Raw genomic sequence first — 115343 nt, 5'->3', positions numbered from 1 at the left:
TATTCCTCAATTTATGTCATATCGTTAACAGTGTTTAGCACAGATATACGTGTGATTTACAATGAAAATGAGTAATAAAGCTACTTGAATTGTAAAGGGAATGTAAATTCAAATTGTTTGAGCAGGAGTCTCTCCTTATTCTTAAGAATATCTTCATTTTTATCCTTCCTCTTTATTAAGAATTGTTTTCTATAATGGGCAATGAGTGAGAAAGGAGTGTTTATTATCAAATGATTCAAGTTGAAAACTTACAACATACATTTTTAATCGGAAAAAAAGGGAAGGAAAAGAAGGTTCCTGTTTTAAAAGGTGTGAACTTTGAGGTTAATAAAGGAGAAATCGTTGCCATTGTCGGAAAAAGTGGCTCTGGAAAGTCAACTTTATTACAAGTTTTAGCTGGATTTATGAAGGTTGAGCATGGATCTATTAGGGTGAATGGTAAAGAAACGGCACAACTAAATGAAACAGAAAGTGCAGCATTTCGTTTGAGACAATTCGGTTTTATCTTTCAAAACTTTCAACTAATGCCTGGCTTGACAGCATTCGAAAATATTGAATTACCTTTAAAGCTACAGGGGTTGCGCAAAGCAATGAGAAAAGAAAAAGTAAAAAAAATAATGGACAAGGTTGGTCTGACAGAAGTGGCCGATCACTATCCAAATGAATTATCAGGTGGGCAGCAACAGCGTGTCAGTATTGCACGAGCGCTCATCACGAATCCTCCTATTTTGCTGGCAGATGAGCCTACAGGAAGTTTGGATTCAGAAACAGAGCAAGATATTTTGATGCTTATTCAAAGTTTAAACCGTGAGTTTGGGTTAACCTTTGTCATTATTACTCATGATGAAGAAGTGGCGACAATCGCACATAGGCGCTTCCGTATGTATGATGGCGAACTGGTAAAGGAGGAAGCTTAATATGTTATTTAAGGATCAATTAGACTTTGTCACACAGCACATAAAGAAAAATAAATTGCGTGTTTTTATGACGGTTCTAGCTGCTACAATGGGTTGTGCTTTCCTCATCGTACTAGCATCCGTAGGTTTTGGATTACAGGAATCATTACGTAATGAAATCCTTTCCAATGAAACAGTTACGAAAATTCAAGTATATGGGGATAAACAATTTACAGAGGATCAGATTCAAGAAATTAAAAAGATAGATCATGTGGAAACAGTACTTGAAACGGTAAGCGTGAATGCCTCTGCACATTCTTTTTTAGGTGATCGAGATACAACTTCTAGTTTAGTTTTAAATGATATGAAGGATTTTGAACAGGTGAATGGCAAGCTTGCAGAAGGTGCTTATCCAGCAAAGCCAAATGAAATAGTGGTAGGCTATCATTTTGCACAAACACTATTGAATGAGGCCGACCGCAATGTAATTAAAGAAAAAAGTAAAAAGGCTGAGGCAGAAGGCACCTATTATAATGGAAGCGATGAAGGCTATAAAAAATCATTAATAGGACAAACCATTGACATGTCACTATTGCCTAACACTGGTAACAATGAAGAATCGGCAAAAATGATCTATACAATTGTTGGCGTAATGGAGAAACCATCGTATGATTGGATGATTGATAATACGATTCATATGGACACAGCACAAAAACCAGCATTAGTTGAGAATCTGTCCGCTCTCGAAGATACAACCGCAGAGGAAATGTTTTACTCAGAATTTAATATTTTTGCTGATACATTGGAAAACGTAAAGCCCATTTTAGAGAAACTAAAAGATAGTGGCTACAGTGTCTATTCGGTGACGGAGCAATTAGATCAAATGAATGTATTTTTCTTAGTCTTAAAGATTGGCTTGATTTTTGTTGGTACAATTGCTGTGCTCATTGCTTCCATCGGTATTTTCAATACGATGACAATGGCTGTGACAGAACGAACTCGTGAAATAGGTGTCTTAAAAGCGATTGGTGCAAGTCCAAAATTAATCCAACGCTTATTTTTAATGGAAAGTACGTTTATTGGGCTTTTAGGTACCTTCATTGCGGTAATCATTTCATACGCCATTAGTTTTGCTGCCAATGCAGTGCTGCCTCTGATTCTAAAAGCAGCCACGGGAGAAGATGCATTTGCAACAAATGATATTACATTTTCTCTTATTCCATGGCAGTTAGTCGTTATTGCAGCAGCTATTAGTATTGGAGTAGCGATGATCTCCGGTTATCGTCCTGCTCGTAAGGCGACGAAAATTGATGTCATCCATGCTTTACGACAAGAGCTATAATGAAAGAGATTCAATAAGGATTGAATCGTCTTTGACTGTAGACAAAACCATCGAGACGTTTTCGCGCTCGATGGTTTATTGTATTGTAAAGAGATGGTTCGGATTGCCTTTTTAGTCTGTTATAAATACTCGTTTAACTCTGTTTGTAAAAATGGTGTTGCATGTAATAAATTTAAGAAAGCATCATAGTTGGCACGTTGCTCTGTACTTGCTTTTTTGCCTGTTCGGTATGCTCGAATTAAAATATTTTTGGGCGTATTTTCCATATCAATAAATTCAAGAAGCTGTGCCTCATAGCCAACAAGGGACAAGATTTCAGCCCGAATGGAATCTGTAGCAAGGGCGGCGAAACGCTCTCGTACAAGACCGTGTTGTAACATTATATCCAATGATGGCGTATTTAGTTGACGATTTAATTCATGTTGACAACAAGGAACACTTAATATGACGCTTGCGCCCCATTTCACGGCACGCGCTAAAGCCATATCTGTGGCAACATCGCAAGCATGCAGTGTTACGACCATATCTACAGAGGTTTCCTCATTATAATCATTAATATCTCCTACAAGAAATTCAAGCTGGTCATAGCCTAAATCTTGTGCTATTCTTGAACACTCTTCAATAATCTCCTTTTTCAAATCTAAGCCTGTTACACGTATATCTAAACCTTTTTCAATTTTTAAATAGTGGTATAAAGCAAAAGTTAAATAGGATTTGCCTGATCCAAAATCTAATATGCGAACTTGCCGGTTTTTTGGTAAGTAGGATAAAGCATCGTCAATAAATTCAATAAAGCGGTTAATTTGCTTAAATTTATCGTATTTTTGTTTTTTAACTTTTCCATCCTCTGTTTGCACCCCAAGTCGGATTAAAAATGGGTAAGGTTGATCGTCCGAGAGTAAATAATTTTTTTTACGATTATGTGCTAGATTTACCTGCTTGGGTGTAGACGATTGATCGGATTTCCAAAGTACTTTATTCTTTTTTGATAATTGCACTTGTACTTTTTCATCAATAAAATCAACATGGGCTTGACGATAATCTTCGAAAATATCCTCCAGCTTAGCGGGAAATTCGGTCAATTGAATATTTTCATGTTTTAAAATTCGTTCATATTGGTATTCAATTTGTATATGATAACTATTCTTTAACATTAATGGCTTTAACTTAATGCGTTTAACTTCATTAGATTTCATGCGGGGTTGACTGATTGTAGCAGTAACTAGCTGTTGCTGTAAAATTCTTTCAATGAGATGAGCTTTCATTTCTTCAAATATCATACATTTTCGCCTACTTTGTTGTGTAATAGATGGCACTAGTTTAACACATTTTATAACGAACAATGTTTTTGAAAAAATTTTCACAAAAATTCTGAGTTATTATAGGTGGAGTTGTATATTCATGGTATCTTTATGTATAGTAATTCTTTATGAATTGGTGATACTAAAGACTGAATAGGAGGAAAAAGTATGTCAGATAATATGTATCAATTATTAGCAATTATTATTTATATGGTCGCCATGCTGGTGATCGGCTGGTATGCATTCGTTAAAACTTCCAATTTAACGGACTATATGCTTGGTGGTCGTTCCTTAGGTCCGGCTGTAACGGCACTAAGTGCGGGTGCGGCGGATATGTCTGGCTGGCTTTTAATGGGCTTACCTGGTGCTATTTTTTTATCAGGTCTTGTGGAAGCCTGGATTGCCATTGGGTTAACGGTAGGCGCATATTTAAACTGGTTATTGGTAGCTCCACGGTTACGTGTTTATACACAGGTTACCAATGATTCCATTACCATACCGAGTTATTTGGATAATCGATTACGTGATCATACGAAGTTAATCAGAATTGCTTCAGGTATTATTATTTTAATATTTTTTACATTTTATGTATCTTCTGGGATGGTAGCAGGAGGAAAATTTTTCGATAGTTCGTTTGGTTATGAGTATCATACAGGTTTGTTAATCGTTTCGGCAGTAGTGGTAGCCTATACATTGTTCGGCGGATTTTTAGCAGTAAGTTATACTGATTTTTTACAAGGACTTATCATGTTTCTAGCACTTATTGCTGTACCACTATTTGGTCTTTTTGTAACAGGTGGAATAGGGGAAACAATTACTTCTATTAAAGCGGTTAGCCCAGATCTTTTAAACATGTTACCTGCCACTGCAACAGCAGCCGGTATTATCTCCTCACTTGCCTGGGGATTAGGCTATTTTGGGCAGCCACATATTATTGTGCGCTTTATGGCCATCAGCTCTGTAAAAGAAACAAAGCAGGCCCGTCGTATTGGTATTGGGTGGATGATGTTAAGTTTATTTGGTGCAATTGGGACGGCGTTGGTAGGGGTAGCCTATTATGAACAAAATGCAGGTGAGCTAAAAGACGCTGAAACAGTATTTATTGTTCTGGGACAAATTTTATTCCATCCATTTATAGCTGGAGTTATGCTAGCAGCAATTTTAGCTGCTGTAATGAGTACTATTTCATCGCAATTAATCGTTACCTCTTCGGCGCTTGTAGAGGATATTTATAAAGCGTTGTTTAACAAAACAGCAACTGATAAACATTATGTTTTTGTAGGACGTATCGCTGTTCTAGTTGTTGCGATTATTGCAGCGGTTTTAGCTTGGAATCCAGATAGCTCCATCTTAAGTCTAGTTGGTTTTGCATGGGCAGGATTTGGTGCAGCATTTGGACCAGTCATTTTGCTTTCTTTATATTGGAGGAAGTTAACGAATTACGGTGCTTTAAGCGGAATGGTAACTGGTGCTGCAACAGCATTTATTTGGGGGAAAGTTGAATCGTTATCAAGTGCCTTATATGAAATTGTGCCAGGCTTCTTTGTATGTTTAATTGTTGCGGTTGTCGTTAGTATATTGACGTATAGACCTAATGAAGAAATTGAAGAAGAGTTTAGCCGTTCGGAAGAATTATTAAAAGAAGAAAGAAAATAAGGGAAATGCGCCTTTACAGAGAGGCGCATTTTTTGAAATGTTTTTCGTAAAGTTCTGAACATACGTAAAGCTGTAATTTATGGTAAGATGAAGAAAATTTGTCGTAGGGACACCGAGGCTTTGGTGGGAGGTTTCTAATGGATAGAATTAAGGAAGTTGATGTATTAATTGAAAAGGCCATACTCGTTGGCGTAAATTTACGTAATGATGCGCACTTTAATTACTCGATGGAAGAGCTTCGAAATTTAGCAGAGGCACTAAATGTGGAGGTCGTAGGGGTAGTTACGCAAAATTTAGAGCGTGTGACACCTTCCCATTATGTTGGTACAGGTAAAATAGAAGAAATCAAAAATTTTTATGAAGAAGCACAAGCAAATCTCATCATTTTTAATGATGAGCTGTCTCCTTCGCAAATCCGTAATTTAGAGCGTGATCTAGCAACGAAAGTTATTGATCGAACAATGCTTATTTTGGATATTTTTGGAAGAAGGGCAAAAACACGAGAGGCGCAAATGCAGGTAGAATTAGCACAGCTACAATATATGCTCCCGCGCTTAGTGGGCTTACATGCTTCTTTAAGCCGTCAGGGTGGAGGGACAGGCGGTGGCTTCAAAAACCGAGGTGCTGGGGAAACAAAGCTTGAATTGGATCGTCGGAAAATAGAAGATCAAATAGCGAAAATCAAAAAGGATCTAGAGCAGGTCAAGGATCAACGTGAAACGCAGCGTAAACAGCGTCGAAAAAATGCCCTTCCGGTAGTGTCTATAGTTGGCTACACTAATGCTGGCAAGTCAACGATTATGAATCAATTGTTGGCTGAGATAGGCCAAGAGGAGCATAAACAAGTCTTTGAGAAGGATATGCTTTTTGCTACACTTGAAACATCAGTTCGACAGATTGAGCTACCTGATAACAAGACATTTTTATTAACAGATACAGTTGGGTTTGTCAGCAAATTGCCCCACCATTTAGTAAAGGCGTTCCGCTCCACATTGGAAGAAGCAAGAGATGCAGATCTTTTATTACACGTCGTAGATGTTTCCAATTCAGAGCATGGTTTTATGATGGATGTTACAAATGAAACGTTAAAAGCGGTTGGTGTTGAAGGTATTCCAACCATTTATGTTTACAATAAAGCTGATCTTGCTCAAGTGCCTTACCCTGTTGTAAGTGGCGATAATATATGGGTATCAGCAAAGGAAGCGGTAGGGCTAGAAGAGTTAATTCAATTAATTCGTCAACATATTTTCTCCAATTATGTGACATGTGAAATGCTCATACCTTATGACCAAGGAAATATTGTTTCTTATTTAAATGAACATGCCTCTGTTTCTAATACAGCATACGAAGAGGGTGGTACATTATTATCCCTTGAAGTTAAAGAAGCGGATTATGCAAAATATCAGCAATACGTCGTAAATTAAAAAATGAAAAAATAACCTGAAGCATGCCAAAAGATTTTGGCATGCTTTTTGTGATTAAGGGGAATATAGAATCTAGATCAACAGCCTGTAGCATTTTAATAATTGTTAGAAAAAATAGTTTAAAATTGTATAAAAAGTTATAAATCTGAATTATAAATATTTTAGAATAATTTAATGTTCAGAAAACAAGTGTGGGCTATTGAAGTGTGAGAAAACTTAGATATATCAAAGGATTTAATAATTATCAAAATAAACAATCAGAATTTAAAGAAAAATGATAAATTTTCAACATTTTTTAAAACTCTTGCTAAAGTTAAAAAAACGCTTTAGTATGATGAAACACAGTTTTTTAATCCTTATTTTAGGGTAATATTGTTTTTTAAAGAGAATATTTTTAATTGGGAGAGGGTATTGTATGTCTAGTAAAGATGAAGTTGTAAAATCTGTCCCTCAAAATGGTTTTGTTGGACACCCTAAAGGGCTCTTTACTTTGTTTTTCACAGAATTTTGGGAACGTTTCTCATATTATGGTATGCGAGCAATTCTCATTTTCTTTATGTATTACGAATTGAATCAGGGTGGATTAGGTCTAGACCGCGGAACAGCGAACTCTATTATGGCCATTTATGGTTCACTCGTTTATATGTCAGGTATTATAGGTGGATGGATTGCTGACCGAGTATTAGGAACACGTAGAACTATTTTTTACGGTGGCGTGTTAATAATGATTGGCCATTTATTACTAGCACTGCCTGGCGGTGTAACGATGCTATTTGCTTCAATGGCATTTATCGTAATGGGAACTGGGTTATTAAAACCAAACGTTTCAAGTATTGTTGGGGATATTTATGCTGAAACAGATAGCCGCCGTGATGCAGGCTTCTCTATTTTCTATATGGGTATTAATATGGGGGCATTCATTGCACCATTTATTGTCGGAACAATTGGACAAAAGTATAGCTTCCACTTAGGCTTTGGTTTAGCCGGTTTAGGGATGCTTGTTGGGTTAATTGTTTATAAATTGACGGAGAAAAAATACTTAGGCCTAGCGGGTTTACAAGTTAATAACCCATTAAAGCCTGAAGAACGCAAAAAAGTCTTTGCGCAATTTGGTATTGTTGCTTTACTTATTATCATTCTAGGTGCCATTGGTATTAAAACTGGTACTTTAACGATGAATGTATTCAGTTTAATCATTACAGCTCTTGGTGTATTAATTCCAACAGTCTTCTTTATTTATATGTATCGTAGTAAAAAGACAACAAAAGATGAAAAATCTCGACTTCTTGCATATATTCCATTATTTTTGTCAGCCGTTATGTTCTGGGCAATTCAAGAACAAGGGGCAACAATTCTGGCTACGTATGCAGATGAGCGTACACAATTAAGTATTGGTAGCATTCAGCTTCAATCTTCTTGGTTCCAGTCATTAAACCCGTTATTTGTTATAACAATGGCACCATTATTTGCGATGTTATGGCTTAAATGGGGAGACAAGCAGCCTACTACACCACGTAAATTTTCATACGCCTTATTCTTTGCAGGTTTATCATTCCTTGTCATGATGATTCCAGCACACTTATCTGGCGGAGAAACATTAGTTAGTCCTTGGTGGTTAGTACTGTCATTCTTTTTAGTAGTTGTAGGTGAATTATTATTATCACCTGTTGGTTTATCGGCTACGACGAAATTGGCACCACAAGCATTTGCGGCACAAACCATGTCTTTATGGTTTTTAACAAGTGCGGCAGCACAAGCAATTAATGCACAGTTAGTAAAGGTTTATGAAGTTGTAAGCGAATTCACATACTTCGGCTTCTTGGGGTCGCTTTCAATCGTCATTGGTATATTATTGTTAATTTTATCGCCGATTATTTCAAAGGCAATGAAAGGTATTAACTAATTGGAAGATGTAAGTACAGTCCGGCTAATGGGCTGTATTTACATCTTTTTTTGTTATCTAAATAAATGTCTATTTATGAAGTCTAGCGCGAAATATATTATCTTAAGTAGTAATTTTATGGAGCAAGAGTATAAGTTTAGATGTGGAAGATCATTATTTTCGCTATAATAATCATAATTATAAGAAAATTTTAAGGGGTTGGATGCTATGAAAGAAGAATTGGACCGTTTGAGGTCAAGATTAATGGAGATTTTTACGTATTTACACGCCAATCCAGAAATTAGCTGGCATGAGATAGAAACAACTAATTATATAGTAGATTTATTAACGGAAGAAGGGTTTTCGCCAATTCGCTTTAAAAATTCTACAGGTCTTTATGTTGATGTGGGTCATGGTAGTCCTAAAGTGGGTTTACGAACAGATATAGACGCATTATGGCAGGAGGTTGATGGCCATTTCCGTGCAAACCACTCCTGTGGGCATGATGGACATATGACAATGGCTATTGGTACTCTCTTACTATTAAAAGAACAACAGCCATCATTTAATGGTACAATCCGTGTCATTTTCCAGCCTGCTGAAGAAAAAGGGACGGGAGCATTAGCAGTCTTAGAAGAAGGTGTAATTGATGAGCTTGACTATTTATTTGGTGTGCATGTAAGACCCGTTCATGAGCTAGAGGATGGTACATACTGTGCAGCCTTGTATCACGGAGCCTCTCGTTTACTAGAAGGGGAGATTATTGGAGAGGATGCCCATGCTGCAAGGCCACATCTGGGCGTTAATGCAATCGAAGTAGGGGCTACCATCATTGAAGATTTACGAACCATTCATACCGATCCAATGGTACCTGTATCAGTTAAGATGACAAAGTTCCATGCAGGGGGAGAATCAGGCAATATCATACCTGGTAATGCCTCATTTACGATAGACATTCGTGCTCAGCAAAATAATGTTATGGATGATTTAGCGCAAGGGGTCAAACGTGTTATTGATTCCACTAAGCTATTGCATAAGGTGCAGATTGAATTACGTACTGTTGCCAATATTGTAGCTGCGGAAGTTGATACAAGTGCACAATATATTATGGAACAAGCAATTATACAGGCTGCCGGATTATCAAATTTAAGAAAGCCGGTACACACACCTGGTGGAGAGGATTTTCATCATTATGCGGTAAAAAGGCCACACTTAAAAACAACCATGTTGGGCTTAGGATGTGGATTAACACCAGGATTACACCATCCGAAAATGAAGTTTAAACAAGCACGACTTGTTACTGGCGTGGAGATTCTTACGAGAGCAGTCTTATTAGCATTGGAGTCAACAGATACAAAGGAGGCGTCAGCATAATGTTAGAGCAAGTGCAAATTCACAAAGTCATGACACCTATAGAACTGGCAGAGGTCCAAAAGTTGAATGCTGAAATATGGGGAAGCCAAGCAATTCCCACTCACCAATTACTAGCAGTTGTACAAAATGGCGGATTAGTTTTAGGTGCTTATTTAGAAGAAAGGCTAATTGGCTTTAACTATTGCTTTGTGGGCTATCATGATAGAGAAATATACTTACATTCACACATGATTGGCGTAAAGAAAGCATATCGTGAACAAGGTGTAGGTGAGTTATTAAAGCACGCTCAGCAAGAATATGCGAAAGAAAATGGGTTTCAACTGGTTCGTTGGTTATTTGAACCTCTGGAGGTGAGCTTAGCTAATTTGGCATTTTTAAAGCTAAATGCTATTAGTTATCGATACGAAAATGATTATTACGGCGCTCTTGAAGATGACTTTAATGAAGGATTACCTTCAGACAGGCTGATTGTTGAGTGGTGGATAGAACGTGAACAAATGGCTGATAGCATTGATGAACTAGAAGAAATCGCACAGGAAATCGTACCATGGACATTAACTGTCGATGGCTTGCCTGTCCTAGACGTAGATAATACATTTCAAATGGAACATTCCTTTCATCAGGAGGTCTATCTATTACCGATTCCTCAATATTTGCAGAAAGTGAAAGTTGAAAGTCCTAAACTTGCAGAGGACTGGCGCTATAAAATTAGAAAGATCTTAACAGCATTATTCAATCAAGGCTATGCAATTGTACGTGTCAAGAAGCACCCAGAATATGTCCATAGCTATCTGTTAGTCAGACGCTCCTTATTAGCCTTATAATAATTAGAGGGAGTGAAGTTTGTGAAAGTAGAAAAGATTACTTTAAGACATATTAAAATGCCGATGAAAGCACCGTTTTCAACGAGCTTTGGTACAGTCGACGAAAAAGAACTGTTATTAATAGAAGCAAAAGATGAATCTGGGATTACTGGATGGGGAGAGACGGTTGCTTTTGTAGCGCCTTGGTATACAGAGGAAACTTTAAAGACGACATGGCATATGCTGAAAGATTTTCTAATACCCATCTTGCTAAATAAAGAGATCGGGCATCCTGATGAGGTGACTACATTGTTTGCTTCTATTCGCAGAAATTGCATGGCGAAAGCTTCGATAGAAGGTGCTATATGGGATATTTATTCCCAGCAAACAAAACAATCTCTCGCACGGGCTTTAGGTGGGCAAAAAACATGTATTGAAGTTGGGGTCAGTGTAGGTATTCAAGCTACAATAGCTCAATTAATAGAAGTAATAAAAAGCCATTTGGAAAAGGGTTACAAAAGGGTAAAAGTGAAAATTAAGCCTGGTTATGATGTAGAAGTGGTACGTGCAATCCGTGCAGAGCTACCAAATTTACCTTTAATGGTCGATGCGAACTCAGCTTATACATTAAATGATATCGCCATATTACAGCAGCTTGATGATTACAACTTACTAATGATCGAACAACCTTTGGCTCCTGATGATATTGTGGATCATGCAACCTTGCAGAAAAACATAAAAACGCCAATATGTTTAGATGAAAGTATCACATCGTATGAGGATGCTCGAAAAGCAATTGAGCTAGGAAGCTGTGGTGTAATCAATATTAAAATTGGACGAGTTGGCGGTCTAACCGAAGCTAAACGAATTCATGACCTCTGCAAGGAGAATCAAATTCCTGTTTGGTGTGGAGGAATGTTAGAGGCAGGAATCGGACGAGCGCATAATATTGCCTTAACCTCGCTTAGTCATTTTGTATTGCCTGGAGATACCGCGGGCTCTAGTCATTATTGGTATGAGGATATTATTAATCCAGAAGTCATCGTCAAAGATGGATATATTGATGTACCACAAGAAATCGGTATTGGCTATACACCGAATATGGCAGTTATCGATAAGCTAACAATAAGCAAAGAGGTCTATCAATAAAAATGGAATGAAAATCATTTGCTCTAAAGGAAAAAACGAGGAGAGAACTGATTGAAAAAGAGCTTGCAAATCGGCGGTGCCTATGTAGGAATTATCGTTGGTGCAGGATTTGCATCTGGACAGGAAATTGTCCTCTATTTTACAAGCTATGGCTTTAAAGGGGTTTATGGTGCCCTCTTAGCTATGGTTGGTTTTTCTATTGTTGGTATGTGTGTAGCCCAGGTTAGCTCAAGATTACGCACTGCATCCCACAAGGATTTGATTTATCAGATTTCTGGTCATTCTGTCGGTCTTGTATTGGATTATTTATTATCGCTGTTTTTATTTGGCGTGGCTGTTATTATGTTTGCGGGTGCAGGTGCAACATTACAGCAAATGTTTGGGCTACCTATTTGGCTAGGGAGTATATGTATGATTCTGCTAACCATAGCCACTGTGATGATGGATGTTAAAAGCATTATTAATATTATTGCATTAGCAACTCCTTACTTATTAGCAATTGTTTCTATTATTGCTATCTATGCCATTGCAACAATGGATCTTACCTTTGTTGAACAAGCAGTAATTGCGCAGCAGGCACAAATAAGCTCAAAAAGCTGGTGGTTGACTGCATTGTTATATATGTCATTCAATATTGGGGTAAGTTTCTCATTATTAACGGTGATGTGCGGCTCGGTGCGCAATGATAAAGTAGCTGGAATGGGGGGCATTATTGGCGGAATTCTATTAGGTGCTTTAATTTTGCTTATTAATTTTTCTCTTCTTGCAAAAATGAACGTTGTAATAGGACTAGATATTCCTATGCTAGCATTAGCAAATGAAATTCATCCATTGATCGGGCTATTAATGACATTCTCTTTATTAGGGATGATTTATAATACTGCAGTAGGGATGCTTTATTCTTTTATGGTAAGATTCTTTAAGCCTGATAGACCTAGCTTTAAGGTAGCGGTTGTTTTTATAGGAAGCTTAGGCTTTTTAGCCAGTCTAGCTGGATTTACGACGCTTGTAGCTAAGCTCTATGCAGTAATGGGATATGTAGGTTTAGTCTTAATCATATTTATTATTTCAGCATGGTTAAGAAAAGTAAGACGAATAATATAATGAATAAGAATGGTAATTGAGACGAAGGGATGTTCTCAATTACCATTTTGTTTGGATAAAAAAGTTGTAGAAATAGTGAATTATGTAAGGTAGAAAGTTTGGCGAAAATACTAATATTTCGTTAATTAGACACGTTTTTTAGTTCCTTTTAAATAAAACGAGAATAATTCTCATTTACAGGTTGACTGAGAATAAAAACATGACTATAATGGAAATCGTGAGTAATGATAATCATTTTCACTAAACGTAACATTACACACAAAATTGAAATCTACCGGGGATTACTATGAAAATAAGATATCTTTTAACAGCAACTGTTGTGTTGTCTATAGTATCGCTATTTATCGGAGTAGTAGATATTAAACCAAGTGATCTATTAGACTTCCAATCAGAAGAAACTAGACTATTTTTAATTAGTCGTGTACCCAGACTTGTTGCCATTTTGCTAGCAGGCGCAGGTATGAGTATTGCTGGTTTAATTATGCAAAGCTTAAGTAGGAATAAGTTCGTATCACCAACGACAGCAGGTACTTTAGATGCCACTCGACTGGGTATATTGATTTCCATGATGTTTTTCACAAATGTCACGTATTTCCAAAAAATTTCCTTCGCTTTCATATTTGCTCTAGCCGGCACATTATTATTTATGCAAATATTAAATCGAATTAAGTTTAAAGATGCGATTTTTATACCGCTTATTGGCTTAATGTATGGTAATATCTTGTCTTCCGTGACAACGTTCTTTGCCTATAAGGCAAATATTATCCAAAACATTTCTGCATGGTTACAAGGAGATTTCTCGTTAATCATGAAAGGCCGTTATGAACTGTTATACATAAGTGTACCAGTACTTATCTTAGCTTATATTTATGCCAATCGTTTTACAGTAGCCGGTATGGGTGAGGATTTTGCTAAAAATCTTGGCCTATCCTATAAGTTTGTGGTGAATTTAGGCTTAGTATTGGTGGCTCTTATCTCCACAACAGTGGTGCTAACAGTAGGTGTCATTCCATTCCTTGGTTTGATTATACCGAATATTATTTCACTGTTTAAAGGTGATAATTTGGCAAAAACATTGCCACATACAGCATTACTTGGTATGTCCTTCTTATTATTCTGCGATATTTTAGGACGCGTACTGATATTCCCTTATGAGATACCAATTAGTATGACTGTTGGTGTAATTGGAAGTGCTATCTTCCTAGTTATGTTGTTTAGGGGGAGAGCATATGCGTAATCGTACAAGAATGTTCATTTTACTAGGACTTGCCGTTTTAGCTATCTTATTGTATCTATTTTGGGAATTAAATGGTAATTATCATTATGCTTTTCCGAGACGTGTCATAAAAGTTATAGCGATGGCATTAACGGGTATAGCTATTGCCTATTCAACAGTTGTTTTCCAAACCATTACCCATAATCGGATTTTAACGCCAAGTGTTATGGGGTTAGATGCTTTGTATATGTTGATTCAAACATTCATCTACTTTTTCTTTGGCTCTACATCTATTTTAGTTATCAATATTTACTATAATTTTACTCTTGCTATCGTATCAATGATTGTTTTCGCTTTAGTTTTTTATCGAGTATTGTTTAAAGAAGGAAAGCGACCTATTTATTTTTTACTACTAGTGGGTATGATTGTTGGTACGTTTTTAGGGAGCATTACAACATTCTTCCAAGTATTAATCGATCCTAATGAATTTTTAGGTTTACAAAGTAAAATGTTTGCAAGTTTTAATAATGTTAATTCAGATTTAGTTTGGCTAGCTGGTGTAATCATTTTGATAACATTTATATATGGTTGGCGTCATATGAATCAATTAGACGTCATGTCGTTAGGACGTGATACAGCAATTAATTTAGGTGTACCATACGATAAGCTGGTACAACGTATGTTAATTTTAGCTTCTATCTTGATTTCCATTTCAACAGCATTAGTTGGGCCTATTACATTCTTTGGTTTAATTGTTGCGAATTTATCGTATCAGTATTTTAAAACATACAAGCATTCCATCTTAATTGCTGGTTCTTGTGTAATGAGTATTATTGCTTTAATCGGTGGGCAGTGGATGGTTGAGCGAGTATTCACTTTCAGTACTACACTAAGTGTCATTATTAATTTTGTGGGTGGGGTATACTTCATCTACTTATTATTAAGAGAAAGTAGGGCAGCAGGATGATACAAGTGAAAGAAATTACGAAGTTTTTCGGAAAAAAACCTGTCGTTCAAGATGTAAGTGTCGATATTGTTTCAGGGAAAATTACGTCTTTTATTGGACCAAATGGTGCAGGGAAGTCCACGCTACTTTCAATGGTAAGCCGTTTACTGAATGCAGATACTGGAGAAGTTCTACTCGATAAAGCAGATGTAAGGCGCTGGAAATCGGATGATTTTGCCAAGCGAGTATCCATATTAAAACAGTCTAACTTTATGAATGTCCGCTTAACGATTCGTGAGCTTGTATCCTTTGGACGTTTCCCTTATTCAAAAGGAAATTTAAAACCAGAAGATGAAGAAAAAGTGGATGAAGCTATTCAATATATGAATTTAGAAGATATTCAACATAATTACTTAGATGAATTATCAGGTGGTCAACGTCAGCGTGCTTTTATCGCAATGGTTATTGCTCAGGATACAGAATATATCCTATTGGACGAGCCATTGAATAATCTAGATATGAAACATTCTGTTCAGATTATGAAGATTTTGCGTAAGCTAGTGGATGAGTTAGGGAAAACAGTTGTAATTGTACTACATGACATTAATTTTGCTTCCGTTTACTCAGATAATATTGTTGCATTAAAAGATGGTCGTGTTGTGAAAAATGGTTCTACCAACGATATCATTAACTCAGACGCACTCAAGGAAATCTATGATATGGATATTCCTGTTCAAGAGCAGGATGGCTGCAGAATTTGTGTTTATTTTAATTCTTAGAAATAGTAGCAGATGGTTTAACCATCCATTAACTATAAAATAAATTTAAAGGAGAAATTTCAAAATGAAAAAATGGAAATTACTAACAATATTAATGGCGATGATGCTATTAGTTTTAGCTGCTTGCGGTTCAAAAGACGAAGCAAAAGAAGAAGATAAAGGTACGTCAACTGACAAACCAGCAGAAGAAAAAAACGAGGCATCTGCAGCATACCCAATAACAATTCCAGGTAGCACAATTGAAGGTCGCGATGGTAAGACTACATTTGAAGAAGTAAAGCTTGATAAGATCCCAGAAAAGGTTGTTGTTTTTGATAATGGTTTCCTAGATACTTTAGATGCATTAGGGGTTAATCCTACTGCAGTAGTACAAGATTCATTACCATCTTACTTAAGCAAATATAAAGATAGCACTTATGTAAATGCTGGTACTTTATTTGAGCCTGATTATGAAAAATTATCTGAAATCAACCCAGATATTATTTTCATCTCTGGTCGTGCGTCAGCAGCTTATGCTGAGTTATCTAAAATTGCTCCAACAGTTTACATTGGAGTAGATAATAAAAACTTCCTAGAGTCATTCAAAGCTAATACAGAATTAGCTGGTAAAATTTTCGGTAAAGAAAAAGAAGCGGCAGATGCAATCGCTGCATATGAAGCTAAAGTTGAAGAAGTAAAAGGCAAAGCAACAGCATCAGAAGAGAAAGCTTTGATCGTATTAGGTAGTGAAGGCGCATTATCAGCGTATGGTTCAGGTTCACGTTTTGGTGTTATCCACGATGTATTTGGTGTGAAAGCTGCTGATGAGAATGTTAAAGTTGGAACACATGGTGATAATGTAAGTTTTGAATATGTACGTGATACAAATCCTGATATTCTATTTGTAGTTGACCGTGACGCAGTTGTAAACGAAAACGGCGAGTCTGGTACTAAAGGCGCGATTGAAAACGAAATCGTAAGTGCAACGAATGCTGTGAAGAACGGTAAAGTGTTCTACTTAGACCCAGAAGTTTGGTATCTTTCAGGTGGCGGTTTACAATCTGAAACACTAAAAGTTGAAGATGTATTAAAGGCGTTTAACTAATATGTTTGTACAAATTAAACGTATCGTTGTGACGGAAGGGAATTCGGATAAAGTGGTGGAACGTTTTGGCGCAAAGCCAAACAGTCCATCATTACTTGAACAACAACCTGGTTTCATTGATAAGCAGGTGCTGGTCAAGAAAGTTCGCCGTGGTGATGAGGAAGTGCTAGTGATGGTTCGTTGGGAATCAGAAGAAGCATGGAAAAATTGGGAGAAGAGCCCTGAGCATATTGCCGGTCATAAGGCAAGTGCAGGTAAGCCAAAGCCTGAGCATATCGTTGAAAGCGGACAAGAAGTTTATTATGTAAAAGGTTAATAGCCTAGAGGTGTCTCAAGCGATTGAGGCACCTTTTTGTTGTATATAAAAGCAGATAACGATGGAATCAGAGAAGGGACACCAATGCTATCTGCTTATTTATATCAATGGGTAATCGGTGTTTTTATGGAACTACAAAATGTAGCATCCATATTAAAGGAAATAGTGCTTTCATTAATGGACAATCCCGAGATATTTATATTTTCATCTAATTTATGAGTAATAGATGAGTCTGTCACTGCTGCTAGCCCTCTAGCATTAATAATCGTGTAATTCGCTGTCATGTAAGTGGTAGGTGATTCTATATTTAATCCAAAGGTTAATGGATTGACGGATGGCATACTAAATAAATTGTCATTCGGTACTTTTATAATGCCATATTGCTGAATATAGTAATCTCTTTTTTGCTGAAAAGAATCTTCAAATCCAGGAACATCACTAATTAAGTTTGAGAAGGTTGAAAGCTTTTTATAGACCGTTAAAGTTTCTTGATAAGCTTTTAATTCAGATTGAGTAATAATCCTTTCAATTCGTAGTTGCTCCTCTGTAGGCTTTTTAATTATAATCTCTTCAGCTGAGACAGAGATATTACATGAAAAAGTAGCCGTAAGTATGAAAACAGTTTCGTTAAATCCATTTTTCATTTTTAAAACACTCCCAGTACATAAAAATTCATGTTCATCAATCTATCAGGACAATGAGAAAATCAAATGTTATTACTATAAGCGTAACATCTGTCATAACGCCATTTCAATGGTGAGTTTACGCCAATTTTATGGCGGTACATCGTTCTCTACCGCCATTTTATCCTTATCAATTAGGTAAAAAATGGCGTGGTTTAAGTAATTAACGCCACTTTTTGGCGCTCTTCAACTTTATATAGTGATTTATGGAATTATATGTATATATTATTGGTGCTGCTAGTATTAATTCCCACTAATCTATATAATATCTATTAATATATCGGAGAGGAGAGAGGACTATTGAACGGGTTGGATGAGTGTATTAATAAATCATTGGACATTCTCATTGAAAGTGAAACATTTCTTAGTCATGAGCTAAAACATTTGTTTAAAAGCTTTAAAGAAGAAAAAATAGATGCAGGTTTTTCTTTTGGTAAATTATGCTGTTTGCATTTTGAGGCGTTTTCAAATAGTAGAAATAACGACATATACAAAATTGCTGCAGCAGTTGAACTCTTAATATTGTCATTTGATATTATCGATGATCTTCAAGATAAGGATTCAGATAATAGTTGGAGCAGGACACCAGAGCTTTCTTTAAATGTTGCTCTAGCTATGCTGATTATGGCTTCAAAAACAATTGATGAAACGTCTTTTGAGCATAAAAGAGCTGCTATAAAAATACTTGAAGAATGCGCATTAAAAAGTATAAGTGGTCAACAATTAGACTTATTAAATAATTGCCGCGATGAAGATTCTTATGTACAAATGATTACGCTTAAATCAGGTTCCTTAACAGCGATGAGTTGCTTAATTGGAGAGGTTCTTGCCAAAGGGGAAGTATCCCAAGAAGTAGAGGCTTATGGAAAGTACATAGGCATTATTCAGCAAATTAAAAACGATATCCAAAGTTTGAAAGCATGGGGACCGAAAAATGACCTACTAAACAAAAGATTCTCCCTGCCGATTATTTATCTTTTATCCCAGAAAAATGATGTTTCAAAATCTGTAGCTGACTATTATAATGATGATATAGTTACAATTTTGGATCATAAAGAAGCAGAAAATGAGTTGACAAATGGCGGGGCAATACGCTATGCACTTACTGTGAAAAATGTCTATAAATTGAAGGCAATAAGTTATCTTGAAAATGTAGAATTAAATGATTTAGCTAAAGACTACCTACAAAAATTAATAAAATGATGAGGAGCGATAGGATGATTAATGTAATTCAGTACTTAGAACAAAACCCAAGCCTAGTTGCATTATTAAAAGAACAGAGAGCCTCATTAATTGGAATTTCATCTATAGAACAAGTAGCAATTTTAGAAGCTTTTATTGATGAAATGCAAATGCCTATAGAAAGTGATATTTGGAACTAAATACGTTGCGTTCAAATTTTTTTTGGCCCGCTATAGTCCTTTATTTAGCGTTAGGTTTATATTTAAATTTTGTGAATTATAGCGCGCCATATATTCAAATTGGGGTAGAAGAAAAAGATGGTAAATGGCTAGTATCTCAACTATATTATAAAGATTGGGCTAAGGGGCAGAATATAACCATTGGTGATGCAGTTTTAAACGTAGATAATGGCCCGATTGCCGAGCTAAATCAATTGAAATATAAATCAAAAATATTATCTGCCAATGATCTTACAATTATGAAGCCAGATGGAAAAATAATAAATATACATATTAAACATTTAGATATTCCTCAGCAGTTCTTTTATGTATTAATTGTTCCGGCTTGCTATTATTTATTAACGTTATTTGTTGCTTTTTATTTATATTACAAACAAAGAAATACTAGGTTAACAGATTTACTAATTCTTTTTATATTAACTGTTTCGCTAGCTTATGTAAGTAGTGGAGTCTCCGGTAGGCTGGATGGGATAGGAATTATTGTAAATCGTACTACTATGTTATTATGTTTAGTGATTTTATTACATTTTTTAAGAAATTACTTTTCATTTATGAAAACAACATGGATGTTTACGAATAATATCCGGTTCTTTTATTTAATGCCTTTCATTGGTTTTGTATTGGCTTGTATTGGAACTGCTTTCCCTGCTTCAAATGATGGACTTTCAAATATTGTATTATTGTTATTTCTTATTCTGCTTATAATTATCTTAGGTATTTTATTAGTAAGCTATTTCAAATATAACTCACCTCAGTTGAAGATTTTATTGAGTAGTATAATGATTCCATTTTTACCATTTTTATTTTTGTATGTACTTCCAAAAATCCTTTTTCATACGTATATCCTTTCATCTGAGATTAGCTCCTTATTTTTATTACTGATACCTTTTAGCTTTATCTTTACACAATTAGCAGAACGACTATTTGACATCGAGTATCATATTACTAGATTGCGCTACTATATTATTTTTTCTTTAATATTTACCCTATGGTTCACAGTTGGATTGTACTTCATTGCGGGTCAATATTTAAAAATCAGTGTTATGTCAGGTGTGTCCTTCTTTACATTTTCTTCGTTAGTCATACTCTTTTATGTAAAAGAAAAAGTTGATTATCGTAAGCGGAAAATACTATTTTCAACAAAAGGTGATTATATTCATCAGCTGTACACGGCTGTAGATAAAATTGGGAAAACCGTTAAAATTGATGAGCTTTTAGAGAAATTCGCTTATGAGGTTTCTGTTCATCTGGAGCTAGAGGATGTTTTTGTCTTAACGTATAGCTATGGTACGAATGAATTCCTTACAAATAGTGGGGAAAGAATTTTGTTACAAGCTGACACAATGGATGATATTAGATTAGGAGAAATACGTAAGATTGATAAAATTTATTTAGCATTTCTCCATCAGGATGCACATTATAAAAGAGCTTTAGTGCTGGGACATAACAATACCATTCATTTAAAAGACGAGGAGCTACTATGGCTCGAATTGCTCCTATTGTATGTAAATAATTTTATTGAAAATACAAAGATGGTGGAAGAACTATTAGATGAATTAAAGCATATGAAACAAGCTGACGACGGTCAATTGCCGTGGCTTAATAAGCTATTATGGTTGAGATTTGAAGAAGAAAAATATCAGTTAGCTCAAGAGTTACACGACACTAATTTGCAGGAACAACTTCATATTGCCAGAGAGGTAGATGTCCTTGTTAACGCAAAGGATACATCAGACATGCAGGAGAAGCTTGCTCAAATTCATAAGCAAATGGTTGACTCTCTATATGAATTACGAGCATACTGTGAGAATTTAAAGCCTCCATTACTGGATACATTAGGTTTAAATGCGGCATTAGAAAAGTTAATTAGGAAGGTTCAAGAGAGAGCTAACTTTGTGTTAATCTATTCAATAGACCGTTTATATTTAGAAGATGAGCGTATGAATTTAATGATTTATCGATTATTCCAAGAGCTATTGAATAATGCCTTAAAACATTCCTATGCAACAGCTGTTGAAATCCATCTAAAGGAAATGAATGATGGTTTTGAAATTATTTATTATGACGATGGTGTAGGGTGTAATGTAGAGGATATTATCGTAGCAGAGTCAATGGGTATCCGAGGTATGCAGGAGCGAGTAAAAGCCTTTAATGGTTATTTTTATGTTGACTCACAACTAAACCAAGGGATGTCTATTAGAATAGCAGTTAAAGAAGGGAGTGAAACACATGATTACCATGCTCATAGTGGATGATCACCCTATAGTTTTAGAGGGAACTAAAAACTTATTTCAAGAAAATGAAGATATCATTATTGATACGGAAAGTGATGCCACTTGTGTCATTCAAAGAATAAAAAATAAGCCATATGCTATTTACTTGATTGATATTAACATGCCGTTGGAAAATGGCATTAATTTAGCCCGTAATATTAAAGCCATTCAGTCGGATGCTTCCGTTATCCTTTATACAGGAGACGATATAACAGATTATTATCCCCTAATTTTAGAGAGAAAAATAGAAGGTATTTTAGCAAAAACAGCCTCTAAGGAGCAGATCATACGAACAGTTAGGGCGATTGCAAATGGTGAATTTGTTTTACCGAAAAATTTCTTAGATTTTCTCGATGATAAATTTAAACTTCAAAATGCTAAAGATATTCATTTAAATGAAAAAGAAAAGAAAATTTTAAGACTTATTGCAGAAGGTCATACAAATAAAGCAATTGCGATTGAACTCAATATTCCTCAGCGAACTACTGAGAGATATTTAACACAGCTGTTTTCTTTGCTAAATGTAGATTCAAGAACAGAGGCTGTCAATCTTGCTGAAAGAATGAATTTACTCTAAGGAATTTCCATGTTATACTTTTGATGTATTTTCCTACAAAAGGTACTTTCTTACAAAAATTCTTCTCTTATAATACTGTGTAAAAAAATACCTTATTTATATGCTGAAGTTACTATAATCTTTTTAAAACACCGCCAAAAAAATGGCGGTGTTTTTTGAGAACCGCCAAATCACGCCATAATTTTGCATGAATCACGCCAAAAAATTGGCGTAAACCCGAAGTTGAAATATCGGTATAAGTACTGGTACGCTTAAATTACCGTGGTTAAGTAGATTTGCTATAGTGAGTAGTAATACAAATGATTTTCTTCAACAAAAAGTAACCCTAACTATGTATGTAAACGGTAGATTATAGAATGGTAACTAGCAGTCAATATACTTCACCATAAAACTTTATAAAGGTAGGCGTGTATTGTGAAAGTAGAACTCGAAAATTTGTTTTCTATAGATGAATCTAGTCAAGATCAAGTGATTAACGTTTATAATCGTCATGGTATTGCTATTGGTGCGCCTGAAATTAGAAAGAGAAATTTAAAAACAAAATTTAATCCTATTTTTACATTAAACGAAGATGTAACATACGAGAAAGTAGCTGCTTTATATGAGTCATTAGAACGTGAATTTGGTATTGTCTCAATTGGAGAACGATTCTACTTTGAATTTTCTGATTTGGAGTATGAACGAGCACCGTTGTTTACTTTAAATTCAACAGGAAATTCACCTGAAATGTTTCTAGAGGATAAAGGGACATTATTTACTTTGAGTACTCATTGTAAGAATTGCGGACTTATGGATAAAGAGCAATTATCTCCTATAGTTATTGACACTTCACACATGAATGGACGTCATTTAGTGCATGTAAGTGGATATTGGGTAGCTTCTGAGGAACTGGTAGCACTACTGAAAAGGGAAAAACTAGAAGGGTTTGAATTTTTAGAGGTAATCCATCAGGGACCTGAGCAAGGAAAACAGCCAGCTTATCAAATTATTCCTACACAAATCCTACCCGCATGTAGTCATGATAGAGTAAAATTATACTTTGCAACTGAACAACCTCCATGTAGCTGTGGTTTGAATGGAGTTATCAAAGGGCCAGATATGTATTATCAGGAAGATTTAGCAGCGTTGAAAGGCGACGTCTTTTACTCAGCTGAATGGAGTCATGATGGAAGATATCTTTATAAAAAAACCTTATTTAGTAAAAGGTTTAGAGAAGTTATTATCAAACATGGAATCTCCCGTGAAGTAAGAGGAGAAAAAGATCCAAACTTTGGTCCAACGGATTGGCTATTTGATCCAGTGCTCATCAAATAATAGCTGTAGAACAGGAGTGTGTGGATGATATTTAGAAAAATACTACCTATCGTGGCTATTTTATTCATTGTTGCATTGGTTGTCTCTAATTACTTTAACAAACCTAATGAACAGTCCACGATGATCACTCAAGAATGCAACGATGTATTTAATAAAATTAATGCTTCTCTCCCTCTAGTTCGGACATAATTATGTTATGATGTGAAGATCATAGCAATATGTTTTTGAGGTGAAAGTATGAAAAAATGGGCCTATCCTTTGGCAATCATTACACTAATTATATTTATTTTTTTAAGTTTAACTTTTCAAAGTGATTGGATGAATAAGTTTGATACAAAAATGGCACATGTCTTTTTTGGGAATCAATTTCTTGAAGTCTTTCATTATATAGGAGAACCTATATTTGTTGTTATTGTAGCAGTAATTTTGATTGTGTATTTAGCGTGGAAGACAAAAAATTATCGAGGTATGCTATTTATTGTTTTAACATTTGCGGCAGGGAATGTGTTAAATCAAGTATTAAAAAAATGGATTCAACGAGCACGACCTGAAATTGAAGATCAATTAACATCTTATAGCTTTCCATCGGGACATGCGATGACCGGTATTCTGTATTTATTTGCAACCGCATATATATTAGCTGAAAATAATAGTAAAGGTCGTAAAATCCTATTGTGGCTTGGAGCTACGATCCTGATGGTGCTTATAGGATTATCCCGTATAGCTGGCGCAAGACATTTTGCTACTGATGTACTCGCAGGCTGGAGTATGGGATATACTTGGTTCATTATTTGTGTCATCTGGTATGAACGTCGTAAAAGAATATTCCAATCGGATCATAAATAGATAGTGAGAGCAGTATCAAAATTCATATGAATTGATACTGCTTTTTTGTGCGCAAACGGATGAAGCAAGGTCAATGGACCAAATTTACCTTGTAAAAAAGAATTGCTCTTAGGAAACTTCTGCGTTAAGATGAGTACAATAAAAAAAAGGGAAAAGGAAGAAGGGTATGGACGGAAACGTTTTACTAGCATTTGGACTGACTCTATTTGCAGGGCTTGCAACTGGAGTAGGTAGTTTAATAGCTTTTTTTACATCAAGAACAAATACAAAATTTCTATCGCTAGCATTGGGTTTTTCAGCAGGCGTTATGATTTATGTCTCACTTGTTGAGATTTTCGTTAAGGCTAAAGATGCTTTAACGAATGCATTAGGTAATACGAATGGTTATTGGATGACAATTGCCGGATTTTTCGGTGGTATGTTATTCATTGCCTTAATCGATAAATTCATTCCAAAATCAACAAATCCTCATGAAGTAAAGCTAGTAGAAGATGTGAATGCAATAAAGCCACAGGTGAATGAAGATCATTTGATGAAGATGGGTATTTTTACAGCTCTGGCTATTGGAATCCATAACTTTCCTGAGGGTATCGCTACGTTTATGTCAGCTATTAACGATCCCAATGTAGGAATTGCCATTGCCATAGCAGTAGCGATTCATAATATTCCTGAGGGGATAGCAGTGTCTGTTCCAATTTTCTTTGCAACGGGCAACCGTCGAAAGGCTTTTAAATTATCATTTTTATCAGGGTTAGCAGAGCCAGTTGGTGCATTAGTTGCCTTCTTGCTGCTTATGCCATTTTTAACAGACGTTATGTTTGGCATCATTTTTGCTGGAGTTGCAGGTATAATGGTCTTTATTTCATTGGACGAATTATTACCGGCAGCGCAGAGGTATGATGAAACCCATTTATCAATGTATGGCTTGGTAGGGGGAATGGCTGTCATGGCCATCAGCCTAGTATTATTAGTATAAGTCAATATGAAAAGGGAGCCATTTATAAAATGGTTCCCTTTTTTTAGGCATGCATTAAGTTGTTGGTACAGCATGGTTGGTTTCCATAAGTTCTTGCACAATTTTTAGACAGTCATGGAATGTGATAAATGGTTTATATGAAACATGAAGCTCTTCACAGCGCTGAATGAGATGGTCTCTAGCCAGAACAATATCAGCTTGTTTAGCAGCTTCAAAATCTGAAAGAGAATCACCGATAACAATTTTAAAATGCTCTTCTTTTGCGACTTTCCGCATAACGCTAGGCTTACAGCAGCCGCATCCTTGAGTACTATATTTTGCACATTCCTCATCACAGCTATTTGAATAAATTAGTTTAATTTGTTCACCAGAAAAATCCGCTTTATTGCAGTAGATACCTGAGAAAGGGCCGTATTTTTCTACTAAAGGCTCAATAAAAAAATCGACTCCTCCACTTACAATATAAAACGGAATGTCATGATTTTGAGCATATCGAACAAAATCTTCGAATCCTTCACGTATGACGGCTGTATCCATAAGATATTGAATGACTTCATCTTTTTGTTCAGTAGAAAGTAAATGAAACATAGCAGAGAGTCCATCTTTAAATGAAATTGTTTGCTCCATCATAGCTTTCGCAATCTTCTCAGATTCTTGCGGAACAAATTCTGTCATCAGGGAAAAAATATTATCAGTTTCTGTTATCGTGCCATCGAAATCACAGAATATAATTGGCTTCAAGATAGTTCCTCCTTAGAAAAGCGCGTATCTCAATAATAGGTGTTTCAGGTCATACCCTATACTTCTATAATATTAGTTTTATCCTCCCTTGCTTTCAAGAAAAAACGCCTACTATTAAAGTAGACGTTTCATATATTCACGTACTTGTATACCTTGCTCATCAGCTTTTGTTACAATCACTTGATGTTCAGGAAATTGTTTTTTCATAGTTTGAACAAAATCACCAGCAATAGTAGAAGGAATAATAGAAATCAATGTAGGACCAGCCCCGCTTAAAGCAGTCCCGTAAGCACCATTCTTCTTAGCGGCTGTACGAATTTCACTATACTCGGGAATTAACTTTGCACGAAACGGTTCATGAAATAAATCTTCTTCCATATAACGACCCGCACGCTGGAAATCACGTGCCATTAGTGAAGCAGCTAGCATATTAGCATTTGCTGAAGCATGAACAGCATAAGCTCTGTCAAATTGCTCTGGTAATACAGATCGAGATTCGCTCGTTTTTAATTCAACATTCGGTATATATACCACAAAGGAAGCATCAATTTTATTGATATGGAAAGTATCAACATTTCCTTTTTCATCCATAGATGAAATGGTTAACCCCCCTAAGACTGACGCGGTTGCGTTATCTGGGTGTCCTTCAATTTGAGATGATAAGTTGAGTTTATCTTGTACCGATAAGCCAAGCCCACATACTTGATTGGCTAGTTCAATACCTGCAACTATCACAGCCGCACTGCTTCCAAGCCCACGTGCTAATGGTAGCTCACTAGCCATTTCCACACGACATGCAGGTAATTGTTGCCCATATTGCTCAGCAACTTTTTTTGCAATGACGTATAGTAAATGTTCTTCAAGCTCAAACTCTTTAGGACCGTTATCATCAAGATGGATGATAGCCCATGTATCCTGTAAAGTAACTGTTAATTGTAAGTATAGAGACAAGCCGAGTCCTATGGAATCAAAGCCAGGCCCTAGATTGGCTGTGCTTCCTGGAACTGAGATTTGCCACGTTTTATTCATAGTATTCCCTCGATATATTCTCGAATTTCATTTTCATCATTTTTAAGGGATACTACTTCTACTGTGGATACATCCATGGCTGTATCAGGATCTTTTAGTCCATTACCTGTGAAGATTGTCACTACTTTTGAACCCATTGGAATTTTCCCGCTTTCCACCGATTTAATAACACCTGCTAATGATGCAGCAGACCCTGGTTCAACGAAAATACCTTCTGTATTTGCGATTAACTTATAAGCTGCAATAATTTCTTGATCCGTTACGGAGTCAATTATACCTCCAGATTCATCTCGAGCTGCTTCTGCCAATTTCCAGCTAGCTGGATTACCAATTCGAATAGCAGTGGCAACTGTCTCTGGATTGGCAATAGGCTCTCCTTTGACGATTGCTGCTGCACCTTCAGCTTCAAAGCCATACATCTTGGGTAGACCAGAATCTTTAGCAGCATGATATTCTTTAAAGCCCTTCCAGTAAGCAGTAATATTCCCTGCATTTCCAACTGGGATGCATAGATAATCAGGAGCTGAGCCTAAGGCATCTACAATCTCAAATGATGCAGTTTTTTGACCTTCAATGCGGTATGGATTGACGGAGTTGACAAGAGCGACAGGAGTTGTTTCACTTACTTGGCGAACAATACTTAAAGCATCATCAAAGTTACCGTCAATCTCAATGATTTTTGCACCATACATAGTTGCTTGTGCAAGCTTACCAAGGGCAACTTTTCCTTTAGGAATTACAACGATGGATTGAATACCAGCTCTTGTAGCATAAGCAGCTGCAGCAGCAGATGTATTTCCTGTTGAGGCACAAATAACACATTTACTACCATCTTCAATAGCTTTGGCCACTGCAAATACCATACCACGGTCTTTAAAAGAGCCGGTTGGGTTTGCACCCTCAATTTTACCGTAAAGCTCAATGCCTAATTTCTTGGATAAATTCACTAAATGTATAAGAGGCGTATTGCCTTCGTTTAAAGTTAATGCAGGTGTATTTTCTGTTACAGGTAAAAATTGTTTATATTCTTCAATAAGGCCTTTCCACATAAAGATATGATCTCCTTTTGTTCTCATAGAAAGAACAGTTGTTTTTGTATAAAAGACATTTTAACGCAAATCACACTATTATTTCAATAGCATTTCATAAATTGTCGAAACAATTCGGTAATTTGAATTTTGCTTGTCACTTTCTTGAAACAACTGTATAGTAATCTTGTAATGTAAAGTCAAGTGTAAAGACAGGTGGTTGAAATGACGACAAATACTGTAGGAACAAATAAATCGAAGCAAACAATTTCTAGAAATAGACTGTTGGGTATTGCGGGTATTGGGTGGCTTTTTGATGCAATGGATGTTGGGATATTATCGTTTGTCATTGCAGCATTGGCAGCAGATTGGGGACTGACACCAAGTCAATCTGGTTGGATTGGTAGTATTAATTCAATTGGAATGGCTGTAGGAGCCCTTGTATTTGGTGTTTTTGCCGACAAGGTAGGGCGAAAGCAAATTTTTATGTGGACACTTGTCCTATTTTCCATTGCGAGCGGTTTGTCTGCTTTTACGACTACATTAACAGCATTTTTAATGCTACGATTTTTAGTAGGAATGGGCCTGGGCGGAGAATTACCTGTTGCATCCACATTAGTGTCTGAAAGTGTGGCAGCAAAAGAAAGAGGGCGCGTAGTTGTTTTATTGGAAAGCTTTTGGGCAGCGGGATGGCTAATTGCCGCATTAATATCCTATTTTGTTATTCCAACGTGGGGATGGCGAGTAGCGTTAGTCTTAACAGCACTCCCTGCATTTTATGCTATTTATCTTCGATGGCATCTCCCAGATTCACCGCAGTTTATGGTGAAAAAAGAGGCCAAAGCGCGTAGTATCCTTCAAAATATAAAAGAAGTTTGGTCAAAAAAATATGCACGTTCCACATTGATGCTTTGGGTGCTGTGGTTTACAGTTGTATTTTCGTATTACGGTATGTTCCTATGGCTTCCAAGTGTCATGGTTGGTAAGGGCTTTGATATGATTACAAGTTTTAAGTACGTTCTCATTATGACATTAGCTCAATTACCTGGTTATTTTACTGCCGCATGGTTTATTGAAAAATTTGGGCGGAAATTTGTGCTTGTTTCCTATCTAATTGGTACAGCAGTGAGTGCTTTCATTTTTGGGAATGCTGATACACTTGTCGTACTAGTATTATCTGGCATGTTTTTATCTTTCTTTAACTTAGGTGCATGGGGGGCGTTATATGCTTATACACCTGAGCAATACCCTTCTATTATTCGTGGTACTGGTGCAGGAATGGCAGCTGCTGCAGGGCGAATTGGTGGGATTTTTGGGCCCTTACTAGTAGGTTCTTTATTAACAGCTGGCTATGATATAGGCTTCATTTTTGCCATTTTCTGTGGAGCAATAATTATAGGTGTTGTGGGCGTCATATTTCTTGGGAAGGAAACCAAGCAGCTAGAATTAGAATAATAAATAAAATAATGTCCTGGATAAGAGTAATCGATCCAGGACATTTTTGTCTTTATTCGCTAGTGTAATACATAATAATTAGGAATTATTAATTTTTATTCAAAGCAATTAATAATTTTGATAAAATGAGAAGTCATCATTGAAAAGGAAAAAAGTATAAAAAATCGACATATTAGCAGGTTAATGCGCTGAAGATTTTTCAGAAAAGTCATTGTATTCAAATTGCAATCGTGATACTGTATTTTTAATCGAATTTTGAGTAAGTAGGAAACAATCTCCCATTCGTGATAAGGTCATTGAAAGAAAGGTTGTTAGGAATGAGCATTCGTGAGGATATAAAGAAAAGGTTTGTAAGACTCTCAAAGGGGCAGCGTAAAGTAGCACAATTTGTAATGGATAATCCCAATACAGTGATTGCTAATGGAGCAGCAGAAGTAGGCAGACTGGCTAATGTAAGTGAATCAACGGTTATTCGCTTTTGCTATGCCATGGATTTATCGGGATATGTGGAGCTGCAAGAAGAAATAAGAGGCTATATTATGTCCCAAGATGTAGGAACAAATCTACAATCTACCTATACGGGTAATAAGCTAGTTAATTCTAGCTTTGGGAAGGTAATGCAGCGGGATAGCCGAAACATTCAGGAAACAATTCAATTAATTAATGATCAGCAAATTCAAACAAGTTCAAAATGGATGCATGAAGCAGAAAATATCTACATTCTAGGGACTCGTGAGGCTGTATCTATAGCAAATTGGTTATCCAACACATTAAAAACACTACGTTCTAATATTAAGCAGCTTCGAATAGATTCGGATGAAATTATGAATCAAATTAATAACATGGGAGAGCGTACAACATTAATAGTTTTATCGTTTGATCAACAGTTAAAGGATATTCAAACGATTGTTGAAATTGCAAAGATGAAGAAAGTAAAAATTATTGCGATTACCGGAACTGCATTTTCACCGGTTCGTGAATATGCTAATATTTTGTTTGCACTTGGAACCAACAAGCATTCCTCGTTAGATATAGTGCCCGTTTTGTTTTCTTTCTTACACGCTTTATTAGAGGAAATGATTAACCAAGACAAGGGGCAGTATGAAAAATATCAAAAATCCAATGAGCAAGTAGATAGTAATATATTATTCCTGAATGCTGCTAGAGAGAAAAAGGTATTTTAATGTTTGCATAGAAAAGTATTATTTTACTTTTCTATGCGTTTTTTTATAGGGAACATATATAAAAAGATGTCCAAATACGCTTTAGACATCTAGGTAAAGTGAATTATAAAATTTTACTCAAGTTGTACTCGTTAATGTAAGTATCATTTAATTTAATAGCATTTTGTCGAATGCCCTCTTGTTTAAATCCTAATTTTGTAAAGAGATGTAAAGCAACATTGTTATGTTCCATGACTGATAATTCTAAACGAGATATGTCACGTTGTTTTGACCAACCTTCCACAGCCTTCATTAGGGCGGAGCCGATGCCTTTTTGTTGGTACTCTTCCTTCACAGCTAAGCGAACAGAGGCAACATGTCTAGCTTTCGTTTGTTTATACCCATGTATAACTGCATAGCCTGCAAAAATACCATTTAATACGCAAAGTAATATAGTACGATTTTTAAGCTGCTTCCAATAGGTTAAATTTTTACGAAGTTGTTGGACAGTTAGATCTAATTCATTTTGAACATTGTACATGAAGTCGGTTTGTTGAAAAATTTCCTCCTGTAAAAGAATAAATGATCTAGCATCAGATGCTTCAATCCCTCGAATTATGTATGCAGAAGGGTCCTCTTCCCTTTTTGAAAGATTGTTTTCAGTTGTCTTTGTTTGCGTGCATGAGAAAGTTACACTAGTACCTAGTCTAATATCAATGACATGATAACCTGCATTTGTCCATGACAAATAGTGCGATAGAGGGGGCTTTGTTTTTTTCCACCAGCTCTTATTTAAGTAGGCGGCATTCGGTAAGGCTTGTCCCATAATGTTTTCTAATTCACTAAAGGATAAAGTGATTTCTTGTTGTAAAGCTACTTCAAAATAATTAGCTAAAGGAATGTACTTTTTTTCCATCTTCTTTGTCATTGTAATCCCCATTTCCTAAAATCCAAAAATATAGACTATCTGATAATAGCATAAAATTATGCTTACATAAATATGAAAATACGACTAAATATCTATATAAAATAAATAATATTAGAAAAAGATGCACTTTTACTATAGAATGTTAAAAAAAGGATGGTAAAAAAAGAAAATAGAAATGAAGAGGGTAGGTGTACAAAATATATGTATATGACAGCTTGAAGGTCTTATATACTTAATTCATATTTGTAAAGTTGGTTATTGGTAGTGGAAAATTATTATTGTATATTAAATGAAAGAGCTTAGTTTACTTAATGTTTCAATTTATCATTTGTTAGTCCATAAGATATGATAAAATAAAAGATAAATGTAAGGTCATTTTAGGAGGAATAAATTCAATGAGTAAAGTATTAGTTTTTGGACATAAAAACCCAGATACAGACACGATCACATCTGCAATCGTATATGCTTATTTAAAACAACAAATTGGAGAAGAAGCAGAGGCAGTACGTCTAGGAGATGTTAATAATGAAACTCAATTTGCTTTAGATAAATTTGGCTTTGAAGCGCCACGTTTAATCTCTTCTGTTGTTGATGAAGCGGACAAAGTTATTCTAGTAGACCACAATGAATTCCAACAATCGGCTGACGGTATTGAGGAAGTGCAAATTGCAGAGGTAATTGATCACCACCGCATCGCCAACTTCCAAACAGCTGATCCACTATATTATCGTGCAGAACCAGTAGGCTGTACGGCTACTATTCTTAAGAAAATTTTTAACGAAAACGGTTTAGACATACCTGCGAACATTGCTGGTTTAATGTTATCTGCAATTGTTTCAGATACATTATTATTCAAATCACCGACTTGCACAGAGCAAGATGTAAAAGCGGGCGAAGAGCTAGCTAAAATTGCTAATGTGGATTTTGCAGAATATGGTTTAGCTATGCTAAAAGCAGGTGCAGACCTATCTGATAAATCTTTAGAGGATTTATTATCATTAGATGCTAAGGAATTCCAATTTGGTGAGTACAAATCTGTTGTTGCACAGGTTAATGCTGTGGATATTAATGATGTACTTAATCGTCAAGAGGAATTAGAGATTTTATTAAATAAAAATGTTGCTGAAAATGGTTTAGATTTATTCTTCTTCGTTGTGACAGATATTTTAAACAACGATTCTACAGCTGTAGCAATTGGACAAGTAGCACAAGCTGCAGCAAAAGGATTCAGTGCTGAGCTTATCAACAACCGTGTTGTGTTACCAGGTGTTGTTTCTCGTAAAAAACAAATTGTGCCAGTATTAACAGAAGCTCTAAAATAATTTAAAAGAGGCTGTCTATGAGGACAGCCTCTTTTTTAATCTAGTTTCAAAGGTTGTACGGCAGGTCCTTCTAGTACTTCTCCTTGAGCGTTGAAGCGGGAGCCATGGCAAGGACAATCCCAAGTTTCATCAGCCTCATTCCATTTCGTCTTACAGCCTAAGTGCGTGCATGTTGGGGCACTGGCATGTCTCATATACCCAGTAATAAACTCTTTTGCGACAAAGCCGCCAACTTTAAGCATTTGCATAAATTGTGCACCGAATTTTGTACGTGAGGGTGAATAGAGTGCAATGGCACCATCTTCACTTCTCGATCCAGTGATTAGGCTGGATAAAATGTCACCAGCAACAAAGGAATTAGAAATGCCCCACTTTCTATAGCCAGTAGCAATGAATACGTTCGGCAATGAGTTTGTAATTCTTCCTACATAAGGAACGATGTCAGGAGTCTCGATATCCTGAGCTGACCATCGATAAATGGGCTCTTGCTCAAAATGTTCTTTCATTTCATTTGAAATGGCATCATAGTAGGGTTCTGTATTGACTGTTTCCCCAGCGATATGATTCGCTCCACCAAGTACTAAAAAATGCTCGTTCTTAATTGTAGCTGTGCGAATGGAACGGGATGGGAAATCAACGGATAAATATTGACCCTGCATAGTTTCAGAAATTTTACTAGCCACCATATAAGAACGACTATTTGATAGTTTGAACAGCTTTAGTCCCTTAAAAGCCTCAATGGGATAATGTGAGCACAAAATAAGCTTCTTATATTGAACCGACATGTTCTTTTCGGTATGTAAGTTATTTTGAGCTATGTTTAATTGTTGAACCCGTGTATTTGTATAAAGCTTTGCCCCCATCGCCTGTGCTTCTTTGGCAAGAAAATTACTTACCTCTACAGGGTTTATTTGAGCTTGCTGGGACATGCATAAGGCCTTTTTAATGGGGAAGGGAAGCTCCGTTTCTGTGGTGATTTTTGATTGGATATTTAAAACTTTATAAGCATTCCATTCTTTTAATAATTGCGCATACCCATCCTTTGTTTGAGCATACAATAGTGAATCTACTTGCTTAACACTGCCTTTTGGAAGTAATTGTGTTACCTTTTCAATGGCTTGTTGATTGAGTTGGTAGTAAAGCTGTGCTTCATCAACAGATAGTTTTTCTAAAAGGTTTGCATAAACGATATTATGCTGGGCAGTTAATTTACCTGTGGAGTGGCCCGTGGTACCATGACCAAAATGGGTGTTCGCCTCAAGTAAAAGGACATCAACACCTGCTTTTGCCAAGACATAGGCTGTATAAAGACCGGTTAAGCCTCCTCCGACTATACATACATCACAAGTTGTCGATGAAGTAAGTGAAGATAGTGAGACAGATTCGGACGTAGCGAGCCAAAGAGATTGAGTCATAGATAAACCTCACAATGTTTTTATGTTCAGTATGTAGATGTACTGGTGAATTTATGCAATGAAGCATAAAAATTGCCTTGTTATTTAGTCTATCGCTACAATGTAGCAAAAGGAGAGTGTAAGTAATGAAAATTGAAATTTGGTCTGACTATGTATGTCCGTTTTGTTATATTGGTAAAAAACAATTAGAGCAAGCTATTGAAGATACTGGCCTTGGTGGGCAAGTGGAGCTGGTTTATAAAAGTTATCAACTTGATCCAAATACCCCAGTAGATTCGAATATTACGGTGTATGAATCATTAGCAAAAAAATATGGCATGTCTTTAGAAAAGGCCAAAGAAATGACATTGGGCGTTACTGCGCGTGCGAAAGAAGTAGGATTAAACTATGATTTTAGCAATCTAATGGAGGAGAATACGTTAAAGGCACATCGACTTGTTAAATGGGCAGAGCAGCAGGGAGATGTTACGGCATTAGTGGAAGCACTATTGCATAGTCATTTTATTGAAGGAAAACGTATTGGACAAGAGGAAGTATTATTAGATATAGCAGAACAAGTAGGGTTACAACGCGAGCAAGTGGCTAAAATTCTTGCTGTGGATGAATTTAAAAATGAGGTAGAAGCGGATATTCAAGAAGGGTTGCAGCTTGGAGTTCGTGGGGTTCCATTCTTTGTCTTAAACCGCAAATATGGTATTTCTGGAGCACAGCCACAAGAAGTATTCGAAGATACATTACGTAAAGTGGCTGAGGAAGAGGGCTTACAACCTGGTCTGAAAATGGCTGGTACAGGTAACGCTGGTGTTTGTACAGATGATAACTGTAAATTATAGCGCTAAAATACTATTATGACTGAGGGGCTTGACATATCAAGCCTCTCTTATTCTTTTAGTGAAAAATCTTATCTAATATTTCAGTCAAAAGTCTGAGGAAAGTATCGTTGACTTTTTAAAAGAATTTTTTTAAGATAAGTATATATCTTGAATTCGAGATAATAGACTATGTGATTTAAGGGAGATTTTATATAATGAACGTTTTAGTAGTAAAAGCAAACAACCGTCCAGACGGTATTTCAACAAAAATGTACGATACATTTATGGAAAACGTACAAGGTGTAAACGTTACAACTTTTGACGTATTTGCAGAAGATATGCCATACTTTGGGCAAGATCTTTTCAATGCGTTTGGTAAAGTACAAAATGGTGGAGAGTTAACAGACATCGAATCACGTCTTTTAGCTGCTAAACAAAAAGCGATGGATGCATTAACAGCAGCTGATTTAGTCGTATTTGCGTTCCCACTTTGGAATTTAACTATTCCAGCACCTTTACAAACATTTATTGACTATGTATACCAAGCAGGTTTCACATTCAAATACGGTGAAGATGGCCAAATGGTTAGCCTAATGACTGATAAAAAAGCGATTATCTTAAATGCTCGTGGTGGCTACTACTCACTACCAGAAACACAGCCTATGGAAATGTCCGTAAACTACATTAAAAATGTAGCAGGCGGTGTATTCGGTATGGAAATTATCGAAGAAGTAATTATTGAAGGTCACAATGCATCACCTGATAAAGCACAAGAAATTATTGCAAATGGCCTAGAAGAAGTGAAAAAAGTAGCTCAATCACTTCAAGCGGTAAACGCGTAAAAAATATTTTTTAATAAAAGACCTTTCAAATTTGAGAGGTCTTTTTTTATTTTGTGAACAGAGGTATGGTGTGGCACTGAGGTCGGATATATTGGTATTAACTATATATTCGGAATTTACATTTCCTAACATTCTATTGGATGTGCGAAAATAAAAATGATAGAAAAATGCGATTTTATAGGAAAGTAATAATCCATTCTTTTAAAAATACATATAATTAGGACTAATTATTCAGTAAAAAACACAGTTAGTTTAATATAATAGTATTTGTAGGAAAATACTAGATGAATAAGGAGGTTGTTGTATGAACAAGAAATTAATAACTAAATTCTTAGCCATCCTACTAGTTTTATTCGCGTTGATACCATTTGGATGGACTGCTAATGCTGCTTCCAATGAAGTTACACGCGCTGATTATGTAAAAGAATTAGTAGAAAGCTTAGATGTCGAGATAGGTGATGGTTCTTCCCTTACTTTTACTGATGTCTCTAAGGATTTAGCGCCATATGTAGAAAAAGCTGTACAGTTAAAACTTATAAAAGGAAAAACGGCAACTACATTTGGTCCAAACGATAAATTAACACGTCAACAAGCATTTGTTATATCTGCTCGTGGACTTGTTAGTGAAAATGCTTCCCTTACGGTCTTAGATCAATTTAAGGATGCTGATCAAATTGCTGAAGCTTATAAACAAGATTTAGCTAATGCTGTTGTAGCAAATATTCTTCAAGCGTTCGAGGATAATACGATTCGTCCTCGTGACTATGTAACACATGAGCAAATGGGAAGTATTGTGGAGCGCTTTGTAGCTGAATACAAGGCACCATCTCATGGAGTCTCAGTAGATCTTCAAATTTTAGGAACTACAGATATTCATACAAATTTAGCTAATTATAATTACTATTTAGATGCTCCGTCATCTGAGGTAGGTTTAGCTAATACAGCTACATTAATTGAACAAGCTCGTGCGAAAAATCCTAACACACTATTATTCGATAATGGGGATTTAATTCAAGGTACGCCACTTGGCTCTTATAAAGCGTTAGAAAGTGTATTAAAACCAGGGGAAGTACACCCAGCTATTGCAGCGCTTAACGCTTTAAAATACGATGGCGGAACTTTAGGGAATCATGAATTCAACTATGGTCTAGACTTCTTAGATGAAGTATTAAATGATGCAAAATATCCAGTCGTAAATGCTAATACTTACGATGCCAAAACAAAAAAGCGTATGTTTACACCTTATGTCATTCTTGATAAAGAAGTAGTGGACAATGCAGGTAAGAAACATACACTGAAAGTTGGTGTGACTGGAATTGTACCAACGAAAATTGTTGAATGGGATGCCATTCATTTAGCTGGTAAAGTTAACATGCAAGAGCCTGTTGAAGCCGTAAAAGAAGTAGTACCTGAAATGCAGAAGGCTGGAGCAGACGTAATAGTTGTTCTTTCCCATTCAGGTATTGGTGAGGATACTTATGTGAAAGGCGCTGAAAATGTTGGTTATCAACTAGCTGGAATTGATGGAATTGATGCTTTGATTACAGGGCACTCTCACTTAACATTCCCAGGTGACTACAAAGATTTGAAAGATGTAGATCAAGAGAAGGGAACTATTCATGGTGTTCCAACTGTTATGGCAGGTAGCTATGGTAGCCATCTTGGTGTCATTGACCTAAAAATTGAACAACAAGGATCAGAGTGGGTTGTAGTTGATGGTAGTGGGTCATTACAATCAATCAAGCAAGAAGGTTTACAACCTTCCACTACGGTGTTAAAGGCTGTGAAACAAGCACATGAAGGCACTTTAACATATATTCGTCAGCCTGTTGGTGAAACAACTGCGCCAATCCATAGTTATTTCTCAATGGTGCAAGATGATTCTTCTATTCAAATCGTAACACAAGCACAAAAATGGTTTATTGAACAAGAATTAAAGGGAACGAAGGATGAGAAAACGCCGCTTCTTTCTGCTGGGGCTCCTTTTAAAGCGGGTTCACGAAATAATCCATTAGATTATACAAACATTCCAGTTGGTCCACTTGCCATTAAAAATATGGCGGATATTTATCATTACGATAATACTGTAGCAACCATTAAAGTGACAGGTGCACAAGCAGTAGAGTGGTTAGAGATGGCTGCAGGTATTTTTGCAACAATTGATCCGAATAAGTCAGAAGAGCAAAATATCATTGATCCAGAAGCACGCTCTTATAATTTTGATGTGTTAGATGGCTTAACCTATCAAATTGATGTAACATCTCCATCTAAATATGACCGTCGTGGTAATCTTGTTGATGAAAAGGCAAACCGTATTAAAAATGTACAGTATAATGGTAAACCAATTGATTTAAATCAAGAATTTATTATCATTACAAATAATTACCGTGTTGGTGGTTCGTATGGAGCGACATTTAAAAATACGGACGGCTCCAATATAACAAACTATGCTTATGAAAATCGTCAAGCTGTAGTTGATTATATTATGGCAAATAAAACAATTAACCCTGCTGCGGATAATAACTGGTCATTTGTACCATTCCCAGCTAAGACAAAAGTTGTTTATCTATCTGCAAAAGATGCACAAAAATTTATCTCAGCAAATAGTGGCATTGAATATTTAGAGGATACAGAGGCAGGATTTGCTAAATATTTAATTAAATAAAACAAAAAGAGAGAGTGCGATTTAATCGCTACTCTCCCTTTTTTGTCTTTCAAATGTATGAAAGCGAGTGCCCTGATATGTTAAAAGGCCAGTGTCACCCTCAACTAGCTGTCCAAAATCGCGACCATTCACTTTTAATTCCTGACGCTCCCCATTTCGTTCTTCAAACGTGATGAAATAAGAAGTATATGCCGCAGAATGATTGGAACCTCCCCGAATATTCGTACGTTTTGTCACAACCTTAACGGGTCTAGTAAAGGTTTGTGATTGATTATTGGTAGACCAGGTGACAGTAGCTTTAATAAGGCTGAAAGCGATGCTACCAAAAACGATAAAAAAGACGATTGTAATAAAGCTCGATTCAAATGTAATCCCGTTATGAAACCATAGCATTTATAGTTCCCTCTTTCCTTAAGGTAAATCTATAACTAAAGGGGGCTTAACTCGACATCTACCACTATGTCAATCTCATCACTGATTAATACGCCGCCTGTTTCTAAAATCGTATTATAGACTAAATTAAAATCACGGCGATCAATTTGTGCCTTTGCCTGAAAGCCATATACTTCTTGTGCCCAAGGATTAACACCGTTTCCTGTATATACTGTTGTAAATACGATAGGCCTTGTTATATTTTTAATCGTTAAATCCCCATGTATTAAAAAATTATTATCATTTTGTTTATCAATATATGTAGAGGTAAAGACTATTTTTGGATAAACGTCTGCATCAAAAAAGTCTGGAGACACAAGGTGTATATCACGGTCATGATTTTTTGTGGAGACACTAGCCACTGCAATGGTAATAGAAATACTTGCATCCTGCATTTTCTCAATATTGACTGCAGCAATTTCAGCGTTGTACGATTCGAATGTACCGTGAATTTTAGATATCATCATATGTCGTACAGAAAAGCTAAGTGTGGAATGACTGACATCAATAGTGTATTTTTTCATATAAAAACCCCCTAAAACAGCATTCTACAACGAATAATAAAGTAAACAAATACCATATTCAATGTATTTTTCATAAATAGGAAAGGATAACCTTCCATAAAAGTGTAAACTGTGAACATTTACAATACGTAAATAAATAGTTAGTCACATTACTGATATCTATGGCATTTTATGATTAGGAGGACAGATGTTTTAACGATGGTAAGTTCCGCCGTGATTATGAAAAGACGAAAATTCAAAAGTTACTTTTTGTAATTAAGTATATAAAAGTGTATAAATTATGTTATGTAAATAAGTTACTCTAAATTTACATTTCCTTTAATAATCGTTACAATAGGTACATAGAGGTGAAGAAATATGAATGAGACAACTTTATGTCCTCGTTTAGCTAAAGCAATGGATTTAATTGGAAAACGATGGACGGGTTTAATATTATATCAATTATTAGATGGATCGCAGCGTTTTAATGAAATAGAGTCAGCATTACCTGTTAGTGGGCGTTTATTATCAGAACGCTTAAAGGAACTGGAAAAAGAAGGGCTTGTTGAACGTAAAGTGTATTCTGAGGTTCCAGTACGAGTTGAATATTCATTAACAGATAAAGGGCAAGCATTAGAAGGGGCTATCCGCAATATTGAAACATGGGCAAGTAGCTGGCTCTAAAATAAGTCCTTTGTCCTTTAGGTAATATTGTGCCAAAAACGACACTTGGAATGACTGTCAATTTTCTTTATAATATTCATCATCTCTGCACAAGACCTACCTGTCTTTTTATGTGAGATAAAAATACCCTTCATTTTACTTGTCAAATTGGGGTTCTAAATCCATACTGGTGTAGAGTAAGAAGGACGTTAGAAAGGAATTAGCTCTCATGACAAAACAACAATGGGCAAAGGATTTAGCGAAGAGCATTAGTCCTGCCAATATTAAGTTAGATGAATCTTTACAACAATATACAATGACAAAATTAGGTGGCAAAGCAGATGTTTTTGTTCTTCCTGATACAGAAGAAGAAGCAGCATTTGTAATTCGCTATGCATATATAAATAATATTCCTTTATTAATGTTAGGTAACGGATCTAATATGGTTGTTCGTGATGGTGGTCATAGAGGAATCGTTGTTACATTTTCAAATTTAGATGAAATTCGGATTAATGGTGAACATGTTTATGCCCAAAGTGGTGCGCTGATTAAAGATGTGTCAAAACTATCCGCAAAAGCAACCTTAACAGGCTTTGAATTTGCCTGCGGTATCCCTGGATCAATAGGCGGTGCAATGGCTATGAACGCAGGAGCTTATGGCGGTGAGATTAAAGATATTATTGTTTCATCTAAGGTGTTAACAAAAGAGGGAGAAGTTTTAACCTTGTCAAAGGAAGAGCTTGAACTTGGCTATCGTAAAAGCATTATTGCGAAGAAAGGCTATTATGTGTTATCCTCAGAGTTCCAATTAGCTACTGGCAAACAAGATGAAATTGATGCGAAGATTGCCGACTTAACATTTCAGCGAGAATCAAAGCAACCATTAGAATATCCATCTGCTGGAAGTGTTTTTAAACGTCCACCAGGTCATTTTGCAGGTAAGCTTATTCAAGATAGTGGCTTACAAGGCAAAGGGGTAGGCGGTGCAGAAGTCTCTACAAAGCATGCAGGTTTTATTGTCAATAAAGGCAATGCTACTGCTTCTGATTATATAGCAACTATTCAAATGGTACAGCGTATTGTGAAGGAAAAATTTGGTGTCGAATTAGAAACAGAAGTTAAAATTGTTGGTGATGATCTATAATGGGACGCTCTTCGCTTGAGTCGAAGGGCGTTTTTTTTAAGGAGTGAGGATAAGATGAAATTTATTTCATGGAATGTCAATGGGATTAGGGCTTGTCTGGGGAAAGGCTTTCTAGATTTCTTTCATCAAATAGAGGCAGATTTTTTTTGTATCCAAGAAACTAAATGTCAGGCTGGACAAGTGGAGCTTGCGCTAGATGGATATGAGCAATATTGGAACTATGCTCAAAAGAAAGGCTACTCTGGTACGGCTATATTTACAAAGCATACACCGTTGTCCGTTAAGTATGGAGTTGGAGATGAAGATTCTCAGGATGAGGGTAGGATTATTACTTTAGAATATGAAGATTTTTATTTAGTAAATGTTTATACACCCAATGCACAGCGTGATTTAGCGAGATTACCACTTCGCCTAACTTGGGAAGAGCATTTAGCGAGCTATTTACAAGACCTGAATAGCAAGAAGCCAGTTGTCTATTGCGGAGACCTAAATGTTGCACACACTGAAATAGATTTGAAAAATGCTAAATCGAATATAGGTAATTCAGGATTTACATATGAGGAGCGTGCAAAATTTTCGGAGCTTTTAGCAAGCGGTTTTGTAGATTCTTTCAGATACAAGCATCCAAATGAAACTGACCATTTTACATGGTGGTCCTATATGAATAAAGTACGTGAACGAAATATCGGTTGGCGCATCGACTACTTTATTGTTTCGGAGCAATTAAAAAACCAAATAAACCAAGCAACTATTCACCCGCACATCATGGGCAGCGATCATTGTCCCATTGAATTACAACTACATGTCTAGCATTTAAAATCGTATTTTCTATATGGAAATACGGTTTTTCTTTGTAAGAATAATAGAATTATAGTAGTTCATTCAAAAAAAGAGACTAATGAAAGGAAGCTAATATACAGATAGATATGTTTTTTAACAATGCTCTGTAGCCTAGGTATATCCAATTGTTTATACTAGTCTAATAGTGGGTGTTGACAGAAAATTGTATTTATAGAGTGAATTACTTACATGAAAAACAAATATCCACCTGCTATAATCTTTTGGACATTATTTTAAGGATTTTGAGAGGTAGTAAGGAATATAGTGCACAGAGGGGGTAATAAGGTGGAAAAGAGAAAGTTCAAATGGAGAAAGTGGCTCATCGTCATTGCAGGAATCGTAGCGACTTTAGCAATCGTAGCTTTTATCGGATTTACATGGTTTATGAATAAATCTAAGCCGATAATTGATGGTGAGTTAGCAGTCAATATTTTAGATCAGGATGTGAAGGTTACAAGGGATGACAAAGGGATTCCTCATATTTTTGCAAAGACAGATGCTGATTTGTATCGCGCGCAAGGTTATGTTCAAGCACAAGATCGATTGTTTCAAATGGATTTAGCAAGAAGACAGGCGAGTGGCCGATTATCAGAGATTATTGGAGAAGCGACGATAAATACGGACAAACATTTTCGTACTTTTAGCTTACGCAATGCCGCTGAGAAATCACTCGCGGCTTATGATGAGGAAAGCAAGCAAGTATTAAAGTGGTATGCAGAAGGGGTAAATGCATTTATTGAACAGGCTAAGGAAAATAAAACTTTAAGCTATGAATTTTCTTTATTGGGCTACGAGCCAGAGGAATGGTCCGTCGTGGATTCTTTAACGATTGGGAAGTATATGGCTTATGATCTGGGGGGGAATTGGAATACACTTGCCTTCCGACACTGGGCTTTACAAAATTTTGATGAAGATAAGGCGAAAGAATTATTTATTAAATATCCTGAGAATGCCTCATCTATTATTGAGGCAAATATTCAAAATCCTGTTGCGGTAGTAGGGCAATTTAATCCAAATCTATTGCCTAATGAATTTAATGGCAGTAATAACTGGGTTGTTTCTGGAGAGAAAACTAAATCTGGCACACCTATTTTGGCGGATGACCCTCACCTAGGTTTAAGTACTCCATCTATTTGGTATCAGATGCATCTGCAGTCCCCGCAACAAAATGTTAGTGGTGTCATTTTTGCAGGAATTCCAGGTATTATTTTAGGTCATAACGATGATATAGCATGGGGTGTAACAAATGTTGGCCCAGATGTGCAGGATTTATATATTGAAATACCAAATCCTAATAATTCCACACAATTCCGCTACGATGGGAAGTGGGAGCAGGCCGAGATACGTGATGAATCTATTAAAGTGAAGGAAGGAGAAACTGTAGACTTTGAAGTGGTTGTGACACGCCATGGTCCAATTATGACGGATCTGGCATTCAAAGATACCAAGCCAACTGCACAATTTTCAATGCAGTGGACAGCACTTCAGCCGACTGCAGAATTACGTGCAGTAATTGGTTTTAATAAAGCGAAATCCTGGGATGACTTTGAAAAAGCTTTAGAAGACTTTAAGGCCCCTGCGCAGAACTTCGTTTTTGCCTCGAAGGATGGCACAATTGCTTATAAAGCAAATGGTCAAATCCCTATTCGTAAGATAGGCGATGGTCAATTGCCAGTTCCAGGTGATTCTAGTGACTATGGTTGGGAGGGTTTTATTCCATGGGATGAGCTGCCAACAGTAGTGAATCCAAAGGAAGGCTTTATTGCGACCGCTAATAATCAAGTGGTAGGAGAGGAATATCCTTATCACATTACAGATTTCTGGGCTCAGCCTTACCGTTTTGAACGGATTAAAGAAGTACTTGAGGCGAATGATTCGATAACGGTTGAGGATATGATGAACTTGCAAATGGATCAACATAATCTCTATGCAAGGGAATTCCTTCCTAGTTTATTAACATCGATAAAAGCGCAAGATCAGGATGGTAAGTACGCAGAGGTTATCGCTATGCTAGAGGATTGGGATATGGTTGATGCTAAGGAATCAGGAGCACCACTCGTATTCCATACACTGATGACCAAATTACAGGAAGTATTGTTTAAAGATCAAATGCCTGTAGATATGTACAACATCATGCATGGGAAATTTAATATTACAGATCAGCTTTTACGGACGGCCTATGCAGGTGGTAAGAGTATTTGGATAGAGGAGCAAGGTGGGGTTGATGCAACCGTTTACAAGGCACTTGAGCTTACTATTACACAATTAGAAGATCAATTTGGTAAAAATGTTTCTAAGTGGACATGGGGCGATTTTCACCAGCTCACTTTTAATCATACTTTAGGAGGTGCTTCGCCAATTTTAGCTGCCTATTTTAATGCTAAAAAGGTGCCAATTGGTGGCTCCAAGGTGACGGTACAGGCTGCAGATAATGATCTTTCTGGTAATGTGGATCATGGTGCTTCTTGGCGTTTTGTTGTGGATGTGGGTGATTTAGGCTCAGCCTATCATATTGTTGGACCTGGTCAAAGTGGTCATATAAAGTCGGATTGGTACCAAGACCAAGTAATTGATTGGGCAAATGGTGATTATCATCAAACTTTTGTAAAACAGGAAGATATTAAAGGTAAAACATTAAATTTAAAAGCGCAGTAACAAAAAAGATTAGCGTACTTATAAAGTACGTTAATTTTTTTTACTAGGATATAAATCACAACATTCAAACATTCATTTGAATAAGATGGAATAATATGTTACATTGAATACAATCAAACGAATATTTGAATGAGGTGAAAGACTATGCCGAAAGAAATTTGTGAGGTGACGCAAGTACATGAAGAAGCTGTCACCAAGGTACAACAACAAATGCCTGATTTATCAGGGGTAGCAAAGTTTCTAAAAGCATTATCTGATGAAACAAGACTTAAAATTGCCTTTGCTTTAACGGTGGAGGATGAATTATGTGTTTGTGATGTAGCATCGATTATTGGCTCGTCAGTCGCAACAGCATCACATCATTTACGTTATTTAAAAGATAATAATTTAGCAAAGTCACACCGCAAAGGGAAGCAAATGTATTACTCTTTAGCGGATGAGCATGTATTTCAAATTGTAACAATTGCCTATGAACATGCGAAAGAGGGGATTGCGAATGGTAGCGACGCCAACTAAACAAGAATACAGATTGCAAAATCTTTCCTGTGCCAGCTGTGCTGCGAAGTTTGAGAAAAATGTAAAGGCCATACCAGAAGTGGAGGATGCACAAGTCAATTTCGGTGCTTCTAAAATAACAGTAGTCGGCAACATTAGTGTGAATCAAATTGAAGAAGCAGGTGCTTTTGATGGGATCAAGGTGTCCCAATCAGCAGTGAGAGCAGTTGAAAAATCTATACCTTTTTACCGTAAGAAAGAAAATATTTTGGCAGGGGTATCTTTGTTCTTTGTCATACTAGGATATTTATTTGTTTCTATTCAGGGAGAGACCAACCCAATCCCGATAGCCATGTTCATCATAGCGATTCTTGTAGGGGGAATGGGTATTTTTAAAACGGGCTTCCGTAATTTAGCTCGCTTTGAATTTGATATGAAGACCCTTATGACTATCGCTATTATTGGCGCTGCTATTATTGGGGAGTGGGAAGAGGCGGCAGTTGTAGTCTTTCTATTTGCTGTAAGTGAAGCACTTGAAGCCTATTCCATGGATAAGGCAAGACAATCTATACGAGGGTTGATGGATATCGCTCCACCAACAGCTATCATCAAAAGAGCACATGGTGAACATTTTCATGAGCTTGAACTGCGGACGGAAGACATTGAGATAGGAGATATTTTAATTGTAAAGCCTGGGCAAAAGATTGCGATGGATGGTATTGTCATTAGCGGGTTATCTGCAGTGAATCAAGCAGCTATAACAGGTGAGTCTATTCCGGTGAATAAAACAGTGAATGATGAAGTATTCGCAGGTACATTAAATGAAGAGGGCGCGCTTGAGGTTCGTGTGACAAAGCGAGTAGAAGACACAACAATTGCTAAGATTATTCATCTTGTAGAAGAGGCACAGGCAGAGAAAGCCCCTTCTCAGCAATTTGTTGATCGATTTGCCAAGTATTATACACCAGCTATTATAATTATTGCTTTTTTAGTAGCTATCCTTCCACCTTTATTTATGGGTGATTGGCAGCACTGGATTTACCAAGGTTTAGCGGTGTTAGTAGTAGGATGTCCTTGTGCGCTCGTTGTTTCTACACCTGTGGCTATTGTCACTGCGATTGGCAACGCAGCAAGACAGGGTGTCCTTATTAAGGGCGGTATTCATTTAGAACAATTAGGACATATTGAAGCGGTAGCCTTTGATAAAACAGGTACATTAACCGAAGGACAGCCAGCAGTCACAGATATAGTGACAATGGAAGGTTGGTCAGAGGACTATGTACTACAGCTTGTAGCTGCAGTAGAAAAACAATCTCAACACCCTTTGGCAAAAGCCATATTAAATAGATTACATGATAAGAATTTATCTGAGCTAGTGCCTACTGATTTCCAATCAGTCACAGGCAAAGGAGCCTTTGCAACGGTTGATCAGCAGATTATTTATGTAGGCAGCATGAAATGGGCTTCGACACTAGGTTCTATCGATAAAAATATAGAAAATCAGGTTAAAAAACTACAGGAACAGGGTAAGACAGTAGTAGCAGCAGTTTCGAAAAGCCAACTCATTGGATTAATTGGGATTGCTGATCAATTACGTCATGAAAGTAAGGATGTATTGCTAAAATTAAAAGCCCTAAAAGTAAAGCATATGGTGATGCTAACAGGTGATGCAGAGCCTACTGCCCAAGCCATTGCTACATCATTACAGGTAACAGATGTGCGTGCTGGTTTATTACCAGAGGAAAAATTAATGGCGATTAAAGATTTACGTGCACAGTTTGGAGCCGTAGCAATGGTTGGAGATGGTGTAAATGATGCGCCAGCATTGGCAACTGCAAATGTAGGAATTGCAATGGGGGGAGCAGGTACAGATGCAGCTCTTGAGACAGCGGATATTGCCTTAATGGGTGACGATTTAACAAAGCTCCCATACACCATTGGCTTAAGCAGAAAAACACTACGTATTATCAAAGAAAATATTATTTTTGCCCTAGCCTTAAAATTAATTGCGTTGCTGCTAGTTATCCCCGGATGGCTAACGTTATGGATTGCAATTTTTGCAGATATGGGCGCAACCTTATTAGTTGTTTTTAATTCATTAAGACTAATAAAAGCAAAAAAGTAGTAGGTAAGATGTGATTTGACAGGAAAAAGTAGGAGATTAATCTTACTTTGACACTACTAATTTTATGCGAATAGATGCTACTAGTGATTCTTGAAAAAGAACTTTTTAAAGGCTATTATAGTTTCAGGAGTAATGTAAGCATTCAATATAAATGAGGCGAAAGTTTGAATAAGTCAGATCCTATTTTAGTAAATGTTACAGAAGAGATTGTGCGTGGTTTAGTAAGCTTTTTACTACGAGGACCGGAATATCAAACATTTTGTAAATGCGAAACCTGTGAACTCGACACGGTGGCACTTACACTAAATGCATTGCCGAGTAAGTATGTTACATCAATGGAAGCTAGAGACGAGGCATTTAAGGAAATGAATACTCCTGAAAGTATTGAGCGCATTAACAAAGAGATTATTCACGCGTTACATGTGGTAAATAAGTATCCTCGACACAAAGTGGAGCCTACTTCTTAAATGAAGAGGCTCTTTTTAAGTTGTACAGGTAGTGATTTTCTGGCATATGTATTTTCAGTTAACTTTTAAGCCAAGCTTGTAGTAAACTAGAGAGTAAGAAAAGGAAAGAGAGGGAAAAAGATATGCCAACACCTAGTATGGAGGACCATATCGAACAAATTTATTTACTCATCGCTAACAAAGGATATGCGCGAGTGTCTGACATTGCTGAAGCATTATCTGTTCTTCCTTCTTCTGTTACAAAAATGGTTCAAAAATTAGATAAAGATGGTTATTTAGTTTATGAAAAATACCGTGGACTGACATTGACGCCGAAAGGTGAAAAGCTTGGTAAGCGTCTTGTGCAGCGTCATGAATTGCTCGAGCAGTTCTTACGAATGATTGGTGTGGATGAAGAGCGTATATATAATGATGTTGAAGGAATAGAGCATCATTTAAGTTGGAATTCAATCGATCGTATAGCAGATCTTGTGCAAGTAATGGAAGAGAATCCAGACATCGTGAAAAAATTAGAGGCATCAAAGACACAGCACAATCTATAAAATGATGGTGTGAGGGAAAGGGAGACAATATGGACGCATTAAAATCAGGTGAAGTCGTTACATTAACGGTATTAGAGCAACAAACATCCAAATGGATTTTAACAAATGGAGTTGAAGAACTACCTTTAAATGCTTCAGAGGTAACAGAGCCGCTAACAGTAGGTGATCGCCTTGAAGTATTTTTATTTGTAGATCGACGAGGAGACCTAGCCGCTACAACAGCTATTCCAGCTTTTACACAAGGGGAATATGGTTGGGCAAGAGTGCTAAAAGTAGTAGAACGTGAAGGGGCTTATGTAGATATTGGTTCCTCCCGTGAAGTATTAGTAAAAGCAGAGGATTTACCACCATTAAAAGAGGTGTGGCCGGTTCCAGGTGATCATTTATTTATGACACTACGAACAGACCGGAACGGTGATTTATTTGGGCGATTAGCAACGGAAGAGAAGATTTCTGAGCTATATGAAGGTGCATTTGAAGATTTGCATAATAAAAACATTCAGGCACGTCCATATCGTTTGTTACCAGTTGGCTCGTTTTTACTAGGTGTAGAACATCCATATCGTATTTTTGTACATGAATCAGAGCGCAGTGCGGAGCCACGCTTGGGACAAGATGTAGTAGTTCGAATTATTGATGTAAAAGAAGATGGCTCCATGAACGGTTCTCTTTTGCCACGAAAACATGAGCGTCTTTCCGATGATGCACAGCAAATTTTGAGCTATCTACAGGATGTTGGGGGCAAAATGCCATTTGGTGATAAGTCCTCTCCTGAAGAAATTCAAGAAATGTTTCATATGAGTAAGGGTGCCTTTAAACGTGCATTAGGAACATTGATGAAAGCTGGTAAAGTGAAGCAACAGGACGGCTGGACGGAAGAAGCCTAGTGGACGATTGATAAACCAAAGACAAGCGATAAGAGACATCCTTGAAACCTTCTCTTCTTTTTTACGTACTAATAACTGTATAGTGGTATACATTATACGGGCTAATTATGAGGTTTTATCGAAAGGGGTCACACGATTTGAAAAAAGCTTGGATTAAAATTCTAACAGCTACTATGTTAGTATTCGGTGTGATGGCACCAGCAACAGGGTTTGCAGCTGATAATACGCCTCCGAAAGCAATTGATGAAAAGTTAGGCGTACCAATCGTTGTATATGGGGCAAATTTATCTGAAGCTGAAAAAGAATCAGTAAAGAAATCATTAAAAGTAAGTGAAGAGCCTGAAATCGAAGAAATAACGGTATCAGGTCAGGATTTAGTTAAATACATTAAAGATAGTAATTCAAGTTCCCGCATGTATTCTTCTGCTAAAATTACGCGTAGAGATGCAGGGGACGGTCTAGTAATAGAAATTGTCACACCCACAAATATTACACAGGTGACATCTGAAATGTACGCGAATGCCATGTTAACGGCGGGGATTGAAGATGCCACAGTACAGGTGGCTGCACCTAAGGCGGTAACAGGGCATTCAGCGTTAGTAGGTATTTACAAGGCCTACGAGGTCACTACAGGTGAAACGCTTGATATTGAACGAACAGATGTAGCAAATGAAGAGTTATCAGTTGCAACATCTATTGCTGAATCTGCAGGTGTGGATGATGCAAAGGTTGCTGAATTACTAACCGAAATTAAAAAGCAAATTGCTGAAACAAAGCCAGCTACACGTGAAGACGTTGAAAAGATCGTTCAAGAACAATTAAACAAGCTGGAAATTAATTTAAGTGAAAAGGACCGTCAATTGCTCGTAGATTTGATGGATAAAATCAGTAAACTGGATATTGATTTTAGTAAATGGTCTGAACAGTTAAACGATATTAGTAATACGATTCAGGAGAAGTTTGGCTCTCTCATGGAGGATAAAGGATTCTGGGAAAGTGTGAAAACCTTCTTTGCTAATCTAAAAGATACTATATCTTCTTGGTTTAACTAACAATGAAAAATAAAAGAATCTGTCATACTCATTTACTAGAATGAGTGGACAGATTCTTTTTATTTAGAAGAGTCGCAAGCTTTGTGAAAATACAAAAAGCTATGGTACTATGAATAAAAGGAGTGGTGAGAAATGGAATTCCAATTACAGCAATTAGCAGGAAATAAATTTGCATTTTTGAATGAGCAAGCAGGGGAAAGGCTTGCCGAAATTACTTGGCAGCAAAATGGGCAAGTAATGGTAATGGATCACACATATGTATCAGATAAGCTCCGCGGTCAAGGGGTGGCCAAACAATTGCTTGATCAGGCAGCCCAATATGCACGTCAACACGACTACAAGATGGAAGCTGTTTGTTCCTATGTAGTAGCTGCCTTTGCCAAATCAGATGCATATAATGATGTAAAACGATAAAATAAAGGCAATCTGCTTATAGGTAAGCGGATTGCCTTTTAATTACTAAAGTAAATCATTTAAGCAGCTCCTTACAAAAGAATGACACCATAAATTAGTATGGTTAAAAGGCCTGCCCCACCTACTAATGAAGCCATGTCTACCCAATCGTACGCTAAATCGAATTCCTTCATTATAATCACGCTCCTATTTTAAGTATTAATTCATTAATTCCCATTACTTGCTTTTTGTAATCATAAATAATTATATAATTATGATAAATGTCGAAAATTATACTGAATTTTAATAGAAGAATGATAAGTACGGCGGATATTAAGCAAGTATACTTCTTATTTATATATATATGCAGATAGAGATAAAAAAATAAATGTTTATTCTTCTAAGAATAGGGAAAAACTATAGTACAGAGCTAGTTTCTATATTTTTAGGAGGTAATAAATATGGCTAAACGAAAAGGAACAGGTGTTGTCATTGCAGGATTAGCGGGATTAGCAGCATCTTATTTAAGTAAAAAAGAGAACCGTGATAAAGCACTATCGATGTTTAATAATATGAAATCAAGATTAGAATCTTATCTGACAACAGGGCCGGATATGCATGACAATATTGCAGAACGCGTATCAACAGAGGTGGCAACAGAGGCTGGTACTTCTCCAACGAAGATTGCCTCAAATGAGATGGTAGCTGAAGGTGGAGGACATACTGGTGTCCACTTCTATAATGAGGAAATTCAAGACAAGGAAAAATAACCAAAAAACCTTCTCATCTATGTATGAGAAGGTCTTTTGTGTGGGAGTAGGATTGCTATTGCAAATATTAATAATATAATTCCCGTAAAGATAAAGCCGCTAATCACTCCAAGTGATAGCCATCCTAACAAGGAAGACCCTATTACTACACCAAGAGAGAAAAATGCATAGAAATAACCATATGCTTTTCCTCGTATTTCAGCGGTTGTGGAATCTATTAAGAGTGAATTTATGGAAGGGAAAAGGAATCCAAACCCTACTCCATAACATGCCATTGCTAAGTAAAGTAAAGAGCTAGAATCCGCTTGGCTAATTAATAATTGGCTTAATCCCATTAATCCAATACCAAGTGACAATGTTTTTAGGGGATTTACTTTATCAAAAATACGATTAGTTGGTAATAGAAAAACGAGTACAGCGATAATACCAAATGTGCTCATCAATGTGCCACTTAAACGGGAGTCAAAGCCTAAAGATTGGACTTTGAGCGGTAGAAGATAGGCGATTACACCTTGTGAAAACATTAAGAAGAAGGCTCCTGAAAATGCCTTTAATGTTCCTGGATTATTAAAGAATACACTTATCGGAATATATGTACTTGGTGCCGATTTCTCTTTTTTTACTTGATTTGCTCTTAGTAAAAAGAAAGAAAGGATCCCTAATATAAGCATAAAGCTTGCAGTGATGTTAAAAACGAATGGGACACTTGTTCGGCTTGCTAGAATGCCACTAAAAGCAGGGCCAATAATGGCAGCAATACCAACAAATGCGCCAGATATAGCACTGCCCTTACCTCTTTTTTCGTGTTCGGTAGCGTTTGCTAGAAAGGTAAAGGCGGCAGGTACAATGAAGCCTGCAACAAGTCCATGAATAAATCGGACTCCTAAAAGCGCAATAGGCTCCTCTATTAAGTTATAAAGTGTTAACGATAAACCTGTTGTTAAGAGACCAACAATGAGTATGATAAAAGGTCCTTTGCGATCCGTTAAAAAGCCTGAAATGATATTACCAAATGTATTGGATAACGAATACATACCTACTGCAAGGCCTGTAAGGAATGCTGATGCTCCTAAAGACTCTGCATATGTACTCATAACAGGTAGCTGGGTAAATAGGTCGAAAAAAGAAAAGAAAATAATGACATAAATAAATTTTTTCATAGCTCCTCCCATGAATTAGAACAAATTAGTAAGTTAGTTGCATATATTCCTATTATAACATTTCCAATAAAAAAGAACGCCCAATAAGTTTTCGCTTAGTAGGCGTCCTGAAAATTGAAGATTAAGCTTTTGAAACTTCTTTTTTCATTGTTTTGTTTTTAGCAAGGTTTACATGCCAAGAAAGTGCTTCCTCTAAAAGGTGAGGTGTTTGATGGCTACCAGTTGCTTCGACAGCACGGTTGTAGTAATCCCATAATTGCTCTTTATAATCTGGGTGTGCACAGTTTTCAATAATTAAAGGTACACGTTCTTTTGGTGCAAGACCACGTAAGTCAGCGATACCTTGTTCTGTTACGATAACATCTACATCATGCTCAGTATGGTCAACGTGAGATACCATTGGTACGATAGAAGAAATTGCTCCACCTTTTGCGTATGATTTTGTAACAAAAATACCAAGGCGTGCGTTACGAGCGAAGTCTCCTGAACCACCGATACCGTTCATCATACGAGTACCAGAGACATGCGTTGAGTTTACGTTACCATAGATATCTAACTCAAGAGCTGTGTTGATTGAGATTAGACCCAAACGACGGATAAGCTCAGGGTGGTTAGAAATTTCTTGTGGACGTAAGCAAATTTTATCAGCATATTTTTCTAAATTGCCATATACTTTTTGCTGTAATTCTTCAGTTAGTGTAATTGAAGTGGCAGCGGCAAATTTAACTTTACCTGCATCGATTAAGTTAAATACTGCATCTTGAAGTACTTCTGATGCCACGATTAAATCTTCAAATTCTGAATCTGCAAAGCCATCAAGTACAGCGTTTGCAACAGAACCAACACCAGATTGTAATGGCATTAATTGTTTTGTTAAACGACCTGCTTTAATTTCATCGCTGAAGAAGTCTAATAAAATGTTTGCCATAGTTTGTGTTTCTTCATCTGGAGGTACGATTAATGAAGGAGCATCTGGCTCTTCAGAAATAACAATTGCTTTAATTTTAGCTGGATCCACTTTAATACCGATATCACCAATGCGTTGCATAGCGTCTGTCATTGGAATAGCTTCACGCTTACCTTGTTCACCAGGTACATAAATATCATGGATGCCGATTAAGGCTTCTGGGTGTGAAATGTTTAACTCGATAATAATATTTTCTGCATATTCTGCAAAGATAGGTGAGTTACCTACAGAGTTTGTTGGAATAATTAATCCATCTTCAGTAATAGCAACCGCTTCAAGAATTAAATACTTGATTGGTCCGATAATTCCTTGGCGCACTAGCTCAGCATTATGAGAAAGGTGAGCATCTACATATAAAACATCCCCAGAGTTAATTAAATTACGGATACCAGCGTCTCCTTGGAATGGTCCACGTTTACGAATGGCACCAGCTTCTGCTAAGTACTTATCCACTTCTGGTCCTAATGATGCACCTGTATATACATCAATTTTGAATTCTTCATTTTTAGCTCGCTCAACTAAAGCCATTGGCACAACTTTTGCGTCCCCAGCACGAGTAAAACCACTCATCCCAACTACATCACCGTTAGAAATAAGTGCTGCTGCTTCTTCAGCAGTGACAATTTTACTCTCAAGTTCTTTTAAACCTAGGCGTTTTTGAACATTTGCATCCATAAAAAAATCCTCCCCTAAATAATTTTGATGGAAACCGATTACAAAACTAGAAAAAACATTTGAGAATTTTCTGTTTATTCAGTTGTAGTATGACTCCAACCATTTGAATAATACTATCACCAAATTGTCACAATTACTTTATGAATAGCATTAAATTGAGTAAAAAAAGGAAAATCGAGCATTAAGATGATTTTTCGACAGAGAAAACGTTTTATTGTAGAGCTGTATAAATATAGGTGATTTACACATTAAAACTATGCGAAAATTGTTAATAGGGGACAAAAGGAGGTTTCATAGGCATCAAAAAATACAGCGAACAATCCACATACATTGCTCGCTGTACTTATAATTAGAAACCTAAAGAACGACGGAAGTAGCTTGCATAGCGTTGGCTAACAGGGATACGAGTACCATCTTTCATAATTAATAAAAACGTTGAGTGAGAATCTGGTTGAATTTCATCGATGTAGTCAATGTTAACGATGTAAGAGCGGTGACAACGAATAAATGAATCAGGTGCTAAAAATAGCTCTAGATCACTTAGGTTTAAACGGTGATAACCTTCACGAGACATTGTTTTAACAAATGTTTTACGGAGCTGTGTTTCTAAATAAATTACTTGATCGTGCTTAATTGGGTACCAGCAGTCATCGATTTTAATTGTAATGTAGTTTGTTAAGAATGCTGATGGTTTTTGCGGGAAGATAGCAGTAATAGCTCCTTTAGTTTCGCCTTCCTCCATTAAAGGAATACTCATACCGTAATAGGCTACACCGAAAACATCAGGTTCGATGTAAGAGCTAATTTTTTGACCATAGCTTAGGGCTTTGTGAGCCGCTGAACCTTCTTTAATAGGATCGCCTGGTTTAATCTTTAAATCAACTTTTTTACTTGGCTGGTAATACAAATACTCATTGGTATCAGAGATAGCAATGGAAGTATTCTCTGGGAAGAATTCCTTAATGATCTCCATAATTTCTTCTATTTGTTTTGGTTCCACTTTAAACACCTCGTCTAAACTTTTAAAAATAGTATTATCATCTATTTTACTACATAATCGTATAAATTATATAGAGAAGATTTAGGAATAAAATAGAAAAATGTCGATTGACTCATTATAATGGTGTAATTTGTCTTGTATAATTTGTAAATAAATTTATATAATGACTAATTTATTTTGATAGGTATATGGTAAAATTTAATTGTTAGGATTAAGTTTACAAGGTTTCTACTATGTCTATGTGATAAATTAGAACTAGAGTAGCAATTAAAATGTGGTTGAAAGGAAATCGCAGAATATGGTAAAATTCACTGTATAGTCTATTTTCTTGTGTTCTGGTGTTTAAGTTAGGTTATTTATAAGGTTGTTTTTTTGAAAAAATGTGAAATAGGACTCAGTTCTTAAGATAAATTAATAAATACTATTTTCTTATTTTTATTCAATTGGGATTGATGTCAAATATTGTAATGCAGTTCGTGCACTCTGAGGAAAGATGGGGAAGATTATGCAACTACATCAACATTCTATGTCAGAAACGATTTCCAAAAGATACTTCCAAGAAATCGATAATATAAATCAATATATCGGCGTCGAAGAATTTTTTAATATTGAGTCGAAATTAATTTTTGAAATTTACCATTTAGAATCCGCCAAAGCGAAGAAATCTTTACATGAGTTAATTGATATTCTTTCAATCCGTTTTGGTAAACAGGTCATTAAAATTGTTCGAGGTTATTTTTCTGTTTTGTCTTCGATTGTTGCTCGAAAATTGCTAGACAATCAAGTACCTTCGAAAAAGGCATTTGCTTTCAATATTGCTTGTAATGACATGATTGAAAACCAAATGAAAGACGCAGAATTTTTGCAATTTGCCGATGATTTAATTGATTTCTTTGTTTATTTTATTGCAGATCGCAAACAACCGACTTTCCGACATCAAACTGTCAACAAGGTGATCATGTTTATAAATGATGAATTGGAGAATGATTTAACCGTGGAAAGTATAGCTAACAACTTCCATATAAGTACTAGTCATTTATCGCGTATTTTTAGAGAACATGTAGGTATTACACTAGTTGAATACTTAAATGTTCGACGTGTAGAAGAGTCGCAATATTATTTACGACATACAAACAAAAGTATTACATCTATATCTGATCAATTCCATTTCTGTAACCAAAGTTATTTTACACGAATCTTCAAAAAATATACGGGTGTTACGCCAAAGCATTTTAGAGATGAACTTCATCATGAATTTTATCGATTTGAAATGGCTGAGACAGAATTACAAAATGCATAGCTTTGAATAAAAAAATAAGAGGTGCGGAGATGTTTAGTCATATTGCTAAAGCTCGCACCTTTTTTTTATGAAAATAACAAACATAAATAGTAGCACTTGCTATTTGATAAAGACAGACCCTATAAGGTATACTTCACAGTAGTTGATAAATTATAGTAGGTGGAAAAATGAAAAATTTGAAACTATTTTCAATGCTTGGGCTAGCTGTTTTTGTTCTTAGTGGCTGTCAAGCAGTGCAAAACAAAGAAGGTATTTTCTATAGTATTTTTGTAAAACCTATGGAATTTTTACTGGAATTTTTCGGGAACGATATCTTTGCAGGTAGTTATGGTTTAGCAATCATTGCGATTACCGTACTCATCCGTTTAGTCTTAATGCCGATTATGTTGAAAAATTATCGTCAACAACAATTGATGAAAACAAAAATGGATGCGTTTAAGCCTGAGATGGAAGCAGTTCAGAAAAAAATGAAAGAAGCTAAGACAAAAGAAGAGCAAACGCAATATCAACAAGAAATGATGGCTCTCTATCAAAAGCATGGCATTAATCCATTAAATATGGGATGCTTACCAATGTTAATCCAAATGCCAATTATTATGGGTCTTTATTTCTCGATTTTATATTCAACAGATGTGAAGTCACATGAATTTTTATGGTTTAGCTTAGGGTCACCTGATATCGTCATGACGATTGTAGCGGGTGTTGTATATCTCGTTCAGGCACGAGTATCATTATGGACTGTACCTGAGCAGCAAAAAGCCCAAATGAAAATGTTTATTTATATTTCACCAATTATGATTGTCTTTATTTCAATGTCATCAATGGCAGCATTACCTTTATATTGGTCAGTCAGTGGTGCGTTGTTAATTCTTCAAACATATATTGGCCGTAAATATTATTCGCAACATCCAGAAAAAGCAAAATAATTCATTCATGTCGAGGCGCCTTTGTTGCCTCGATTTTTTTAGGGGGACAACATGATGAACAGAAAATGGCTATCATCAATTTTAGTCGCTATATTTAGTATTGCGGCACTTGTATTTATTATTATAGGGAAATTTAATTTCGCTGTACTTGCAATGACGATTATGTTTGCCTTGTCCAATGGCTTTAGAGCAAAAAGTTTTGAAGAACAAGGTTATGGAAAAGAAGCAAAATGGATGAAATATATGGCGATCTTTTTTGCGGTAGCTTCAATCATTGTATTCATCATTATTCTTACAGACTAATATTGACAAAATATCAAAAGAATTTCACACCTGAAAATGTGAACAGTGCTAAAATGAGATTATATCAATCAAGTAATAAAATAAGATAAGTATTTACAGAGGGAGGACTTACTCTTTTCGTATGTGCTATTTTTAAAAGGGGCATAAATAGTGAAAAACAATCGTCTTTTGCTCATCATGGGTGCTTTGATTTCTGTGGCGTTAATCGTATCTATTTTTGTAGTTTACAACTATAAAAATAATCAAGTAAATAATGCATCTGATGAGCAACCAACATCTACTGAAACAAACAAATCAACAGAGCAAGATTCTTCTAAAACAGAGAAGACAGACATTACACCGGAAAAACCTGAAAAGCCAGAGCAGCAACCAGACGAAAATGGCTATCTACCTAATCAAACTTTACCTACCGAACCAACTTATATAAAAGGCATTCTGCTAGCAAATAAAATTTATCCGCTTCCATCTACCTTTGCACCTGAGGAAAATCCAGAAGCAAGACAAGCACTAAATCAAATGCTAGAGGCTGCCAAGCAACAAGGGTTTGATTTAGTTGCTTTTAGCGGTTATCGTTCTTTCGAATATCAAACAACACTGTATAACAACTATGTTAATCGTGATGGACAAGCAGCTGCAGATCGATACAGTGCTCGTCCAGGCTATTCTGAGCATCAAACAGGCTTAGCGTTTGATATAGGAGAGCGTGGAAAAGAAGATGTATGGCTGACAGAGGAATTTGGTGAAACACCAGCTGGGCAGTGGCTATTTGCGCACGCTCAAGAGTATGGGTTTATACTGCGATTCCCTCAAAACAAAGAGGAAATTACCGGCTATATGTATGAGTCTTGGCATTATCGTTATGTTGGTAAGGATATAGCTCAAGAAATTGCTACGCAAAGCATTACACTAGAAGAATATTTAGGTGTGAAATAAAAAAAGGAAGAGAGGCGGTTCTGCGCGAACAAGCTCTCTTCCTTTTTTAGTTTATAGGATAGGGGTTAATAAACGAGATATTGATTCTTTAAATTTGATTAATGATGAACGGTTTTGGTACATCTCCCACGTCAATTCTGTACAATCAAAAATATCCTTTTCAAACAGCTCTGCCAACTGATGTGAAATATTGGCATCATAAATAAAGGCATTGACCTCGAAATTTAAGCTAAAGCTTCGTACATCGATATTAGCTGTACCAACAGAGGAAGCTTCATCATCGATAATAATGGCTTTGGCATGAATAAAGCCCTTTTCATAGATATACACTTTTGCTCCTGCTCGAAGTAATTGCCCAACATAGGAATATGTAGCCCAATAAACAAACATGTGATCTGGTTTGTTAGGGATCATAATTCGTACATCGATACCTGACAATGTTGCAATTTTTATGGCATCTAAAAAGCTTACATCCGGAATAAAATAAGGCGTTTGAATATAGATATACTTTTGGGCCATGTTGATCAACTTTAAGTAACCAATCTTAATTTGCTCCCAATCTGAGTCTGGTCCGCTTGATACAATTTGTAAACCAACATCACCTTTTTTGGGGATAGCAGGGAAGTAGCGATCTGAGTAACCCATTTTTTGCTGGGAGCTTGCTTGATTCCAATCTAATAAAAAGCGTGTTTGGAGTGGATGTACGGCACTACCTTCAATGCGTAAGTGTGTATCTCTCCAATACCCAAACTTTTTTTGTAAGCCTAAATATTCATCCCCAACATTAAAACCTCCGATATAGCCAATGCGGCCATCAATGACAACAATTTTCCGGTGATTTCTAAAATTTAAACGGGGATTAAGGAGTGGGAAGATGGAAGGAAAGAACACTTCTACCTCGCCTCCGGCATTAAGCAATTCTTTAAAATGACGCTTCTTCACATTACGTGAGCCCATCTCATCATAGAGGAGGCGTACCTTGACACCTTGCTGCGCCTTTTTAATTAGCGCATGAACGATTCGTGTTCCTAAATCATCAAGGCGGAAGATATAGTATTGAATATGGATATGGTCCTTAGCTGCTTCAATATCTTTAAGGAGCTGTTCAAATTTATTGGCCCCATCATCAAAAATATCTAGATGGTTGTCCTGGGTTAAAACGGCATTGTTTGTTCTAAGGTGCATGTAAATCATCTCTTGATAATTTTCGGCATTTGAAATGCGAAACTCAAATGTTTCATCACGAATGGCATTCATTTGATAACTGATGAGCGTATCAATACCGATATCTTTACGCCCTTCCCAACGGAATAAATGTTTTTTTCGTAACTGTCTTCCAAGTAATAGATACAAAATAAATCCAACTAATGGTATGAAAAATAGCACGAGAATCCATGCCCATGTAGATGTAGCATCTTTACGTTCTAAAAAAATGATAGTCATGGCTAATAAAATATTAAAAAATAAAGTTAAAGGAACTAAATATTCTATATCTGTAAAAATGCTCATTCCTACACCTGCCTTTACTATTGATAATAACATACTTAGTATAGCCTACTTCAAATGAGGAAAGAAGATTTTAAGTAGCTAGTTAGCATAGAAAAGGATTATCTCTATGACTTTTTAGAGATAATCCGAATTGCTTGTTAATAATTCTCTCGAACCATTTATGAATGTTAATCAAAACGCAATGATTTTTTAGAGGCTTTAAAGATGAAAATTAAGCTAATAGAAAGAATGGCGATTACTGCTGATGTATAGTAACCGAGACTTGCATGCATTGTAAATAACCAGGTAAAAAATAGCGGGCCAAGTATGCGCCCTAGATTATCCATGGAATATGACAGTCCAGCAGCTGTTCCATATTGCCCGCCAGATTCTTTAGAGGACAGTGACACAACACATGTTCTAGCAAGTGCATTTCCTGCTGTAAAGACACATAGTGCTAGCCCTGCGATAAATAAGTTAGCGGTTAATGTGAATAAAAGCATCCCCACGGCTGTTACAATTTGTGCACCGATTAACCAAGTTGTCTCACTGCCATTTTTGATACGGCGAACGACACCACCCTGTATCGCGGCATCAACAAAGCCACTAAACATAAATAAATAACCAATTTGTAATGGTGTAATTTGAATTTTTTCGATTTGGAACAATTGGAATGTTGCTTCTACACCGGCCAACATAAAAGTTACTAAAAATGAAAACATAAATAAGTAACGCACACGATATTGAAGCATTTTCCCAGCGCCTTTTGGCACAATAGCACGTTTATTTGAATCTTTTCGTTTTTCAGGTTCTTTTAAGACGAAACTTGCATAAATAAATAATAGTCCAATTAATATAGCTGATGCGATAAACGGTAATTGCAAGCTAATATGCCCTAACATTCCACCAATTGCTGGACCAAAAATAAAACCTAGACCGATGGACATACCCATAAAGCCCATATATTTATTACGTGTCTCCTCGCTAGACATATCTGCAATAAATCCTGTTACAGCCGTATATAATGCTCCTGAAAATAATCCTCCTACGATACGGGAAACATATAAAATAGCTAAGTTATCAATAAATAATGAAAAAATAACAAAGCTTAGGCTAAAACCAATTAGTCCCGTTAAGATTAGCTGTTTACGTCCTACCTTATCTGATAACATGCCCCAAAGGGGTGCAGTGAAAAAGCTAGCTAACGAATAGACGGTCAGTAAGCCACCGACGTGGAGATTATCCCAATTTTGCTGCACAATAACCTCTGGTAAGACAGGAATAATAATGCCAAAACCTAGGTAAACGAGGAATTGAACAGACATTAATAATAAAATTGCCTTTTTCATAAAGTTCCCTGCTTTCATACAATATTTCAATATGTATATTCTAACCCCGTTGTTCTTGCTATTACAAGAAAACGGAAGGAGAAACATGGATAGACGACATTTCTGTTGTTGAGAAAAAAAATAAATGAATAAAATAAGAGGGTTTAGGTTAGTTTATAAATGTTTGGTGGTGCATAGGGCAGGGTATAAAAAATTACACTGTCACAAAAAAGAAAAATTTTAAAGTAAAGTTAAATGGTATGATAAACTTGTCAGACATCATACTCATAGAAAAATGAAACTTTTTTGGCAATTAAACGTTATATAAAATCGAGGAAAGATTGAGGTGGAATGTATGAGGAAAGAAGTAGATTTGAAAAAGATTGTTTCGAATTTATCTAAGTTGGGTGTAACAGCCACTGTAACAAAGTCTCGACTAGAACTTTTAAAAGTGCTAACACCACCAACGCAGACACCGCAAGTTCAAGCTTAACTCGTTTAAAATAGAAAAAGGGAAGTCTCCGTAATAGAGGCTTCCCTTTTTCTATTTTTAATCATCTTCATCATGTGTAGTAAACATGTACGTCCGATAGTGGAACCTCATACTAAAGACTAGTCCAATAGCTAAAGCATTCCCCATTAATGAACTACCACCATAGCTTATGAATGGAAGTGGAATACCCGTAATCGGTAATAGTTGAATCGTCATTCCTATATTCTCGAACACATGGAATGTAATCATAGCAATAATACCAGCACAAACATATGTTGAGAATGGATCTTTCAATAAGAGAGTAGTTTTTGTTAAATGATAAATTAGCAGGAAGAAAATGCAAATAACAATACTTGCCCCAATAAAGCCCCATTCCTCACCGATTACAGTGAAAATGAAATCGGTATGGTTCTCTGCAACATAAACTTCTCGATTTCGAAAGCCCTTACCGAAAATTTCACCTGATCCAATAGCGTTGAGTGATGTGATTAAATGGTATCCATCACTGGAAGAATAGGAGTAGGGATCTAACCAAGAATATATTCGAGCAAACTGATACGTTTTAAAACCGAATGTTTTCTCTAAGAAATCTTGCATATAGAGAGCCATCCATAGTAATGAACCACCTGCTACAACGCCACCTAAAAATGTAGGTAATATTATTTTCCATGAAATACCTGCTACAATAATAAGGGCAGCGGTAATGGCGAAGAATACAAGTGCCGATCCAAGGTCTGGTTGTTTCATAATAATAGCTAATGGCACGAAAAGGGTTAAAGCAATTTTTCCTAATAATAAGAAATCTGTTTTTAATGATTTTAGTGAATAGACTTCGTGGTGCTTACTAATTAATCGTGCCAATGCTAAGATGTAAAATGTTTTCATAAACTCAGAAGGTTGAATATTTCCAAGCGGTGTATGGTACCAGCTTTTTGCACCATTAACCGGTGCGCCAATTTGACCTTCTCCTTCAGGCATAAAAATAAGCAGTACCAATAAGGCAATCCCTGCTCCATACATATACCATGACATTTTTTTATATTGATCTGGCTCAAAAAACATCACTATACCAATAATTACGGCACCAATTACATACCATTGCATTTGTTTTGGAACGTAGTTAATGCCATATTGACCGGATGTTTGGGCAGATGCAATAGCTAACAAACTAATGACTAGAAACGTGAAAAGAATAAAAGCAAGGGTCCAGTCAAAACGATTTGCGAAATTTCGTTTATTTTCCATAAAATCCACCTAAATTAAAATAGTATCTCAATATGAGTAAATATAATGCGTTTCTTCCATTTTCGTTTATAATGTTGAAAGAATAGAACAAATTCAAAATCAGAAAAAACTAACGTCTACTGATTAAGCTTGCAATTTGCTTCGAACGTTGTCAATGGAACTTTTAAGCAAATATTTTAACTCATTGAGTAATCGAAAACCTGTATGCAAATGCATGTTTAACATTCCTATTATAACGCAAAAAACACTTTTATGCCTGCGTATATAGTTGTGACGACAATTAACATAAAATGTTTCAAAAAAACCGAGTTTAGTCTTATAATGTAGTGAAGAATGGGGTGATGGTTGTGGCTAAAAAATTAAAGTCAGCTGATGATTTTATGTATCATATTTATGTTCATATGAATGACGTTGATAAATTTGTCATTTTTAGCGGGTTGAAATTCTCGCAATTTGCGGCTGCGCTTGAACCACTGCATCACTTACTTTTATTAAAACATTCCTATGAAGATGGTTCTTTTAATATGCATACGCAATTTGAATATGTATTGGATGAAGAGGTACCCCATTTTGTAAAGAAATCGGCTGAGTCCAAGGAATTATGTTGGATCGATTTTATGGATGAGAAGAGGCTAGACCATCTAACACCCATGGAACAAGGGGAATTGCTTTACATAAGTCATAAAAAAGAACCGATTACATCTGCATTTTTTAACAAATTGCAAAATAGATTCGTCTATTACTCTTCAGATTTAGAAAAAATGACAAAAATTTACTTCCGACATTTAAGTGATTCGGATTTATTGGTAGCAAATGTTTTTAATAGTTTAATTCGAGAAAAGGAACGTAGCTCTGGGTTTTGGCGTCGAAAAGTAAAATCGAGTATCCCTACTATTTCACCTGATTTCTTGCGTTCTTATCGATCATTTGCTAAAGACGGTGCATTATTATCGTTGTACCGTATTGAAAAACCAAAGGTTGCATATGGGATAGAAGTTCGCAACCTGTCAGAATATTCTTTTCCTGATGAAGTTTGGGACGATTTAAATACCATTTTGAAAACAGAGCACGATGAATTGATTTATATTATTTAACGAAATATACACTCAAATCTCACCGTCGAACATTACGGTGGGATTTTTATGTCATTTGTCAAGACGTTTCGTGATAAACTAATAGTACTCAAGAAGTATGTGGAGGGCACAAAAATGAAAAAAAGAATCGGTTTATTATACGGCGGAAAGTCAGCTGAGCATGAGGTGTCATTATCAACAGCTCGTGCAGTCACTGGTGCTTTGAATTTCGAGGAGTATGAAGTATATCCGATTTTCATAACATCTGAAGGAGAATGGCGACGCGGAAATCGTTTAGAAAAGCCTGTAAGTACTATCGAAGAACTACAATTCGGTGATAATACTACAATTTTAGAAAATAATATTACTGATTTTTTAATCGATGAACATGGCAATGCAGTGCAGTTCGATGTTGTTTTTCCATTATTACATGGAACAAATGGTGAGGATGGAACTGTGCAAGGTTTATTAGAAGTTCTAAATCTACCCTATGTAGGAAATGGGGTTTTAGCATCTTCTGCTGGAATGGATAAAGTAGTTATGAAGCAATTATTCGAGATTGCTGGTTTACCACAAGTGCCCTATACGTACTTTATTCGCAGTGAGTGGAAGAATGAACAACAGACTATCATTGAACGCTGTGAAAAAAGATTGACTTGGCCAATGTTTGTGAAACCTGCAAATTTAGGGTCAAGTGTTGGGATTAGCAGAGCAACAAACCGTGATGAATTAATAAAAGCAATTGAGGTTGCCTTACAATACGATCGTAAAATTGTGGTCGAGCAAGGTATCATCGCTCGTGAAATAGAACTTGCCGTATTAGGAAATGATTATCCGGAAGTTTCGGTACCAGGTGAAATTAAACCGGTTACAGAATTTTATGATTATGATTCTAAGTACAAGGATGGCTCCACAGCACTTATTATTCCAGCTGAGTTACCAGAGGAAACTGAATCGAGCTTAAAAGAACTGGCAAAACGGGCTTTTAAGGCGATTGATGGTAGCGGTTTAGTTCGTGCCGACTTCTTTGTAACAGCTGATAATAGCGTTTACATTAATGAAGTGAATACATTGCCTGGTTTCACGCCAGTAAGTATGTATCCATTACTTTGGCAACATACAAATGTAAGCTACCCAGAGCTGATTAATCGTTTGATTACATTAGCCATTGAACGTTTTGAAGAAAAACAACAGCTTCACTATAAAAAAGACTGAGTGGGATTATTGTGAAAAAAACATTAAAACAATTAGCTGCATGGTTAAATGAGGATATGTCGGCTTACGATGATACTGTTGTATCAGGAATTTCCATTGATACAAGAACAATTCAACAGGGAGATTTATTTGTACCATTTCGTGGTGAGCATACGAATGGACACCGGTACGTGACTCAGGCATTTGAAAAAGGTGCGGGTGCTTCACTTTGGCAAAAAGATGAACCTAATCCGCCAGACGGTATACCTTTATTGTTTGTGGATGACCCAGAGATAGCCTTGCAGGAAATGGCACGAGCTTATCGACTTGAACATAAAGCTAAATTTATTGGTATTACTGGCTCTAACGGTAAAACATCAACAAAAGATATTTTAGCGGGTACGCTCGCACCATTTTTTAAAGTTCAAAAGACCATTGGTAATTTTAATAATCAACTAGGTTTACCGATTACCATTTTACAGCTTGATGAAGATACAGAGGTAGCAGTCCTTGAAATGGGAATGAGTGGATTTGGCGAAATTGAATTTTTAACGAAGCTTGCTCAGCCGCATATGACGGTTATTACAAATATTGGTGAGGCGCATATGCAGGACTTAGGCTCCCGCGCGGGTATCGCACAGGCAAAGTTTGAGATTATTCAAGGAATGCAGCCAGAGGGTCTATTATTCTATGATGGAGATGAACCATTGCTACAGGAGTTAGTGGCTAAAGAACAGCATTTAAATGCAGTAGCGTTTGGACTAGAGCCAGATAACCTTTTATATGCGGATCATATTCATGCTAATGCTAATGGTAGTAGCTTTACTACCCACGGAATGATAGAGGGTGATTTCTTTATTTCTGTACTTGGAAAGCATCAAGTAAAAAATACTTTGATAGCGATGTTAATTTCTAACCAACTAGGTTTAAATAATGAGCAAATTCGTACATCCTTAGAGCATGTCGTATTAACAGATATGAGGATGCAACAAGTCCAAGGAACAAATGGTGCGTTATTTATTAACGATGCTTATAATGCTGCCCCAACCTCTGTAAAAGCAGCAATTCAATTTATCGCTACATCAACAATTCGACCTGAGAAATGGCTTGTATTAGGGGATATGTTAGAGCTTGGGCCAGATGAACAGCGTTTCCATGAAGGGCTAGCGGAGTATATAAATGAGCAAGAAATCGATTACGTTTGTCTATTTGGAGCTCGAATGACTCATCTTTATGAAGTATTAAAAGAGGACTTTGAAGCAGATCGATTGTTATATACCGAAGATGATTACACAGCTATTATTGAAAAACTAGAACTTGCTAATGAGTCATCTATCGTTTTACTAAAGGGTTCTCGTGGTATGAAATTAGAGAAAATTTTACAAGCTTTTACGTCATAGTTTTTATTGAATCGGTGGGATAAAATGCTCACCGATTCATTCGTGAAAGAGGTTTTTCTTAAACGAGGTGAGGATTTGTCAGTAGGTGTACTATGCATACATGGGTTTTCAGGTGGTCCCTATGAGATAGAGCCGTTTACAACATACTTACGGACACATACAGATTGGCTCATAGTAGAACCAACATTATCGGGGCATGGTGAAGCTTTGCACATGGATGGATTTACGGCAAAGCACTGGTTAATGGATGCAGAGCTAGCCATACGGTCATTAGCTAAAAAGGTAGAAGAGATCATCGTTGTAGGATTTTCAATGGGGGGCATCATAGCTTTATACTTAGCAAAACGTTATAAGGTAAAAAAGCTAGTATTATTAAGTGCTGCTGCAAAATATGTCAGCCCTAAGCAACTGGTAAAGGATTTCAAACTGCTTGCTACAGATGCTTATCATCATAATTTAACGAATAATGAGCTGTTCTTACGTTATCGGCATAAGTTTAATAATGTCCCATTAGCTTCAACAATTGAATTTATGAAATTGGTTAAAATAGTGGAACCGTATTATCAGCATATCCAAATTCCAGTGTTTATTGTGCAAGGGAAACAGGATGGAATTGTACCATTTAACACAGCGCAATTTCTTTATGATGAATTAGCTTCTAATCATAAAATTTTGTATTTTTCTGATAATGGAAGGCATCATATATGTCTTGAGGAAGATTGCTCAGAATGGTTTCCGCGGGTTTTGCTATTTTTAAAAGGCACATGAAGTAGTCAGATTATTACGACTCATGCGTTATCGTTGCATACGTATTAAAGCCATGTTAGACTAGTGTAAGCAATGGATACATTTTGTGCGAAGACTCTTCATATTTGGTTGAAGAGTACTTTTTTTTGAACACAACGGTTTTATTCTAAAGTGAATAATTACGACAGAATCGAACCGCTCGGTAAAGACCGGGCTTTCCTTTTCATATAAGAGAGCTCTATATGAACAATCATGTAGAGAGAATTTTTAAGTAACGGAAACGTTCCACTACACAGGCTCGAATTTGCCGACAACTTCATCTGAAAATGTAACCATTTGTCAACTTAAAAGGAAAAAAAGGAGATTGAGAAGTTTGACAAATTTTTCAGAATTAAATATTAGCGAATCTACATTACGCTCTGTAAAGCGTATGGGATTTGAAGAAGCAACACCAATCCAAGAAGGTACTATTCGTTTTGCAATTGAAGGCCGCGATGTATTAGGTCAAGCGCAAACGGGTACTGGTAAAACTGCCGCTTTCGGGATTCCACTAATTGAAAAAATTGACCCAAAAAACCCTAATATCCAAGCATTGGTTATTGCTCCAACTCGTGAACTAGCTATTCAAGTATCTGAAGAGCTTTACAAGATTGGCTATGATAAACGTGTGAAATTATTATCAGTTTACGGTGGGCAAGAAATTGGCCGTCAAATCCGTGCACTGAAAAATAGACCTCAAATCATTGTTGGTACGCCAGGACGTATTATTGACCATATTAATCGTCGTACGTTAAAATTAGAAGATGTGCAAACATTAGTACTGGATGAAGCTGATGAAATGTTAAATATGGGCTTTATCGATGATATTAATGCCATCCTAGAAAACGTTCCTTCTGAGCGTCAAACATTACTGTTCTCAGCAACAATGCCGCCAGCAATCCGTAAAATTGCTGAAACATTTATGCGTGATCCAGAAATCGTAAAAATTAAAGCAAAAGAATTAACTGTTGATAATATTGATCAATATTTCGTTAAATCGGCTGAACGTGAAAAATTCGATGTTTTATCTCGTTTATTAAATGTTCACCAACCAGAACTTGCTATTATCTTTGGTCGTACAAAACGTCGTGTAGATGAGCTAGCACAAGCTTTATCAATTCGTGGCTACCTTGCTGAAGGGATTCATGGTGATTTAAGCCAAGCTAAGCGAATTTCTGTATTGCGTCAATTTAAAGAAAATAAAATTGATATCCTTGTTGCAACGGATGTAGCGGCACGTGGTCTTGATATTTCTGGTGTCACACACGTATACAACTTCGATATTCCACAAGACCCTGAATCTTATGTTCACCGTATTGGTCGTACTGGTCGTGCAGGTAAGTCAGGTCTTGCTGTTACGTTTGTAACGCCACGTGAAATGGGTTACTTACGTATCGTAGAAGAAACTACGAAGAAACGTATGACTCCACTTCGTCCGCCAACATCAGATGAAGCATTAGTAGGTCAACAACGATTAGCTCTAGATACTCTTGAGGGTCTTATTGCTAATAACAACTTAGGTGATTACCGTACACTTGCGTCAGAAATACTTGAAAATCATGATGCAATTGATGTTGTAGCAGCTGCTCTTCGCTCATTAACAAAAGAGCCAGATGATACACCGGTAACAATTTCAGAAGAACGTCCATTACCAATGCGTCGTGAACGCTCTAGCAGTAATCGCGGCGGTGGGGATCGTGGTCGCGGTGGTAATCGTAACTACGGAGGACGTCGTGACTCTCGTGGTGGAGATCGCCGTAATAGTAGTAGCAGTAGCCGTCGTGAAGGTGGTCGCCGTGAAGGAGGCCGTCGTGAAGGTGGACAAGGTCGTTCTCGTTCTCCTCGACGCCACGAAGATTAATTCTCGTAAGTGGATATTTAAACCTTGCAGTCATACTGGCTGTAAGGTTTTTTTTCGTATATAGTTGAAACAAAACAGTTATTTATTCCGTATAACCTAATATAGAAAAAGAGGAGGAACGACAATGAGAGCTCAACCAGTGCATCAAATTTCCCGTAAAGGGTTAACTGTATGGCGTTTATATGGGGTCATACAAACAGTGGTGCTATTAATAGCAGCAGGGATCGTGGGCTATGGTACTTATTATTTTGAATGGCCGACGTTTATTTACTACATAGCTGGGGCAATTGTAATATTAAGTGCCATACTGTCAATTTTTATTTTTCCTAAAATTAGATGGGAACGTTGGAGATATGAGGTGAGGGAACATGAAATTGAAGTTCAACATGGCTTATTTGTAGTAAAACGTACACTCATACCAATGGTTCGCGTCCAACATGTTGATACGACACAGGGACCGATTTTAAAGAAATATGATTTAGGTAACATTTCAATATCAACGGCAGCAACCGTACATACAATTCCTGCACTTATCATGGACGAAGCAGATTCACTTCGTGCTCGTATCTCTGAATTAGCAAGGGTGGCGGAAGATGATGTCTAAGGAGATTAATCGTTTACACCCTATATCAGCAGTAATTACGAGCGTCAAAGCATTAAAAAGTATGATTTTACCTATTGCAATCATTATCATAACTAACGGTTTTAATTTCTCACTAAATTTCCGTAGTGATCATTTTTTTGATACCATTTTACTCTTCGGTGTTTGGGGTGTAGCCGCACTCCTTGCATTGATTGGAGGCATTATAAAATGGCGGACATTTGTTTATTGGTTTGAGGATGGAGAACTCCGCATCAAATATGGATTGTTTGTTAAAAAGAAGCGTTATATTCCCTTTGAACGTATTCAAAGTTTGAACTACAATGAAGGGATTTTCCACCGCATTTTTGGGTTGGTCAAAGTTCAAGTTGAAACAGCGGGTAGTAAAGGTGGCAAGCCTGAAGTAGAGCTTACCGCAATTCGTAAAGAAGCAGCAGATGTTATTGAATTAGAAATGCGTCGTGCCAAAAATGAAATAGTAAATCAACAACATGAAGAACAGACGGAGGTCGTAGATCATTCGATTTCTACGCCAGCTATTTACCATATGTCCATGCGAGACTTACTAGTGTTGGCCACAACCTCTGGTGGGATTGGTGTTGTGTTATCTGGTCTTGCTGCTATCGCCTCGCAGTTTTCAGATATTATTCCTTATGAAACTGTTTTCCATGAGTTGGCTGATTTTGTCAAAGTCGGGGCCTTTTTAGTAGCGATATCGATTATGTTAATTTTAATAGTTGCCTGGGTTGTTTCTGTCCTCATTACCCTGATTAATTACTTTGACTATACAGTCCGTATCGAAGAAGATAAGCTGATTATTACTAAAGGACTTTTAGAGAAAAAGCGTATAACTTTGCCTTTAAATCGTATTCAAGCTATTCGTATTGTTGAGAATCCATTACGCCAATTAACAGGCTTTGCAACGGTTGTTGTTGAGAGTGCGGGGGGGAACGGTGAAGAAGGGAAGGATAAAAAAATTACCTTGTTCCCACTCATTAAGAAACATGATTGTATGCAGACATTAGAGGATCTTTTCCCAGATATGAATTGGAATCCTTCCTTCATTCGATCACCTAAAAAGGCAAGACCTTTCTTTTATCGCATAGATTTTATTTGGCTTGTCCCTATTATTGGAGCTTGTAGTTATTTCTTCTATCCGTATGGTCTATTGTCATTGTTACTGATTCCATTAACGATAGTACTCGGGATTTGGCAGCATAAAACGGCAGGCTATCAAATCGATGGAAAGCAGCTGGCTTTACAATATAGAGTATTCAGTCGAATAACATTGATAGTGGAGAAAAAACGTATACAATCTATGGGGAGTACACAATCGTATTTTCAAAAGAGAAAAAATGTTATGTCTATAAAAGCGACAGTCATGTCGGGAGCATCAGGTACAACTGGCAGTGTTTCAAGCCTGGAACAACAAGATGCTGAAACGATATTATCGTGGTATGAACATTAAATGGAAAGCTAATCCTTTTAAATTTTATAAAGGATTAGCTTTTTTACATACAAATATTTGGAAATAGTGTTTATAATAAAATAAATAGAACAAAAGGGGTGGGGACTATGTTTAAATATGATTTGAATGAAGACGCTTATTTGAAATTATTGGATTTAAGTGATGTTCATGATTTATTTGCATTGACTGATCGTTCAAGAGATACATTACGCGAATGGTTACCTTTTGTAGATGGTGTTCAAACAATTAAAGATACAGAGGTGTTTGTAAAAAAGGCTATGCGACAATATGCTGATAACAATGGTATACAGGCTGGAATTTATTATAATGGACAGCTGGCGGGTGTCATTGGTTATCATCAGATCAATTGGCAGCATAAATGGACAAGCATTGGTTATTGGTTAGGGAATGAGTTTGTTGGCAAAGGGCTCGTAACAAATTCAATGAAAGCATTCATTGACTATGCCTTTCATTATTTGAGGCTACATCGTATTGAAGTAAGGGTAGCGGTTGGGAACATTCGTAGCCGTACGATTCCAAAAGTGTTGGGTTTTCATGAAGAAGGTCGATTGAGGGATGCGGAGTGGCTGTATGATCATCATGTAGACCAAGTCGTTTATGGTTTAACGGCAGCTGAATGGAAGAAAATTAAGATGACCAATGAAGCTACGGTTGTCCTATAAAAGGGGATTCATATCAAAAGGAGCAGTACCATGGAATCTAATGATCGTTCATGGTGCTGCTCCTCTTTTCATTATGATCTACCAGCCATTTTTTGTTTGCGCCAGCTTAAAATTCTTTTTGGGTGCAAATAGATAAGCCCTAGAATAAATCCAGTGACTAGCCCACCTAAATGTGCAAAAACGTTTACATTCGGTTGAAGAAAAGTCATAATGACACTGATGATGATGATTGGTAAAATAAGCTTACGAAGCATTGGCATTGTTTTACGAGTATAATACACTAATGCTCCAAAAGCACCAAAAATTCCAAAAATAGCCCCACTTGCACCAAGACTCGCATAGCTACTATCGTAGAATATGTAGGTTGCCATGTTGCCTACAATACCCGATACTAAATAAATTGTAATAAAACGGGCTTTACCTGCAATTTTTTCAAGCTCTGGTCCAAAGAGATATAAGGAAAACATATTAAAAAACATATGCATAAATCCTGCATGTAAAAACATAGCAGAGAATACACGCCACCACTCACCTTTTTGAATCAGGAAATTCGCTTGAATTCCGTAATTCCACAAAAGAGTTCCTACACCGGGTAAAAGAGACAATACATAAAGAATTAAATTGATTGCTATTAACGTTGACACAACAGGGTAATACTTTGTATATTGCTTAAAATTTTCTGTTCTACTAAACATGGCTCCACCTCAATTTACAATTATTATACATGCCTTGTTGGAAATAGGTAAAGGAGAAGGTCACATGATTAAGGGAATTGGTCTTGATATTGTAGAAATAGACCGTATTGAAAAAGCGATGAAGCGTACAGATAAATTTAAAGACCGCATTTTAACAACAAGGGAAAAGATTTTATTTGATAGTTACTCAGAAACTCGTAAGGTAGAATTTTTAGCAGGGCGATTTGCTGCCAAAGAAGCATTTTCGAAAGCGATGGGTACTGGGATAGGGGAACAATGTAAACTACATGATATGGAAATATTACGCGGAAAGGCTGGAAATCCTGTTTTATATTTTAAGGAAGAGCTTGCCCATGGTTTTGTTAGTATTACGCATTCCAAGCAATATGCAGCTGCTCAAGTAATCTTATTAGAATAGGGATGAAGTTGTCTAAAAAGGTTGGTCAGTAAATTTAAATATATTGCCTTTTCTACAAATGACATAACTGACAAATATGGTTCATATATTGTCGTAGTGGATTTGAAAGAAGAAAGGGTGAAAGCGTGGGCAACCGAATAGTTAAATGGCTCGTCTTATTTTGTACAATATTACTTCTGTCGGCATGTGGTACAGCCTCACAGGAAAAAGTGTTGAAGAAAGTGAATGGTAAATGGGGAGAGACAAATGGCTATGAATTAAATGCTACGATGGAGATTAAATCTGGTGGTGAGCCTAGAAATTATAATGTAACAGTTTGGCATACTAAACCTGATTTCTATCGAGTAGAAGTCATGGAAAGTGGAAAAGATGTTTCTCAAATGATTGTGCGTAATGCGGATGGCGTATTTGTTGTGACACCAACATTAAACAAAATGTATAAATTCCAAAGTGATTGGCCTAAGAAAAATAGTCAAGCTTATCTGATAGGAGCTCTAGCAGAAGATTTAGCAGAAGATAAAAATCTTGTCATGAAAGAGGAAGAAAAAGCATATATATTTGAAGCGGCTACTAGAAATAGCTATAAAAATAGTATGCCTCATCAGGTCATTACAGTAGATAAGAAAACATTATTACCAACTTCTGTTGTTATTATGAATGATGTGAAAGAAGAACAAATTCGAATTACATTTAAGAAAATCAAATTAGGTGTGCAACATGCTGCCAAAGAGTATGCAGTTGAGCAATTTACAGATAAAGATAACACGAAAGGTGAACAAGCTACACCAGCTGAAAAAGATGGTAAAGAAGAAAAAGAAGACAAAGAAGCAGTTGGTGCAGATGTAGAGTACCAAGAGTTCCAAACTAGCTACCCAGTATTGAATTGGGCCCAATTGGCGAATGAAAAAGTGGTTCAAGAAAGTGGGATGGAACGCGTTATCTTAACATTTGAGGGTGAAAAAGCCTTTACAGTTATGCAGCAGCCAGTGACAAAGGAAAACTCTATGCTACCAGTATCTTCACCAGGTGATCCAGTTGATTTAGGTTTTACAATAGGTGCGATCACAGATACTTCAATTAGTTGGGAAAAAGATGGTGTTGAATTCTTTGTAGCGTCCAGTAAATTAACGCGTGAAGAAATGATTGAAGTTGCTACATCCATGACGATAAGTAGTATGAAGTAACTTTACTAGCTACAGCTTTCTAGTTGAAGAAAGCTGTAGCTTATTGACAATATAAAAGTTTGTGGTTTAGAAAATGTTAAGTGATTGCCTTTAAAGTAAAAGTCTCACGACTAATAAACGTAAAATTGTACAAGCTATATAAAAAATATGTATGTAATACATAATGTTTTAATAAAAAATAAAGAGGGTATTCTTATGAAGACACAGCAATATTTTCGACCAACGAAAGCAATGATTGATTTACAAGCAATCCAACAAAACATTAAAAACTTAAAAAAATTTATACGACCTAATGTTCAAATAATTGCAGTAGTAAAGGCGAATGCATATGGTCATGGAGATGTAGCCGTAGCACAGGCAGCTCTTGAGGCTGGTGCCACAATACTTGCAGTGGCCACGCCTGATGAAGCATTACATATTCGAGCACATTTTGAAGAACCAGACATACTAATATTAGGTGCATCTCCAGTTTCTTTTGCTCCTATCGCAGCTCAACAGCGTATTATGCTTACTGTATATGCAAGTGAGTGGGTACAGCAAGCAGCACCACTATTAGCAAAGGAAGCGGAACCTTTGCAACTACATATAAAAGTAGATAGTGGTATGGGTAGAATTGGCATTCGCTCTGAGCAGGATTTGTTAGCATTGTATCAAACAATTGAGTCTATTGATAATGTAGAGCTGAATGGAATATTTACGCATTTTGCAACAGCGGATGAGAAAGATACAACTTATTTTGATGAACAAGTACAATTTTTTGAAAGTTGTTTAGCGGTGATGCCGAAAAAGCCACTACTTGTGCATGCATCTAATACAGCAGCTTCATTAGTTAAGGATTCTAACTTGCAGTACGATGCTGTTAGATACGGGATTTCAATGTATGGTTTATCACCTTCCTCCTATGTAGAAAGTATCCTACCCTTTGCCTTACAACCTGCATTTTCACTTGAAAGTGAACTTGTTCATGTAAAGGAAATAAAAAAAGGTGAATCTGTAGGCTATGGTGCAACATATGTTGCGCCATCAAATATGTGGATTGGAACTATTCCAATAGGCTATGCAGACGGTGTTATCCGTAAGTTAGGAGGACAAGAAGTTTTAATTGATGGACAGAGAATGCCGATTGTTGGACGAATTTGTATGGACCAATGTATGGTTGCCCTTCCAAAAGCATATGCTATAGGTGAGAAGGTAACACTTATTGGCCAACAAGGACAGAACAGGATTTCGATCGATGAATGGGCAACTAAGCTTGAAACCATTAACTATGAAATACCATGCATTATCACAGCAAGAGTTCCTAGAATATACTTTTAATGAACACACTTATGCCAATATATTATAGCTTTCAATTTTTGCCAGTATGAAGAATTTGGTTAATTAATGAGCACTGGAGATTTTATTTCTTTTCCAAATGTTAGATAGATGGATCATAACTGGTAATAAGTTGCAATAATAATTATTCGTCATATACCTTCGACAGCCAACATATTTTTACAATTTGTACTTCAAATTGTCAGATATTTTGTCATTTCATGTCTTTTCAACAATATCTTTCAATGATAGAATGGGAAGTAATGAAAAGTGTATGGTTCCGTTGGAGGTGCTTGCTGTGTACGATAAAAAGTTAAGAGAAGCTACAATTGCTGTTCAAGACAGATTATTTCTACAAACAAAGGAAGTAATTGAAGGTGAATCTTTTGTGCGTTCTTTAGCGCGCAAAAATTTAATGCAGGAGCAACCAAATCAAATACGGGAAGCTATGATTAAAGGATATGTTGAAATGTCTCATATTAATTTAATGATCGCGAGTGAATGCTTGCATGCAGAATATGAAGCACAACATATGGTGGAGCGTCTCGTAAGCGGGGGATGACACTTTGAATGTAAAACGTGGTGACGTTTTTTTTGCAGATTTATCACCGGTAGTAGGCTCTGAACAAGGGGGTACTAGGCCGGTGCTGATTATTCAAAATGATATTGGCAATCGATTTAGTCCGACTGTCATCATCGCGGCTATCACTGCACAGATTCAAAAGGCAAAGTTACCGACACACGTTGAAATCAATGCTGAAAAGTATGGTTTTGAACGTGATTCGGTTATTTTGCTAGAACAAGTGCGGACAATTGATAAGTCAAGATTGACAGATCGTATTACACAACTTGATCATGCAGTAATGGAAAAAGTTGATGGTGCGTTGATGATCAGTTTAGGTCTAGTTAAATTTTGATATACATATGTGTATAGAAAGCATTGGGATAAGTGATATCTCGATGCTTTTTTTATTTATTTATTCATCAGATTTTGAAACACCTATTTCATTAGAACGTAGGAAGAGGGTTGAAATGTTTGATGTGGGCAAAAAATCTCACCGTCAGTATGCTAGGACGTATTTGATAAATGGTAGAAAAAGAATTAAGATATACACAAGATTTTTAATAAAAATAGATTATTGAAAAAATTCTTAAAGGTATATGAAAATATACATAGAATATTCCATTTATAAATTCGATATAGTTTGTGTGTAATATGTCGAATAAAAGTATAAGGGTATTACTCCGTAAGGAAATGGAGGGACAGCAGTGACAAGTAAGTCTTCGGTTGAAATTATTACAGAGTGGGATATTATTGCAGCAAGACAACTGGGGCGTAATGAGGCAAAGGCACTTGGATTTGGCACTGTTGATCAAGCTCGTATAACCACAGCTATTAGTGAATTGGCAAGGAATATCTATTTATATGCCAGAATAGGTATAATTGAAATTGAAAGAATTGAGACAGAAACTGAAAAGAAAATAGTAATTGTTGCAACTGATCAAGGACCTGGAATTAAGGATATCCGTAAAGTAACAGAAGATGGTTATTCTACTTCGGGGGGCCTCGGTGCTGGCCTTCCAGGCGTTAAGAGATTGATGGATAGCTTACACATCCAATCTGTCATGGGAGAGGGTACAACAATAAGAACCGAAAAATGGCTGCGTTAGGACGTGAAGAAATTGAAACAATTAGAAGCTCAGTATAAAAATATATTGTCAGATTATATGATGAATCAAACAGAAAATAATTTATATATTGCTCAAAATTTCACACGTCAATTAATTCAAAAAAGCATAGCCCCTGAGGATGTTGTTAGTATTCATAAAAATGCTGTGGAAGCATTATTTCCTAATCGAAATGATGAATCTCAGCCAGCATATGATTTTCTTATTGAAGTTATGGTGCACTATGGTATGGCACATCGAGAGCATCAAAGCTTACTTCAAAAACAGGCCGAATATGAATTGGAAATGAGGATTGCGACTAACATTCAAAAGACCCTATTAAAATCAGATGTGCCCGAGCTACAAAGTATTGATATAGGAATGATTTCTGTTCCTATTCGTAAAATGAATGGTGATTATGTTCATTTTTTTCATGATGGAGAAGAATATTTAAGTATGGCAGTAACTGATGTTGTAGGCAAGGGAGTACCTGCCGCTTTATGTATGTCTATGGTGAAATATGGACTTGAGACATTGGGTTATGCCTATAAAGATCCTTCATATGTTTTAGAAGTCATTAATAGGGTAATAGAAAAAGGTGTTGATGATAGTATGTTTGTTTCTATGTTCTATGGCTGCTTAGATATTCGCCAAAACATATTTTCCTATGCTTCTGCAGGACACGAACCGGCTTTACATTATAGGGCTAAGCAAGATGAATTTGTTCCATTAGAAGCTAAAGGCTTATTACTAGGTGTGTTGTCAGAAACCAAATATACATTTCATGAAATTGTCTTAGAGGAAGAGGATTTAATCATCATGATGACCGATGGCGTAACAGAATTTAGAGGGCAGGATGACTTAAATTCAAGAGATATTATTGCTACAGTCATAAAAGAAAATAAGTATTTATCAGCTCAACAATTATGTCTGCTTCTATATAGAGAGATAGAGAAAGTACAGAATTTTAAACTGAGTGATGATTTTACTGTAGTTATTTTAAAAAAAATTTAAAAATAGGTTTACGTTTTAATGAAACAGGGAACAGAAAATAGTCTAACAAATATGGTGGAGGTGTGCTATATGGACGTGACAATACATTTTAAAGAAATTGATCATAAATTATTTGGCTTTGTTGAAGGTGAAATTGATACGTTTACGGCATCTGGATTACGTGAAGAATTGGAAGCTGTGAAGATTACAGAAGGAATGGAAATTGAACTTGATTTATCCAAGGTAAATTACATGGATAGTACAGGACTCGGGATTTTTGTTGCCTTTTACAAAAGAACATTACGTGAAAATGGCAAAGTGAAGCTCGTTGGTTTATCAACTAGATTACAAAGATTGTTTGAAATTACAGGACTAAGTGATTTGATGGATATCGAAACTGATAAAAAGGTGGAATTAAGATAATGAAGGAATTTGACTATATTGAAATTAGAGTTCCTGCTAAACCGCAATTTGTCAGTGTTATTCGGTTAACTGTCTCGGGCTTAGCAAGCAGGATTGGCTTTAATTATGATGATATCGAAGACTTAAAAATTGCTGCAAGTGAGGCTGTCACTAATGTCGTCCATCACGCTTATAAAGAAGATGAAGAAGGTGAAATCGTCATCGGATGTGCGTTATACGACAATAAAATGGAATTGATGATTGCTGACTACGGCAATAGTTTTAATTTCGAGGAAATTAAGACTAAGATTGGACCGTACCATCCTGAGGAAAATATTGCTGGGCTAAGAGAAGGTGGGTTAGGACTTTATTTAATGGAAACTTTGATGGATGAGGTGATGATCAATAACGATGGTGGCGTAACTGTCTTTATGACAAAGTATGTCACTAGGGAGCAGGTGGAAAAAAATGTCGAAAGAATCACTACATAAATCTTCATCCAAGGAAGATGTATTAAAGTGGATTGAATTGTACCAATCAACGGAGGATGATGAAGCGCAAACGAATTTAGTGATTCATTATCGATATCTAGTTGAGTCAATAGCACGTAAATATTCGAATGGTAAATCTTATTATGATGATATTGTTCAAGTAGGGATGCTGGGTTTATTAGGTGCAATCAGACGTTTTGATCCAAATGTTGGTCGGAGTTTTGAGGCATTTGCTGTCCCAACAATTGTTGGGGAAATCAAGCGCTTTTTACGTGATAAAACATGGGATGTTCATGTGCCTAGACGCATAAAAGAGATAGGGCCGAGAATCAAAACAACAGTGGAGGCGCTGACTATTGAATTGCAGCGTTCTCCGTCCATTCAAGAAATTGCCGAGCGTTTAGAGGTAGCGGAGGAAGAAGTATTAGAGGCTATGGAAATGAGTCGTAGCTATCAAGCTCTTTCTATGGATCATTCAATAGAGTCAGACTCAGATGGTAGTACAGTTACACTTTTCGATATTTTGGGTAGGGAAGACGATGGTTATGAAATGACTGATAAACGAATGATTGTTTCCGAGGCAATGGTTGTTTTGAATGAAAGAGAAAAACAAATCATTCAGCTTACATATTTAGAGCAATTAAGTCAAAAAGAAGCTGGAGAACAATTAGGAATTTCTCAAATGCATGTTTCTAGAATACAAAGAAAAGCAATCAAGAAATTACAAGAGGCTATTCTAGCAAGTGGCGGTGTATCGCTCTAATCCATCAATGGGTGTGCTGTGAATCATACTAAACACCTTTTAAATGTTTCAAAATAGTCTACTCCTTTTCGTTTGGGTAGACTATTTTTTTGCATTTTTAGTAATGTGTAATGGTAAAATGAAAAGAAAAAGGTAGTGATGATGTGGAACAAAAGCAAATGTTACAGCTCATTGCAAAAGATGTAGCGGTTAAACCAGGGCAAGTTGATGCTGTTATTAAATTATTAGAAGAGGGAAATACAGTTCCGTTTATTGCGCGTTATCGAAAAGAAGTAACGGGCTCTCTTGATGAGGTGCAAATTAAAGCTGTAGAGGATCGTTATCACTACATACAGCAGCTCGAACAACGGAAAGAAGAGGTTATCCGATTAATCCAAGAGCAAGAAAAGCTTACGCCAGAATTAGAAAAATCTATTCTTTCAGCAACAGTTCTACAACGTGTAGAGGATTTATATAGACCGTACAAGCAAAAGCGACGTACGAAGGCAACCATTGCAAAAGAAAAGGGATTAGAACCACTGGCCGATCTTTTATTAGCTTTTAGTCACGATACGTTAGAGCAACTAGCCATTAAATTTGTCGATCATGATCAAGTAGCCAATGCTGAAGACGCGCTTGCAGGGGCGAGAGATATTTTGGCAGAACGCTTTGCTGATGATGCTGCTATTCGAGAGAAAATTCGTACGTATTCTTTGAAAGATGGCGTACTTGTAACAAGTGTGAAAAATACAGAAATAGACGAGAAAAATGTATTTGAAATGTACTACGAATATGAGGAGCCTGTTAATCGAATTGTTCCGCATCGTATTTTAGCAATAAATCGTGGAGAAAAAGAGGATGTGTTAAAAGTTTCGATTCATGTTCCAGTGGATCGAGTATTGATGATTATGTGGAAGGAATGGATACCAGCAACGGGTTCATCCCCAGCTATTGCTGAAGTGAAGCTGGCTATCGAAGATTCATACAAGCGTTTGATTCAACCTTCTATAGAAAGAGAAATACGTAATGAGCTTACTGAAAAAGCAGAAACACAGGCGATTCATATTTTCTCAGCAAACTTACGGAATCTATTATTACAGCCGCCTATGAAAGGCAAATATGTCTTGGGCGTCGACCCAGCCTATCGTACAGGTTGTAAATTAGCTGTTGTCGACGAAACCGGGAAAATGCTAGAGGTTACCGCTATCTATCCACATCCCCCTAAACCAGATGTGGCAAAATCGAAAGCTGTTGTAAAAGCAATTTTAGCAAAATATCCAATAAGTATAATTGCTATTGGTAATGGAACAGCTTCCCGTGAAACAGAACAATTTATTGTTGATGTATTAAACGAGCTAACTACTGAAGTAGCCTACGTTATTGTGAATGAAGCGGGAGCATCTGTGTACTCAGCATCGGATATTGCTCGGGCGGAATTCCCTGATTTACAGGTTGAGCAACGAAGTGCCGTGTCTATTGCCCGACGTTTACAAGACCCTTTATCAGAGCTAGTAAAGATTGAACCAAAAGCAGTTGGAGTGGGTCAGTATCAGCATGATGTTTCTCAAAAGAAATTAAATGAATCACTAACATTTATAGTAGAAACAGCTGTTAACCAAGTGGGAGTTGATGTAAACACGGCCTCTTCATCACTTTTGCAATACGTTTCTGGATTATCAAAAACTGTTGCAGAGAATATTGTGAAGGTTCGAGAAGAAAATGGTCAATTCACTACCCGCGTGCAATTAAAAAAAATTCCAAGATTAGGTGCTAAAACCTATGAACAAGCCATTGGTTTCTTACGTATCTCCGAGGCGAAAAATCCATTTGACGCTACTGGCATCCACCCTGAAAGCTATCATCTTGCAGAACAGATTTTATCAGAGGCCAAAATCGATAAAAAAGAACTTGGAACGAAAAAAGCGGAAGAAGCAATTGCTGCTTTGGATATTCATCAATTAAGTGAAGTACTAGAGATTGGTGTTGTAACAATTCAAGATATAGTAGATACTTTAATGAAGCCAAGCCGTGATCCACGTGACGCGTTCCCGCAGCCATTGCTGAAAACAGATGTATTGAAAATGGAAGATTTAAAGGTTGGTATGGAGCTACAGGGGACTGTGCGGAATGTAGTAGACTTTGGAGCTTTTGTTGATATTGGTGTGAAGCAAGATGGACTTGTACACATATCTAAACTTCAAAATAAACGCATTAAACATCCATTAGAAGTTGTAGCGTTAGGAGATATTGTAACCGTTTGGGTAGAACAGATTGATGTTAGTAAAGGGCGAATTTCTTTAACAATGCTCCCTCCTAAAAATCAATTAATAGATTGAGTAATAAATTTTTACCACGCTGTGCATACTACACAGTGTGGTATTCTTGTTGTTGGAGGTGATCAAGTTGGACAATGAGGAACTACAACAGCTTGTATGTCGAATTTCTTTGGAAAGTTTTCAAAAGCCATTTATACACCAGGCTTACTTTAATGGAAGATTACGTTCAACAGGCGGTCGATATCTTTTACAATCACACAATATTGAAATCAATCCTAAAGCCTTTGAGTTATATGGTATTAAAGAAATCCAGGGCATTGTACTTCATGAACTATGTCATTACCACTTGCATATCGAAGGTAAAGGATATCAGCATCGAGATAAAGAATTCAGAGAACTATTAAAGAAAGTAAAGGCACCTCGTTTTTGTTCAGCGTTACATACTTCTAAACCATCAATTAAAAAGCAACGACGCTACACATATACCTGTGTTAATTGCCAGCAATTATATATAAGGAAAATTAAAATGAATGTTGAAAAGTATTGTTGTAGCAAGTGTTTGGGCAAGCTTGAATTATTAAAGTAAAAAAAAATAAAAAAAAGATTGACGTATTGTTTAGTTATCCCTATAATAGTAAAAGTCGACAAGATAACGACGACAATATAACACTTATTATTCCGAAGTAGCTCAGTTGGTAGTAGCACCTGACTGTTAATCAGGTTGTCGCAGGTTCGAGTCCTGCCTTCGGAGCCATGGCCCCTTGGTCAAGTGGTTAAGACACCGCCCTTTCACGGCGGTAACACGGGTTCGAATCCCGTAGGGGTCATTTTCATCATTTACTTTACAATAATATTGGTCCCGTGGTGTAGCGGTTAACATGCCTGCCTGTCACGCAGGAGATCGCCGGTTCGATCCCGGTCGGGACCGCCACTTATTGGGGTATAGCCAAGCGGTAAGGCAACGGATTTTGATTCCGTCATGCCTAGGTTCGAATCCTAGTACCCCAGCCATTCATTTCTTAATTTGAGCCATTAGCTCAGTTGGTAGAGCATCTGACTTTTAATCAGAGGGTCGAAGGTTCGAGTCCTTCATGGCTCATCTTTTATAAGAAAAAGGTTGACTTTCTATTATTATATAGTACAATGAGAAAGTTACTAATTGAATGCGGTCGTGGCGGAACGGCAGACGCGCTAGGTTGAGGGCCTAGTGGGGGCAACCCCGTGGAGGTTCAAGTCCTCTCGGCCGCACCAAAGTCACTTACAAAATCAATTAATTTATATGCGCCCGTAGCTCAATTGGATAGAGCGTCTGACTACGGATCAGAAGGTTGTGGGTTCGACTCCTGCCGGGCGCGCCATATTTTATTAAATAATGCGGGTGTAGTTTAATGGTAAAACCTCAGCCTTCCAAGCTGATGTCGTGAGTTCGATTCTCATCACCCGCTCCAAAAAAAAGCATTGACAACCTCTTGGTTGTTTGATAAGATTAAATAGTTGTCTGATTTGACAATGCTATGAACCTTGAAAACTGAACAAGCAAAACGTAATCAATAAAGTTTTAAGTAGCTAGCCTAGCTAGTGAACGAAACAAAACTTTGGACATCAAAATGATGCCAGCAAAACAATTTGAGCTAATCAAATTTCTTTTATGGAGAGTTTGATCCTGGCTCAGGACGAACGCTGGCGGCGTGCCTAATACATGCAAGTCGAGCGAACAGAGAAGGAGCTTGCTCCTTTGACGTTAGCGGCGGACGGGTGAGTAACACGTGGGCAACCTACCTTATAGTTTGGGATAACTCCGGGAAACCGGGGCTAATACCGAATAATCTGTTTCACCTCATGGTGAAATATTGAAAGACGGTTTCGGCTGTCGCTATAGGATGGGCCCGCGGCGCATTAGCTAGTTGGTGAGGTAACGGCTCACCAAGGCGACGATGCGTAGCCGACCTGAGAGGGTGATCGGCCACACTGGGACTGAGACACGGCCCAGACTCCTACGGGAGGCAGCAGTAGGGAATCTTCCACAATGGGCGAAAGCCTGATGGAGCAACGCCGCGTGAGTGAAGAAGGATTTCGGTTCGTAAAACTCTGTTGTAAGGGAAGAACAAGTACAGTAGTAACTGGCTGTACCTTGACGGTACCTTATTAGAAAGCCACGGCTAACTACGTGCCAGCAGCCGCGGTAATACGTAGGTGGCAAGCGTTGTCCGGAATTATTGGGCGTAAAGCGCGCGCAGGTGGTTTCTTAAGTCTGATGTGAAAGCCCACGGCTCAACCGTGGAGGGTCATTGGAAACTGGGAGACTTGAGTGCAGAAGAGGATAGTGGAATTCCAAGTGTAGCGGTGAAATGCGTAGAGATTTGGAGGAACACCAGTGGCGAAGGCGACTATCTGGTCTGTAACTGACACTGAGGCGCGAAAGCGTGGGGAGCAAACAGGATTAGATACCCTGGTAGTCCACGCCGTAAACGATGAGTGCTAAGTGTTAGGGGGTTTCCGCCCCTTAGTGCTGCAGCTAACGCATTAAGCACTCCGCCTGGGGAGTACGGTCGCAAGACTGAAACTCAAAGGAATTGACGGGGGCCCGCACAAGCGGTGGAGCATGTGGTTTAATTCGAAGCAACGCGAAGAACCTTACCAGGTCTTGACATCCCGTTGACCACTGTAGAGATATGGTTTCCCCTTCGGGGGCAACGGTGACAGGTGGTGCATGGTTGTCGTCAGCTCGTGTTGTGAGATGTTGGGTTAAGTCCCGCAACGAGCGCAACCCTTATCCTTTGTTGCCATCATTTAGTTGGGCACTCTAAGGTGACTGCCGGTGACAAACCGGAGGAAGGTGGGGATGACGTCAAATCATCATGCCCCTTATGACCTGGGCTACACACGTGCTACAATGGACGATACAAACGGTTGCCAACTCGCGAGAGGGAGCTAATCCGATAAAGTCGTTCTCAGTTCGGATTGTAGGCTGCAACTCGCCTACATGAAGCCGGAATCGCTAGTAATCGCGGATCAGCATGCCGCGGTGAATACGTTCCCGGGCCTTGTACACACCGCCCGTCACACCACGAGAGTTTGTAACACCCGAAGTCGGTGAGGTAACCTTTTGGAGCCAGCCGCCGAAGGTGGGATAGATGATTGGGGTGAAGTCGTAACAAGGTAGCCGTATCGGAAGGTGCGGCTGGATCACCTCCTTTCTAAGGATATTTTCGGAATACAAACCTTGGGTTTGTAAGATTACGTTTTGCGTTCAGTTTTGAAGGTTCATTCTTTCTGAATGAAATACTTCAAAACTTGTTCTTTGAAAACTGGATAAAACGACATTGAAATTGTAACAAACACATTTATTTTTTAAGTTTTTTTATAGGCTTAATAACATGATAAGGTTTTCAGACACGAGCAGTTCTAGGAAGCAATCGAGTAAATGAAGGAGCGTACTTCAGTACGTGACTGATTGAACGAGTGAGGCTGACAACGAAATGTGAAGTGTATGGAAAGCTGATAGGTTAAGTTATTAAGGGCGCACGGCGAATGCCTTGGCACTAGGAGCCGAAGAAGGACGGCACTAACACCGATATGCTTCGGGGAGCTGTAAGTGAGCTTTGATCCGGAGATTTCCGAATGGGGGAACCCACTACGTTTAATCGCGTAGTATCTTGACGTGAATACATAGCGTCTTGAAGGCAGACCCAGGGAACTGAAACATCTAAGTACCTGGAGGAAGAGAAAGAAAAATCGATTCCCTGAGTAGCGGCGAGCGAAACGGGAAGAGCCCAAACCAAGAGGCTTGCCTCTTGGGGTTGTAGGACACTCAATACGGAGTTACAAAAGAGCGAGTTAGATGAAGCGACTTGGAAAGGTCCGCCAGAGCAGGTAAAAGCCCTGTAGTCGAAAGTTCGTTCTCTCCTGAGTGGATCCTGAGTACGGCGGAACACGTGAAATTCCGTCGGAATCCGGGAGGACCATCTCCCAAGGCTAAATACTACCTAGTGACCGATAGTGAACCAGTACCGTGAGGGAAAGGTGAAAAGCACCCCGGAAGGGGAGTGAAAGAGATCCTGAAACCGTGTGCCTACAAGTAGTTAGAGCCCGTTAATGGGTGATAGCGTGCCTTTTGTAGAATGAACCGGCGAGTTACGATTACGTGCGAGGTTAAGCTTTAGAAGGCGGAGCCGCAGCGAAAGCGAGTCTGAATAGGGCGAAATAGTACGTGGTCGTAGACCCGAAACCAGGTGATCTACCCATGTCCAGGGTGAAGGTAAGGTAACACTTACTGGAGGCCCGAACCCACGCACGTTGAAAAGTGCGGGGATGAGGTGTGGGTAGCGGAGAAATTCCAATCGAACTTGGAGATAGCTGGTTCTCTCCGAAATAGCTTTAGGGCTAGCCTCGTGATGAGAATACTGGAGGTAGAGCACTGTTTGGACTAGGGGGCCATCCCGGTTTACCGAATTCAGACAAACTCCGAATGCCAGATATTTATACACGGGAGTCAGACTGCGAGTGATAAGATCCGTAGTCAAAAGGGAAACAGCCCAGACCACCAGCTAAGGTCCCAAAGTAATCGTTAAGTGGAAAAGGATGTGGCGTTGCACAGACAACCAGGATGTTGGCTTAGAAGCAGCCATCATTTAAAGAGTGCGTAATAGCTCACTGGTCGAGTGACGCTGCGCCGAAAATGTATCGGGGCTAAACGATTCACCGAAGCTGTGGATTGACATCTACGATGTCAGTGGTAGGAGAGCGTTCTAAGTGCGTTGAAGTCAGACCGGAAGGACTGTTGGAGCGCTTAGAAGTGAGAATGCCGGTATGAGTAGCGAAAGACGGGTGAGAATCCCGTCCACCGTATGACTAAGGTTTCCTGAGGAAGGCTCGTCCGCTCAGGGTTAGTCGGGACCTAAGCCGAGGCCGATAGGCGTAGGCGATGGACAACAGGTTGATATTCCTGTACCACCTCCTCACCGTTTGAGAAATGGGGGGACGCAGTAGGATAGGGTAAGCGCGCTGTTGGTTATGCGCGTCCAAGCAGTAAGGCGTGTGTGTAGGCAAATCCGCACACTGTAACGTTGAGCTGTGATGGCGAGTCCGTATGGACGAAGTTCCTGATTTCACACTGCCAAGAAAAGCCTCTATCGAGGTGAGAGGTGCCCGTACCGCAAACCGACACAGGTAGTCGAGGAGAGAATCCTAAGGTGTGCGAGAGAACTCTCGTTAAGGAACTCGGCAAAATGACCCCGTAACTTCGGGAGAAGGGGTGCTCTTGAGCGTGCAAGCGCATGAGAGCCGCAGTGAATAGGCCCAGGCGACTGTTTAGCAAAAACACAGGTCTCTGCAAAACCGTAAGGTGACGTATAGGGGCTGACGCCTGCCCGGTGCTGGAAGGTTAAGAGGAGTGGTTAGCGCAAGCGAAGCTGCGAATTGAAGCCCCAGTAAACGGCGGCCGTAACTATAACGGTCCTAAGGTAGCGAAATTCCTTGTCGGGTAAGTTCCGACCCGCACGAAAGGCGTAACGATCTGGGCACTGTCTCAACGAGAGACTCGGTGAAATTATAGTACCTGTGAAGATGCAGGTTACCCGCGACAGGACGGAAAGACCCCGTGGAGCTTTACTGTAGCCTGATATTGAATTTTGGTACAACTTGTACAGGATAGGTAGGAGCCAGAGATCTCGGAGCGCCAGCTTCGAAGGAGGCGTCGGTGGGATACTACCCTGGTTGTATTGAAATTCTAACCCATGCCCCTTAGCGGGGCAGGAGACAGTGTCAGGCGGACAGTTTGACTGGGGCGGTCGCCTCCTAAAAGGTAACGGAGGCGCCCAAAGGTTCCCTCAGAATGGTTGGAAATCATTCGTAGAGTGTAAAGGCACAAGGGAGCTTGACTGCGAGACCTACAAGTCGAGCAGGGTCGAAAGACGGGCTTAGTGATCCGGTGGTTCCGCATGGAAGGGCCATCGCTCAACGGATAAAAGCTACCCCGGGGATAACAGGCTTATCTCCCCCAAGAGTCCACATCGACGGGGAGGTTTGGCACCTCGATGTCGGCTCATCGCATCCTGGGGCTGTAGTCGGTCCCAAGGGTTGGGCTGTTCGCCCATTAAAGCGGTACGCGAGCTGGGTTCAGAACGTCGTGAGACAGTTCGGTCCCTATCCGTCGTGGGCGTAGGAAATTTGAGAGGAGCTGTCCTTAGTACGAGAGGACCGGGATGGACACACCGCTGGTGTACCAGTTGTCTTGCCAAAGGCATCGCTGGGTAGCTATGTGTGGACGGGATAAGTGCTGAAAGCATCTAAGCATGAAGCCCCCCTCAAGATGAGATTTCCCATTACGCAAGTAAGTAAGATCCCTCAAAGACGATGAGGTAGATAGGTTCGAGGTGGAAGTGTGGTGACACATGGAGCTGACGAATACTAATCGATCGAGGACTTAACCAAAAAAGTTTGAAGCATTCAATGAACCGTTTATCCAGTTTTGAAAGAATAATTTCTTTTATAAAGGGTTTCAAGATACGAGTAGTTCGAGGAAGCAATGGAGAGAGGGAAGGAGCGTACTCAAGTACGTGACTGACTGAACGACAGGAGCTGACGAAGAAATGCGATGTATATTGAAAGCCGAACATAGTCTAGTGATGATGGCAAAGAGGTCACACCCGTTCCCATACCGAACACGGAAGTTAAGCTCTTTAGCGCCGATGGTAGTTGGGGGCTTCCCCCTGTGAGAGTAGGACGTCGCTAGGCAACAAAAACAGTCAGCTGTGTGCTGACTGTTTTTTTAGTTAATTCTTTTTATGCATATTACTGTATTCTATCCAAAACTCGGCGTTTTTAATTCCAACTTCTCTTGGATCAAAAATAGGATCTAGACCGGCCTTTTTTTGTCGGTCATAATCTTGCAAAACTCGAATGGCTGGTTTGGTTAATAATACAATAGCAATAAAGTTCAAATAACTCATACTCCCAAATCCAATGTCTCCAAGTCCCCACATAAGACTAACAGATTGAACACTTCCAACATAAACAACTAGTAAGAAGACCATTTTTAATACTAATTTTAAAATGGGGAAGCGTAGCTTATTATCTAAATATACAATGGTTGTCTCTGCAATGTAGTAGTATGCCATTAATGTAGTGAACGCGAAAAGGAATATGGCTGTAGCCACGAATCCACTTCCGAAATCATTGAACACTGTAGATACAGCTGCTTGTGTATAAGCAGTGCCTGCTACGACGCCTGGAATATTTTCAACTAATGGTGCCGTTGTTCCAGAAGGAGTAACATTATACATACCTGTAATGAGAATCATTAAAGCTGTAGCTGTACATACAATGATTGTATCAATATAGATGGAAAAACCCTGAACTAAACCTTGTTTAGCAGGGTGAGATACTTCAGCAGCAGCAGAACTAAATGTTGCTTCTCCCGCTCCAGCTACGTTTGAAAATACCGAGCGTCTTACACCCCAAGCGATTGCAGTCCCCACTATACCACCAAAAATGGCATTTGTACCAAAAGCACTTGTAATAATAAGTTTAACCATACCTGGAATTTCACTTACATTCGCTCCTAAAATAATGAGTGTTAAAATTACATAAGCAAGTGCCATAATAGGAACAACTTTATCTGCAACACGTGCTATACGCTTTACACCACCAAATATGATTAATCCTAAAAGAATAACAATTAGAGCACCTGTTATAAATGGTGGAATATGAAAAGCCGTATTAAAGGAAGTGGCAATGGTGTTCGCCTGGATTCCTGGCACTAGAACACCATATGAGAGACAGATCACACACGCAACAAATATGGCAAATCCCTTTAGTCTCAACCCCTTTTCGATATAATATGGCGACCCCCCGCGATACTGATCATCAGCCTTTTCTTTATATAATTGAGCAAGAGTAGATTCAATAAATGCACTTGCTCCCCCTAAAAAGGCCATAATACCCATCCAAAATACTGCACCTGGTCCACCAGCAGCAATAGCCGTAGCCACTCCTGCAATATTACCAACACCAACCCGCCCAGACAATGCCATACAAAAGGCTTGGAACGATGAGATTCCTTCCTTTGACTCTTTCCGTTCACGTAATAATCGAATCATCTCAGGAATATAACGAAATTGAACAGCTTTTGTTAGGACGGTAAAATAAAGACCTACACCTAATGCTAAGTATACAAGTGCATTCCCCCAAATATAATCGACCAATGTATTAACGATTGTCTCCATAGATGTTTCCCCCTTGTTTTCTTAAATCAAAACGCGAAATTACCACCCTAAAAAATTGTGTTCGATCCATTATTAGCATTCATCTCTTTACCCAAATGATGACTAAAGTGTGTATACAGCTTTAATTTAGATGAATGTTTAAATAGCTAAAACCTCCCTTCATAATTTTTAGGCTCATCATATGTATTGCATGTTTTATGCCATAAAGTAAAAAAGCCTTTTACTCACGAAAATGAGTAAAAGACTTTTACACTTTCATATGGATTTTTAATGAATAGAAAGCGACCCAACAGATTCATTCCAAATTTGCTTCATTTGCTGACGGCCAGCTAAAATTTCTGGATGAAACTGAATATGTGCAGTGGCTCGTGTTTTTTCAACAGCCTGGATGGCAAGCTTAATATCATGGTTGGATGCTCCTCCATTTAGGTGTTGAGCAATTGTAAGAGCTGCAACTTCTCCCTGCGCTAATGCTACCTTGGCTCCTTCAATGCCCGTAATATTTCCTGCTACATATAATCCCTCTAAATTAGTTTCCATTTGTTCATTATGTAAAGGAATGAACCCACCTAATTGTTCGATGTAATGAAATGGACAACCTGCTAAAGAAGCAAGCTCTGCAAGAGGGTACAAACCACCAGCGATACAAATAAAATCTGCTTTGATACGTTGTTCGCTTCCTTTCACAATAGAGCCATCTGTATTCACTGTTGCTAAAATGACCCCTTCAACTTGATTTTTACCAACGATTTCAATAACAGCTTTACGTAACATAATAGGAATATCCCACATTTTCACACCATTTTTGGGATAAAAGGTAATACCAAGCTTTTTCATAAAGTCATTTTTCATCAATTTGCTGCCTATTTTAACAAGAGGGGAGGGAGCCATATGAGCCACATGCAATAATGAGGTCATAACTTCTAAAGGATTGCTATAACCCTCTGTTAATAAGTTAGTGGGGGGTAATGTAATAGCGGCTACATGAACACCTGCTAATTGTAATTCCATTGCAATAGCTGAAGAAAGTACATTAACTCCGACAATGACACCACGTTTTCCAGGTTTCACACGATGTACATTTGTCATTACTTGTGCTGCTCCAACAGACATGACTCCTGGAAGAGTCCAACCTGGAATAGGGAAAGGCGATTCGGCAGCTCCAGTAGCTAATAGCAGGTGTTGGGTACGAAATGCACCTTTAGTTGTATGGATGACCCACATTTGACCTATTTTTTCTAAGTCAGATACACTCGTTTGTAATAAAAATTCAACATGGACTGCTTTAGCTCGTTCTACTAAACGTTCTGATTCTACAATACCGTTCCACCATGTTCCTGGCTTCTCTTCATAAAGTTGTCCTAGTAATCGCCCTCCAGCATATAAATATTCATCGATAACAAGGACTGCAATATTTTTTTCTGCTAATGTAATAGCCGCCGCAAGACCCGCAGGACCAGCCCCAATTATAATTACTTTATTGTTCATCGTTCTTCCTCCAGTCTCTTACTGTCGTAGGAAGTGTCTGCCCACTTTTTACAGCCATGCCATCTGAAAGAGGAGTTAAGCATGCTCGTTCACCTTCTAAGCCATTTACATTGACACGGCATTCAAAACAATGACCAATATTACAATAGATGCCTCGAGGCTGGCCAGTTTCTTCGTGCAATCTTAAAGTGCGTATTCCTTGTGCTAGCAATGCAGCAGCTAGGGACTCGCCTTTGTAACCTTCAAACAAATGATCGTCATAAGTAAAAGTTACTTTTTCTTTTTGCGTTAAAGCCCCTAAAACTGGGTGGTTTATTATACGCTCTGTCATGATTTTACCTCCCCTAAATTGGAGAATCGTACTGGTCGAATAGGGGCTTGATGTTTTAATGAAACTTCATCATTTTTGCGAGGATGATGAAGATGAGCAATAGAATCTACCATGGTACGGCATGTACGACCGCCACAATAGCCCATTCCTGCACGCGTTCGTAATTTCAGTTCTCGTGCAGAGCACTTATATTTTGATGCGCTTTCTACTAATTCATCGTAACTAATTTCTTCACAACGGCATACAATCATAGATTTATTTTGCATAGTTCCACCTCTACTATATAAAATACTTAACATAGTACATAGTGCAAAAACTATGCCAAAGAAAAAAATAAATATGAAGGGGATATCTAGTTGAATGTGAATAATGTGTATAAAAATATTGACATATATTTAATAAAATTAGACATCTATGTTTAATTTCTTTAATCGATTATATAAAGTGGCGCGAGTAATACCTAAGTTTTTAGCACATGTTTTTTTATTACCATTTACTTTGGCAAGCTGGTCTAAAATTATTTCACGTTCATAATGTTCAAGCTGATTGTTAAGCTCTGTTCCTAGAGGAAAATCTATCTTAACGTCCATTGCTTTATCTTTTGGCATCACCGCTAAAATATCAGTAGGGAGGTCTTCCATATGAATGGCCCCCTCATCAGAAAATACAACCAGTCGCTCGATAACGTTCGATAATTCACGGACATTGCCTGGCCAATGGTATTTTAAAAGAGCATTTGCTATTTCAGTTGGGATTCCTTGAATAGGTCGATTATATTTAATTGACTTTTCATATAAAAAGTAATTGCTAATTTCTAATATATCTGATGCCCGCTCCCTAAGAGGAGGAACGGTGAAATTCACCACATTTAGTCGATAATATAAATCTTCTCTAAATTTCCCCTCTGCCACCAATTGCTTCAAATCTCTATTAGTAGCTGCTACTAGGTTAAATTCGACATCCATTTCCTTTGTACCACCAACTGTATAAAAGGTCTTTTCCTGTAGTAATCGCAAAATTTTGACTTGCATTTCTAATGGCATCTCACCGATTTCATCTAAAAATAAAGTACCTCCACGTGCAAGCTCTACCTTACCTTTTTTTCCTTTTTGATGGGCACCAGAAAAAGCTCCTTTTTCATAACCAAAAATCTCACTTTCAAATAGGCCACTTGGAATGGCACCACAATTGATAGCAACAAAGGGTGCTTCAGACTTTTCTCGAATAGCATGAACCGCACGTGCAAATAATTCTTTACCAACGCCACTCTCTCCGTAAATTAAAATATTTGCCTCTGTTTCTGCGACCTTTTTTACTTTTTCTAATACTTCTTTAAGCTTTGGACTATTGCCACGAATAAGGGTAAACGGGTCAAATGCTAAACCATTAGTACTCATCTGTTTCTCTAAATTTAATAATTTCTCAGATGTAATATGGAGCTCTTCGTTTAATTTTTTGACATGGGTAATATCTGTTTCAGCAACGACTGCCCCAATTGTCTTATTATGCAGCATAACTGGATTAGAATTAATCATGACGACGAGATCTTCCCGAGGAAAATGCTGCTGTTGATAAACAGATTTTCTATGCTGTAAAGTATGTAAAATTTCTAGTTGATCTTCTTTGAAAAAATGAGTGATTGGCTTTCCAATAATATTTTCTCCTGACACAGAAAAAATGCTTTCGGCTCCTTTCGTCCAATAAACTACATTTTGTTCAGCATCAATGACTGTGCATGATTCATTTATTGTATTTAAAATGGTTTGTAAATAAGCATTTCCACATTCTAATTCATAGGCAAGATCGTAGGCTAAGGACTCTCTCCGTAAATATCCTAAATATTTTTTTTCCTCATTACAAACTAGTAAAAATTCGTATTCCTTCATATATTCAATAGCATTCTTGAGTGGGCAATCCAACTGGATGGTATGACAGGCAACATAGTGAACATCGTTTTTTCTTTTACCGCGAACTGCTCCATAAGGTTTATGATTTTCAATCACAAAATATTGCTTGCTGGCATCGTTTATTTTGGAAACAATATCGTCAGTAGATGTTATAGCAAAATTACGCTTTAATATTTTATTCATTATTAAATGATATGGATGCAAGGTAAGTACCCCCTCATTGTTAATTTGTCTAATTATTTAGAATAATATAAATAATTTTGACACATAGTGCCTAGTTTATCAAACAAATTCCAGTTTGGGAGGTTGGCATGTTTTTTGCATCATACAGTCATGAATAGAAAGGAGGAGGGAGATATGAAGAATTCCCATCATGATATCGTAATTATTGGCGGTGGCATTATTGGTGGAGCAATAGCTTATTATTGTGCAAAGGCGGGCCTAGATATCACAGTACTTGAAAAAAACGAACTTGCAAGTGGGACTTCTTCCCGTTGTGATGGCAATATTTTAGCTATTGATAAAGATCCTGGCTTTGACAGTCAAATGTCTTTAGTCAGTCAAAGATTGGTTCATGAGTTAAATAGAGAGTTAGATATGAGCTTTGAATACCGGAATCCTGGCAGCATTCTTGTTTGTGAAAGTGAGCTAGAGATGGAGGCTGCACAGCAATGGGTTAATCGTCAACAAGAGGCGGGTCTAGATTTTACAATGTTAGATCGTGAGGACCTGCGGAACGAATCAAAATACTTCGCAGATGATTTATACGGTGGATTGGAATGTAAAACGGATTCAACAGTGAACCCATACATGCTGACATTTTCTATGTTTCACTCCGCTGAGAAATTGGGTGCAAAGATAAAAAAACATACAGAGGTCAAAAATATTAAGAAGCAGCCAGATGATACATTTTCACTTGAAACGAATGAGGGGTGGATAACCGCAAATAAAGTCATTAATGCTTGCGGAATTTGGGCACCGTTTATTGGACAAATGCTTAGTGTTGATATTCCCATTAAACCTCGTAAAGGACATATTTTGGTGGCATCACGTCAGGAACCAGTAGGACTAAGAAAAGTTATGGAATTTGGTTATTTAATTTCAAAGTTTGGTGGAGAGCGTAAGGTGGATGCGGATATTGAAAAATACGGAGTAGCCTTAGTGTTTGAGCCGACAGAGGCACAAAATTTTTTAATAGGAAGTAGTCGAGAATTTGTAGGATTTGACACGAAGGTGAATCATGATGTGGCAAAAATGATTGCTAGACGTGCGGTACGCTTCTATCCAAAAATTGCTGATATGTCGATTATTCGTACATATGCAGGGTTAAGACCATGGACAGAAGATCATTTACCTATTATTTGTGAAGTAGAGGAAGTACCTGGCTTCTATATCGCTGCAGGTCATGAAGGAGATGGCATTAGCTTAGCTGCAGTTACCGGAAAGCTTATCCAAGAATTACTACAGCACAAAGATACATGCATTCCTACTGAACCGGTTCATCTTAGTCGTTTTCAGAAAGGAGTGCTTCACGAATGAATTTTCAAAAACTATTTACGACCATTGATACACACACGGGTGGAAATCCGACCCGTTCATTAATAAGTGGGATGCCCAAGCTTGAAGGCAAAACCATGTCTGAAAAAATGTTATTTATGCAAGAGAATTATGACTGGATTCGAAAATTTCTTATGAATGAGCCACGAGGGCATAGTGTAATGTCAGGTGTTATCATTACAGAACCTTGCCAACCAGAAGCCGATTTCGGAGTGATTTATATTGAAACAGGTGGTTATTTACCAATGTGTGGACATGACACAATAGGTGTTTGTACAGCACTTATTGAAGCGAATTTAATAGAGGTTACTACACCCTTTACAAATATAAAATTGGACACACCTGCAGGTTTAATTGATGTGCAGATTAAAGTAACGGATGGTGTAGCGAAGGAAGTGACCTTTAAAAATGTACCATCCTTTTTATTAAAAACAATTGAAATTAATGATTCTGAGCTAGGTGTAGTGGAATGTGAAATAGCATATGGTGGGAATTTTTACGGCATTATTGATGCTAGAAAAATCAATCTAGACTTAGCTGTAGACAATTCGACGAAGATTATTAACACGGCTATTCGTCTCCGCAATGCTGTGAATGCTGTGGAGGATATTGTCCATCCGGAGTACTCGTTTATCCATGGACTTACACATATTGAGTTTTATACAGATCCAGTTAACCCATTAGCTGATTTAAAAAATACAGTTGTTGTTCCGCCAGGAGGAATCGACCGTTCTCCTTGTGGCACTGGTACATCTGCCAAAATTGCTACACTCTATTTAAAAAATAAGCTCGTTCTCAATGAGTCCTTCGTCTATGAAAGTATTGTGGGGACAATGTTTAAAGCACGTGTACTAGAAGAAGTAACTATTAGTGGTTTAACAGCTGTTATTCCGGAGGTAACAGGGTCTGCATGGATAATGGGGATGCATCGATTTTTTTACAATGATCAGGACCCATTAAAAGAAGGCTATTTGATGATTCCACCAATGGATCACTAAGGGAGGATAAACATGAATTTTCATAAGTCTTTTCAAACGATAGATACACAAGTAGTGGGAGAAGCCTTTCGCATTATCGTGCAATCTCCAATCATGCTGATGCATGAAGATATTTTGGAAGCGGATCATCAGTTAAATACACAATTTGAAGATACAAAACAATTGCTGTTGAATGAGCCGAGAGGACATCGTGGAATGAATGGCTGTCTTGTTTTACCATCCGCTATTGCTTCCTATCGATTACTATTTTTCCAGCATGCAGCTTCTACAAATTTTAAGTATGAAGCACTTGTAGCCACAATGACTGCATTGATTGAACAAGGAACAATAGAACTCTCAAAAAATAATACTTACTCTATTGAAACAGTCAAAGGTGTCTATGAAGCCTATGTCAAGCTTTCTGAAAAGAGAGATGCAGTATTATCAGTTCATTTAATATTGAAGCCAGCACAATTAGAAGGTGAGCAAGTCATTATCGATAATGAGCGACGATACATTGTTGTAGAAAAACCACAGCAATTTAAAGCAATTGTTTTAGAAGAATTAGCAGAAATCAGTACATGGGGATTACTAGAAAGTGAGAAATATAGGACGGCAGATGGGGTCATTATGTATGAACAATTAAATAGCTCTGTCAGGTCCGTTACCTTTGAGCGAGATGGCTATATATTACGTTCACCTGGTGTAGACAGTATATTGGCATTAATAGCAGTTTTAGGGGAAGAGGCTGTCAGAAAAAATGAAAGTATTTTTGGTAGTAGCATTGAAATTATACAAAAACATGAAGCTGGCTACGAAGTTGCATTAACAGCTTATATCACAGGAATCCATCAATTTGTAGTGGACCGTGAAGATCCTTTGCATCATGGATTTATCATTGTGTAATAAAAGAGTTTAGAGGAGGAAGAAAAGATGAAAAAACTTGAAGGTGTATTTCCTGTATTAGTAACGCCGATGAAAAATCAAACAGACATTGATTGGGACGGTTACCGACAAAATATTGAACATTTTATTGAAGCTGGGGTCACAGGTATTGCTATTAATGGTAGTACGGGTGAATTTGTAAGTTTAACTAAAGAAGAACGGTTTAAAGCAGTAGAAGTAGCTGTAGATCAAATTAAAGGGCGAATGACATTGATTGTTGGGACAGCAGCTGAAACAACTGCAGAGGCAATCATCTATACACAGCAGGCAGAACAGGCTGGTGCAGATGCAGCATTATTAATTAATTCCTATTACGCACATCCAAAAGATGAGGAAATATATGTTCATTTTAAATCAGTAGCCGAATCTGTAAAATTTCCCATCATGATCTATAATAACCCGTTTACTTCGGGGGTAGATATTGGCTTAGAAACGATTTTAAAAGTAGGTAGAGATGTTCCAAATATTACACATATTAAAGAATCGAGCGGCAGTATTGGTAAAGCGCGTGATATCGTACGTCAAGGTCAAAATGATATAGAAGTATTTTGTGGCTCTGAGGACTTAGCTATCGAATCACTTTTAGTTGGGGCTGTTGGGTGGATTTCTGTATCTGGAAATATTGTGCCAGAGCTTGTCACAAAATTATATAGTCAAGTAAAAAAGGGGAACTTAGAGGCAGCTTGGGCAATTTACGATCGTTTATTACCTTTATGTGCATTTTTAGAGGGATCGGGTAAATATGTACAAATTACCAAACGTGCAATGGAATTAAAAGGGTGGGCAGGGGGACCCTGTCGTCTACCACGACTCCCACTAACAGAGGAAGAAGATGCACAACTAAAAGCAATTATGACAAATTTAGACGTACTGGCAATCGAACATTATTAATGTAAAAGGGGGAAGACCGATGGAGGCAGTGTTGACATTAAAGCCACAAATAAAGGAATTTCTGCAGTCTACAATTGGCTTATATATCGATGGTAAATATGTGCAAGCTCAATCAGGTAAAACATTAAATGTTTTAAATCCTGCTAATGAAGAGGTCATTGCCGTAGTAAGTGAAGCACAGGCAGAAGATATCGATCTAGCCGTGCATGCTGCTCAACAAGCTTTTGAAGGTCAATGGTCAATGATGGAGGCAGCTGAACGCTCACGAATTATTTATAAATTGGCAGATTTACTAGAAGAGCATCGTGAAGAGCTGGCACAGCTAGAATCATTAGACAATGGAAAACCATATAAAGCTGCTCTTGCAGATGATGTGGATGGCACAGTTCAACATTTCCGTTATTATGCAGGCTGGGCAACAAAAATTACAGGACAGACTGTACAAGTGTCAAAGGATTACTTAAATTACATTGTACATGAGCCCGTTGGAATTGTAGGTCAAATTATTCCTTGGAATTTTCCTCTTGCAATGGCGGCATGGAAGCTAGGGGCAGCGTTAGCTGTAGGATGTACGGTTGTCATCAAACCAGCAGCTGAAACGCCATTGTCGTTATTATATGTTGGCCAGTTAATGAAACAAGCTGGTTTTCCAGATGGTGTAGTAAATATTGTTCCAGGTACGGGAGAGGCGGGTGAAGCGATAGTTACACATAAAGGTGTAGCAAAAGTAGCCTTCACTGGGTCAACAAAGACGGGAATACACGTGATGAAAAAGGCTGCCGATGATGTGAAAAGTATAACATTAGAGCTTGGAGGAAAATCGCCTGCTATTGTGTTACCAGATGCAGATGTCGAGGAAGCGATCGAAGGAACTTTTGCTGGTACGATGTACAATCATGGACAAAACTGTAGTGCATGTACGCGGGTATTTGTGCATAGTAGTCTATACAATCTATTTATTGAACGACTCGCGGAAAAGGCTAAAGCATTAAAGATAGGGTCAGGTTTAGACCCAGAAACAGATATGGGTCCATTAGTGTCACAAAAGCAATTAAATACAGTTCTTGATTATATCGAAAAAGGAAAAGAGGAGGGTGCTCGTATAGTAGCAGGTGGCGATCGAGCACTGGAAAAGGGATATTTTGTCCAACCAACTATCTTTGCTGATGTACAGGACACGATGATAATTGCTCAAGAAGAGATTTTCGGACCAGTGATGTCCATTCTGTCGTTTGAAACAGTAGATGAGGTAATCGTACGTGCTAATAATAGTAAGTATGGACTTGCTGCAAGCATTTGGACTGAAAATGTAAAAAAGGCACATTATATAGCTAGTAAACTACAAGCTGGGACCGTATGGATTAATGATTTCGGTTTAGAATGGGAAACGATGCCATTTGGTGGTTACAAACAGTCAGGAATTGGTCGCGAAATGGGCGGTGAATATGGTTTGTCCAATTACACTGAAGTGAAAAGTGTATTTGTTAATATGAAGCAATAATTAGTGAGTATGCATTAAATTTGTATAGAAGTAAAAGGAGCTAACTTCAATAGATAGCTCCTTTTCACGTTATTTAAAAGGTATTATTTTACGTCTTGCCGAGGAGGGGATACTCATGTCCTCGCGATATTTAGCTATGGTACGTCGAGATATTTCAATACCTAAAGCAGAGTTAAAATATTCAGCTATTTTTTGATCAGAGAAGGGCTTTGCCTTATTTTCTGATTTGATATAGTCTGATAGCAAAGATTTTACCTTTATTTGTGACACACTATGACCATTTGCTGTCGACAATTTAGAGCTGAATAATTCTTTTAATTCAAATGTACCAAAAGCAGTTTGTACATACTTATTTGTTGTAATGCGACTAACCGTCGATTCATGAACATCTATTTGGTCAGCAATTTCACGCAACGTAAGTGGTTGTATGGCGTCAAGGCCATCAAGAAAGAACTTTCTTTGTTTTTCAATAAGGGCCTTCATAATGTTGATCATTGTATTTCGACGTTGTTCTATGCTGTTCACTAGCCAGTGGTAGTCAGCTAAGTGTTTTTTAAAATAACTCTTTTCTGAGGAATGAGCTTTTATATAAGGAAAGTAGTCAGCATGAATACTAACCTTTGGTAAATAATAATCGTTCAACGAAAAGGTAATCCCACCGTCCACAATATCAACAATAATATCTGGTATTGTTGTATGTACCAATTCCTGATAAAACAATGAGCTTAGCTTTGGCTGTAGTGATTGTATAAAAAGATAGATGATTTGTAAGTCATTTAGGGATATATCCAGCTCTTTTGATATTTTTTTCCAATTATTATGAGCGAGCTCTTCTAGATAATTAGAAATAATGGTATCGGCATGAGCAGGGCTGTTAGGACCATAAATAGTTTGTAATAGTAAACACTCTTTTAAATTGCGTGCACCGATTCCTAGAGGACCAATCGTTTGTAATAAATGAATGCCCTTTTCTATTTCTAGGTCATTATAAGAAGATTGTATGGATTGCTCATAATACCCATTGTCATCTAAATGGTAAATAATATGTTTTAAGAGCTGAATGTCCTTTTCATTATCAAAAGTTAGCCTGACCTGCTGAAACAGCTCATCACGGATATTTTTTTCACATTTTGTAGAAAGATGCCAATTGTTATAGTGTCTGCCACACGTTTTGGAAATCTGTAGATGCTCTTTAAATGTTGGTTCACTTAGCTCGATTAAAGGATTAACGAGTTCTTGTTCACGTATATATTGTTCTAGCTCCTGAGTTGAATATTGGAGTAGCTCAATTGCCTGACGAAGTTGGGCAGACATAACTATTTGTAATTCTTGTGTTTGTTTAATAGAAAGTTGCATACAAAAAACCTCGATTCTCTATCAATCTATCTAACTAATTTAGAAAAATATAGTGACAAGAAACTTTGACATGTGCAACAAAATGAATCCTAAGCTTTCAATAAAAAGCTCAAAATGTTGAAATAAAAGGTTTTAAAAAGTGTAAAAAAAGTAAACATCTTATAGTTAAAGTGTAAATAAATTATAAGATAATGAGTTCTTTTGGTGAATGTGTGATTACTTCAACACCATCTTTTGTAATGATGACATCATCTTCTATTCGAACACCTCCAACTTGTGGGAGGTAAATGCCAGGCTCCACGGTAAGTACCATATTCTCCTCTAAAACGTCTTCACAAACTGTCGACATAAATATATCCTCGTGAATATCTAGGCCAATGCCATGACCTGCTCCGTGTCCATAATTGTCCCCGTAGCCTTTAGCTGTAATGTAGTCTCGTGTATAGCTATCTGCATTTTGCCCCGTAATACCAGCCTTCATATTAGAAAGAGCATGTTGTAAGGAGTCGTAAACAATTTGATAAATCTCCTTTAATTGTTCAGGAGGCTCGCCGACTGCAATAGTTCTTGTCATGTCAGAACGATAGCCTTGATAATAAGCGCCAAAATCAAGTGTTAGCATGTCACCTTGCTCAATAACTTTTGAAGATGCCACACCATGCGGTAGAGCAGAGCGGTGGCCTGAAGCAACAATCATATCAAATGCTGCACCAGTTGCCCCGTTCTTACGCATATGAGATTCCAATTCATTGGCAATTTCAATTTCTGATAAACCCGGTTTAATGAATGTCAGAATATGCTTAAATGCCTCATCTGAAATCCAAGCTGCTTTCTTAATGATTTCAATTTCCTCTGGTGTCTTAATCATACGCAAATTTTCCACAATAGTAGATAAAGGCTTTAAAGTTGCTGTTAATTTATTAGCCATTAATTGATAAGTGTAGTAAGTTACGTGATGCTGTTCAAAGCCAACAGATTGAATAGATTCCTGATCTAAAATTTCTTGAATCATTTCATATAAACGATTGCGATCTATCTCATGAACCTCAAATGTTTTACTTTGCTCAGTTGCTTGCTGAGTATAGCGGAAGTCCACCAATAAAAGTGCACGTGTGTTAGTCACTATAACCGTTCCTGCACTTCCTGTAAATCCTGTTAAATAACGTCGGTTTTGTGCATTTGTAATAATAATTGCGCTCGTACCTTGTGCTTGTAGAGCATTTCTTAATTGTTCTAATTTTGACATGTTGTTATTCTCCCTTCTTTCATGAAATTATAATGCAAAATCCGTGCCAATTTTTAAAAAATTAGAATCGGCATGGAAATTGCATAGATTTTTATAGTGCGATTTCTTTCGTGCAATAAACATAAAGGGGTTTTGAGGATGGCTAAAAAAACAAAATGGCTCTTCGTATTGTTAGGATTAATGCTCGTTATATTGGTAGGGTGCTACGGAAAACCAACTTCTGGAAATACTGCTAAAAGTAATGAATCAGACAATGCAACTGCTGATGGGGACGACAATATTGCTACACAGGAGCTTCATTTAGTGGCAACAGGAGATTTAACGACGATGAGCTCTTTGGGGAGTGTAGATGCACTTGCTGTAACAGCAATGAACTCTGTATTTGAGGGATTATATCGTATAGGTCCTGAAAATACACCCATCCCAGGAATGGCGGAGTCACATGAAGTTTCGGAAGATGGTACAGTATATACATTTAAAATACGGAAAGATGCTGTTTGGAGTAATGGGTCTCCAGTGACGGCATATGATTTTGAGTATGCGTGGAAAAGAGCAATAAATCCCGAAACTCAAGCAATTTATTCATACTTAATGTTAGATATAAAAAATGCTGCCAATGTGCAAACAGAAGAGGATCCCCTTTATGGGAAGGTGGAGGAAATTGGTATTAAAGCTTTAAATGATGATACATTAGAAGTGCAGCTAAATGCGCCCATCCCATACTTTATTAGCTTAACGACGTATGCCCCGTTTTTCCCATTAAATAAAGAATTTACAGAGTCCCAAGGTGATCAATATGCGCTAGAAGCGGATAATATGATCTATAATGGGCCTTTCATGATGGAATCTTGGCAACATGGTCAAGGATGGACATTCGTTAAAAATGAAAGTTATTGGGATAAGGACACTGTAAAGCTTACTAAAATTACGCAAAAAATTGTTAAAGATACAGCAACGGCTGTCAATCTCTATGAGGCTGGTGAAATAGATACTGCCGAGTTATCTAGTGAGTATGTGGCTCAATATAAAGATAGTCCAGAGTATTCTACGTTTTTAAAGCCAAATACGTATTTTATTCGTATGAATCATGAGAATAAATATTTATCTAATCTAAACATTCGTAAAGCCATTGATATGGCATGGGACAAACAAGGCTTCGCTGATGTGATATTGCAGGATGGTTCCATCCCTGCTTACTATTTAGTACCACAGGGATTATCAACAGATGACAAGGGGAATGATTTCCGTGATGGCAACGGCGATATGAATAAAACAGATATCGAGCTAGCAAAGGAAGCGTGGGCTACTGGATTAAAGGAACTTGGTGTAGACCAAGTAAAGCTGGAGTTTTTAACATATGACCGTGCAGAGTCTAAGAAAGCAGCTGAATTTATTAAAAATCAACTGGAGACGAATTTAGAGGGCTTAGAGCTAACAATTAATATGCAGCCGAATAAGCAAAAGCTTGCATTAGAGGGGGCTGTTGATTTTGATTTAGATTATGGTGGTTGGGGTCCTGACTATCAAGATCCTATGACTTACATTGAATTATTTGAGTCAACTGCTTATTATAATCAATCAAACTACAAAAATGAAAAAGTGGATGCATTCATTAAACAAGCGAAAACTACCTCTGATGTTACAGAGCGTTGGGAACTTATGCAGCAAGCCGAAAAATTAATGATGGAAGATGTAGCATTTGCCCCAACCTTCCAAAAGGGGTTAAGCCGTTTGACAAAACCATATGTAAAAAATTTATATGAGCATCCATTCTCAGCTGACATAAGCTATAAATGGGTAGAAATTGTAAAATAAAAAATGCTGTCCTCTTCTTTCAGAGGACAGCATTTTTTATTTATAGATAGAAAACTATAGATAAAATCGCTGTCGTAGAGCAGCCAATTATACCTGCTAATAAAAGCGGATAAGTAAAGTTGCAGGAGGGAGCATGAACAAATTCTAAATCACCATCTAATTCAAAGGCATAGACACCATTTTTAGTAACACGTGCAAAAAAACGTTTGAAGCTATAGGTGATACCATTAAAAAGCCCACCTTGCACAACAACCAATGAAGCACCTATAATTGTAGAGGTAAGTGATACAAGAAAAATATTGTTAATCAATGTTAAAAAAGTGATTGGTTGATGGAGGAACAAAATAAAGCTAAGGGAAACTATGATCATACAGCTAGCAAGTAAGAGGAAGGTCTTTTTTTTCAAAGTAATATACCTCCTTCTTGGGCAGAACGATAGTGGATAAGCTCCTCTTCTGTCAGCATAACAAAGTGACCAGGGCGTATCTCAACAAAGCTTTCACTTTCAGTATTTCGATTAGCTTGATAGGTAACTTCATTAAAAATAATGCGTTTGCGGTCTCGCTCTAGCTTAGGATCTGGTAATGGAATGGCTGATAATAATGACTTCGTATAAGGGTGTACTGGATAATCATAGAGTTCTTGACTGTTCGCTAACTCAACGATTTTTCCTTGATACATCACACCAATACGATCACTAATATATTTCACCATTGATAAGTCGTGTGCAATAAAAAGATAGGTCAATCCGCGTTCCTTTTGTAACTGTTTCAGCAGATTCACTATTTGTGCCTGAATGGAAACGTCCAATGCAGAAATAGGCTCGTCTGCAATGATGAGCTCAGGCTCTACAGCAAGGGCGCGTGCAATACCAATACGCTGACGCTGCCCACCACTAAGTTCATGAGGATAACGGTTTGCATACTCTTTTGTTAAGCCCACTATGTTTAATAACTCATATATTTTAGGCTTCCATTCACTTTTAGGCACTTCATGGATGGCCAATCCTTCTGCTATAATATCCATTATTTTCATACGCGGATTAAGAGAAGAATAGGGATCTTGAAAAATCATTTGCACCTTGCTATTGAAGGTAAGCTTGTCTTTTTTTGTTTGATTGTCATTGATATTACGACCATCAACAAGAATTTCCCCGCTCGTAATCGAATGGAGCCCAATAATGGAACGTCCAGTTGTAGATTTACCACAACCTGATTCTCCTACGAGGCCAAAAATTTCCCCTTTATAAATATCGAAAGTAATGCCATCTACAGCTTTATTAACTGAGTTTTTCCCTAAAGAGAAATGCTGCTTGACCTCTTTTAATGATAGATATGGATGTTCTTTATCTAAAATAGCTGATGCATTACGCTTCTCTTGCTGTACTTGAGCAAGGTGCTGATGAACCGGTACTATTTTAGGTGCGTGTTTATGCAATAACCAAGTTGCTGCGAAATGGGTGTCGCTGACCTGGAACATAGGTGGCTCCTCTATAAAGTCAATTTTTAGTGCATGTTTATTACGAGCTGCAAAGGCATCACCAGTAGGAGGATGAAGTAGGTTTGGTGGTGTCCCAGGAATAGCATACAATGAATTTGTACCCATATCAGGATTAGGCATGGCTGCCAGCAGTCCTTGTGTATAAGGATGTTGACAATGATAAAAAATTTCATCAACTAAGCCAATCTCAATGATTTTTCCAGCATACATCACGGCCACACGATTAGCCATTTTGGCGACAACACCTAAATCGTGGGTAATAAAGATAATGGATAAATTCATGTTTTGTTGTATATTTTTTAATAATTCTAAAATTTGTGCTTGGATCGAAACATCTAGTGCTGTGGTAGGCTCATCAGCAATAATAATACGTGGTTCACAAGCAAGGGCCATAGCAATGACGATTCGTTGGCGCATTCCTCCAGAAAATTGGTGTGGATACTGTTTATATCGTTTATCAGCTTCTTTAATACCAACGAGTTGCAATAGTTCTATAACACGGTTTGTTATTTGTTTGCCACGTAACGTCGTATGTTTTTTTATACTTTCTGCGATTTGGTGACCAATTGTCATCGTAGGGTTTAAAGCGGTCATTGGATCTTGAAAAATCATAGCTATTTCAGCTCCGCGTATTGCTCGAATTTCCTGCTCACTGGAAGATAAAATATCATGTCCGTTATAAAAAATATGGCCGCTTTTCACCATTGTTGACTCAGTTGGATTGAGACGAAGAAGGCTTTTCGAAGTCACTGATTTTCCTGAGCCAGACTCGCCAACAATAGCTAAGATTTCGCCCTCAAATAAATCAAATGAAATATTGCGTACGGCTTGTACCTCACCATTGTACGTGTTGAAGGAAACACTTAAATTTTTTACTTCTAATATTTTCTTCATTTAGAGCACCTTCCTATTTACGAGTTTTGGGATCGAATGCATCACGCAGTCCATCACCGAGTAAATTAAAGCTAATCATAATTAAGCTAATGACAATAGATGAAATAATCATGCCATGTGGATAAATTCTTAATAATTTATATGAATCGTTGACAATTGTCCCCAAAGAAGCAGTTGGAGGCTGTAGCCCTAGGCCAATGAAGCTTAATAGGGCTTCCGTGAAAATAGCACCTGGTATTGTAAATGTAGTCGCAACAATAATTGGCCCAAGCGTATTGGGAATTAAATGCTTCCATATGAGACGTTGGTTACTAGCACCAAGTGTTCGTGAAGCAAGCACATATTCATAAGATTTTAGCTTCAATATTTGTGCTCGAACAATTCGAGCCATACTAATCCAACCCACAATTACCATTGCAATCGTAATCGAAATAATTCCAGGCTTTAAAATAAGAATCAGCAGTATGTTCACAATTAATCCAGGTATACCGACCAACACTTCAATAATACGTTGCATAATATTATCTGCTCGACCACCATAAAATGCTGAAACAGCCCCATAAGCAACGCCTATAATTAGATCAATGGTTGCTGCTAAAAAAGCAATATAAAGAGAAATTCTTGTTCCTTCCCAGATACGTGTCCAAAGATCTCGCCCTAATTCATCTGTACCGAACCAAAAATATTCCCCAATACCTTTCGCTTCATATTGGTCTATGCCTCGGCTATCGACGCCATTCAAGCCTAAGAAGGAAATATTCTCAAGGATAGGGATTTTTGGCGGTAAATTAGTGCGTGCGATATTTTGTTCATCATAGCCATGGCTATTCATAAAAGGGCCGAAAATGGCAAGTAATAGAACAACAATAATAGTACATAGCCCAATAATAGCTGCTTTATTTTTTCGCAAACCCCGCCAGGCATCCTGCCAAAATGATTGCTCAGGACGATAGGTGAAATCATCCGTAATATCAGTTTCCGGTGCATATTCAAATAATTCCTTTGGATGGCTTTTAGTTGTACTATCTGTCAGTTTACTAGTCATGTATTATCGCCTCCTGTCACACGAATTCGGGGGTCAATCAATCCGTATAAAATATCGATAATTAAAACGACGGTTACAAATAACACCGCATAAAAAATAGTCGTTCCCATAATGAGCTGATAATCATTCGTTATAATTGAATTAACAAATTGCTCACCTAAACCTGGAATACTGAATATCTTTTCAATGACAAGTGAACCAGTAATAGTGTTAACGGTTAAAGGACCAATAATAGTCACGATTGGGATCATGGCATTTCGAATACCATGCTTTGTAATGATAATTGGCTTTGATAATCCTTTAGCTTTTGAGGTTAAGATATATTCTTGACTAAGGACTTCAAGCATTTCCATGCGCGTAAAACGAGCAATTGTTGCAACTACTCCAACTGCTAATGCAATTGTTGGTAAAATGGAATATTCAAAGCCATTCCAAAAGGCAATGGGTAACCAGCCCAATTTAACGCCAACCCAATACTGTAAAAAACCTGCAAAGACAAATGATGGAATGGATATACCTAGTACAGCTAATATTGTGGCACTATAGTCAATAATTGTGTTGTGTCTTAGAGCAGCGATAATGCCTAATAGAAGCCCAATAATTGTGCCTACTATTATGGCTTGAAAGCCCAAAATCGCCGATGCACCAATACGTTCTTTAATAATCTTAGTTACTGGACGGTTATCAAAGACAAAAGAAACTCCTAAATCCCCCTGTACAAGATTCGTTAAATAAATTCCGAATTGCACAGGAACGGGCTTGTCTAATCCATATTTTTTGTAAAGAAGCTCTTTTTGTGTCTCTGGAAGGCGTTCATCATTAAATGGTGAACCTGGCAAAGCTTTCATTAATAAAAATGACAGTAGGATAATAATAAAAAGCGTAATAATCATATATCCAATTCGTGTAAATATGTACCGAACCATGGCACCAACCTCCTACTAAAAAGTGTGTTAAAACTATTAAATTATTTGCAAGATTGATGCCAATTGTAAGGAAATAAGAGAAGAAAAAATATGAAAATATATATTGCATATCATTTTTTTATATGATATATTTATAAATGTCTTAAAGAGGTCCCGTGGTGTAGCGGTTAACATGCCTGCCTGTCACGCAGGAGATCGCCGGTTCGATCCCGGTCGGGACCGCCATTTATACTTGATATGATCGCTCTTATGTACTGTTACAGTCATAAGGGCTTTTTTGTATATAAGGAGGATTTTCTTTCTGCTTAGCTTTTTAATCATAAAATCTTTTCAAGCATTTGTTGTATGTATAAACGTAACACTCTATGAAGACCCAATGCACAGGGTGGAAACATAGAGGTTAAAAGCTTTACATTTGGTGAAGCCTTTATGACCAACCTCCCATTGATTTTAATGAAATAACATCTATTGCCCTAAATAACCCCACTACGTTCGCTTAAAAAACGCTCAATTTCAATGAATTTAGTTGAATTACTGCAGTAAGTCTAACGAATTGCATATATTTAACATTATCTAAAAATAGTAAAAATTACCGATAAATGATGATGATTTTATAAGGTAAAATGAGTTATGTTTCTAAAATAAAAACTAAGGGTAAAAATTAGAGGTAATTGGATTGACTACGGAGGTGTTTACATGAGCAAAGATCTATTTTCAAAATATTTTTATTTACCTTTGCTTATTGGTTCCATGTTAATGATGGTAGGCTGTGGAGATCCTATTATAGAGATTGAAGAAGCAAATACGTATCACTGGCAAAAAAATATGAACGAAGTAGAATTTGAGAAATTAAAAAATGATATGTCATATATTGAGGTAGTAGAGACAGCAGGTGGTGCAGGTAAAAAGGTGAAAAATAATGAATATCGTTGGAATGATGAAACCTTGTTGACTCAGGCTTATATAGTGAAATTTAAGGATGATAAATTAATTGCTAAAGAGATCGTAGCTGTAAAAGGCCATTCTAATCGATAGTTGTAAAAGAAGACATATTTGACTGTAGGCAGAAGCCATTGAGAAGGTTCACTCTCGATGGCTTTTTCTTCTTATCACATTCATTAAATGGATGCCCATGAGGATACTGATGCGACAATGAAAAATGGAATAATAATAGCTCCTTGAATCTAATCGTTTAATTGTTCACATATTTTTGGATTTTCAAAGCAAGTATAATGAGTATTGGATGCTTTGAACATTTTCGCTAGTTTAGGTAAACTAGAGGTAATGTAGTGATGAGAGGAAAAAGAATATGTATGAAATAATCATGAATTCACTTGATGATACAGAACGTTTTGCCAGCAAACTTGCAAATAAATTAGAAGCTCAGGATACGATTACATTAGAAGGTGATCTAGGTGCGGGGAAGACGACATTTACGAAAGCCTTGGCGAAGGAGCTAGGGGTCAAACGAACAGTCAACAGTCCAACATTTACGATTATTAAGCAGTATGAGGGAAGATTACCGTTTAATCATTTAGATGTATATAGGTTAGCAGAAAGTGATGAAGACCTTGGGTGGGACGAGCTTTTTTATGGAGATGCGGTATCAGTGGTCGAATGGGCGCATTTAATAGAACAGGATTTGCCACAGGATCGCCTAGCGATAGAGATTTACCGAATCGGAGAAAATGAACGACGCTTTGTGTTAATACCTCGAGGAGAACGCTATGAGGCACTATGTGAGGAGCTAATGAAATGATTTGGTTAGGAATAGAAACAGCAAATACACCACTTTCCATTGCAGTTATAAAGGACGGCAAAATAGTGGCCGAGATGGTACAAAATATAAAATTAACGCATTCTGCAGGTGCGATGCCAGCGATTGAAGAAATTCTAGCACGCATAGATGTAAAACCGAATGACTTGGATGCGATTGCAGTATCTGAAGGACCAGGTTCTTATACGGGTGTCCGTATAGGGGTGACATTAGCAAAAACATTAGCATGGACATTACAGAAACCTTTAGTGGGCGTATCTAGTTTAAAAGCATTGGCTGCCAACGCTGCCCTTTATAACGGGTTGGTTTGTCCAATTTTTGATGCTAGAAGACGCAATGTCTATACGGCAGTTTATCAAGGTGAAACTTTAGAGGCACTTGTGGAGGATCATCATGCACATATTGATGATGTATTAGTGCGTTTAAAGGCATTAGAGCAACCTATTCTATTTGTAGGAACAGATGTTGATATATTTTGGGAGAATATTGTGCAGATGCTTGGTGATAATGCGGTACGTGCACCATTTAGTATTGATTTGCCACGTGCGACGGAAGTCATTCATATAGCGACGAAAATGGAGTTACCGAGTGTCGAAGCTACCCATCACTTCGTTCCACAATATAAACGGATTGCCGAGGCTGAGGCAAACTGGCTGAAAGAACAGAAGGAGAAGGAACATGACTAGGAATGTAACTTATCGAAAAATGGTTTCGGACGATGTGCCAGCAGTTTATGAAATTGAATTGGCTTCATTTCCAGTGCCATGGACGTTAGATTCCTTTTACTACGAAGTGCATGAAAATCAGTATGCGCATTATGTGCTGGCTTTAGATGAAAATGGTAGTATTATTGGTTTTTGTGGAATGTGGATGGTCATAGATGCAGCTCAAATAACAAATGTAGCGGTAATTGAGCAGGCTCGTGGCAGAGGGATAGGCGAAGGATTGATGCGTGAGGCGATGCATATAGCGCGTTTACATGGAATGGAGGTTATGACGCTTGAGGTACGTGTAACAAATACGGTTGCACAAAATCTCTATCGCAAGCTTCATTTCCAAGATGGTGGTATACGGAAAGGCTATTATACTGATAACGGGGAGGATGCCCTTGTCATGTGGGTGAATTTATAATGAATAATGGGTTGATATTAGCAATAGAATCGAGCTGTGATGAAACAGCTGCAGCAATTATTCGAAATGGTCATGAAATTGTTTCGAATGTTGTTGCGTCACAAATAGAAAGCCACAAACGATTTGGTGGAGTTGTTCCTGAAATCGCTTCACGTCATCATGTTGAACAAATTACAGTGGTTATTGAGGAAGCTTTAGCACAAGCGAATATAAAGCCAGCCGATTTGGATGCTGTTGCCGTTACGGAGGGTCCAGGTTTAGTCGGTGCGCTGCTAATTGGCATAAATGCGGCTAAGGCGTTTGCTTTTGCCAATAATTTACCGATTATTGGTGTACATCATATTGCAGGTCATATTTATGCGAATGCTCTAGTCCAACCAATGGAGTTTCCTTTATTGGCACTTGTTGTATCAGGTGGGCATACGGAGCTTGTTTATATGAAGGAACATGGCTCCTTTGAGGTTATTGGTGAAACAAGAGATGATGCAGCAGGTGAGGCATATGATAAAGTGGCACGAGTTTTAAATTTACCTTATCCAGGTGGCCCACGCATTGATCAGCTCGCTCATGAGGGCGAAGAGGCTGTACCTTTTCCAAGAGTATGGTTAGAGGAGGGGTCTTATGATTTTAGCTTTAGTGGCTTAAAATCAGCGGTCATCAATTATAAACACAATATGGATCAACGTGGCGAAGCCATTTCACCAGCAGGCGTTGCAAAGGGCTTCCAGGAAAGCGTTGTCGAAGTACTAACAGCGAAAACATTGCGTGCTGCTCGCGAATATCAGGTGAAGCAGGTCATCGCAGCTGGCGGTGTAGCAGCCAATAAAGGCTTACGTGCTTCATTAGAGGCAGTGTTCACTGAGGAAGGGATTCCGTTTTTTGTACCACCACTCAAATTATGTACGGATAATGCGGCAATGATTGGAGCAGTTGCCATGCCAATGTATGAAGCGGGTATCCGAGGAAACTTAACGATGAATGGTCGTCCAGGAATGGAGTTAAAATCCTGGGTGTAGTAGTAAGGGAAGGAGGTATCTTATGGAAGATATCTCTTTTTTTATTTGTCGAAAATTTGTTGATAAAAAATGAATGTAATGAAGGGATTCGTAAAATAGTACACTTTAATTGACAAATTTTTCAGAAAATTATCCACAGGTAATGGAGCGAACTAAATACCGAACACGCGTACTTATGCACAAATTGTTGATAACTTGTGCATAACTTGTGATTATTCAATATATAGTAGCATGTTTTACACGGGATGATGTGGATAAAATAATTTTTAATTGTGGACAGTGTGGAAAACTCTGTTGATATGTTGGTATTACTAGATTTATGGTGTGAATAAAACTGTGGGCATTTTTTGTCGAAAAATAGCACTTGACCAATATATATGAAAAATGAAGGAGAGTAAAGAAAAAAGCCATGTGACAATGCACACGGCTTAAATCAAATTACATATTTATATGTTCTAATTCTTCATTTAACTCTAGCCACTCTAATTCTAAAAGCTCATGCTTCTCCTTTGCAGTAGCCAATTCGCCTTGCAGTTGGGCAATTTTTTCATGATCTGTAAAAATTGCAGGATCACAAAGAGCTTCCTCTAGCCTATCAATGATAGTCGTCGTTTCTTGCATCTTGCCTTCTAGTTCTTCGATAGCACGTCTTATTTGTCGTTCACGTTTTTTTGCCTCTTTATCAATTTTGGAGGTTGAGGTCTTATCAGGTAGAGCCTGCTGTAGTTGCGGTTGGGAAGCACTCTTCATTTGTGCTAGCTCAAACAGCTCCTGTTTTTTCTCTACATAATAATCATAGTCCCCTAAATATTCGAACGACCCAGTTCCAGACAACTCCACCACTTTGGTAGCGATACGATTAATGAAGTAGCGGTCATGAGAGACAAATAGAAGCGTTCCAGGATAATCGATCAAAGCATTTTCAAGAACCTCCTTACTATCTAAATCTAGATGGTTGGTAGGCTCGTCGAGAATTAAAAAATTGGCCTTTTGCATCATTAATTTTGAAAGTGCAAGGCGTGCTTTTTCACCACCTGATAAAGAAGAGACCACTTTATCGACATCTTCTCCACTAAATAGGAAGCGTCCCAATACAGTACGTATATCTTTTTCATTCATAAGCGGCCATTCATCCCATAGCTCTTTTAAGACACTTTTATTGCTCGAAAGCTTTGCTTGCTCTTGATCATAATAGCCAATTTGCACATTCGTACCATAACGGATATCACCTGCAAGAGGCGTTAAATCTTTTACAATCGTTTTTAATAATGTCGATTTACCAACCCCGTTTGGTCCAACAAGAGCAATTCGATCCTCGCGAAAAGTACGTAGCTTAATACCACTAGATATACGCTGATCGCCATAGCCGATTGTTAAATCATCAACGGATAAAACATCATTACCACTTTGACGTTCAATCGTAAAACCAAAACTAGCGGATTTTTCATCACCATCTGGCGATTCCATCCATTCTGTTCGTTCAAGCATTTTTCGTCGACTTTGTGCCATTTTTGTTGTAGAGGCACGTGCAATATTCTTTTGGATAAAATCTTCTAGCTTGGCCTTTTCATCTTGCTGACGCTCAAAAAGTTTGACATCACGTTCATAGTTTTTAGCTTTTACATCTAAATAAGCACTGTAGTTACCTGTATATTTTGTGACACGATGGCGTGATACTTCGTAGACAATAGAAACAACTTGGTCTAAGAAGTAGCGGTCATGGGAAACAATTAAAATAGCGCCTTCATAGCTCTTTAAATAAGATTCTAACCAAGATAATGTTTCAATATCTAAATGGTTCGTAGGCTCATCGAGAATTAGAAGATCTGGTTTACTAAGTAAGAGCTTAGCTAGTGCTAAGCGTGTGCGTTGGCCACCAGATAGGGAGCTAATGGGTTTATCGTAGTCTTCCGGATAGAATTGCATTCCATGAAGCACTGATCGCATGTCCGATTCATATTGATAGCCGCCAGCATCCTTAAAAGTATGCTGTAGTTGATCATATTCTGACATAACTT

The 115343-nt window shown here is 37.5% G+C and carries 103 protein-coding genes, 9 tRNA genes and 3 rRNA genes (1 of these 115 only partly in view); 87 read left to right on the top strand and 28 right to left on the bottom strand.

Annotated elements, in window-relative coordinates; genetic code table 11:
- The first annotated feature begins 230 nt into the window (after window positions 1–230).
- Window positions 231–917 carry an ABC transporter ATP-binding protein gene (locus ACE1MS_RS20785; RefSeq protein ID WP_012295851.1) on the top strand — a complete coding sequence of 229 codons (687 nt, stop codon included), beginning with the start codon at window positions 231–233 and terminating at the stop codon, window positions 915–917.
- 1 nt (window position 918) lies between these two features.
- Window positions 919–2238, top strand: a complete 1320-nt coding sequence (locus tag ACE1MS_RS20780; RefSeq protein WP_447402591.1) for an ABC transporter permease — start codon at window positions 919–921, stop codon at window positions 2236–2238.
- Window positions 2239–2357: 119 nt separating this feature from the next.
- Here the strand turns inward: ACE1MS_RS20780 and ACE1MS_RS20775 are convergent, their stop codons facing one another.
- Window positions 2358–3518 carry a class I SAM-dependent methyltransferase gene (locus ACE1MS_RS20775; RefSeq protein WP_012295849.1) on the bottom strand — a complete coding sequence of 387 codons (1161 nt, stop codon included), beginning with the start codon at window positions 3516–3518 and terminating at the stop codon, window positions 2358–2360.
- 189 nt (window positions 3519–3707) lie between these two features.
- On the opposite strand from ACE1MS_RS20775, the gene putP reads away from it, so the two are divergent.
- The 12 genes from putP (at window position 3708) to ACE1MS_RS20715 (ending at window position 17272) form a co-directional block, all read left to right on the top strand.
- The gene (gene putP / locus ACE1MS_RS20770) at window positions 3708–5195 is read left to right on the top strand and encodes a sodium/proline symporter PutP (RefSeq protein WP_012295848.1); all 1488 of its coding nucleotides are present in this window, start codon (window positions 3708–3710) and stop codon (window positions 5193–5195) included.
- A gap of 137 nt (window positions 5196–5332) precedes the next feature.
- The gene (gene hflX / locus ACE1MS_RS20765; RefSeq protein ID WP_031416550.1) at window positions 5333–6619 is read left to right on the top strand and encodes a GTPase HflX; all 1287 of its coding nucleotides are present in this window, start codon (window positions 5333–5335) and stop codon (window positions 6617–6619) included.
- 415 nt (window positions 6620–7034) lie between these two features.
- Entirely contained in the window at window positions 7035–8522 is a 1488-nt protein-coding gene (locus ACE1MS_RS20760; RefSeq protein WP_031416549.1) for a peptide MFS transporter, read from the top strand.
- A 207-nt stretch (window positions 8523–8729) separates the two neighbouring features.
- On the top strand, window positions 8730–9875 hold the full coding sequence (locus ACE1MS_RS20755; RefSeq protein ID WP_031416547.1) for a M20 peptidase aminoacylase family protein: 1146 nt from the start codon (window positions 8730–8732) through the stop codon (window positions 9873–9875).
- Window positions 9875–10699: a GNAT family N-acetyltransferase gene (locus ACE1MS_RS20750; protein WP_447402590.1), complete on the top strand. Its 825-nt coding sequence runs from the start codon at window positions 9875–9877 to the stop codon at window positions 10697–10699. Before ACE1MS_RS20755 ends, ACE1MS_RS20750 begins: the two co-directional genes overlap by 1 nt.
- Before the next feature lie 21 nt (window positions 10700–10720).
- Complete coding sequence (gene menC, locus ACE1MS_RS20745) at window positions 10721–11827, top strand: o-succinylbenzoate synthase (RefSeq protein WP_036162369.1); 1107 nt, start codon at window positions 10721–10723, stop codon at window positions 11825–11827.
- A 51-nt stretch (window positions 11828–11878) separates the two neighbouring features.
- Window positions 11879–12931, top strand: coding sequence for a YkvI family membrane protein (locus tag ACE1MS_RS20740; RefSeq protein WP_031416543.1), 1053 nt, complete (start codon window positions 11879–11881; stop codon window positions 12929–12931).
- A 286-nt stretch (window positions 12932–13217) separates the two neighbouring features.
- Window positions 13218–14168, top strand: coding sequence for an ABC transporter permease (locus tag ACE1MS_RS20735; protein ID WP_031416542.1), 951 nt, complete (start codon window positions 13218–13220; stop codon window positions 14166–14168).
- A complete protein-coding gene (locus ACE1MS_RS20730) occupies window positions 14161–15114 on the top strand; it encodes an iron chelate uptake ABC transporter family permease subunit (protein WP_447402589.1) in 954 nt (317 codons plus the stop codon). Before ACE1MS_RS20735 ends, ACE1MS_RS20730 begins: the two co-directional genes overlap by 8 nt.
- A complete protein-coding gene (locus tag ACE1MS_RS20725; RefSeq protein ID WP_008175175.1) occupies window positions 15111–15872 on the top strand; it encodes an iron ABC transporter ATP-binding protein in 762 nt (253 codons plus the stop codon). The genes ACE1MS_RS20730 and ACE1MS_RS20725 overlap by 4 nt, the downstream gene beginning before the upstream one ends.
- Window positions 15873–15936: 64 nt before the next feature.
- Complete coding sequence (locus tag ACE1MS_RS20720) at window positions 15937–16956, top strand: siderophore ABC transporter substrate-binding protein (RefSeq protein WP_031416537.1); 1020 nt, start codon at window positions 15937–15939, stop codon at window positions 16954–16956.
- 1 nt (window position 16957) lies between these two features.
- Window positions 16958–17272 carry an antibiotic biosynthesis monooxygenase family protein gene (locus ACE1MS_RS20715; protein WP_012295839.1) on the top strand — a complete coding sequence of 105 codons (315 nt, stop codon included), beginning with the start codon at window positions 16958–16960 and terminating at the stop codon, window positions 17270–17272.
- A 104-nt stretch (window positions 17273–17376) separates the two neighbouring features.
- Here the strand turns inward: ACE1MS_RS20715 and ACE1MS_RS20710 are convergent, their stop codons facing one another.
- Complete coding sequence (locus ACE1MS_RS20710) at window positions 17377–17916, bottom strand: hypothetical protein (RefSeq protein ID WP_012295838.1); 540 nt, start codon at window positions 17914–17916, stop codon at window positions 17377–17379.
- A 339-nt stretch (window positions 17917–18255) separates the two neighbouring features.
- On the opposite strand from ACE1MS_RS20710, the gene ACE1MS_RS20705 reads away from it, so the two are divergent.
- The 7 genes from ACE1MS_RS20705 to zupT all read left to right on the top strand — a co-directional run bounded on the left by ACE1MS_RS20705 (window position 18256) and on the right by zupT (window position 25362).
- Window positions 18256–19158, top strand: a complete 903-nt coding sequence (locus tag ACE1MS_RS20705) for a polyprenyl synthetase family protein (protein ID WP_099805356.1) — start codon at window positions 18256–18258, stop codon at window positions 19156–19158.
- A gap of 14 nt (window positions 19159–19172) precedes the next feature.
- Window positions 19173–19337, top strand: coding sequence for a competence pheromone ComX (gene comX, locus ACE1MS_RS20700; protein WP_012295836.1), 165 nt, complete (start codon window positions 19173–19175; stop codon window positions 19335–19337).
- A 5-nt stretch (window positions 19338–19342) separates the two neighbouring features.
- Window positions 19343–21631 (top strand): sensor histidine kinase, encoded by a 2289-nt coding sequence (locus ACE1MS_RS20695; RefSeq protein WP_031416533.1) that lies wholly within the window; start codon window positions 19343–19345, stop codon window positions 21629–21631.
- Complete coding sequence (locus tag ACE1MS_RS20690) at window positions 21606–22226, top strand: response regulator transcription factor (RefSeq protein WP_031416532.1); 621 nt, start codon at window positions 21606–21608, stop codon at window positions 22224–22226. The genes ACE1MS_RS20695 and ACE1MS_RS20690 overlap by 26 nt, the downstream gene beginning before the upstream one ends.
- Before the next feature lie 414 nt (window positions 22227–22640).
- Window positions 22641–23540: a hypothetical protein gene (locus ACE1MS_RS20685; RefSeq protein ID WP_012295833.1), complete on the top strand. Its 900-nt coding sequence runs from the start codon at window positions 22641–22643 to the stop codon at window positions 23538–23540.
- Window positions 23541–23777: 237 nt separating this feature from the next.
- On the top strand, window positions 23778–24386 hold the full coding sequence (locus ACE1MS_RS20680; protein WP_012295832.1) for a phosphatase PAP2 family protein: 609 nt from the start codon (window positions 23778–23780) through the stop codon (window positions 24384–24386).
- Between the two features lie 166 nt (window positions 24387–24552).
- Window positions 24553–25362, top strand: a complete 810-nt coding sequence (zupT, locus tag ACE1MS_RS20675; RefSeq protein ID WP_036162366.1) for a zinc transporter ZupT — start codon at window positions 24553–24555, stop codon at window positions 25360–25362.
- Window positions 25363–25416: 54 nt separating this feature from the next.
- On the opposite strand, the gene ACE1MS_RS20670 is transcribed toward zupT, so the two are convergent.
- From ACE1MS_RS20670 to thrC, 3 genes are all read right to left on the bottom strand, one after another.
- Complete coding sequence (locus ACE1MS_RS20670; RefSeq protein WP_031416525.1) at window positions 25417–26103, bottom strand: MtnX-like HAD-IB family phosphatase; 687 nt, start codon at window positions 26101–26103, stop codon at window positions 25417–25419.
- 114 nt (window positions 26104–26217) lie between these two features.
- Entirely contained in the window at window positions 26218–27132 is a 915-nt protein-coding gene (gene thrB / locus ACE1MS_RS20665) for a homoserine kinase (protein WP_012295829.1), read from the bottom strand.
- A complete protein-coding gene (thrC, locus tag ACE1MS_RS20660) occupies window positions 27129–28181 on the bottom strand; it encodes a threonine synthase (RefSeq protein ID WP_031416520.1) in 1053 nt (350 codons plus the stop codon). Before thrC ends, thrB begins: the two co-directional genes overlap by 4 nt.
- A gap of 204 nt (window positions 28182–28385) precedes the next feature.
- Between thrC and ACE1MS_RS20655 the strand changes: the two genes are divergently transcribed.
- The gene (locus ACE1MS_RS20655; protein ID WP_031416519.1) at window positions 28386–29615 is read left to right on the top strand and encodes an MFS transporter; all 1230 of its coding nucleotides are present in this window, start codon (window positions 28386–28388) and stop codon (window positions 29613–29615) included.
- Between the two features lie 317 nt (window positions 29616–29932).
- Entirely contained in the window at window positions 29933–30799 is an 867-nt protein-coding gene (locus ACE1MS_RS20650; RefSeq protein ID WP_031416518.1) for a MurR/RpiR family transcriptional regulator, read from the top strand.
- A 103-nt stretch (window positions 30800–30902) separates the two neighbouring features.
- Here the strand turns inward: ACE1MS_RS20650 and ACE1MS_RS20645 are convergent, their stop codons facing one another.
- Window positions 30903–31706 carry a GNAT family N-acetyltransferase gene (locus ACE1MS_RS20645; protein ID WP_031416517.1) on the bottom strand — a complete coding sequence of 268 codons (804 nt, stop codon included), beginning with the start codon at window positions 31704–31706 and terminating at the stop codon, window positions 30903–30905.
- A gap of 395 nt (window positions 31707–32101) precedes the next feature.
- On the opposite strand from ACE1MS_RS20645, the gene ACE1MS_RS20640 reads away from it, so the two are divergent.
- The gene (locus ACE1MS_RS20640; protein WP_447402588.1) at window positions 32102–33028 is read left to right on the top strand and encodes a manganese-dependent inorganic pyrophosphatase; all 927 of its coding nucleotides are present in this window, start codon (window positions 32102–32104) and stop codon (window positions 33026–33028) included.
- Window positions 33029–33063: 35 nt separating this feature from the next.
- Here the strand turns inward: ACE1MS_RS20640 and ACE1MS_RS20635 are convergent, their stop codons facing one another.
- Window positions 33064–34443 (bottom strand): FAD-dependent oxidoreductase, encoded by a 1380-nt coding sequence (locus ACE1MS_RS20635; protein ID WP_099805353.1) that lies wholly within the window; start codon window positions 34441–34443, stop codon window positions 33064–33066.
- Window positions 34444–34568: 125 nt separating this feature from the next.
- Between ACE1MS_RS20635 and ACE1MS_RS20630 the strand changes: the two genes are divergently transcribed.
- From ACE1MS_RS20630 to ACE1MS_RS20620, 3 genes are all read left to right on the top strand, one after another.
- Window positions 34569–35276 carry a DsbA family oxidoreductase gene (locus ACE1MS_RS20630; RefSeq protein WP_031416513.1) on the top strand — a complete coding sequence of 236 codons (708 nt, stop codon included), beginning with the start codon at window positions 34569–34571 and terminating at the stop codon, window positions 35274–35276.
- Window positions 35277–35470: 194 nt separating this feature from the next.
- Window positions 35471–36097, top strand: a complete 627-nt coding sequence (locus ACE1MS_RS20625; protein ID WP_012295821.1) for an FMN-dependent NADH-azoreductase — start codon at window positions 35471–35473, stop codon at window positions 36095–36097.
- 304 nt (window positions 36098–36401) lie between these two features.
- The gene (locus ACE1MS_RS20620) at window positions 36402–38762 is read left to right on the top strand and encodes a bifunctional 2',3'-cyclic-nucleotide 2'-phosphodiesterase/3'-nucleotidase (RefSeq protein WP_200990695.1); all 2361 of its coding nucleotides are present in this window, start codon (window positions 36402–36404) and stop codon (window positions 38760–38762) included.
- Between the two features lie 21 nt (window positions 38763–38783).
- On the opposite strand, the gene ACE1MS_RS20615 is transcribed toward ACE1MS_RS20620, so the two are convergent.
- Both ACE1MS_RS20615 and ACE1MS_RS20610 read right to left on the bottom strand, forming a co-directional pair.
- On the bottom strand, window positions 38784–39155 hold the full coding sequence (locus ACE1MS_RS20615; RefSeq protein WP_099805352.1) for a DUF2500 domain-containing protein: 372 nt from the start codon (window positions 39153–39155) through the stop codon (window positions 38784–38786).
- 35 nt (window positions 39156–39190) lie between these two features.
- Complete coding sequence (locus tag ACE1MS_RS20610; protein ID WP_031416508.1) at window positions 39191–39718, bottom strand: YceI family protein; 528 nt, start codon at window positions 39716–39718, stop codon at window positions 39191–39193.
- A gap of 357 nt (window positions 39719–40075) precedes the next feature.
- Here ACE1MS_RS20610 and ACE1MS_RS20605 point away from each other — a divergent pair, with 357 nt between their 5' ends.
- The 12 genes from ACE1MS_RS20605 (at window position 40076) to ACE1MS_RS20550 (ending at window position 51730) form a co-directional block, all read left to right on the top strand.
- Window positions 40076–40381, top strand: coding sequence for a winged helix-turn-helix transcriptional regulator (locus ACE1MS_RS20605; RefSeq protein ID WP_012295817.1), 306 nt, complete (start codon window positions 40076–40078; stop codon window positions 40379–40381).
- Between the two features lie 208 nt (window positions 40382–40589).
- Window positions 40590–41504, top strand: coding sequence for a UDP-N-acetylmuramate dehydrogenase (gene murB / locus ACE1MS_RS20600; RefSeq protein ID WP_012295816.1), 915 nt, complete (start codon window positions 40590–40592; stop codon window positions 41502–41504).
- A 54-nt stretch (window positions 41505–41558) separates the two neighbouring features.
- The gene (locus ACE1MS_RS20595; protein ID WP_012295815.1) at window positions 41559–42314 is read left to right on the top strand and encodes an exodeoxyribonuclease III; all 756 of its coding nucleotides are present in this window, start codon (window positions 41559–41561) and stop codon (window positions 42312–42314) included.
- Window positions 42315–42629: 315 nt separating this feature from the next.
- The gene (locus ACE1MS_RS20590; RefSeq protein WP_012295814.1) at window positions 42630–44999 is read left to right on the top strand and encodes a penicillin acylase family protein; all 2370 of its coding nucleotides are present in this window, start codon (window positions 42630–42632) and stop codon (window positions 44997–44999) included.
- Window positions 45000–45143: 144 nt separating this feature from the next.
- Window positions 45144–45515: an ArsR/SmtB family transcription factor gene (locus tag ACE1MS_RS20585; protein ID WP_008177117.1), complete on the top strand. Its 372-nt coding sequence runs from the start codon at window positions 45144–45146 to the stop codon at window positions 45513–45515.
- The gene (locus tag ACE1MS_RS20580; RefSeq protein WP_036164794.1) at window positions 45496–47619 is read left to right on the top strand and encodes a heavy metal translocating P-type ATPase; all 2124 of its coding nucleotides are present in this window, start codon (window positions 45496–45498) and stop codon (window positions 47617–47619) included. Before ACE1MS_RS20585 ends, ACE1MS_RS20580 begins: the two co-directional genes overlap by 20 nt.
- Window positions 47620–47783: 164 nt before the next feature.
- The gene (locus tag ACE1MS_RS20575) at window positions 47784–48086 is read left to right on the top strand and encodes a late competence development ComFB family protein (protein ID WP_031416504.1); all 303 of its coding nucleotides are present in this window, start codon (window positions 47784–47786) and stop codon (window positions 48084–48086) included.
- Window positions 48087–48208: 122 nt separating this feature from the next.
- On the top strand, window positions 48209–48628 hold the full coding sequence (mntR, locus tag ACE1MS_RS20570) for a transcriptional regulator MntR (RefSeq protein ID WP_008177112.1): 420 nt from the start codon (window positions 48209–48211) through the stop codon (window positions 48626–48628).
- Between the two features lie 29 nt (window positions 48629–48657).
- The gene (locus ACE1MS_RS20565; protein WP_012295811.1) at window positions 48658–49515 is read left to right on the top strand and encodes a CvfB family protein; all 858 of its coding nucleotides are present in this window, start codon (window positions 48658–48660) and stop codon (window positions 49513–49515) included.
- A 137-nt stretch (window positions 49516–49652) separates the two neighbouring features.
- Window positions 49653–50567 (top strand): DUF1002 domain-containing protein, encoded by a 915-nt coding sequence (locus ACE1MS_RS20560; RefSeq protein WP_012295810.1) that lies wholly within the window; start codon window positions 49653–49655, stop codon window positions 50565–50567.
- A gap of 132 nt (window positions 50568–50699) precedes the next feature.
- On the top strand, window positions 50700–50981 hold the full coding sequence (locus ACE1MS_RS20555; protein WP_012295809.1) for a GNAT family N-acetyltransferase: 282 nt from the start codon (window positions 50700–50702) through the stop codon (window positions 50979–50981).
- A 440-nt stretch (window positions 50982–51421) separates the two neighbouring features.
- Entirely contained in the window at window positions 51422–51730 is a 309-nt protein-coding gene (locus tag ACE1MS_RS20550; protein ID WP_008177106.1) for a hypothetical protein, read from the top strand.
- A 17-nt stretch (window positions 51731–51747) separates the two neighbouring features.
- Here the strand turns inward: ACE1MS_RS20550 and ACE1MS_RS20545 are convergent, their stop codons facing one another.
- The 3 genes from ACE1MS_RS20545 to ACE1MS_RS20535 all read right to left on the bottom strand — a co-directional run bounded on the left by ACE1MS_RS20545 (window position 51748) and on the right by ACE1MS_RS20535 (window position 55532).
- Window positions 51748–52890 carry an MFS transporter gene (locus ACE1MS_RS20545; RefSeq protein WP_031416502.1) on the bottom strand — a complete coding sequence of 381 codons (1143 nt, stop codon included), beginning with the start codon at window positions 52888–52890 and terminating at the stop codon, window positions 51748–51750.
- Window positions 52891–53011: 121 nt separating this feature from the next.
- Window positions 53012–54532, bottom strand: coding sequence for a succinate CoA transferase (locus ACE1MS_RS20540; RefSeq protein WP_031416501.1), 1521 nt, complete (start codon window positions 54530–54532; stop codon window positions 53012–53014).
- A 349-nt stretch (window positions 54533–54881) separates the two neighbouring features.
- Entirely contained in the window at window positions 54882–55532 is a 651-nt protein-coding gene (locus tag ACE1MS_RS20535; protein ID WP_008177095.1) for a LytTR family DNA-binding domain-containing protein, read from the bottom strand.
- A 505-nt stretch (window positions 55533–56037) separates the two neighbouring features.
- On the opposite strand from ACE1MS_RS20535, the gene ACE1MS_RS20530 reads away from it, so the two are divergent.
- From ACE1MS_RS20530 to ACE1MS_RS20515, 4 genes are all read left to right on the top strand, one after another.
- Window positions 56038–56832: a helix-turn-helix transcriptional regulator gene (locus tag ACE1MS_RS20530; protein ID WP_031416499.1), complete on the top strand. Its 795-nt coding sequence runs from the start codon at window positions 56038–56040 to the stop codon at window positions 56830–56832.
- Between the two features lie 167 nt (window positions 56833–56999).
- Complete coding sequence (yidC, locus tag ACE1MS_RS20525) at window positions 57000–57758, top strand: membrane protein insertase YidC (protein WP_012295804.1); 759 nt, start codon at window positions 57000–57002, stop codon at window positions 57756–57758.
- A 51-nt stretch (window positions 57759–57809) separates the two neighbouring features.
- A complete protein-coding gene (locus tag ACE1MS_RS20520; RefSeq protein WP_012295803.1) occupies window positions 57810–58061 on the top strand; it encodes a hypothetical protein in 252 nt (83 codons plus the stop codon).
- A gap of 150 nt (window positions 58062–58211) precedes the next feature.
- Complete coding sequence (locus ACE1MS_RS20515) at window positions 58212–58994, top strand: M15 family metallopeptidase (protein WP_012295802.1); 783 nt, start codon at window positions 58212–58214, stop codon at window positions 58992–58994.
- A 51-nt stretch (window positions 58995–59045) separates the two neighbouring features.
- Here the strand turns inward: ACE1MS_RS20515 and cls are convergent, their stop codons facing one another.
- Together cls and ACE1MS_RS20505 are read right to left on the bottom strand one after the other, a co-directional pair.
- Window positions 59046–60503 carry a cardiolipin synthase gene (cls, locus tag ACE1MS_RS20510; protein ID WP_031416497.1) on the bottom strand — a complete coding sequence of 486 codons (1458 nt, stop codon included), beginning with the start codon at window positions 60501–60503 and terminating at the stop codon, window positions 59046–59048.
- A 167-nt stretch (window positions 60504–60670) separates the two neighbouring features.
- A complete protein-coding gene (locus tag ACE1MS_RS20505; protein WP_031416495.1) occupies window positions 60671–61831 on the bottom strand; it encodes an MFS transporter in 1161 nt (386 codons plus the stop codon).
- A 334-nt stretch (window positions 61832–62165) separates the two neighbouring features.
- Between ACE1MS_RS20505 and ACE1MS_RS20500 the strand changes: the two genes are divergently transcribed.
- Window positions 62166–62303, top strand: a complete 138-nt coding sequence (locus ACE1MS_RS20500; RefSeq protein WP_164908744.1) for an Lmo0850 family protein — start codon at window positions 62166–62168, stop codon at window positions 62301–62303.
- Between the two features lie 57 nt (window positions 62304–62360).
- Here ACE1MS_RS20500 and ACE1MS_RS20495 read toward each other — a convergent pair whose 3' ends face one another.
- The gene (locus tag ACE1MS_RS20495; protein ID WP_031416494.1) at window positions 62361–63548 is read right to left on the bottom strand and encodes an FtsW/RodA/SpoVE family cell cycle protein; all 1188 of its coding nucleotides are present in this window, start codon (window positions 63546–63548) and stop codon (window positions 62361–62363) included.
- A gap of 341 nt (window positions 63549–63889) precedes the next feature.
- Here ACE1MS_RS20495 and ACE1MS_RS20490 point away from each other — a divergent pair, with 341 nt between their 5' ends.
- The 8 genes from ACE1MS_RS20490 to ACE1MS_RS20455 all read left to right on the top strand — a co-directional run bounded on the left by ACE1MS_RS20490 (window position 63890) and on the right by ACE1MS_RS20455 (window position 72614).
- A complete protein-coding gene (locus tag ACE1MS_RS20490; protein WP_031416493.1) occupies window positions 63890–64642 on the top strand; it encodes a hypothetical protein in 753 nt (250 codons plus the stop codon).
- Between the two features lie 114 nt (window positions 64643–64756).
- The gene (locus ACE1MS_RS20485; protein ID WP_031416492.1) at window positions 64757–65836 is read left to right on the top strand and encodes a D-alanine--D-alanine ligase; all 1080 of its coding nucleotides are present in this window, start codon (window positions 64757–64759) and stop codon (window positions 65834–65836) included.
- A gap of 11 nt (window positions 65837–65847) precedes the next feature.
- A complete protein-coding gene (locus ACE1MS_RS20480) occupies window positions 65848–67215 on the top strand; it encodes a UDP-N-acetylmuramoyl-tripeptide--D-alanyl-D-alanine ligase (protein WP_036164789.1) in 1368 nt (455 codons plus the stop codon).
- Window positions 67216–67290: 75 nt separating this feature from the next.
- A complete protein-coding gene (locus tag ACE1MS_RS20475; protein ID WP_036164922.1) occupies window positions 67291–67983 on the top strand; it encodes an alpha/beta hydrolase in 693 nt (230 codons plus the stop codon).
- 352 nt (window positions 67984–68335) lie between these two features.
- Window positions 68336–69862: a DEAD/DEAH box helicase gene (locus ACE1MS_RS20470; protein ID WP_012295794.1), complete on the top strand. Its 1527-nt coding sequence runs from the start codon at window positions 68336–68338 to the stop codon at window positions 69860–69862.
- 124 nt (window positions 69863–69986) lie between these two features.
- Window positions 69987–70466, top strand: a complete 480-nt coding sequence (locus ACE1MS_RS20465; RefSeq protein WP_031416488.1) for a PH domain-containing protein — start codon at window positions 69987–69989, stop codon at window positions 70464–70466.
- The gene (locus ACE1MS_RS20460; protein ID WP_031416487.1) at window positions 70459–71931 is read left to right on the top strand and encodes a PH domain-containing protein; all 1473 of its coding nucleotides are present in this window, start codon (window positions 70459–70461) and stop codon (window positions 71929–71931) included. Before ACE1MS_RS20465 ends, ACE1MS_RS20460 begins: the two co-directional genes overlap by 8 nt.
- Before the next feature lie 107 nt (window positions 71932–72038).
- The gene (locus tag ACE1MS_RS20455; RefSeq protein ID WP_036164786.1) at window positions 72039–72614 is read left to right on the top strand and encodes a GNAT family N-acetyltransferase; all 576 of its coding nucleotides are present in this window, start codon (window positions 72039–72041) and stop codon (window positions 72612–72614) included.
- 71 nt (window positions 72615–72685) lie between these two features.
- On the opposite strand, the gene ACE1MS_RS20450 is transcribed toward ACE1MS_RS20455, so the two are convergent.
- Complete coding sequence (locus ACE1MS_RS20450) at window positions 72686–73309, bottom strand: rhomboid family intramembrane serine protease (protein ID WP_031416485.1); 624 nt, start codon at window positions 73307–73309, stop codon at window positions 72686–72688.
- Between the two features lie 64 nt (window positions 73310–73373).
- Here ACE1MS_RS20450 and acpS point away from each other — a divergent pair, with 64 nt between their 5' ends.
- The 23 genes from acpS to rrf all read left to right on the top strand — a co-directional run bounded on the left by acpS (window position 73374) and on the right by rrf (window position 89532).
- Window positions 73374–73727 (top strand): holo-ACP synthase, encoded by a 354-nt coding sequence (gene acpS, locus ACE1MS_RS20445; protein WP_036162359.1) that lies wholly within the window; start codon window positions 73374–73376, stop codon window positions 73725–73727.
- 125 nt (window positions 73728–73852) lie between these two features.
- Window positions 73853–74911 carry a LolA family protein gene (locus ACE1MS_RS20440; protein ID WP_012295787.1) on the top strand — a complete coding sequence of 353 codons (1059 nt, stop codon included), beginning with the start codon at window positions 73853–73855 and terminating at the stop codon, window positions 74909–74911.
- A 195-nt stretch (window positions 74912–75106) separates the two neighbouring features.
- On the top strand, window positions 75107–76228 hold the full coding sequence (alr, locus tag ACE1MS_RS20435) for an alanine racemase (protein ID WP_036162357.1): 1122 nt from the start codon (window positions 75107–75109) through the stop codon (window positions 76226–76228).
- 295 nt (window positions 76229–76523) lie between these two features.
- On the top strand, window positions 76524–76787 hold the full coding sequence (locus tag ACE1MS_RS20430; RefSeq protein WP_036162355.1) for a hypothetical protein: 264 nt from the start codon (window positions 76524–76526) through the stop codon (window positions 76785–76787).
- 4 nt (window positions 76788–76791) lie between these two features.
- Window positions 76792–77142: a type II toxin-antitoxin system PemK/MazF family toxin gene (locus ACE1MS_RS20425; protein WP_008177055.1), complete on the top strand. Its 351-nt coding sequence runs from the start codon at window positions 76792–76794 to the stop codon at window positions 77140–77142.
- A gap of 352 nt (window positions 77143–77494) precedes the next feature.
- Complete coding sequence (locus ACE1MS_RS20420; RefSeq protein WP_012295785.1) at window positions 77495–77896, top strand: anti-sigma regulatory factor; 402 nt, start codon at window positions 77495–77497, stop codon at window positions 77894–77896.
- A 12-nt stretch (window positions 77897–77908) separates the two neighbouring features.
- A complete protein-coding gene (locus ACE1MS_RS20415; protein WP_036164783.1) occupies window positions 77909–78907 on the top strand; it encodes a PP2C family protein-serine/threonine phosphatase in 999 nt (332 codons plus the stop codon).
- Window positions 78908–78976: 69 nt separating this feature from the next.
- Window positions 78977–79309, top strand: coding sequence for an STAS domain-containing protein (locus ACE1MS_RS20410; protein WP_031416479.1), 333 nt, complete (start codon window positions 78977–78979; stop codon window positions 79307–79309).
- Window positions 79309–79779: an anti-sigma B factor RsbW gene (gene rsbW / locus ACE1MS_RS20405; RefSeq protein ID WP_008177047.1), complete on the top strand. Its 471-nt coding sequence runs from the start codon at window positions 79309–79311 to the stop codon at window positions 79777–79779. The genes ACE1MS_RS20410 and rsbW overlap by 1 nt, the downstream gene beginning before the upstream one ends.
- Window positions 79757–80542 (top strand): RNA polymerase sigma factor SigB, encoded by a 786-nt coding sequence (gene sigB, locus ACE1MS_RS20400; protein WP_012295782.1) that lies wholly within the window; start codon window positions 79757–79759, stop codon window positions 80540–80542. The genes rsbW and sigB overlap by 23 nt, the downstream gene beginning before the upstream one ends.
- 143 nt (window positions 80543–80685) lie before the next feature.
- Entirely contained in the window at window positions 80686–82857 is a 2172-nt protein-coding gene (locus ACE1MS_RS20395; protein WP_012295781.1) for a Tex family protein, read from the top strand.
- A gap of 67 nt (window positions 82858–82924) precedes the next feature.
- A complete protein-coding gene (locus ACE1MS_RS20390; protein ID WP_012295780.1) occupies window positions 82925–83383 on the top strand; it encodes a SprT family protein in 459 nt (152 codons plus the stop codon).
- A 91-nt stretch (window positions 83384–83474) separates the two neighbouring features.
- Window positions 83475–83551: transfer RNA gene (locus tag ACE1MS_RS20385), tRNA-Asn, on the top strand.
- Between the two features lies 1 nt (window position 83552).
- A tRNA-Glu gene (locus ACE1MS_RS20380) sits at window positions 83553–83624 on the top strand.
- A gap of 28 nt (window positions 83625–83652) precedes the next feature.
- Window positions 83653–83728 (top strand) — tRNA-Asp (locus ACE1MS_RS20375).
- Window positions 83729–83733: 5 nt separating this feature from the next.
- Window positions 83734–83808: transfer RNA gene (locus tag ACE1MS_RS20370), tRNA-Gln, on the top strand.
- Between the two features lie 15 nt (window positions 83809–83823).
- A tRNA-Lys gene (locus tag ACE1MS_RS20365) sits at window positions 83824–83896 on the top strand.
- Between the two features lie 66 nt (window positions 83897–83962).
- Window positions 83963–84048: transfer RNA gene (locus ACE1MS_RS20360), tRNA-Leu, on the top strand.
- A gap of 30 nt (window positions 84049–84078) precedes the next feature.
- A tRNA-Arg gene (locus ACE1MS_RS20355) sits at window positions 84079–84155 on the top strand.
- A 16-nt stretch (window positions 84156–84171) separates the two neighbouring features.
- Window positions 84172–84245, top strand: a tRNA-Gly gene (locus ACE1MS_RS20350).
- 197 nt (window positions 84246–84442) lie between these two features.
- Window positions 84443–85994: ribosomal RNA gene (locus ACE1MS_RS20345) — 16S ribosomal RNA — on the top strand.
- Between the two features lie 307 nt (window positions 85995–86301).
- Window positions 86302–89229, top strand: a 23S ribosomal RNA gene (locus ACE1MS_RS20340).
- Window positions 89230–89416: 187 nt separating this feature from the next.
- Window positions 89417–89532: ribosomal RNA gene (gene rrf, locus ACE1MS_RS20335) — 5S ribosomal RNA — on the top strand.
- Together the 16S, 23S and 5S rRNA genes with 8 tRNA genes alongside form the textbook arrangement of a ribosomal RNA operon.
- A gap of 38 nt (window positions 89533–89570) precedes the next feature.
- On the opposite strand, the gene ACE1MS_RS20330 is transcribed toward rrf, so the two are convergent.
- From ACE1MS_RS20330 to ACE1MS_RS20310, 5 genes are all read right to left on the bottom strand, one after another.
- A complete protein-coding gene (locus ACE1MS_RS20330; RefSeq protein WP_447402587.1) occupies window positions 89571–91022 on the bottom strand; it encodes an alanine/glycine:cation symporter family protein in 1452 nt (483 codons plus the stop codon).
- Window positions 91023–91289: 267 nt separating this feature from the next.
- Window positions 91290–92510, bottom strand: coding sequence for an NAD(P)/FAD-dependent oxidoreductase (locus tag ACE1MS_RS20325; RefSeq protein WP_036163908.1), 1221 nt, complete (start codon window positions 92508–92510; stop codon window positions 91290–91292).
- Window positions 92500–92841 (bottom strand): (2Fe-2S)-binding protein, encoded by a 342-nt coding sequence (locus ACE1MS_RS20320; protein WP_031416268.1) that lies wholly within the window; start codon window positions 92839–92841, stop codon window positions 92500–92502. The genes ACE1MS_RS20325 and ACE1MS_RS20320 overlap by 11 nt, the downstream gene beginning before the upstream one ends.
- Window positions 92838–93107, bottom strand: a complete 270-nt coding sequence (locus ACE1MS_RS20315; protein WP_012291914.1) for a (2Fe-2S)-binding protein — start codon at window positions 93105–93107, stop codon at window positions 92838–92840. The genes ACE1MS_RS20320 and ACE1MS_RS20315 overlap by 4 nt, the downstream gene beginning before the upstream one ends.
- 138 nt (window positions 93108–93245) lie before the next feature.
- Window positions 93246–94952, bottom strand: coding sequence for a sigma-54 interaction domain-containing protein (locus ACE1MS_RS20310; protein ID WP_230584376.1), 1707 nt, complete (start codon window positions 94950–94952; stop codon window positions 93246–93248).
- 153 nt (window positions 94953–95105) lie between these two features.
- Here ACE1MS_RS20310 and ACE1MS_RS20305 point away from each other — a divergent pair, with 153 nt between their 5' ends.
- From ACE1MS_RS20305 to ACE1MS_RS20285, 5 genes are read left to right on the top strand one after another with little or no spacing between them, the layout of a single operon-like run.
- Complete coding sequence (locus tag ACE1MS_RS20305) at window positions 95106–96287, top strand: NAD(P)/FAD-dependent oxidoreductase (RefSeq protein ID WP_031416271.1); 1182 nt, start codon at window positions 95106–95108, stop codon at window positions 96285–96287.
- Window positions 96284–97303, top strand: coding sequence for a proline racemase family protein (locus tag ACE1MS_RS20300; protein ID WP_012291917.1), 1020 nt, complete (start codon window positions 96284–96286; stop codon window positions 97301–97303). The genes ACE1MS_RS20305 and ACE1MS_RS20300 overlap by 4 nt, the downstream gene beginning before the upstream one ends.
- A gap of 12 nt (window positions 97304–97315) precedes the next feature.
- A complete protein-coding gene (locus ACE1MS_RS20295) occupies window positions 97316–98188 on the top strand; it encodes a proline racemase family protein (RefSeq protein WP_036163909.1) in 873 nt (290 codons plus the stop codon).
- A gap of 27 nt (window positions 98189–98215) precedes the next feature.
- A complete protein-coding gene (dapA, locus tag ACE1MS_RS20290) occupies window positions 98216–99118 on the top strand; it encodes a 4-hydroxy-tetrahydrodipicolinate synthase (protein WP_036163911.1) in 903 nt (300 codons plus the stop codon).
- Window positions 99119–99137: 19 nt separating this feature from the next.
- Entirely contained in the window at window positions 99138–100619 is a 1482-nt protein-coding gene (locus ACE1MS_RS20285; protein ID WP_447402586.1) for an aldehyde dehydrogenase family protein, read from the top strand.
- A 69-nt stretch (window positions 100620–100688) separates the two neighbouring features.
- On the opposite strand, the gene rpoN is transcribed toward ACE1MS_RS20285, so the two are convergent.
- On the bottom strand, window positions 100689–101975 hold the full coding sequence (gene rpoN / locus ACE1MS_RS20280) for an RNA polymerase factor sigma-54 (protein ID WP_012291921.1): 1287 nt from the start codon (window positions 101973–101975) through the stop codon (window positions 100689–100691).
- Window positions 101976–102156: 181 nt separating this feature from the next.
- Window positions 102157–103221, bottom strand: a complete 1065-nt coding sequence (locus ACE1MS_RS20275) for a M24 family metallopeptidase (RefSeq protein ID WP_012291922.1) — start codon at window positions 103219–103221, stop codon at window positions 102157–102159.
- A 138-nt stretch (window positions 103222–103359) separates the two neighbouring features.
- On the opposite strand from ACE1MS_RS20275, the gene ACE1MS_RS20270 reads away from it, so the two are divergent.
- Window positions 103360–105036 carry a peptide ABC transporter substrate-binding protein gene (locus tag ACE1MS_RS20270; RefSeq protein ID WP_012291923.1) on the top strand — a complete coding sequence of 559 codons (1677 nt, stop codon included), beginning with the start codon at window positions 103360–103362 and terminating at the stop codon, window positions 105034–105036.
- 40 nt (window positions 105037–105076) lie between these two features.
- On the opposite strand, the gene ACE1MS_RS20265 is transcribed toward ACE1MS_RS20270, so the two are convergent.
- Genes ACE1MS_RS20265 through opp3b form a run of 4 tightly spaced genes read right to left on the bottom strand, consistent with a single transcriptional unit; the run spans window position 105077 to window position 109401 of the window.
- Complete coding sequence (locus ACE1MS_RS20265) at window positions 105077–105442, bottom strand: DUF3899 domain-containing protein (protein ID WP_230591226.1); 366 nt, start codon at window positions 105440–105442, stop codon at window positions 105077–105079.
- Window positions 105439–107430 carry an ABC transporter ATP-binding protein gene (locus ACE1MS_RS20260; RefSeq protein ID WP_325882191.1) on the bottom strand — a complete coding sequence of 664 codons (1992 nt, stop codon included), beginning with the start codon at window positions 107428–107430 and terminating at the stop codon, window positions 105439–105441. Before ACE1MS_RS20260 ends, ACE1MS_RS20265 begins: the two co-directional genes overlap by 4 nt.
- 13 nt (window positions 107431–107443) lie before the next feature.
- On the bottom strand, window positions 107444–108475 hold the full coding sequence (gene opp3C, locus ACE1MS_RS20255) for an oligopeptide ABC transporter permease (protein ID WP_012291927.1): 1032 nt from the start codon (window positions 108473–108475) through the stop codon (window positions 107444–107446).
- Window positions 108472–109401, bottom strand: a complete 930-nt coding sequence (opp3b, locus tag ACE1MS_RS20250) for an oligopeptide ABC transporter permease (protein ID WP_036163920.1) — start codon at window positions 109399–109401, stop codon at window positions 108472–108474. Before opp3b ends, opp3C begins: the two co-directional genes overlap by 4 nt.
- 149 nt (window positions 109402–109550) lie before the next feature.
- Here opp3b and ACE1MS_RS20245 point away from each other — a divergent pair.
- From ACE1MS_RS20245 to tsaD, 6 genes are all read left to right on the top strand, one after another.
- Window positions 109551–109626, top strand: a tRNA-Asp gene (locus tag ACE1MS_RS20245).
- A gap of 471 nt (window positions 109627–110097) precedes the next feature.
- Window positions 110098–110436, top strand: a complete 339-nt coding sequence (locus tag ACE1MS_RS20240; RefSeq protein ID WP_426390006.1) for a hypothetical protein — start codon at window positions 110098–110100, stop codon at window positions 110434–110436.
- 274 nt (window positions 110437–110710) lie between these two features.
- Window positions 110711–111160, top strand: coding sequence for a tRNA (adenosine(37)-N6)-threonylcarbamoyltransferase complex ATPase subunit type 1 TsaE (tsaE, locus tag ACE1MS_RS20235; RefSeq protein ID WP_012291930.1), 450 nt, complete (start codon window positions 110711–110713; stop codon window positions 111158–111160).
- Complete coding sequence (tsaB, locus tag ACE1MS_RS20230; protein WP_036215858.1) at window positions 111157–111864, top strand: tRNA (adenosine(37)-N6)-threonylcarbamoyltransferase complex dimerization subunit type 1 TsaB; 708 nt, start codon at window positions 111157–111159, stop codon at window positions 111862–111864. Before tsaE ends, tsaB begins: the two co-directional genes overlap by 4 nt.
- Window positions 111857–112309 carry a ribosomal protein S18-alanine N-acetyltransferase gene (rimI, locus tag ACE1MS_RS20225; protein ID WP_036160375.1) on the top strand — a complete coding sequence of 151 codons (453 nt, stop codon included), beginning with the start codon at window positions 111857–111859 and terminating at the stop codon, window positions 112307–112309. Before tsaB ends, rimI begins: the two co-directional genes overlap by 8 nt.
- Complete coding sequence (tsaD, locus tag ACE1MS_RS20220; protein WP_012291933.1) at window positions 112309–113325, top strand: tRNA (adenosine(37)-N6)-threonylcarbamoyltransferase complex transferase subunit TsaD; 1017 nt, start codon at window positions 112309–112311, stop codon at window positions 113323–113325. Before rimI ends, tsaD begins: the two co-directional genes overlap by 1 nt.
- Before the next feature lie 438 nt (window positions 113326–113763).
- Here the strand turns inward: tsaD and abc-f are convergent, their stop codons facing one another.
- On the bottom strand, window positions 113764–115343 hold the 3' portion of the coding sequence (gene abc-f, locus ACE1MS_RS20215) for a ribosomal protection-like ABC-F family protein (RefSeq protein WP_036160378.1). Its footprint extends 364 nt past the window's final position; only the last 1580 of its 1944 coding nucleotides appear in the window; the start codon falls outside the window, past its right edge; the stop codon is at window positions 113764–113766.

The sequence above is a fragment of the Lysinibacillus sp. fkY74-1 genome (genome assembly GCF_053165895.1).
This window is presented reverse-complemented; position numbering and strand designations above follow the sequence as displayed.

What these genes read in the sequence shown, in the direction of transcription:
- ACE1MS_RS20785 (WP_012295851.1), top strand. Translation starts at nt 231, where the DNA reads ATGATTCAAGTTGAAAACTTACAACATACATTTTTAATCGGAAAAAAA.
- ACE1MS_RS20285 (WP_447402586.1), top strand. Translation starts at nt 99,138, where the DNA reads ATGGAGGCAGTGTTGACATTAAAGCCACAAATAAAGGAATTTCTGCAG.
- ACE1MS_RS20465 (WP_031416488.1), top strand. Translation starts at nt 69,987, where the DNA reads ATGAGAGCTCAACCAGTGCATCAAATTTCCCGTAAAGGGTTAACTGTA.
- ACE1MS_RS20300 (WP_012291917.1), top strand. Translation starts at nt 96,284, where the DNA reads ATGAATTTTCAAAAACTATTTACGACCATTGATACACACACGGGTGGA.
- yidC (WP_012295804.1), top strand. Translation starts at nt 57,000, where the DNA reads ATGAAAAATTTGAAACTATTTTCAATGCTTGGGCTAGCTGTTTTTGTT.
- rpoN (WP_012291921.1), bottom strand. Translation starts at nt 101,975, where the DNA reads ATGCAACTTTCTATTAAACAAACACAAGAATTACAAATAGTTATGTCT.
- ACE1MS_RS20545 (WP_031416502.1), bottom strand. Translation starts at nt 52,890, where the DNA reads ATGAAAAAATTTATTTATGTCATTATTTTCTTTTCTTTTTTCGACCTA.
- ACE1MS_RS20305 (WP_031416271.1), top strand. Translation starts at nt 95,106, where the DNA reads ATGAAGAATTCCCATCATGATATCGTAATTATTGGCGGTGGCATTATT.
- ACE1MS_RS20680 (WP_012295832.1), top strand. Translation starts at nt 23,778, where the DNA reads ATGAAAAAATGGGCCTATCCTTTGGCAATCATTACACTAATTATATTT.
- thrC (WP_031416520.1), bottom strand. Translation starts at nt 28,181, where the DNA reads ATGTGGAAAGGCCTTATTGAAGAATATAAACAATTTTTACCTGTAACA.
- dapA (WP_036163911.1), top strand. Translation starts at nt 98,216, where the DNA reads ATGAAAAAACTTGAAGGTGTATTTCCTGTATTAGTAACGCCGATGAAA.
- ACE1MS_RS20540 (WP_031416501.1), bottom strand. Translation starts at nt 54,532, where the DNA reads ATGGATGCAAATGTTCAAAAACGCCTAGGTTTAAAAGAACTTGAGAGT.
- ACE1MS_RS20630 (WP_031416513.1), top strand. Translation starts at nt 34,569, where the DNA reads ATGAAAATTGAAATTTGGTCTGACTATGTATGTCCGTTTTGTTATATT.
- ACE1MS_RS20725 (WP_008175175.1), top strand. Translation starts at nt 15,111, where the DNA reads ATGATACAAGTGAAAGAAATTACGAAGTTTTTCGGAAAAAAACCTGTC.
- ACE1MS_RS20550 (WP_008177106.1), top strand. Translation starts at nt 51,422, where the DNA reads ATGGCTAAACGAAAAGGAACAGGTGTTGTCATTGCAGGATTAGCGGGA.
- putP (WP_012295848.1), top strand. Translation starts at nt 3,708, where the DNA reads ATGTCAGATAATATGTATCAATTATTAGCAATTATTATTTATATGGTC.
- ACE1MS_RS20490 (WP_031416493.1), top strand. Translation starts at nt 63,890, where the DNA reads ATGGTTGTGGCTAAAAAATTAAAGTCAGCTGATGATTTTATGTATCAT.
- ACE1MS_RS20760 (WP_031416549.1), top strand. Translation starts at nt 7,035, where the DNA reads ATGTCTAGTAAAGATGAAGTTGTAAAATCTGTCCCTCAAAATGGTTTT.
- ACE1MS_RS20240 (WP_426390006.1), top strand. Translation starts at nt 110,098, where the DNA reads ATGAGCAAAGATCTATTTTCAAAATATTTTTATTTACCTTTGCTTATT.
- ACE1MS_RS20500 (WP_164908744.1), top strand. Translation starts at nt 62,166, where the DNA reads ATGAGGAAAGAAGTAGATTTGAAAAAGATTGTTTCGAATTTATCTAAG.
- ACE1MS_RS20640 (WP_447402588.1), top strand. Translation starts at nt 32,102, where the DNA reads ATGAGTAAAGTATTAGTTTTTGGACATAAAAACCCAGATACAGACACG.
- ACE1MS_RS20690 (WP_031416532.1), top strand. Translation starts at nt 21,606, where the DNA reads ATGATTACCATGCTCATAGTGGATGATCACCCTATAGTTTTAGAGGGA.
- ACE1MS_RS20645 (WP_031416517.1), bottom strand. Translation starts at nt 31,706, where the DNA reads ATGACAAAGAAGATGGAAAAAAAGTACATTCCTTTAGCTAATTATTTT.
- zupT (WP_036162366.1), top strand. Translation starts at nt 24,553, where the DNA reads ATGGACGGAAACGTTTTACTAGCATTTGGACTGACTCTATTTGCAGGG.
- ACE1MS_RS20260 (WP_325882191.1), bottom strand. Translation starts at nt 107,430, where the DNA reads ATGAAGAAAATATTAGAAGTAAAAAATTTAAGTGTTTCCTTCAACACG.
- ACE1MS_RS20530 (WP_031416499.1), top strand. Translation starts at nt 56,038, where the DNA reads ATGCAACTACATCAACATTCTATGTCAGAAACGATTTCCAAAAGATAC.
- ACE1MS_RS20730 (WP_447402589.1), top strand. Translation starts at nt 14,161, where the DNA reads ATGCGTAATCGTACAAGAATGTTCATTTTACTAGGACTTGCCGTTTTA.
- tsaE (WP_012291930.1), top strand. Translation starts at nt 110,711, where the DNA reads ATGTATGAAATAATCATGAATTCACTTGATGATACAGAACGTTTTGCC.
- ACE1MS_RS20635 (WP_099805353.1), bottom strand. Translation starts at nt 34,443, where the DNA reads ATGACTCAATCTCTTTGGCTCGCTACGTCCGAATCTGTCTCACTATCT.
- ACE1MS_RS20755 (WP_031416547.1), top strand. Translation starts at nt 8,730, where the DNA reads ATGAAAGAAGAATTGGACCGTTTGAGGTCAAGATTAATGGAGATTTTT.
- thrB (WP_012295829.1), bottom strand. Translation starts at nt 27,132, where the DNA reads ATGAATAAAACGTGGCAAATCTCAGTTCCAGGAAGCACAGCCAATCTA.
- ACE1MS_RS20750 (WP_447402590.1), top strand. Translation starts at nt 9,875, where the DNA reads ATGTTAGAGCAAGTGCAAATTCACAAAGTCATGACACCTATAGAACTG.
- ACE1MS_RS20775 (WP_012295849.1), bottom strand. Translation starts at nt 3,518, where the DNA reads ATGATATTTGAAGAAATGAAAGCTCATCTCATTGAAAGAATTTTACAG.
- ACE1MS_RS20735 (WP_031416542.1), top strand. Translation starts at nt 13,218, where the DNA reads ATGAAAATAAGATATCTTTTAACAGCAACTGTTGTGTTGTCTATAGTA.
- sigB (WP_012295782.1), top strand. Translation starts at nt 79,757, where the DNA reads ATGTCGAAAGAATCACTACATAAATCTTCATCCAAGGAAGATGTATTA.
- ACE1MS_RS20580 (WP_036164794.1), top strand. Translation starts at nt 45,496, where the DNA reads ATGGTAGCGACGCCAACTAAACAAGAATACAGATTGCAAAATCTTTCC.
- rimI (WP_036160375.1), top strand. Translation starts at nt 111,857, where the DNA reads ATGACTAGGAATGTAACTTATCGAAAAATGGTTTCGGACGATGTGCCA.
- ACE1MS_RS20455 (WP_036164786.1), top strand. Translation starts at nt 72,039, where the DNA reads ATGTTTAAATATGATTTGAATGAAGACGCTTATTTGAAATTATTGGAT.
- ACE1MS_RS20270 (WP_012291923.1), top strand. Translation starts at nt 103,360, where the DNA reads ATGGCTAAAAAAACAAAATGGCTCTTCGTATTGTTAGGATTAATGCTC.
- hflX (WP_031416550.1), top strand. Translation starts at nt 5,333, where the DNA reads ATGGATAGAATTAAGGAAGTTGATGTATTAATTGAAAAGGCCATACTC.
- ACE1MS_RS20605 (WP_012295817.1), top strand. Translation starts at nt 40,076, where the DNA reads ATGAATGAGACAACTTTATGTCCTCGTTTAGCTAAAGCAATGGATTTA.
- ACE1MS_RS20315 (WP_012291914.1), bottom strand. Translation starts at nt 93,107, where the DNA reads ATGCAAAATAAATCTATGATTGTATGCCGTTGTGAAGAAATTAGTTAC.
- ACE1MS_RS20620 (WP_200990695.1), top strand. Translation starts at nt 36,402, where the DNA reads ATGAACAAGAAATTAATAACTAAATTCTTAGCCATCCTACTAGTTTTA.
- ACE1MS_RS20320 (WP_031416268.1), bottom strand. Translation starts at nt 92,841, where the DNA reads ATGACAGAGCGTATAATAAACCACCCAGTTTTAGGGGCTTTAACGCAA.
- ACE1MS_RS20615 (WP_099805352.1), bottom strand. Translation starts at nt 39,155, where the DNA reads ATGCTATGGTTTCATAACGGGATTACATTTGAATCGAGCTTTATTACA.
- ACE1MS_RS20655 (WP_031416519.1), top strand. Translation starts at nt 28,386, where the DNA reads ATGACGACAAATACTGTAGGAACAAATAAATCGAAGCAAACAATTTCT.
- ACE1MS_RS20610 (WP_031416508.1), bottom strand. Translation starts at nt 39,718, where the DNA reads ATGAAAAAATACACTATTGATGTCAGTCATTCCACACTTAGCTTTTCT.
- murB (WP_012295816.1), top strand. Translation starts at nt 40,590, where the DNA reads ATGACAAAACAACAATGGGCAAAGGATTTAGCGAAGAGCATTAGTCCT.
- cls (WP_031416497.1), bottom strand. Translation starts at nt 60,503, where the DNA reads ATGAGCATTTTTACAGATATAGAATATTTAGTTCCTTTAACTTTATTT.
- tsaB (WP_036215858.1), top strand. Translation starts at nt 111,157, where the DNA reads ATGATTTGGTTAGGAATAGAAACAGCAAATACACCACTTTCCATTGCA.
- ACE1MS_RS20780 (WP_447402591.1), top strand. Translation starts at nt 919, where the DNA reads ATGTTATTTAAGGATCAATTAGACTTTGTCACACAGCACATAAAGAAA.
- mntR (WP_008177112.1), top strand. Translation starts at nt 48,209, where the DNA reads ATGCCAACACCTAGTATGGAGGACCATATCGAACAAATTTATTTACTC.
- ACE1MS_RS20460 (WP_031416487.1), top strand. Translation starts at nt 70,459, where the DNA reads ATGTCTAAGGAGATTAATCGTTTACACCCTATATCAGCAGTAATTACG.
- ACE1MS_RS20450 (WP_031416485.1), bottom strand. Translation starts at nt 73,309, where the DNA reads ATGTTTAGTAGAACAGAAAATTTTAAGCAATATACAAAGTATTACCCT.
- ACE1MS_RS20295 (WP_036163909.1), top strand. Translation starts at nt 97,316, where the DNA reads ATGAATTTTCATAAGTCTTTTCAAACGATAGATACACAAGTAGTGGGA.
- ACE1MS_RS20595 (WP_012295815.1), top strand. Translation starts at nt 41,559, where the DNA reads ATGAAATTTATTTCATGGAATGTCAATGGGATTAGGGCTTGTCTGGGG.
- ACE1MS_RS20410 (WP_031416479.1), top strand. Translation starts at nt 78,977, where the DNA reads ATGGACGTGACAATACATTTTAAAGAAATTGATCATAAATTATTTGGC.
- acpS (WP_036162359.1), top strand. Translation starts at nt 73,374, where the DNA reads ATGATTAAGGGAATTGGTCTTGATATTGTAGAAATAGACCGTATTGAA.
- ACE1MS_RS20710 (WP_012295838.1), bottom strand. Translation starts at nt 17,916, where the DNA reads ATGAAAAATGGATTTAACGAAACTGTTTTCATACTTACGGCTACTTTT.
- opp3C (WP_012291927.1), bottom strand. Translation starts at nt 108,475, where the DNA reads ATGACTAGTAAACTGACAGATAGTACAACTAAAAGCCATCCAAAGGAA.
- ACE1MS_RS20505 (WP_031416495.1), bottom strand. Translation starts at nt 61,831, where the DNA reads ATGAAAAAGGCAATTTTATTATTAATGTCTGTTCAATTCCTCGTTTAC.
- tsaD (WP_012291933.1), top strand. Translation starts at nt 112,309, where the DNA reads ATGAATAATGGGTTGATATTAGCAATAGAATCGAGCTGTGATGAAACA.
- ACE1MS_RS20625 (WP_012295821.1), top strand. Translation starts at nt 35,471, where the DNA reads ATGAACGTTTTAGTAGTAAAAGCAAACAACCGTCCAGACGGTATTTCA.
- ACE1MS_RS20650 (WP_031416518.1), top strand. Translation starts at nt 29,933, where the DNA reads ATGAGCATTCGTGAGGATATAAAGAAAAGGTTTGTAAGACTCTCAAAG.
- ACE1MS_RS20565 (WP_012295811.1), top strand. Translation starts at nt 48,658, where the DNA reads ATGGACGCATTAAAATCAGGTGAAGTCGTTACATTAACGGTATTAGAG.
- ACE1MS_RS20585 (WP_008177117.1), top strand. Translation starts at nt 45,144, where the DNA reads ATGCCGAAAGAAATTTGTGAGGTGACGCAAGTACATGAAGAAGCTGTC.
- ACE1MS_RS20495 (WP_031416494.1), bottom strand. Translation starts at nt 63,548, where the DNA reads ATGGAAAATAAACGAAATTTCGCAAATCGTTTTGACTGGACCCTTGCT.
- opp3b (WP_036163920.1), bottom strand. Translation starts at nt 109,401, where the DNA reads ATGGTTCGGTACATATTTACACGAATTGGATATATGATTATTACGCTT.
- rsbW (WP_008177047.1), top strand. Translation starts at nt 79,309, where the DNA reads ATGAAGGAATTTGACTATATTGAAATTAGAGTTCCTGCTAAACCGCAA.
- ACE1MS_RS20720 (WP_031416537.1), top strand. Translation starts at nt 15,937, where the DNA reads ATGAAAAAATGGAAATTACTAACAATATTAATGGCGATGATGCTATTA.
- alr (WP_036162357.1), top strand. Translation starts at nt 75,107, where the DNA reads ATGAAGACACAGCAATATTTTCGACCAACGAAAGCAATGATTGATTTA.
- ACE1MS_RS20330 (WP_447402587.1), bottom strand. Translation starts at nt 91,022, where the DNA reads ATGGAGACAATCGTTAATACATTGGTCGATTATATTTGGGGGAATGCA.
- ACE1MS_RS20485 (WP_031416492.1), top strand. Translation starts at nt 64,757, where the DNA reads ATGAAAAAAAGAATCGGTTTATTATACGGCGGAAAGTCAGCTGAGCAT.
- ACE1MS_RS20715 (WP_012295839.1), top strand. Translation starts at nt 16,958, where the DNA reads ATGTTTGTACAAATTAAACGTATCGTTGTGACGGAAGGGAATTCGGAT.
- ACE1MS_RS20520 (WP_012295803.1), top strand. Translation starts at nt 57,810, where the DNA reads ATGATGAACAGAAAATGGCTATCATCAATTTTAGTCGCTATATTTAGT.
- ACE1MS_RS20555 (WP_012295809.1), top strand. Translation starts at nt 50,700, where the DNA reads ATGGAATTCCAATTACAGCAATTAGCAGGAAATAAATTTGCATTTTTG.
- comX (WP_012295836.1), top strand. Translation starts at nt 19,173, where the DNA reads ATGATTAATGTAATTCAGTACTTAGAACAAAACCCAAGCCTAGTTGCA.
- ACE1MS_RS20275 (WP_012291922.1), bottom strand. Translation starts at nt 103,221, where the DNA reads ATGTCAAAATTAGAACAATTAAGAAATGCTCTACAAGCACAAGGTACG.
- ACE1MS_RS20325 (WP_036163908.1), bottom strand. Translation starts at nt 92,510, where the DNA reads ATGAACAATAAAGTAATTATAATTGGGGCTGGTCCTGCGGGTCTTGCG.